This is a genomic window from Micromonospora nigra (genome assembly GCF_900091585.1).
Lineage (GTDB): Bacteria > Actinomycetota > Actinomycetes > Mycobacteriales > Micromonosporaceae > Micromonospora > Micromonospora nigra.
The window spans coordinates 2,945,858-3,060,358 of sequence record NZ_FMHT01000003.1; the positions used below are offsets into that span (position 1 = coordinate 2,945,858).

A 114,501-nucleotide genomic window follows, 5' to 3' on the forward strand; every position below is an offset into this window, starting at 1 on the left:
GCGGGCGCGCCCGCCTCACCGTCGCAGGAACCAGCCGGTACGCCGCCGGGCACCCCTGGCGGCGGCCAGCGGATCGCGGTGGGTGACTGTGTGGTCAACGACGGCACCGACACCGACGCCGAACTGCGCGAAGTGGCCTGTGGGAGCCCGGGCAGCTACCGAGTGCTGCTGCGCATCTCCGGCACCACCGACGGCGACCGGTGCCGGACGCGGATGCCGGAGGCGACCGCGAACTACGTGCAGGACAACCCGATCGACGCCCTGGACTACGTGCTCTGCCTGCGGGAGAGCGACTGATCGGAGAAACTAGGGCTGTCTAGTGGAGACGCTAGACAGCCCTAGTTTCAGGTCGACAGGTGCCGGGGCGACACGCCGGTACCCGCCTCTACGCATGTCTAGCCTCGCAGCTAGACGGGCCGATACTGTGCGATTCGTGGATCCGGTCCGCAACCCGTACGCGCCGGGCGCCGGCCAGCGTCCGCCCGAACTCGCCGGGCGGGGGCGGGAACTCGACGTCTTCGACATCGTGCTGGAACGCATCGCCCGGGGCCGCCCCGAGCGCAGCCTGATGCTCACCGGCCTGCGTGGCGTCGGCAAGACGGTGCTGCTCAACACCCTCCGTTCCCAGGCGATCAACCGACTCTGGGGCAGCGGCAAGATCGAGGCCCGGCCCGACCAGTCGCTGCGTCGCCCGATCGCCGCCGCCCTGCACATGGCGGTGCGGGAACTCGCCCCCCGGCACCGGGCACCCGATCGCATCGACGCCTTCCTCGGCGTGCTCCGGGCGTTCGCCCAACGTTCCGCGCCCACCGGCCGTGGGGGCTCCGGGCCGAAGCTGCGCGACCGCTGGCAACCCGGTATCGACGTGCCGGCCGCCAGCGGGCGGGCCGACTCCGGGGACATCGAGATCGACCTGGTGGAACTGCTCACCGACGCCGCCGCGGTGGCCAGCGACGTGGGCACCGGGATCGCGGTCTTCATCGACGAGATGCAGGACCTCGGCCCGGAGGACGTCTCCGCGCTCTGCGCCGCCTGTCACGAACTCTCCCAGCTGGGGGCGCCGCTGATCGTGGTGGGTGCCGGGCTGCCACACCTGCCCGCCGTGCTCAGCGCCGCGAAGTCGTACTCCGAGCGGCTGTTCCGCTACCAGCGGATCGACCGGCTCGACCGGATCGCCGCCGACCGGGCACTCTGCGCCCCGGCCGAGCGGGAGGAGGTCGAGTACGAGCCGAAGGCCCTCGACCTGCTCTACGACAAGTCGGGCGGCTACCCCTACTTCGTGCAGGCGTACGGCAAGGCGACCTGGGACCACGCCCCACGCTCGCCGATCACCGCCGCTGACGTCCGGGTGGCCGCCCCCGAGGCCGAGGCCGAACTGGCCGTGGGCTTCTTCGGCTCCCGCTTCGAGCGGGCCACCCCGGCCGAGCGGGAGTACATGCGGGCGATGGCGACGTTGTCCCTGGTGACGGACGCGCCCTACGGCGGCGGCCGGGACGACATGGACGCGGCCGTACCGACGGCCGAGATCGCCCGCGCGCTGGGCCGCAAGCCGGCCAGCCTGTCCCCGGCCCGCGACGCCCTCATCAAGAAGGGCCTGATCTACTCCGGCGAACGCGGCACGGTCGCCTTCACCGTCCCGCACTTCGGCCGTTACCTGCGCACCCAACCCGCCTGAGGTCTTACCAGCCACCTCCATCCGGGGTGGCGCGTGCGGCGGTACGGGCGCGTCAGACCTTCGACCACGGCGGCGGAAACAGCACGTCACCCTGGGGCGGAGGGGTCCCGCCGCTGGTGGCCGGTGGCAGGAGCAGCGCCTGCCACGGCTCGCCGAGGCCGGACCACGGGCTGGTCAGTCCCATCCGGTCGGCACGGGTGAACCCGAACCGGCGGTAGTAGGCAGGGTCGCCCAGCACCACCACCAGGCGTTCACCCAGTTCGGTGGCCGCGTCGAGGGCGGCCTGCACCACCGCCGCCCCCAGACCGATCCGCTGCCGGTGCGGGGCCACCGCGACCGGTCCCAGCGCCAGCGCCGGCGCCGCACCCCGCTCGGTGGTCACCCGCACCCTGGTGAGCAACGCGTAACCGACGATCTCGCCGCCGTACTCGGCCACCATCGCCAGTTCCGGGATCCAGGCGTCGTCGTCACGCAGCTCGTCGACCAGGCCCACCTCGGGCGGCGTGGCCACGTCGGGCCGGGCGAAGGCGGCGGCGAGCACCCGACGGATCGCACCGGTGTCGGCCGGTTGCTCGGGGCGTAACCGCAGCGTAGTCACGCCGGGGACGTTACCCGTCGTAGCCCGTCCATCCGCGACGGTCGCTCGAATCGGCGTGGCGTGACGTGGGCGTGCGCGTCAGCGTGGCCTGCGCGTCGGCGTGGCGTGGCGGGCGTGTCGGGCGGGGCCGGATCGGCCGTTGCCGGGATATCGGGCACACCGACGGGGTAAGACTGGTCTATGACACCCGTACGCTCCCTCGCCCGCGCCATGTTGAGCGGCATCTTCGTGGTCAGCGGAGCCCGCACCCTTGCCGACCCCGATCAGCTCGTCGCCGTCGCGAAGCCGGTCACGGACCGGGTGACCCCCCTACTGGAGAAGACCGCCCCCCGCATCCCCACCGACACCCGGACGCTGATCCGGGCCAACGCCGCCGTGCAGTTCGGCGCCGGCCTGATGCTGGCCACGGGGCGGTTCAGCCGCCCGGCCGCGCTGCTCCTCGCCGGCACGCTGGTGCCGGTCACCCTCGCCGGGCATCCCTTCTGGAGCCAGGACGACCCCGACTCGCGACGTGGTGACCAGGTTCACTTCCTCAAGAATCTGGGCCTCTTCGGGGGGTTGTTGCTCGCTGCGGCGGACACGGAGGGTAAACCCGGGCTACGCTGGCGAGCCGGGCACCGCATCGGCCACTCACGACGGTCGGTCCGCCGTGCCGTCCGCACCGCCCGCCGCGAGGCCCGCCTGGCCGTGCTGTCGGCTTCCACCGCCCGTCGGTTCCCGGGCTGAGCTGCGACGACTCGGCCCTGACCCCCGCCAAGGCCGCGAATCACCTGAACCGCACGGTAGGCGTTAACGTGGTGGAAATGTCAAGAAGCTGTGTGGGATCGGACACGGTCGCATAACGCGGGAGGCAGTGACGTGAGGCGCCGTTCTAGGCTCCGTACCGGACCTGGACGGATAGGACGAAGCTGGTACGGGGGTGGCCACACCATGCCGACGATCGTCGGTGGACGGGTGGACCGCCTCGCTCCGGTCCGCCGCGTGACGCGTGGAATCGATCGCAGGACAGTCGTACGGACCGGCATCGTGGCCGCCGTCGCCTTCGCCGCATGGCTCGCCATCGGCGCATTCGGGCGGCCGTACAACTTCTTCGACATGAAGATCTACCACGGCGCGGTGGTGTGGTGGGCGAGCGGTCACGAGTTGTACGAGTTCGTCGCGCCCGGCACCACCCTGGGCTTCACCTACCCGCCGTTCGCCGGGCTGGCCATGCTGCCCATGGCACACCTGCCGGTCGCCGGTGCCGGAATGGTCAACGCGCTGGCCAGCATCGCCGCTCTGGCCGTGGTGCTGGCCGGCCTGTTGCGCCCCGTCGTCGACCGGCTGGGCTGGCCGCTGTGGTTCACGACGGCGATCGCGACGCCACTCGCCGTCGCCATCGAGCCGAGCCGCGAGACCCTCGGGTTCGGCCAGGTCAACCTGCTGCTGTTCGCCCTGATCATCGCCGACCTGATCGGCCTGCGCTGGCGGTCCCGGCGCGGCACCCACCACGCCGACGGGGACGGACCGCTGCTGCGCTTCGTCTACGGCGGCGGCTGGGCGGGCGCGGGCATCGGCCTGGCCACCGCCGTGAAGCTGACCCCGGCCCTGTTCATCCTCTACCTGCTGGTCACCCGGCAGTGGCGGGCGGCCGGCGTCGCCGTCGGCACCACCATCGGCGTGACCCTCGGCAGCTTCGCCGTGGTGGGCGCCGAGTCCCGCGCGTACTTCGGTGGGGTGCTCTGGCAGACCGAGCGCGTCGGCGCGGCCGACATGACCCCCAACCAGTCGCTGGCCGGCCTGCTGGCCCGGCTCTACGACTCCATCGAGACGCCCGGACTGCTCTGGCTCGCCTTCTCGGTGCTCATTCTGGCCCTGGGCCTGTCCCGGGCCGCCAACTCCCACGCCGACGGCGACGAGCTGACCGCGTTCACGCTGGTCGGGCTCACCGCCAACGTCATCAGCCCGATCTCCTGGACGCACCACCTGGTCTGGGTGATCCCGGCGATCATCGTGCTCGCCGATGCCGCGGTGCGCCGCCGCGAGGCGAGCCGGGGCCTGGTTCTGCGCTCCGGCCAGGGCGGGTACGGGGGGCCGCCGGGCGTGGCCGGGCTACGCCCGCCGATCTGGTACCCGACGCTGACCGGGGCGCGGCACGGCCTCGCCGCCCTCGGTCTCTACCTGCTGTTCCTGATCTCGCCGATCTGGCCGTACGAGCACCAGCTCCCCGAGGTCTCCCACTACCAGGACGGCCTGTTCGGCGCGCTGATGGAGAACTCCCTGGCGCTGGCCCTGATCGTGCTGGTCGCCGCGCTGCCGTGGCGGCCGGGTGCCGAGCCGGCCTTCTACTCCGACCGGACGACCCGTATCGCCCTCCACCACCGCCGCTGACAGCGAAACGGGGTCAGGGGCAGTTGACCCACTCCTCGGTGCCGTCGGCGAACACCTGACGCTTCCAGATCGGCAGCCGCGCCTTCACCTCGTCGACCAGCCGGGCGCAGGCCGCGAACGCGGCGGCCCGGTGCGCCGTGCTGACCGCCGCCACCAGGGCCACGTCACCGATGGCCAGCGGGCCGACCCGGTGTGACACCGCGACCGCGTACACGTCGGGATCGGCGGCGATCTCAGCCGCCACCTCGTGCAGGATGCGCTCCGCGGTCGGGTGCCCCTCGTACTCCAGGCTGGTCACCGGGCGTCCGTGGTCGTGGTCGCGGACCACGCCCTGGAAGGACACCACCGCCCCGGCCCGCCGGTCGGCGACGGCCGCCTCGTGCGCCGCCAGGTCGAGCGGCGCGTCGGTGACCCGGCCGTACGTCGCGGCAGGTGCGGTCACCAGGCACGCTCCCCGGTCAGCAGCGGCAGGGGCACCACCGGCACCCGGTCGCCGGTTGCGCCGGACGTGCCCGGACGGATCACCGCGAAGCCGTCCGCGCCGGCCAGGCCGCGCAGCATCGCCGAGCCGACGTGCCGCACCCGGTGGGCGGTGCCGGCGACCCGGTCGAGGCGCACCAGGGCCAGGTGGGTGTGGTCGCCCCGCCCCGGCACCGGCTCGGCGAGGGTGGCGTGGGGAAGGACCGGCATCGTGCGCCCCGCCAGGCCGGCCAGCAGCGGGGCGACCAGCGAGACCAGGGCGACGACCGCGGACTGCGGGTTGCCGGGCAGCCCGGCCACGAACCGCACCCGGCCGTCCGCCCCGACCAGCCGGGCCAGCAGCATGGGGAATCCGGGACGCACGGCCACCGTGTTGACCACGTAGTCCGCCCCCAGCGCCTCCAGGGCGGGGTGCAGGTGGTCGACCGGGCCGTGCATCGTGCCGCCGGTGGTGCAGACCAGATCGGCGCCGGCCAGGGCGGTGCGCAGGGCCGCCACGTGGGCCGGGAGCGTGTCCGCCACCGGACCCACCACGTCGCCGGGGCGTACCTGGCAGCCGTAACGGCGCAGCCAGGCCGGAACCGACGGCCCGAGCGCGTCGCGCACCCGCCCCGCGCCGGGCGGGCCGGCGGTCAGCAGTTCGTCGCCGAAGACCAGCAGCGCCGCGCGGGGCGGGCGGCGCACCCGCAGGGTGTCGTGGCCGCAGGAGGCGGCCAGGCCGACCAGCGCCGGGTCGACGGGCGTGCCGGCGGGCAGCAGTTCCTCACCCGCGACCGCCTCCTCACCCGGTTCGCGCCACTCCGGCGCCGGGCGGGGCACGCCGTCGACCAGACCCTCCGGCGTACGCCGGGACTCCTCCACCCGCAGCACGGCGCTCGCGCCGGCCGGCACCATCGCGCCGGTGGCGATCTCGACGGTCGTGCCGTCCTCGGCGAGCGGGGCGGGGGTGGTGCCCGCGAGGACCCGACCCACGACCCGCCAGGGGCCGGCGCCCCGGACCGCCCAGCCGTCGACGCTGGACGTCGGGAAGGCCGGCAGGTCGGTGCGGGTGGTCAACGGCTCGGCGAGGGTGTGACCGTCGATCTCGGCCAGCGGCCGGGCGACGGCGGGAAGCGCGGCGGCCAGGCCGACCGCGTACACCCGGGACCGGGCCTCTTCCCAGCCGGCCGGAGGTGGCGCGGCGACCCGGCCGGCGGAGGCGGTTTCCGTGCTCACCAGACGAGCCTATCGGTGCGCGCGTCGGCCAGGCTCAGTGGTCGCCGCCGCGCAACTGGTCGACGGTGTGGGCGAGGATCGGACCCAGCACGGCGAGCCCGTCGCGGGCACCCCCGGACGAGCCGGGCAGGTTGACCACCAGGGTACGGCCGGCCACGCCGCTCAGCCCTCGGGACAGCACGGCGGTCGGCACCCGGTCACGGCTGTGCGCGCGCACCGCCTCGGCGATGCCGGGAATCTCGTAGTCCAGCACCGCGCGGGTGACGTCGGGGGTGCGGTCGGTGGGGGTCACGCCCGTGCCGCCGCTGGTGAGCACCACGTCGACTCCGTCGGCGACGGCGGCCCGCAGTGCCTGGCCGACCGGCTCGCCGTCGGGCACCACCACCGGGTCGTCGACCGTGCAGCCCAGCTCGCGCAACCCGGCGACAAGGAGCGGACCGCTGGTGTCGGCGTACACGCCGGCGGCGGCCCGGTTGGACGCCACCACCACCCGGGCCCGGATCACGGCCGGTCCTCCGGACGCTCCCACAGGCCGGTCCTGCCACCTTCCTTGCGCAGCACCCGGACGGCGTCGACGCTGGCGGCCGGGTCGACCGCCTTGACCATGTCGACCAGGGCCAGACCGGCGACCGCCACCGCGGTCAGCGCCTCCATCTCGACGCCCGTCCGGTCGGCGGTGCGGGCGGTGGCCGTGATCTCGACCGTGTCGGCGGTCAGGGTCAGGTCGACCGTGACGCCGTGCAGGGCGATCGGGTGGCAGAGCGGGATCAGGTCGGGGGTGCGCTTCGCGCCCATGATGCCGGCGAGCCGCCCGACGGCCAGCGCGTCGCCCTTCGGCAACCCGTCGCGGCGCAGCAGTTCGACCACCTCGACGGTGGTGCGCAGGCGACCCGCCGCCACCGCCGACCTGCCGGTCACCTGCTTCGCGGAGACATCGACCATGCGGGCCGCGCCCGCCGCGTCGACGTGGGTGAGCTGCCCGGATTCGGTCACGGGGGCGAGCCTACCGCCCGGGTCGGCGGGCGGCCGGCCCCGTCCGAGGAGTCGACCGGACCGGATCGGCACTCTCGATCGACGATGGGCCACCCATTCCGCCACGTGCACGAATACCGCGACGCGGCGATCTCGCGGATCGGTCTGTCGCCCCGCCGACTCCGCCCCGTACCTTGCGGTGGAAATTGTCGGCCGCACATCGCTCATCCGATCCGGCACGCGCATCCGCCGATCAATGGATGAACAATGCCTGGCCGAGCGGCAGACTGAGGGCCCGGAACTGCATGTGGCGCACGGCAGGAAGCAACATGCAGCGACCCGCGTACGCAACGACAGATTCCCAGAGCGCTCCGCACAGCCACGGGAGCGGAAAGTCATGAATAGCCGCCAAATTGGCTAATGTTGAATAATGTCACATTTATCCGTGCTTATTCCGTCTTCTCCAACTTAACCTGCATTCGCCACTGAAACAGCGTACGACCGGTGGCGAGGATGGCGCTCAGGTTGAGGGAGGCATGTCATGCGCGGCAACGACTGGAACTGACTGCACCCTGGGACGACAGACCTCCCAGCCGGTAGGCTTCGTACACTGCGCGGCCGGCACCGGGAGCGGTATGACACTTTCCCAGCGACGAGACAATGGGACCGATCGGCGGCTCAGGCTGCTAGTCGGTCTCGTCGTCGTTGCGGCTGCCGTCGTGGTCGTCGTTGCGGCCCACGCGGCCCTCACCTCTCCCCTCCCCACGCGGCTCACCGGGCCCACGGCGATGATCATGCTCACCTTCATGATCGCTGTCGGCACTCTCGTCAAGGCCCGCGTCCGGATCAGGTCGACGACCCACTCGATCAGCTGGAACGAGACGGCACTGGTCATCGCCCTGATACTGGCACCGACGCCGTGGGTCGTGCTGTGCACCGCGGTGGGGGTGGCGCTGGCGTCGCTTCAACTCCCGTTCATCAAGCTCGTCTTCGGGGTGGGGAAGAACGTCCTGATGGCCGCAGGTGCCGGGGCGACCCTCGCGGCGATCAGCGGGGACGGACCGGCCGGAGGCCCGTGGGACCTCGTCCCGCCGCTCGCGGTCATCTACCTGGTCGCCGTTCTCCTGGACGAGGCACTCGGCATCCCCGTCATCGCCCTTGCCTCGGGCACCCGGGTCTCCCAACAGTTCCGCAGCAACCTCGACCTGAGGCTGGCCGGCTACGCCGTGCGATTCGTCGTCGCGACCGGCACGCTGCTGATCCTGGAGGCCGATTCCCGGCTGCTGCTCGCCATTCCGCCACTCATGCTCAGCCTGCACCTGGCGTACACCGCCCGGATCAGGCAGCGCACCGAACAGCAGGCGTGGCAGCGACTCGCGCAGACCACGGACGCGCTCAACGTGGTCGAACTGGACGACGTCCTGACCACCGCCGTCACCCAGGCCGCCGAGCTGTTCTCCGCCGACGAGGTCGAGATCGAACTCCGCGACGGCGGTCGCACCGTCCGGGGTGGGGCCGGCGGCGTCATCGCGTACGACGGGCCTGCCGGCCCGCCGACGACAGTCTCCGGCGCCGTCGTCCCCGCCCGCCTCGAGGGGCACGACGAGTCCGTCGACGTGGGGGTGCTGCGGCTACGGTTCCACGGGCCGGTGCAGCTCTCCGAGCGGGAGCGGTACACCCTGCACACCTTCGCCTCCGCGCTGTGCACGGCGGTGCGCAACGCGCAGGCGTACGCGGAGCTGGCCCGGGTCGCCGAAGCCCACGCGTACGCCGCCGCCCACGACGCGCTGACCGGCCTGGCCAACCGGCGCCGGCTGCTCGACGAGGGCAACGAACAGCTCAGCAACCGGCACGCCGACGGGGTCACCGCCCTGGTGTTGATCGACCTCAATCACTTCAAGGAGGTCAACGACACGCTCGGGCACGCCGCGGGCGACCAGGTTCTGATCCAGGTCGCCGACCGGTTGCGCGACACCGCCCGCAACGGCGACCTGGTGGCCCGACTCGGTGGCGACGAGTTCGCCGTACTCCTGCGAGGTCTGCCGGCCCCGGCGGTCGCCGCGCCGCGCGCGGAGGCCCTGTTGACGGCCCTGCACGAACCGTTCGACATCGACGGCATGCGGATCAGCGTGGAGGCCAGCGGCGGCATCGCCACCGCACCGACCACCGGCGGCATGGCCGAACTGCTCCGCCGCGCGGACGTCGCCATGTACCAGGCCAAGCGCGCCGGGCAACGGATCTCGACGTACGCGTCGGCCCGCGACACCGCCGACCTGGGCCGGCTCACCCTCTGCGGCGACCTGCCCCGCGCCGTGGCCGACCACGAGTTCACCGTCAACTTCCAACCGATCGTGGACCTCGGCACCGGCGAGGTCACCGCCGCCGAGGCACTCGCCCGCTGGCACCACCCGCAACACGGCAGGATCGACCCGCTGCGTTTCCTGGAGGCCGTGGAGCGTTCCGGCCTGCTGCCCGCCTTCGCCGAGGCCATCCTCGACCAGGCCCTCGTCGCCGCCGGAAGCTGGCGCGACGCCGGCTTCGACGTGCCGGTGGCGGTCAACGTCTCCCCCCGCAGCCTGCTCGACGCCCGGTTCCCCGGCGCGGTGCTGGCCCGGCTGCGCGCCCACGACCTGCCCCCGGACCGCCTCGTGCTGGAGCTGACCGAGACCCTGACGCTCAGCCAACTCGACGTGGTGGACCAGGTGCTCAGCCAACTGCGTGACGCGGGCGTCCGGCTCGCCCTGGACGACTTCGGCACCGGATACTCCTCGCTCTCGCTGCTGTCCCGCATCCCCGTCCACGAGCTGAAGATCGACCGCAGCTTCGTGACAGCCATGGAGTCGTCCGCGGAGGCCGCCGCCGTCATCCGCTCCACCCTGGACCTCGGCCGCAGCCTCGGCCTCACCGTCGTCGCCGAGGGAGTGGAGCGGGAGGCCCAGCGCCGGGCCCTGTGGGAGTTGGGCTGCACCTCCGGCCAGGGTCACCTCTTCGCCCGCCCGGTGCCCGCCGGCACCCTGCTCGCCACCCTGCGCCGGGGCACCGGCGGCCGGCCGGGCACCCTCGCCGCCCCGCTGCACGACGCGGGCGCGGTCGTCCGGCTCACCCAGGGACGCCGTCAGGGTGGTCGCGCCGACCGCCACCTCCCCGCCTGACGGTCGACGACCGCCCAGCCCGCCCACGCCCCGACGGTGCGGTGGGCGAAGCCGGTGCCGCGTCTCCTCCCGTGAGGCAGGTCGGGCCAGGCCGGGCCGCCACCCGGGCACCCGTCAGGCCGGGCCCCGCCACCCGGGAACCGGCCGGCCGCACCAGCCACGGCGCGGGCGTCAGCCGCCCCCGACGTCGCCGTCTGCGACACTTGCGCCCGTGACCGCCCCCGCCACCCTCCGCCGCCCACGGTGGCGGCGCGTCGACACCGCTGCCGGCGGTCTCGCCCTCGACCTGGGCCTCTACGCGGTCTCGGCCGCCTTCGCGGCGGTCACCGCCGCCACCTCCACCCTGACGCCACACCGCGCCTGGGGCGCGATCGCCGCCGGTGGCTACCTCCTCGTCGCCCTGCTGGCCGCCGCTCAACTCCTCGCCCGACGGCGCGACCCCACCTCCGCGGTGGCCGGGCTGCGAGCCCGATGGACGGTCACGGCACTCGCCTGGACCGGCACCGCCCTGCTGCCACTGGTCGTGCAGAGCGTCCAGCGGGCCGCCGGTCGTACCGACCGGGCGCAGGAGGAGGTCCAGGTCGTCGAGGAGTCCGGCCGCCGCCTGGTGGAGACGGGCACCCCCTACCTGGGTCCGGACGCGATCGCCGCGCTGCCGCCCGGCGAGCAGCTGCTCGGATACACCCCGTACCAACCGGGGATGGCCCTGTTCGGCGTGCCCCGCGCGGTCGCCGACGGCTGGTGGACCGACTCCCGGGTGTGGTTCGCGCTCGGCACCGCGCTGGCGCTGGCCGTCGCGGTGCGTACCCTGCGCGACCGCCGCACCGCACCACCCGGAACGACCACGCCACCCGGAACGACCGCGCCGGGCGAGCACGCCGCGCCGCCCGAGGCCGCCGAGCGGCGCGACGCGGCGCTGCTGCGTGGCGTACAGGCCGCCACCGTGCTGCCGGTCTGTGCTCTCACCCTCGCCACCGGCGGCGACGACCTGCCCGTCCTCGCGCTCTGTCTGCTGGCCCTGGCCTTCGCCGCCGCCGGTCGACCCGGCCGATCCGGGATCGCCGTCGGCCTGGCCGGCGCGCTGAAGCTGTTCGCCTGGCCGGTCGCCCTCGTTTTGATCGGGTGGGGCCTGACCCGCCGGGCCGGCCTGCGGGTCGCCGCCGGTGCGCTCGGCATCCCCGTCGCCGTGCTCCTGCCCGTCCTGCTCGTCGACGGGGCAGCCCTCGTCGAGAACGTGCTGCGCTTCCCCCTCGGCCTCGGCCTGGTGGGCAGCCCCGCGCAGTCCCCCTTCCCCGGTCACCTGATCGCCACGGCGCTGCCCGCCGGTCGGGCCGTCGCCGCCGCGCTCCTCGTCGCGGCGGGGCTGGCCATCACCGTCCAGCTCGTCCGCCGTCCACCCCGCACCGCCGTCGCCGCCGCGCTGTTCTGCGGGTACGGGCTGCTCGCCGCGATCCTGCTGATGCCGTCGACCCGGTTCGGCTACCTGCTCTACCCGGTCGCGCTGCTGGTCTGGGCACCCGCACTCCGAGCCGCCGGTTCGGCGAACCGGCGGACGGAGGTCCCCGGCAGGGCGTACACCTGAGACATGACCTCCTACCGCGACCGCGCCGAGGCGGGGCAGGTCCTCGCCGACCGGCTGACCGCCCTGATCGGGCAGACGGACGTCGTCGTCCTGGGGCTGGTACGCGGCGGCGTGCCCGTCGCCCGCGTCGTCGCCGAGCGGCTCGACGTGCCGCTGGACGTGCTGGTCGTCCGCAAGCTCGGGATGCCCTCGGCCCCCGAGGTCGCGTTCGGGGCGCTGGGCCCGGACGGGGTGCGCGTGCTCAACGACATGGTGGCGAGCCAGCTCTCCCCCTCCGACATCGCCGACGTCCAGCGGCGGGAACAGGCCGAACTGGAACGGCGGGAGAAGCGCTACCGGGCCGGCCGTGCACCGCTCGACCTGTCCGGCCGTACGGCAGTGATCGTCGACGACGGGCTGGCCACGGGGGCCACCGCTCGCGCCGCCGTCCAGGTGGCCCGCCACCTCGGGGCCCGCCGGGTGGTGGTGGCCGTACCGGTGGGCGCCCAGCAGGCGTACGAGATGCTGGTCGCGGAGGCCGACCAGGTGGTCTGTGCGCAACGGCCGCCGGACTTCGGTGCCGTCGGGGCGTACTACGACGACTTCCACGAGGTTTCCGACGACGAGGTGACCGAGGCGCTGACCGCTACCGCGTGAGTGGACCGGGTACCGTCGGGTGATGAGCCTGACCTGTCCCAAGTGTCACGGAGAAATGCGCCAGTACGAACGCAGTGGCGTCGTCATCGACCAGTGCGGCGAGTGCCGCGGGATCTTCCTGGACCGGGGCGAGCTGGAGAAGCTGTTCGAGGCCGAGGCCAACTGGAACCGGCAGCACACCCCGGCTCCGGCCCCCGCCGGCCCGCCCGGCCAGCAGGGTGGCTACCCGCCGCCGCCTCCGCCACCGGCCCCGCACCAGCCGGGCTACGGCACGGTCCCCCCGCCCCCGCCGCCCGCGCACGGCTACCCGCCGGCCCCGGCGCCGGCCTACGGCGGCCACGGACAGCAGCACCACGGCTACCACGGGCACTACCGGCGCAAGAAGAAGCACAAGGGTTTCCTCGACGAGATGTTCGGCTGAGCCGCTCGGCCGGCGACCGGGGCCGCGACGACCGGCCCGGTCGCCGGCCGCGCTGCTACCGCGGCCACCTGGCGTAGCCGGCGCCGATGAACAACCTCGTCAGCAGGTGCGGCATTCCTGGCAGGTCAGACGATGGCCATGTCCACGAAGCGCGACAGGTGCAACTGGGCGGCGACCGTCACCGTGTCTGTCGGGCCGTTCCGGTGCTTGGCGACGATGAAGTCCGCCTCCCCGGCCCGGGGTGACTCCTTGTCGTAGTAGTCGTCGCGGTGCAGCAGGATGACAACGTCGGCATCCTGCTCGATCGAGTTGTGTGCGGCTATGCCGTTGGCGACGAAGTTGTGCTTGCCGAGGACCGTGGCATCGAAGACGTCCCGCTCGCCGATCGACTCGATGGAGACGATCTCGTCCCAGAAGATGTCGTTCGTAGCGTGCAGGTCCAGGTCGGCGGAGTCGAGGATCCGAGCGACACTCGCCAGCCGGGAGCGGCTGGGTGCATGTTTCCGGAGCGTGCTCCCGCAGAGCTGGATGCCGACTGCCTCGGCGGACTCGCGATGACTCATCCCTCTGTCGACGAGTACCTCGCGAACCCGGTCCCAGACTCCGCGCGGGACGGTGTCGACGTTCGTGGTGCTGCTCGTCAGCTCCAGAGCGGCGAGCAGCCGGTGACAGTTGGCCGATCGCTGGCCGTGCACGCCGATCTCACGCAGGAACCGCAGTTGGTCGTCCCGGCCGGAGACATCGAGCGTGTACTGCGGACGGTTCCTGGCCACCGGCACCGTCTTCAGGCGCGCGGTGATGCCGTACCTGAGCAGAAGGCGTGTGAGGTCCTCCAGCAGGCGGCGACTCGTGGAGGAGTAGTGGATTCGTCCGCCGCGCCCGGTCTTGTTGACGTGGACACACCCGGCTGTCGCCCACAGATGCCGGAGGAAGAGTGTGAGCTGCTTCTTGGGCAGGCCGAACACTGGCTGTGGCACGAACTTCTCATGCGACCTGAGGCCGAACAGGCCGAACCCGTCGAGCCACTTCGCGATCGGGTTCCGTCGACCCCGGGCGAGCCGCTGGGGAGCGGGAAGCCTGAGGGTCGTCACCCGGGCGGTGGCGTGGTCGTCCGGGCGGCGTGGTCGTCCCGGGCGGCGTGGTCGTCCCGGGCGGCGTGGTCGTCCCGGGCGGCGTGGTCGTCCCGGGCGGCGTGGTCGTCCCGGGCGGCGGTGATGCCGAAATGCTCGGCAGCCTCGGCCACCGCCTGCAGGTTCGCCTCGTCGACGCTGGCGTAGCGAACGGGCTGCCGACGGACGAACGATCCGGCACCCAGCAGATGTGCCAGGAGCACCACTTCAGCCTCGGCCATGGGTCTGACGGCCAATGGCGACGGCAGGTGCCGAGGCGCCGCGAGACGAGTGCCGGGGGTCAACTCTCCGAGCGGCAGCCAGCCCGCGAAGGTGAGGAAGGGATGGTTCGTCGTCGCCTCGATCTGCTTACCCGAGGCCAGAGTCATGCGGAACACCTCCCGGTGGCCGCTCGGGAAGACGTGCGTCAGTGTTCTGGGGACGTAGCGCAGGCTCTCGTCCAGGGCCCACACAGGTACGTCTCTCGCACCTTCGGCCAGGAGTTGGCCGAGGGTCACCTCGGAGTTGTCGTCAGCCCGAACGAGCCTTGTCCCCGCCACCAGGCACCCTGATTCCCGCAGATCGGACAACTGGGGTCGCTTGTCGGTGCGTTGCTCCGGGCCACGGTTCAGCTGACTGACCGCGATGACCGGGCACTCGACCTCCTTGGCGAGCAGCTTCAGGCCCCGGGACAGGTCCGCGACCTCCTGCTGGCGGCTCTCGGTGCGCTTGGGCGAGGTCATCAGCTGGAGGTAGTCGACGACGATCAGCTTGAGGTCGTGCCGCTGCTTGAGCCGGCGGGCCTTCGCCCGGATCTCCATCAGGTTCATGCTCGGTGTGTCGTCCACGAACAGTGGAGCCTCGCTGATCTCGCCCATGCAGCGGGCGAGCTTCGTCCAGTCGTCGTCGGAGAGCTGCCCGCTGCGCAGCACGTGCAGGGGCACGCGGGCCTCGGCGGAGAGCAACCGCATGACGATCTCCACCTTGCTCATTTCGAGGGAGAAGATCGCTGCCGCCTGGTTCGCCCGGATCGCGGCGTTTCTGGCGAAGTCCATGCTCGCCGTCGACTTACCGAGACCCGGGCGGCCCGCCACGATGATGAGCTGCCCGGCGTGCAGGCCGTTGAGCAACCGGTCGAGGTCGGTGAAGCCGGTCGGCACGCCGGTCATCATGCCGCCCTGGGCACCGACGGCCTCGATCTCGTCCAGCGTGGGTTGCAGCATGTCGGCGAGGACGGCGAAGTCCTCGCTGACCCGGCGTTCGGTGACGTCGTACACGGCCTGCTGGGCGAGGTCGACGACGTCGTCGACGTCCCGGGGGCCGCCGCCCGAGGTGCCGTAGCCGAGCTGCACGATCCGGGTGCCCGCCTCCACGAGGCGGCGCAGCACGGCCCGCTCGCTGACGATCCGCGCATAGTAGGCGGCGTTGGCGGCGGTGGGCACGCTGGCGATCAGGGTGTGCAGGTAGGGCGCCCCGCCGATCCGGGCCAGGTCACCGCTGTCGGTCAGGGCCGCGGCGACGGTGATCGGGTCGGCGGGCTCGCCTCGGCCGTAGATGTCCAGGATCGTGTCGAAGACAGTGGCGTGCACCGGCCGGTAGAAGTCGTTGGTCTTGAGGATCTCGACGACGTCGGCGATCGCGTCCTTCGACAGCAGCATGCCGCCCAGGACGCACTGCTCGGCGGCGACGTCCTGCGGCGGGGTCTTGTCGAACTGACCGTCGCGGGGGGTGGGCGGCTGTCCACCGCCGGCCCGCGAGTCAGCCCGCATGTCATCGGTGACCGACACCGGGCCCCCCTCCACTGCGTCGGATCGGTCCGGGCACACCGCCCGGGTGGGACAACTCCGTCCGGCCGTCGCGCGGTCGGGGGTCACCACCCGGTAGGCCGAGGGGTAACCATACGGAACCCGAGGTCAGGGCTTCAACAAGGACGGTGGACAAGCCTCGGGACAACCTGTGGACGACTGTGCACAGGCATGTGCGCAGCCTGTGCACAGGCTGTGGAAAACCGCTGGGGAATTCGAGCGATCAAGCCGCTGAGCTGCGGGGATGTACCCCACACGCTGTGGACGGATATTCGTCGGGGCCGACCGGCCCGGTTTTCCCGTACTATCTACCGCAAACGGCTACACCTGGACAGCGGATTGCACTTTCGGTTGAGAAGGGTCACGCTCCGGCCGTGAGTTACCGGGACTGGGGGCGCGGAGAGGACGGTCCGCGCCCGCGACGGTCGACCGCCCCCTGGGAGGATCCCGATCCGTCCCCGGTCGACGACGAGCCCGCCGAACGCTTTCGCACTCCCAGCCGCCGGCGGGCGATCGAGCGTGGCCAGGATGAGCCGGTCGACGAGTACCTGCCGCGCTGGGCCCTGGAGTCGGGCGTCCGGAGCGCCGACGGCGGCGGTCGGCACGCCGCGCCGGACGATGACGATGACGACCTCCGCGGCCGACCCCGCTACGGCGGGCGAGGTGCCGTCGAGGCGGCGAATGGGCTGCGACGGGTTGGCGAGACGAGGTGGCGGGAACTGCCCGCGATCGGCGCGGCCCCCGAATCCGACCACACCCGCGAGTGGACTCTCGACCGTCCCCAGGAGCAGGGCTACGTGGGTAGCCGCCGGGCGGACGACGACGATCCCGTCTCCGGGGTGGCCCCGCGCAGTCGGCCGCGCCGTCAGGCGTCCCGTCGTCCCCAGGTGACCTGGTCGGGCCTGGACGACGGCGCGGCTGCCGCGGATCGACGGACGCCGGAGGTGGAGCGGCCCACCCGCCGCAGCCGTCGGGCGGGTGCCGAGGAGGAGTCGCAGGCCGCGCCGGCCGACTCGTGGGCACGGGCGCTCCCGGCCGAGTCGGAGGCGGACCTGTGGCGGCGGACCGGGGAGCCCCGCCCGGTATCGCCCGAACCGGAAGCGGACCCCTGGGCTGCGGGGGGAGCCCGGGCCCTTTCGTCGCGCCCGGAGGCCGAACCGTGGCGGCCCGCCCGGAAACCCTGGGCCGTCGCGCCGGAAACGGCCTTCGGGGAGGACCGGGCGGCGGAACCCGAGCCCCGGTACCGCCCTGCCGTGGATCCCTGGGAGCGGTCGGCCGAACCGAGGGCGATCTCGTCGCGGCCCGAGGTCGACCCGTGGGACGCCTCCGGGGTGCACACCTGGCAGTCGGCCGACGGGGCGGACCGGTGGGACCGCTCGACGGCGGCCGACCGGTGGGACCAGCCCGACAGCACGGGGCAGTGGGACCGGCCCGACAGCACCGACCGGTGGGACCGGCCCGACAGCACGGGGCAGTGGGACCAGCCCGGCAGCACCGGGCGGTGGGACCAGCCCGACAGCGCCGGGCGGTGGCACCGGTACAGCGACGGCGGTGTCGGGGGCGGCAGGTGGGAGGGGTCGGAGCCGCCGCGTTCGGGCGGCGGGTCGGGCACCGGCGACTGGTCGTGGTCGGGTCGGGACGAATCCGACGGGGAGTTCTGGTCCGGGACCCGCCTCGCGGGCGACGATCCACGCTGGGTCGACGCGCCGTCGAGCGCGCCGCGTTCACCTGCGGTGTCGTACTCGGCACCCCGGCCGCATCCGGCGCCACGCCGCTCTGCCGCACCGGTTCCGGCCGCACGGGATGCCAGCATGGCGGCGGTACGGCGACGGCTCGACGCCGCGGGGGCGGGTGGATGGAACCGTCGTCTCGAGGACGACCTGCTCGACCCGGATGAGGGCGGTCCGTGGCGACCGCTGCTGTACACCGCGGCGTGCTACGTGCTGCCCGCGATGGTGGTCTTCGTCTGGCTGCTCACCCTCGACGGGCAGGCACCTGCGGGCTGTGTGACCGACATCAGCGGCGGCGGTTGCGAGTCGCCACGGACGCGGGCGTTCGGATCGATGCTGGCGGGGCTGCCCCGATTCGGGCTGGCGATGGCGAGCAGCCTGGTGGTGGCGGTGTTGCTGCGCCGGGTGGGGACGGCTTGGCGGTCGACCACGGTGGCGCTCGCGGCGGCGGTGGTCGGTGGGGGAATGTCCACAGTGATGATCAGTGCCGTCACGGGCCAACCGATCGGCTGACATCCGGCAGGCGGACCCTCATCGCCCGCTTGGATGCCCGGCCTCGCCGGCCGGGTCCGTCTGATCGGCTTGCAGATGACGAATGCGACAGGGCCCGCACCGGTGATTCGGTGCGGGCCCTGTCGTGGTGTTTGCTGGCGGTGTCAGCCCTGAACGACGTGAAGGTCGAACTTGGCGGTCACCTCGGGGTGCAGCTTGATCCGCACCGGGTAGGAGCCGATCGACTTGATGTGACCGGGCACCTCCAGCCGACGGCGGTCGAGGGTCGGGCCGCCGGCGGCCTTGACGGCGTCGACGATCTCGGCCGGGGTGACCGAGCCGAAGAGCCGACCACCGTCGCCGGCGCGGGCCTTCAGGTTGACCTTGAGACCTTCGAGCTGGTCCTTGACCTCGGTGGCGTGGCCCAGGTCGCGGATCTCGCGGGCCGAGCGGGCCCGCTTGATGACCGTGACCTGCTTTTCCGCGCCCTTGGTCCAGGCGATCGCGAAGCCCTGCGGCAGCAGGTAGTTACGGCCGAAGCCGTCCTTCACCTCGACGATGTCGCCGGGGGCACCGAGACCGGAAACTTCCTGGGTCAGGATGATCTTCATGTCGGTGCCTCCTCTCAGCGGGCCGTCGCCGTGTACGGCAGGAGCGCCATCTCACGGGCGTTCTTGACCGCACGGGCGATCTGCCGCTGCTGCTGCGAGGTCACGCCGGTCACCCGGCGAGCGCGGATCTTGCCGCGGTCGGAGATGAACTTGCGCAGCAGCGCGGTGTCCTTGTAGTCGATGTAGGTGATCCCGTCCTTGTCGAGCGGGTTCACCTTCTTCTTCGGCTTGCGAAGTGCCGCAGCCTTGGCCATTGCTCGTGCTCCTGGTTTGCGATCGCGGGCGCTCGGCGCCATTAGAACGGAGGCTCCTCATCAAAGTTTCCGCCACCCGAACGGGAGGGGGCCGGGGCCGCAGAGGCCCAGGGGTCGTCGAAGTTGCCTCCGCCGCCGCCCTGGCCACCACCGCCACCACCACCGAAGCCGCCGCCACCGCCACCGGAGCGGGACATCTTCTGCACCTTCGCCGTGGCGTAGCGCAGCGACGGGCCGATCTCGTCGACCTCAAGCTCGATGACGGTGCGCTTCTCGCCCTCGCGGGTCTCGTAGGACCGCTGCTTGAGCCGGCCCGACACGATCACCCGGGCGCCACGCTGCAGCGACTCGGCGACGTGTTCGGCGGCCTGCCGCCAGACGGTGCACGAGAGGAACAACGGCTCGCCGTCCTTCCACTCGCCGGACGCCTTGTCCATGAACCGGGGCGTCGAAGCGACCCGGAACTTGGCGACCGCAGCCCCGGAGGGGGTGAACCGCAACTCGGGGTCATCGGTCAGGTTGCCGATGACCGTGATGGTGGTGTCTCCTGCCATGACCAACTCCTCGCGCGCTCATCAGTTCTGCCGTACAGGTTCTCAGAACCCTCCGACAGCCCAGACGAGGCTGATCCGGGTGGAACCGGGGGTGGGAATGCTCAGCGCATCTCCGGCCGAAGGACCTTGGTGCGCAGCACCGACTCGTTGAGTCGCAGCTGACGGTCCAGCTCGGCCACCGCAGCAGGCGTCGCCTGCAGGTCGATGACGGCGTAGATGCCCTCAGCCTTCTTGTTGATCTCGTACGCGAGGCGCCGGCGGCCCCACACGTCGGTCTTCTCCACCGAGCCACCCGCGGTCCGGATCACGTTCAGGTACGTGTCGAGCGACGGGGCGACGGTGCGCTCCTCGAGGCTGGGGTCGAGGATCACCATGATCTCGTAATGACGCAAGACGTGCTCACCTCCTGTGGGCTAAGCGGCCACGGTCCTTCCGTGGCAGGAGGTCGTGCGTCGTGGCCCGTCCCGCACCGGGGGAACCCGGCCGGGTGCGGACAACCGGACCAGGATACCCGGTCCGGACGATCATCTCCGGGCAGGTCGTGCCCACCGGGCCGGCGGAAGGACAAGAGCCCGGCGCGAACGAGGGCCCGGCGCGGACAAGAACCCGGCGCGAACGAGAGCCCGGCGCGAACGAGGGCCCGGCCGACGTCGCTGTCGGCGCGGGCCCTCGTCACGAGGCCGCGGGGCGTCCCGTCCGCATTCCTTGGGTGGGACCTGGGGAGGAACGACCACACCGATGAGGTTGGACCGGAGACGCCCCGCGGAGCTTTATGGTGTTGTTACCCGACGTTACATCGGAACTTGGTGCTTCAGTGAGTAAAGCAGAGAATTTCCGACAAATTTCTCGTTCCCCAGGTGCCGGGCGGACCGGAGCGCCGGCTCGTCCGAAACGCCGACCGTCGATCCCACCCGGTACAACGAAGCCCCGCCCACCGGGTGACGCCGACGCTCCGACGCGGGCGGTGGGGGCACCCCGGCTGTCGGGCCGGCGACGTAGGCTCGCCTGCATGCGTATCGGAGCCCACGTCGATCCGACCGACCCGTTGACGGAGGCGACCGCCCGAGCGGCCGACGCCGTCCAGTTCTTCCTCTCCGACCCGCAGGGGTGGAAGGCGCCCGCCCCGCGCGAGGACGCCGCCCGGCTGCGGGCCGCCGAGGTCGAGCTGTACGTGCATGCTCCGTACGTCATCAACGTCGCCACCACGAACAACCGGATCCGGATCCCGAGCCGCAAGCTGCTCCTCGGCCATGCCAGGGCGGCGGCCGAGATCGGTGCCCGCGGCCTGATCGTCCACGGCGGCCACGTGAACGCCGGGGACGACCCGGCGGTGGGCTTCGACAACTGGCGTAAGACCTTCGCGTACGCGGCGGACTCGGGCGGTTTCGGGGTTCCGGTCCTGATCGAGAACACCGCTGGTGGGGACAATGCCTGCGCCCGGCGGCTCGACTCCCTCGCCCGACTGTGGGACGCCGTCGGCGAGTACGAGGTCGGCTTCTGTCTGGACACCTGCCACGCCCACGCCGGCGGGGAGGAGCTGCTCGGCCTGGTGGACCGCGTGAAGGCGATCACCGGCCGGGTCGACCTGGTGCACGCCAACAACTCGAAGGACGCCTTCAACTCGGGTCGGGACCGCCACGACAACCTCGGCGGCGGCACCATCGACCCGGAGCTGCTGGTGGCGGTCGTCCGGGCCGCCGACGCCCCCGTGATCGTCGAGACGCCGGGTGGCGTCGACGGGCAGGGGGTCGACATCGCCTTCCTCCGCTCCCAGCTCGGTGAGGAGCACACGCCGCTCGGTGAGGAGCACACGCCGGCATGACGACCGACCAGTCCGCCACCGGCGGTCCGCACCCGTCCCGTCCCGAGCCGACGACCGGACAGCGGCCGACCGGCCCGTCCGGAACCGGGGCCACCGGCGACGCCGGCTCCGCGGCGACCGGCGGTGCGACCCGCGACGCCGGCTCCGCGGCGACCGGCGGTGCGACCCGCGACGCCGGCTCCGCGGCGACCGGCGGTGCGAGTACCGACACGGCCGGGACAGCCGAGGCCACCGTCACCGGCACCACGACCGGTGGCGGCAGGACCGACGTGCAGGATGCCGGTAGCGCGACGGCCGACGCCCCGAAGACCGGTGCGGCCGGGCCGAACACGGTCGACCCCACCGGCCCGAAGACCGGTGGCGGGGACACCGACAGCGGGGGCACCGACAGCGGGGGCACCGGCGCGAAGCCCGGCGAGACCACGGAGCGTGCGAAGGCCGACGCTTCGAAGTCCGACGGCGGTAGGGCGGAGGGCGGTGACGCCGCGGCGAAGGGCGACACCGGGGGCGGCGGTGGCCCCGCCGGGCAGGGCGCGGGCGGCACCACGGCCGACCCGTGGGCCGCCTTCGCGCCCGTCCCCGACACTGCCCCGACGCGCCTCGGCCGAGTGGTCCGCCGGGTCGGCCGGGTCGTCGGTCACGAGTGGACCCTCGCCGCCCTGGCCTCGCTGGCCCTCGCCGTCCTGCTGACCTGGCCCACGCTGCGCTATCCGCAGTACACGCTGCCGCAGGACTACTGGGACCCGAGCCTCCAGGCCTGGCAGATGGCCTGGTCGGGGCACATCCTGCTGACCAACCCGGCCCAGTTGTGGCACGCCAACACGTTCTATCCCGAGCAGTGGAGCTTCGCCTTCTCCGACACCCTGCTCGGGTACGCCCCGGCGGGCATGATCGGCACCGGCCCCGAGGCCGCGATCCTCCGTTACAACATCATGTTCGTGCTGGCCCACGCGTTGGCGACGTTCGGGGCGTACGCGCTGGCCCGGCAACTCGGCGCGGGCCGGATCGGCGCGGCGGTGGCCGGGGTCAGCTTCACGTACGCGCCCTGGATGCTGGCGCAGGCGGGCCACCTGCACGTGGTGTCCAACGGCGGCATCCCCCTCGCGTTGGCGATGCTGGCACGCGGTCACGGGTGGTCGTTGCGGCACGGCTACCGCCCGGAACGCCGCCGGGTCGGCTGGGTCTACGCGGGTTGGTTGACGGCGGCGTGGCAGCTCAGTCTCGGCTTCGGCATCGGGCTGCCGTTCGCGTACGTGCTCGCCGGCACGGTCCTCGTCGCGGCCGTCACCTGGTACGCCAAGCGGATCCGGGGCCCCCGTCGGCCCTTCGGACGGCCCCTGTTCGTGGCCGACCTGATCGGCGGGCTGGTCTTCGCCGGGGTCGGCGCGCTCATGGCGATCCCGTACTTCAAGGTCGCGGAACTGCATCCGCACGCCGAGCGGAGCATCGGCGACATCTCGATCTTCTCGCCGCCGGCAGGCGGGTTCTTCACCGCGCCCGCCGAGTCCCGGGTGTGGGGCAGCCTCCACGAGGGGGCCCGGGCGGTGCTGCCCTGGCATCCGGAGATGACGCTCCTGCCGGGCTTCGTGCTCTACGCCCTCGCCGCGGGCGGGCTGTTCTTCTCCGTGTGGCGGGTCCGCCACCGGCTGGTGCTGCTCGCCGGGGTGCTGGTGGCGATGATCCTGGCGATGGGCACCCAGTTCTTCGACGGCACCTTCACCTACGTGCCGTTGTTCGAGCACCTGCCCGGTTGGAACGGCATCCGCACCCCGGGCCGGCTGATGCTGTGGGCGACCCTGCTACTGGGGGTGCTGGCCGCAGGCGCCGTCAGCGCTTTCGCCGCCCGGGTGCGGGAGATCTCGGCCGAGCGGATCCCCTCCTGGCCGAGCCCGTGGCTGCGGCTGGCCACCCTGCTCCCGCTGCTGCTGGTGGTGGTGGAGGGCTTGAACACCACGCCGCACCCGGTGGTGCCGCCGCAGCCCGCCGTGATGCGGACCCTGGAGGGGCCGCTGCTGGTGCTGCCGACCAGCCAGAACCACGACCAGCCGGCGATGCTCTGGTCGACGAGCCGGTTCCAGGACATGGTGAACGGCGGCAGCGGGTTCACGCCGCTGCTGCTGGAGGACGTCCGCCGGGTGACGATCGCCTTCCCCGACCGCACCTCCGTCGAGTACCTGCGCACGCTGGGCGTGCGGACCGTGGTGATGATGCGCGACCAGGTCGCGGGCACCCCGTGGGAGGTCGGCATCCACGCGCCGGTGAACGGCCTGGACATCACCCGCGAGGAGTACGGCCGGGCGGTGATCTTCCACCTCTGAGGGGGAAGGGGCTCGGCTTCCCCCCGGAACCGAGCCCCAGCGTCAGGCGGGGGCGGGCTCCACGGTGGAGGCGGTGTCGGGTGCCGGACGGCTACGCCAGCGGTCCACCCACGGGGCGTCGGGGGTGCCGTCGAGGACGCCGCCGTCCGGGTCGTCGGGGTAGTTGCGCCGCACGGCGTCCTGCTCCGGGTGCAGGATCTCGCGGATCACCAGCCAGCACAGCACGACCACGGTGGCCAGGCGCAGCGTCGCGGCGAGCACGAACACGCCCTCGGGGAAGACCGGCCGCCCGGTCGCAGCCCCGAGCAGTTGCCCGTAGAAGGCGGCGAAGTAGCAGACCTCCGCGACCTGCCAGGCCAGGAACGCCCCCCACTTGGGGCGGGCGAGCACGACCAGCGGCAACAGCCAGAGCACGAACTGCTGGGACCACACCTTGCTGAAGATCAGGAAAGCGGCGACCACCAGAAAGGCGAGCTGGGCGAGCCGGGGCCGACGCGGGGCCCGCAGCGCCAGCACGGCCACGCCGAGGCAGGCCAGCCCGAAGAGGGCGTACGACAGGTTGTTGAGCGTGGGGATGTTGCCGTCGAGCCATTGGAAGGGCCCCTGGTCGCCGGGGTCGCCGACTCTGCCGTCGAGGTAGCGCCCGATGTACCAGAGCGTCCCCCAGTCGATGGGCCGTTCCGTGTTCAGTTCGAAGAACCGGTCCCAGTTCTCCCGGTAGGGGATGGCCGCCGGCAGGTTGACCGCCACCAGCGTGACCGCCGCGGTGCCGATGGCGGCCAGCGCGGCCCGCAGCCGCCCGGCCCGGAGCGCCAGGACGAGTATCGGGCCGAGGATGAACAGGGGGAACATCTTCGCCGCTCCGGCGAGGCCGATCAGGACGCCGGCCAGCACCGGCCGGCGTCGGGCCCAGGCCAGCAGACCGAGCGCGGCCAGACCGATGGCGAGGAAGTCCCAGTTGACGGTGGCGGTCAGGAACAGCGCCGGGGCGAGCGCGAAGAGGGCGGCGTCCCACGGCCGGCGGCGGCGCAGGGCGAGCAGGCAGGCCACGGTGACCACCGCCAGCGCGCCGAGCACCACGGCGTTCAGGTTGTAGAACCACTGGCCCTGGTTGATCCCCGGGTCACCCGCGCCGACAGCGTGCACCGGCAGGCCGAGCGCACCCATGAAGTACCCGGTCAGCACCGGGTACTCGACGGGGTGGTCCGCGTAGGGGACGGCCCCCTCGTGGAGGCGTTCGGCGTAGTAGAGCGCGAGCACGTCGGTGTAACAGAACCTGGTGTACTGCTCGTTGTCCTGCCACGCGCCGTCCTGACAGGGTGACTTCTGCACCCAGTGCAGGGCCAGGGTCAGGCAGGTCAGGGCCAGGACGATCCGTACCGCCGTCCAGAACCGCCGCTCCGAGCCGGCGGGCCGGTCGAGGGCGGTCGCGTGGTCGCCGAGAGGGCCGCCGATGAGGCCGGAGACCCCTCGGACGAAGCCGTCGGAGCGGGACGGGTGGTCGGGGGCACCGGGTTCGTCGATGCCTGGCGTCGACTGCGTGCTCATGAACGAGCATCCTGCCGTACATCGACCGTCCGCGTCCCGTGCCGCGACGTGTCCGTGCCGAAAACGCCGCCGGCGGCCGGACGGTGGTCCGGCCGCCGGCGGCGGTGGGGTCAGTTCCTCGATCTGGATGGCGGTGGCGGCAGGATCCCGCCACCGTCCCCGCCGGGCCGTGGGTCCGGTAGCTCGATCGGGTCGGTGGGGCGGTCGTTGCCCCCGCCGTTGTTGCCGCCCCCGTTGTTCCCGCCGTTGTTGCCCCCGCCGTTGTTGCCGCCGGTGAGCTGGCAGAGCAGGTCCTGCGGCGCGCACCCGTTCTGCGGCGGCTCCGGCGCCGGCTCCTCGCCGTTGCCCGCGTCCTGGTCGCCGATGCCGGTGACGTCGGGCAGGTTGTGGGCGTCCTTGCCCTTCAGCGCGTCGTCCATGTAGCGCTTCCACAGCCGGGCCGGGTAGTTGCCACCGCCGATGTCGTTGCCGTTCTTGTCGACGATGGTCGGCTTCTTCGGGTCGCGGCTGCCAACCCACACGGCGGTGGCCACGTTGGGGTCGTAGCCGACCATCCAGGCGTGCGCGTTGCGCGGGGTGCCGTTGTATTCCCAGGTGCCCGTCTTGCCGGCCGCCTGCCGACCGTCGAGGTTGGCGCCGTTGGCACCGGGGATCTCCTTGAGCACGGCGGTCACCTCCTTGGCGACCTCCGGCCGGATGACCTGGGCGGGGCGGAGCTTCTCACCGGTGTTGGGGACCTTGTCCCACTTGCCGGTCGCCTTGTTCTGCTTCTCGACCGTCAGCACGAAGTGGGCCTTGTTGTAGCGGCCGTCGTTGGCGAGGGTGGCCAGGCCGTTGGCGTGGTCGAGCACGGTGATCGGGTACTGGCCGTAGCCGACCACCCGGTCGAAGTACTTCGGCGCCAGCTTGTCCGGCTTCTCCTCGGTCAGGTCGTACGGCTTGGGCGGGTCGACCGTCCACATGGTGCTGACGCCGGCCCGGCGGGCCATGTCGATCACCTTGTCGGGGCCGATCTGCTCGGTCAGGTGGAAGAACGGCACGTTGTACGACTTGACCGTCGACTCCTGGAGCGTGCACCACTTGGCGCAGGCGGCGTTACGCCCCGCGTTCTGCACCTTGTCCTTGAAGCCTTCCGGCTTGAAGGGGGTGGAGTCCCAGTGCGACTTGACCGAGATGTTCGCGTTGATGGCCGCGGCGAGGGTGTAGACCTTGAACGACGAGCCCGGCGGATGGCCGCCGACGATGTCGCCGTTGGCGTTGGTGTTCTTGCCGGCGTAGTCGAAGTCGGCGCCGCTGTCACCGCCGTAGTAGGCGAGCACCCGGCCGGTCTTCGGCTCGACCGACACCGCGGCGGCCATCAGGTTCTTCGGCTGCCCGTGGAGCACGGAGCCCTTGCGGCCGGGCTGGGCCGACTCGATCAGGGCCCTCTGCATCTTCGGGTCGATGGTGGTCTTGATCCGGTAGCCGCCCTCGCGCAGCTCGTCGACGCAGGTCGGCTTGTCGGCAGCGCCGGAGTCGGAGCAGATGCCCCACTGCTCCATCTCCTGACGGACGTAGTTGACCACGTTGCCCGACGGCGACTTCACGCCGAAGCCGTTGCCGTCCTTCTTGACCGGCTCCACCTTCGGATACTCGGTCGGCCGTTCGGCGGCGCTGAGCCACCCCTCCGCGACCATGCCGTCGAGCACGTAGTTCCACCGGCCCTGGGCGTCGGCGAGGTTGACCGCCGGGTCGTAACCCTTGTGGGTGTTGCTGGCCACCGGCTGCTTGATCACGGCGGCGAGCACCGCCCCCTGGGCCGGGTTCAGCTTGCTGGCGCTGCGCTTGAAGTAGGTCTGCGCCGCCGCCTCGATGCCGTACGCCCCCCGGCCGAAGTAGATGACGTTGAGGTAGTTCTCCATGATCTGGTCTTTGGTGAACTGGTCGTTCAGCTTGGAGGCGAGGATGGCCTCCTTGACCTTCCGGGCGTAGCTGTCGTCCTTCAGGTTCTCGTAGGCGTTGCGGGCGTACTGCTGGGTGATCGTCGAGGCGCCCTGCTTGTCGCCGCCGGAGAGGTTGTTCCACGCGGCCCGGGCGATGCCCTTGTAGTCGACGCCGGAGTGCCGGTAGAAGTTGCGGTCCTCGGCTGCGGCCACCGCGTGGCGCACGTGCTCCGGGATGTCGTTGATGGTGACGAAGGTGCGGTTCTCGTTGCCGAGCCTGGCCACCGGGGTCTTGCCGTCCTTCATGTAGACGGTGGTGGACAGCGGCAGCGGGATCTCCTTGGGCAACACCACGTTGGTGGAGTAGTAGGTGAACCCGACCACGCCGATGCCGGCCAGCATGATGAACACCGCGAACGAGGCGATCAGCAGGTTCATCCGCTTGCGCTTCTTCGCCCGCGCCGTCGCGCCGGGGTCGCCCGCCCCCCGGCCCGCGCGGCCGGGACCGGTCGGGCCGCCCGGCCCGCCGGGGCCGCCCGCAGCCGGGGAGACACTGGCCCGGCCGCCGACGGCGGCGCGCCCGCCCCCGGCGGCCCGGCCGCCGACCGGGGCGGCGCCGACGCTGGCCCGCCCGGCGCTGACCGACGCGGAGCCGACCGAGGCGGCACCGACGACGGCCCGCCCGGCGGGCGCGGGGCTGACCGGCACGGAGGCGCGACCCGGTGCGGGGGAGACGGGGACGGAGGCCCGGCCGCCGGGAGCCGGGGACACCGGCACGGAGGCGCGGCCCGCGCCGGCCCGGCCGACCGGGGCGGAGCCGGCGGCGGCCGAGCCGCCACGCGGGGGTACGGCGGCTCCCTGCGGGGGTACGGCCGCCGAGCCACCGACCGACGCCCGCCCGCCGGCAGCGCGGGGCGTCACCTGGGCACGCCCCGGGGTCGCTCCCTCGGGTGTCGCTGACCAGGTGCTCCCCCGCGCGTCACCACCCTGCCGGTGGTACGCGTCGCCGCCCTGGCCCGGGTCGCCGTTCTGGCCCGGGATCTGGGCCCGCCCGTGTGGGGAGCTGGGATCGCCGTACGAGTTCATTCCTCACACCCTGCCGTCGCGGTGGTACGCGGTCGCGTCGCCACCGGTTTGCCGTGAGTTGGGACACCAGTCGAGCCGGGCACGCGGGTGCCCGGCGCCAGATGCCAGATCGCAATCAGTCGGACTAATCCGACTTGAGAGCCCTCGGTCGCCCCGGCCGTGCACATTCCGGCCGGGGCCGGCCGATCGAGCTGGGATCACCGTTGCGCCTCTCGCCTCCGCCGGTCGACCGGGGCAGCGGCCATGGCGGTCGCACCCACCGCGCCCTGCTCCGATTCGTTCTCCCCGGTCAACCCGTCCCGCCCGAGCAGGTACTGCTCCACGAGATGGTTCCAGTCACAGCCGGGACACACCTCCACCACGAAGACCTGGAACTCACGCAGCGTCATCGCCAGCTCGGGCAACTCGGCGAGGGTCCGCGCCTGGCCGGCGGACTGCCTGAGTTCGTCCCCGTAAATGTAGTGGACGCGGGTCAGGTTCTCGCTCCGGCAGATCGGGCACCGGTCCTCGGTCGGTTCCCCGTGGAACCGCGCCGCGTTCTTCAGGTAGGGCGACGCGTCGCACACGTCGTACGTGCCGATCCGGCCGGCGAGGAGCTCACGCAGCACCGCTCGCTTCTGAAGCGAGTAGTCGACGACCTGGCGCTGCGTACGCATGCGGCAAAGGGTACGCGGTCTCGTCTGACGAGGCGACCACCGTCACCATCCGTGACAGCGGAACCTCGGAGCGGGGGTTTGCCCTGATCACGATGAGCCGCTACGGTGCGATGTATCGGTCCGATACATCGCCGCGGTTAGCGCTCCGCGCACAGGGTAAAGGAAGGATGGCCGTGCTGGAACTCGCCATCCTCGGCCTGTTGCAGGAAGCCCCGATGCACGGCTACGAGCTCCGCAAGGAGCTGACCGCCAAGCTCGGGGCGATCAGGGCAGCCATCAGCTACGGCTCGCTCTACCCGACCCTGCGCCGACTCCAGGCGGCGGGGTGGATCGCCGAGGCCGCCGAGACACCCGCCACCGCCGAGGAGGTTCCCGCGCTGACCAGCCGACGAGGTCGGGTGGTCTACAAGATCACCGCGGAGGGCAAGGAACGCTTCGCCCAGCTCATCGCGCAGGCCGGCCCCGAGACGTACGGCGACACGGGTTTCGGCGTGCACTTCGCGTTCTTCGCACGGACCGACCAGGCGACCCGACTGCGCATCCTGGAGGGTCGCCGCCGCACGATCGAGGAACGTCGCGAAGGGCTTCGCGACATGCTGGGCCGGGCGGCCGAGCGCCTCGACGCGTACACCCTGGAACTGCAACGCCACGGCCTGGACGCCTGTGAGCGTGAGGTCCGCTGGCTGGAGGAGCTCATCGCCAACGAGCGCTCCGGCCGAGCCCCGACGGTCCCGGACACCGGGACGGCCGGCGGCCGACGAGAAGACAACAGCCCGCCTCCGCCTGGAGAGTCCAGGAAAGAGCGGCCGTGACAGAGAAGAAGGAGGCAAACGCGATGGGCTCCGTCCGCGTCGCCATCGTCGGTGTGGGGAACTGCGCCTCGTCCCTGGTACAGGGCGTCGAGTACTACCGGAACGCCGACCCGAACGACCGCGTCCCGGGTCTCATGCACGTCACCTTCGGCGACTACCACGTCTCCGACGTGCAGTTCGTCGCGGCGTTCGATGTCGACGCCAAGAAGGTGGGCATGGACCTCGCGGAGGCGATCGTCGCCAGCGAGAACAACACCATCAAGCTCTGCGACGTGCCGCCGACCGGCGTCAGCGTGCAGCGCGGCCCGACCTTCGACGGTCTGGGACAGTACTACCGCGAGATCGTCGAGGAGTCCGACGCCACGCCGGTCGACGTGGCGCAGGCGCTGCGCGACGCGCAGGTCGACGTCGTCGTCTCCTACCTGCCGGTCGGCTCCGAGCAGGCCGACAAGTTCTACGCCCAGGCCGCGATCGACGCCGGCTGCGCGTTCGTCAACGCCCTGCCGGTCTTCATCGCCTCCGACCCCGAGTGGGCGCAGAAGTTCACCGACGCGGGCCTGCCCATCGTCGGCGACGACATCAAGAGCCAGGTCGGTGCCACCATCGTGCACCGCGCCCTGGCGAAGCTGTTCGAGGACCGGGGCGTGGAGCTGCTGCGCACGTACCAGCTCAACTTCGGCGGCAACATGGACTTCATGAACATGCTGGAGCGCAACCGCCTGGTCTCGAAGAAGATCTCGAAGACCCAGTCGGTGACGTCCCAGGTGCCGCACGAGATGGCCAAGAGCGACGTGCACATCGGCCCGTCGGACCACGTGCCGTGGCTCGACGACCGCAAGTGGGCCTACATCCGCCTGGAGGGCCGCTCCTTCGGCGACACCCCGCTCAACGCCGAGCTCAAGCTCGAGGTGTGGGACTCGCCGAACTCGGCCGGTGTCATCATCGACGCCGTCCGGGCTGCGAAGATCGCCCTGGACCGGAAGATCGGCGGCCCGATCCTGTCGGCCTCGTCGTACTTCATGAAGTCCCCGCCCGTGCAGTACGCCGACCACGACGCGCACGCCGCCGTGGAGGCGTTCATCGCCGGCGAGGTCGAGCGCTGACGCGCCACCCCCGCAGCATCGGCGAGGGCCGGGTCCGACCGTGGATCCGGCCCTCGCCGTCGGCAGCTCAGCCCGACGGTGACCAGGCGTGTCGCAGGGCGACTCCCGCCTCCAACTCCAGCAGCTTCACCTTGCGGTCCAACCCGCCGCCGAAGCCGACCAGCTTCCCGCCCGCGCCGACGATCCGGTGGCAGGGCACGACCACCGGCACCGGATTGCGGTTGCAAGCCACCCCGACCGCCCGCGCCGCCGAGGCGTCACCGAGCCGCCGCGCCACGTCGCCGTAGGTGAGCGTCTCCCCGTACGGGATGGTGGTCATCTCCCGCCACACCGCCCGCTCGAACTCCGAGCCGCGCGGCACCGACACCGGCACGGTGAAGGCGGTCAGGTCACCTGCGAAGTACGCCCGCAACTCCTCGATTACCTGTGCCGCGAGGTCGTCGGCCGGCTCGTCGACGGCGTCGGCGACCCTCGTGAAGTGCGTCCCGCAGATGGCCCTCCCGTCGGTGGCCACGGAGAACTCGCCGATCGGCGAGTCGAGCACGGTCCAACGCACCCGACCATCCTCCCCCACCGACTCAGCTGACGATGCCCTCGGCGCGGGCCCAGCGCAGCAGCTCGGCCTCGGCCTCGTCGCGGTCGAGCGGGCCGCGCTCCAGACGCAGCTCCTTGAGGTGCTTCCAGGCCCGTCCGACGACCGGCCCCGGCGGTACCCCGAGCAGCTCCATGATCGCGTTACCGTCCAGGTCGGGGCGTACCCGGGCCAGGTCCTCCTCGGCGGCGATCCGGGCGATCCGCTCCTCCAGCGCGTCGTAGTCGGCGGCGAGCTGCGCCGCCTTGCGCCGGTTGCGGGTGGTGCAGTCCGACCGGGTGAGCTTGTGCAGCCGGGGCAGCAGGTCGTCGGCGTCGGTGACGTAGCGGCGCACGGCCGAGTCGGTCCACTCACCCCGGCCGTACCCGTAGAAGCGCAGGTGCAGGCCGACCAGCCGGGTCACCTGCGAGGTGACGTCCTTGGGGTAACGCATGGCCTTCATCCGGGCCTTGGTGAGCCGGGCACCGACCACCTCGTGGTGGTGGAAGCTGACCCGGCCGTCCGACCCCACGGCCTTCGTCGCCGGCTTGCCGACGTCGTGCATCAGCGCCGCCATCCGCAGGACGAAGTCCGGCCCGTCGGTCTCGTACCCCATCGCGTTGCGCACCACGGTCAGGGTGTGCTCGTAGACGTCCTTGTGCTGGGCGTGCTCGTCGATCTCCAGCTTGAGCCCGGTCAGCTCGGGCAGGAACCGTTCGGCCAGGCCGGTGTCGACCAGCAGCCGCACTCCGGTGACCGGGTCCGCACCGCAGAGCAGCTTGGTGAACTCGTCGCGGATCCGCTCGGCGGTGATGCGGTCCAGGTCGGCGGCCATCCGGGTCATCGCGGCCCGCACGTCGGGGTGGACGTCGAAGCGCAGCTGGGCGGCGAACCGGGCGGCCCGCAGCATCCGCAGCGGATCGTCGCCGAACGACTCCCGGGGCGTGCCCGGGGTGCGGATGACCGTGGCCGCGAGGTCGGCGAGTCCGCCGTGCGGGTCGGTGAAGACGTGGTCGGGCAGGCTGACCGCCATCGCGTTGATCGTGAAGTCCCGCCGTCGCAGATCCTCGGCCAGGTCGGTGCCGTACTCGACGATCGGGTTGCGGCTCACCTGGTCGTACGCCTCGGCCCGGAAGGTGGTGATCTCCAGCCGGAGGCCGTCGCGCTGCACGCCGATGGTGCCGAACTCGCGGCCGGTCTCCCAGATCGACTCGGCCCAGCCGCGCACGATCCGCAGCGTCTGGTCGGGGTGGGCGTCGGTGCAGAAGTCGAGGTCGTCGCCGAGGCGCCCGAGCAGGGCGTCGCGCACCGAACCGCCCACCAGGTGCAGCTCGTGGCCGGCCCGCGCGAACCGGCGGCCCAACTCGTCGGCGACCGGGGAGACGCGGAGCAGTTCGGCGACGGCGTTGCGCTGCGCGGCGGTCAGGTCACGCCGGTCGGCGGCGTCGAGATCGCGGCGGTCGACGGTGGGATCGCGGCGGTCGGCGGTGGGGGATGCGGCGGCTTCGGACATGGGATCGCCAGCCTATCGGTCCAGTTCGGCATCTCCTCCGCCGGGCGCGGGTAACACCGGCCCGTTGACTAAGGTCTGTGGCGTGCGGGCCGGGTGTCCGCTCCGGCGTACCCCATGGAGGCACAGATGAGCGGCGGTCTCTACCGCAGCGCGAACGCCGCGCAGGGCGGCGGGCCGCCTGACGGGTACCGGCCGGACGACGGCGCGACCTTCATCTCCGCCGAGCCGCTGAACCAGCCCGCGGTGGAGGCCGCCCTGCCGCCGCAGGAGCAGGTCGCGGAGGGCAGCGCCGCCGCCAACAGCGCGGTCATGGCGCTCGGCAGCCTGGTCAGCCGGGGTACGGGTTTCCTCCGCGTGCTGGCGATCACCGCGGCGCTCGGCTCGGCGGTCGGTGACGCCTACACGACCGCGCAGATCCTGCCGCAGATGGTCTACGAGTTCCTGCTCGGCGGCATCCTCACCAGCGTGCTGATCCCGGTGCTGGTGCGCCGGCGCAAGTTCGACGCGGACGGTGGTCAGGCGTACACCCAGCGGCTGCTCACCCTGGCCGTGCTCGCCCTCGGCGCGGCGGCGGTGCTCGCGGTCGCCATGGCGCCGGTGCTCACCTGGCTGTACGCCAGCGACCAGTCCAGCGACAACTACCAGAGTCTCGTCACCAGCCTCGCCCGGCTGATGCTGCCGACGATCTTCTTCGCCGGCCTGAGCGCGCTGATCAGCGCGGTGCTCAACACCCGGGGCCACTTCGCCGCCCCCATGTGGGCGCCGATCCTGAACAACATCGTGGTGATCGCCACCGCGGGTCTCTTCATCGCGATCTTCGGGGCGGACCTCCTCGAACCCGGCGAGATGACCACGGGCCAGATCCTGCTGATCGGTGGCGGCACCCTGCTCGGCGTGGCGGTGCAGGCCGTCGGCCTGCTGCCGGCGCTGCGCAAGGTGGGCTTCCGGTGGCGGTTCCGGTTCGACTTCCGCTCCCTCGGGCTCGGCGAGCTGGGCCGGCTCGGCGCGTGGATGTTCTGCTACGTGGCGGTCAGCCAGATCGGCCTGATCGTGGTCTTCAACCTGCTCAGCCGCACCAGCGGGCAGGGCGCCGGCGCGTTGATCTACAACAACGTCTTCCTGTTGCTGATGATGGCCCACGGCATCATCGCGGTGTCGATCATCACGGCCCTGATGCCGCGGATGAGCGCCGCCGCCGCCGACGGCCGGTACGCCGACCTCGCCGCCGACCTGTCCCGGGGCACCCGCACCGTGTCGGCGGTGCTGGCCCCCATCGCGGTCTGCTACGCCGTGCTGGCCACCCCGATCGCCTTCACCCTCTTCCGATGGGGGGCGTTCACCGCCGAGGACGCCCGGGCCACCGCACCGGTGCTGTTCTTCGCCGCCCTCGCCCTGGTGCCGTTCGCGGTGAGCCAGCTTTTCACCTTCGCCTTCTACGCCCTGCCGGACACCCGCACGCCCGCGCTGGTGAACATCCCGGTGGTGGCGCTGCGGGCGCTGGTCCAGATCGCGCTGTTCGCGGTGTTCGCGACGAGTTTCGTCGCGGCCGGGATGATGATCGGCAACGCGGTGTCGTACCTGGCCGCCGCGATCGCCTCGGCCTGGCTGCTGCGGCCCCGGGTGGGCCGGATCGGGCTGGGCGCGATCCTGCGTACGGTCGGCCGGGTCGCGGTGGCGGCCCTCGGCGCCGCCCTGGCCGGCCTGCTGGTGGTGACCCTGCTGCCGGGCGACGACACGCCCACCAGGCTCCAGGCGATCGTGCAGCTGGTCGTGGGCGGCGGGGTGATCGGCGGGGTGTACCTCGGCCTGGCGACCGTGCTGCGGATCAGCGAGATCACCGAGGTGGTCGGCATGGTGCGTCGCCGGCTCGGTCGCTGAGCGCGGTCGACGGCTGCCCGTACGCACCGTGACCGCCGATCACCAGGCTGGGGATGAGCCTGTGGATAACTCCGCGATTCACCGCTCAGCCACCGGTTCGGCCTGTGGACAACCAACCGGACGGCTGAGTATGGGGGGCCGATCGTCGGGAACCCGGACGACGTCGGCGCGGTCGCCACACCAGGCCCGGCCCCTCCGACCACTCCATCCGGTCAACCTCTAGATTGGCTGGTACATCTGCCGGCAACGCGGCCGACATAGGCCGTAACCGGTCAAGCCGGACCACATCCTGTCGCTGCGCCGCGCACGGCGGGAAGATGACATGTCGGGGACATGGTCGACACGGGTAAGGTCGCACTCGACGGGTACGGCAGGTTCGACGCTTCCGCGTCGGCGCCGGTCGGCCGGTTCCATCGACGGCGGAGCGGGAAGTCACATGCCCAGCAGCGCGGGTCCATCGATCGACACGATCACCGAGGGAGGACGGGTGACCCAGGTCGGCGAGGGTCAGGACGCGGACGAGACCACTCCGCCGCTCATGACCTTCGGTGCTCCCACGGCCGGTGAGGTCCTCGCCGAGCGGTACGAGCTGGTCGAGCACATCAACAACGACAGCGCGGGGCGGCTCGTCTGGCGCGGGGTCGACGTCGTGCTGCGCCGTCCCGTCGCGGTCGTGCTGCGCTACCCCGGGGGCGACTCCGCCACCGAGATGCTCCAGGCCGCCGTCGCGGCGAGCCGGGTCATCCATCCCAACCTGGTCGGCGTCTACGACGCCATCGACGAGGCCGATCGCGCCTACGTGGTGCGCGAGTGGGTGGACGGCCAGTCCCTGCGCGAGCTGGTCTCCGACGGTCCACTGGACGCGGCCCGCGCGACCGCGGTCGGCAACGCCGTCGCCAGCGCCCTGGCCGCCGTGCACGCCACCGGCATGGTGCACGGCAACGTCCACCCCGGCACCGTCATGATCAGTGACGACGGGCGGGTCGTGCTCGCCGACGCGCGCACCGACGGCGCGGACAGCCAGGACAGCGACGTCCGGGCGGTCGGCGGCATCCTCTACTTCGGGATGACCGGCTACTGGCCGCACGCCGAGGTGCCGCTGCGCGGTGCCCAGGCGGGGCACGGCCGCGCTGCCATCCCCGACGCCGTCCGCGACGCCGACGGTGGGCTCGCGGCACCCCGGCAGGTCCGGGCGGGCGTGCCGGCGTACCTCGACGACCTGACCATGGATCTGGTCGACGCGACCATCGCGCCGCCGCCGTCCGACGTGCTGGCGGCGGAGCTGGCCCGCCTCGACGTGCCGGCGGAAGACGAGTACCTCGACAGCAGCGGCCCGCTGCGGTTCGCCGCCGAGACCGGCGAGGAACCGTCCCCGCTGGCCGCGGCCGGCGGCCGGAAGGTGGCCCTGGGCGTCGCCGGCCTGCTGGCGGTCGCCCTGGTCGGCCTGCTGGTCGGCATCACCACGCTGGGCGGCGACGATCCGGGCCCGCAGGCCAACCCCGTGGCCGCGCCCAGTTCGGCAGCCCCGGGCGGGGAGGACACTCCGGCCGCCCCCGTCGTGCGCAACCTGAAGATCGCCGACGCCCGGATCATCGATCCGGACAGCCGCGACCGCGCGGAGGTACGGGACGCCGACAAGGTGCACGACGGCGACCAGGACGAGGGCTGGTCGACGCAGACCTACCGGGGGGCCGGCAACTTCGGCAACTACAAGCGGGGCATGGGCGTCTGGATCGACCTGGGCGCCGAGCACACCGTCAAGTCGGTGCAGGTGAACCTGACCGATCGGGGTGCCTCCGCCGAGCTGTTGCACGGCACGATCGACGCTCCCTCCAGCAACGCCGGCGACGACCAGATCCTGACGGCCTATCAGAAGAGCCGGATCGGGCAGCCTTTCGAGGACCACGACGGCACCACGATGACCTTCAACGGTTTCGACGCCGACAAGAAGTACCGCTACCTCCTGTTCTGGCTCACCGAGCTGCCGCCGACCGACGGCGGCTTCAAGATCGGCGTGCAGGAGATCACGGTCCAGGGATCGTGACCGCAGTGACGCACCTCCTCCGCCGGACGCGCTGATGGGCGTACGCGACGAGCAGGCGACCGGTGGGCCGGAGACGGACCGGCCACCGGTCGCGTCGTCCGCGTCCCCGGCAGCCGAGTCGAGCGATCTTGACCTGCTGCACGCCCACGCCACCGGTGACCCCGACGCCTTCGCCGAACTGTTCCGCCGGCACCGGGACCGGCTCTGGGCGGTGGCCCTGCGCACGCTGAGCGACCGCGAGGAGGCCGCCGACGCGTTGCAGGACGCGCTGCTGTCGGCGCACCGGGCGGCGGGCCGCTTCCGCGGTGACTCGGCCGTCACCACCTGGCTGCACCGGATCGTGGTGAACGCCTGCCTGGACCGGATCCGTCGCCGGCAGGCCCGGCCCGAGGTGCCGCTGCCGGACGGGACCCGCGGCCCGGAGGGCGGCCCGGCCACCGGCGGGGTGGAGCCGGCCGCTCCCGTGCAGGACCACGACACCGCGCTGGTGGTCCGGCAGGCCCTCGCCACGCTGCCCACCGAACAGCGGGCCGCGCTGGTGCTGGTGGACGTTCAGGGCTACCCGGTGGCAGAGGTGGCCCGGATCCTGGGGGTCGCCGAGGGCACGGTGAAGAGCCGGTGCGCCCGAGGCCGGGCCAGGCTGGCCGTCCTGCTGGGCCACCTGCGGACCGGCTCCGTGGAGCCGGTGACCACCGAACCGGACGTGCCGAGGGTCACCCGGGGGAACCCACGGCCCACCCAGGGCGTCGGATCCGTGTCGGGGCGGTCCCGGCGCGATGCCCACCAGGAGGACGCGTGAGCGCCAGGAAGGTCGACCACGACCTGCTCGCCGACTACCTCGGCGGCGCGTTGGACGGCACGCCGCAGGAGGCGGTCGTGGCAGAGCTGGTGATCCGCGAACCGGCCTGGGCCGAGGCGTACGCGCTGCTGGCCCCCGCCGTCGCGGGAGTCCGCGCCGACCTTGCCGCCTGGGGCGACGCGGCACCGCAGATGCCCACGGACGTCACGGACCGGATCCTGGCCGCCCTCGCGGATGCGCCCGCCCTCTCCGCCGACGAGCTGTCGCCGGCCGCCGGGCCGGCCGCCACCGAAACCGCGTCGCCGGCCGACGACAGCGCCTCGCCCACCCCCGTCGTCCCCACGCAGCCACTCGGCGGTTCCCGGCGACCCGGCGCGGCGCGGCCGGACACCGAGCGCCACGCCAGCACCGGCCCGGACCGGGGCACCCGACCGGGGCGGGGCCTGCGGCGACGTCGGTGGGCCCGCCTCGCCGGTCCGGTCGCCCTCGGCACCGCCGCCCTGGTCGGATGGGGTGCCTTCCAGCTCGGCGGCGACCGCCATCAGGACGGCGGTGGCGCGACCGACACGGCCGCGAGCAACCCGTCCGCCGGGGCGGTCGAACCGTTCACCTCGCCGGGAACGAACGCCCCGAAATCCCAACCGGATGGCGGCGGGCCGAGGATCGCCGCCGCGCTGCCCTGGCAACTGCTGACCGCACCGCGCAGCAGCGGGGCGGAGTACACCCCGGAGTCGCTCGCGCGCGAAGGGTCGGCAGCGCAGCAGTTCGGCGCTTCGCGGGCACCGCTCCCGACCGCCGACGAGGAACGGCTGGCCCAGTCGGGCGGGCTGGAGCGGCTCGCCGACCAACCCGCGCTGGGGTCCTGCCTGGACGCGATCGCCGCCGAGCACGGCAGCCCGCCGCTAGCGGTCGAGGTCGTCGACTACGCCCGCTTCCAGGGCCGGCCTGCGCTGGTCGTCCGCTTCACCGACGGCACGGGTGCCCGCTGGGCGTGGGTCAACGGGCCCGAGTGCGGCGTCCCCGGGTCCGGCTCCGACCCCCGCTACCGTGCGCGGGTAGGGTGAATTCGCGGTCACCGGCCGTTTGGGCGTCCACGTGACGTCACCCACCGGATGCCCGGCTCGGGAATCTCCGCTCCGTACGATGACGTTCTGCAGGACAGCCGCCGACACGACGGCACTCGGATCGCCACCGGTGAGCGCGCCGACGGCGACACTCAACACGATTGGGAGACGGCAGTGGACGAGGTCCGCAACCTGATCATCATCGGCTCCGGGCCGGCCGGCTACACGGCGGCGGTCTACGCCGCACGCGCCAACCTGAAGCCGCTGGTGATCGAGGGTGTGCAGTCCGGCGGCGCGCTGATGACCACCACCGAGGTGGAGAACTTCCCCGGCTTCGCCGACGGCATCCTCGGCCCCGAGCTGATGGACAACATGCGCAAGCAGGCCGAGCGGTTCGGCGCCGAGTTCCTCACCGACGACGTCACCCGGGTCGAGCTGGTCGACACCGGCGTCCCCGGCACCGCGAGCACGGTGTGGGTGGGGCAGTCGGCCTACCGGGCGAGGGCCGTCATCCTCGCCACCGGCTCCGCGTGGCGCCCACTGGGCGTGCCGGGCGAACAGGAGTACCTGGGGCACGGCGTCTCGTCCTGCGCCACCTGTGACGGCTTCTTCTTCCGTAACCAGCACATCGTGGTGGTCGGTGGCGGCGACTCGGCGATGGAGGAGGCCAGCTTCCTCACCCGGTTCGCCGAGTCGGTGACCATCATCCACCGTCGGGACTCGTTCCGGGCCAGCAAGATCATGGCCGATCGGGCGCTGAACAACGAGAAGATCAAGGTCGAGTGGAACACCGTGGTCGAGGAGATCCTCGGCGACGACGGCAAGGTCACCGGTGTCCGGGTCCGCAACGTGCACACCGGCGAGAGCAAGGTTCTCGACGTCACCGGCGTCTTCGTGGCCATCGGCCACGACCCGCGCAGTGAACTGTTCCAGGGCCAGGTGGAGCTCGACGACGAAGGCTACGTGAAGGTCGACGCACCCAGCACCCGCACCACCATCCCGGGCGTCTTCGCCGCCGGTGACGTGGTCGACCACACCTACCGGCAGGCCATCACCGCCGCGGGTACGGGATGCGCGGCGGCCCTGGACGCCGAGCGCTTCATCGCCACGGTCGAAGGCTGAACAACCAGTGACAGCAGCATCCCGAAGGAGGAGTCAATAGTGGGAGCAACCAAGGCGGTCACCGACGCGAGCTTCACCGCCGACGTCCTGAAGTCCGACAAGCCGGTCCTGGTCGATTTCTGGGCCGAGTGGTGCGGGCCGTGCCGTAAGGTCTCGCCACTGCTGGAGGAGATCGCCGGCGAGATGGGCGACCAGGTCACCATCGTCAAGCTCAACATCGACGAGAACCCGGAGACCGCCCGCGCCTACCGGGTGATGTCCGTGCCGACCCTCACCATCTTCAAGGGCGGCGAGCCGGTCCAGTCGATCGCCGGCGCCAAGCCCAAGGGTGAGTTGGTCAAGCTCATCGAATCGGCCCTCTGACCTGCACCGACGCTTCCGTCGACCCCGTCCCGATCTGCCGGGCACGGGGTCGACGGCTTTTTCCCGGGTGTCGCCCCGGCGCGTCCCGCAACGCATAACCTCGACCTGGGGCCACCTGGTCCCGTCCGGGTCCCGCCGCGCCAACGGCCGGCCACCGACCGTGCAGAGGGAGCGTGCGTGCGTCCGATCCGACCCGGTGACCGGGGACCCGCGGTGAAGGAGATCCGCACGGTGCTCACCGGCCTCGACCTGCTCTCCGTGGCCACCGGCCCGTACGGCGACGAGTTCGACGCGGTGACGGAACGGGCCGTCCGGGCCTTCCAGCAGTCCCGGGGGCTCAGCGTGGACGGCCGGGTGGGCGCGGAGACCTGGCGGGCCCTGGACGCCGCCCGCTGGCGGCTCGGGGCCCGCACCCTCTACCACGCGGTGCCCGAGCCGCTGACCGGCGAGGACGTCCGGTCGTTGCAGGAGCGCCTGCTGGAGATGGGGTACGACGTGGGGCACGCGGACGCGATCTACGGCTCCCGCACCGCCCGTGCCGTGGCCCAGTTCCAGCGGGAGGTGGGGCTCGTTCCCGACGGCTCCTGCGGGCCGCACACCATGGGCGCGCTGCGTCGGCTCGGCCGCAAGGTCGTCGGCGGGCGGCCCCAGTGGCTGCGCGAGTCCGACGCGATCCGGCAGTCCGGTCCGACGCTGGTGGGGCGGACCGTGGTGGTCGACCCGGGGCACGGCGGCACCGACCCGGGGGTGGTCGTCCCCGACGGGCCGCTGCGCTGGATTGAGGCGGACCTCGTCCACGACCTGGCCAACCGGCTGGAGGGCAGGCTCGCCGCCGCCGGGGTCCGGGTGCAGCTCACCCGGGGGTCCGCCCCGGAGACGTGCCTGCCCGACATCGACCGGGCTCAGCTCGCCAACTCGCTCGGCGCCGACGTGTTCATCTCGCTGCACCTCGACGGGCACGCCAACCCGGCGGCCGAGGGCGTGGCGACCTACCACTACGGCACCGACAACGGCGTGACCTCGACCACCGGCGAACGGCTCGCCGGGCTGGTGCAGCGGGAGATCGTGGCCCGCACCGGCCTGCGCGACTGCCGTACCCACGCCAAGGCGTGGGATCTGCTCCGGCTCACCCGGATGCCCGCGGTACGGGTCGAGGTGGGATACCTGACCTCGGCTGCCGACCGGGGCCGGCTGGTGGACCCGCGGTTCCGGGACCGGGTGGTGGACGCGATCGTGGCCGCCGTGCAGCGGATGTACCTGCCCGTCGAGCGGGACGTGCCGACCGGCTCGATCGACGTCAGCGAACTGCGTGCGGCGGTGGCCGCCGGCACCGTGGTCGACTGAGCGGAGCCGTCAGTCGTCAGCCGCCGGTGGAGCGGGTGGCAGGGGCCGGGCGTACCGGCCGCAGCAGCGTCTCCGGGCTCATCGAGCCGAGCAGTTTCTCCAGCGCGTACTCGACGTCGGACTTCCAGCTCAGCGCCGTCCTGAGCTCGAGGCGCAGGCGGGGGTAGCGCGGGTGCGGCCGGACGGTCTTGAAGCCGACGGAGAGGAAGAAGTCGGCGGGGGCGACGCAGGCCCCGGCCGGGTCGGCGGCGTCGTCGAACGTGGCGTCCCCGAACGCCTCGATCGCCTTGATGCCACGCTTGGTGAGGTCCCGGGCCACCCCCTGGACCAGCATCCGGCCCAGCCCGCCCCCGGCGAACGCGGGCACCACGCTGGCGGTCATCAGCAGCGCCGCGTCGGCGGAGACCGGAGACGTGGGGAAGGCCATGGACCGGGGCACGTAGGCCGGCGGGGCGTACAGGACGAAGCCGGCCGGCATCCCGTCGACGTAGACGAGCTTGCCGCACGACCCCCACTCCAGCAGGGTCTGCGAGACCCACGCCTCCTTCTCCAGCCCGGGATCGCCGGCGGCGCAGGCCCGGTCGGCGGAAACCGGATCAAGCTCCCAGTAGACGCACTGCCGGCACGGACGGGGCAGATCCTCAAGGGTGTCCAGGGTCAGGCTGACCAGGCGTCGCGACATTGGCGCATCCCCCACGTAGGCTCGGGGTGGGATCCGGCACGGCCGGTCCGGGCGGCGTGCTCGCCGCCTTCCTGCCCCCGACGAGCGATCGTACGCCGCCGGCCGCCGGTACGGGAGAGGACGCGCGAATGCCCACCTCAGGTGCCCTGTCCGAGGGTCCGCGATGTGGACAGCACCGCTTCGCGCGCGACACGCCCGGGTTTCGGCGACTACCATCGACACCCGGCGCGCCGTGCCGCCATGGTCGCCGGTGTCCCGGGTATCCCGGGGCGGGAGCCGCCCGCGCAGCCATCGAGGTGATGTCATGACCGGCACGACGCTCGACGACTACACCGACCGCTACGCCCGTCGGGTCCGGGGCATGACCGCCTCGGAGATCCGCGCGCTGTTCGCGGTGGCCAGCCGTCCCGAGGTGGTCTCCCTCGCCGGCGGTGCTCCCTACATCGCGGCGCTGCCCCTGGACGCGGTCGGCGAGATGCTCGGTCGGCTGGGCGCCGAACACGGCACCACCTCCCTCCAGTACGGCATCGGCCAGGGCACCCTCGAGCTGCGCGAACGGATCTGCGAGGTGATGTCGCTCTCCGGCATCGACGCGGCCTGCGGAGCCTCACCGGAGGACGTGGTGGTCACCGTCGGGGGTCAGCAGGCCCTCGACCTGGTGGCCCGCCTGTTCCTCGACCCGGGGGACGTGGTGCTCGCCGAGGGGCCGACCTACGTCGGCGCGCTCGGGGTCTTCCAGGCCGCCCAGGCGCAGGTCGTGCATGTGCCGATGGACGACGACGGGCTGGTTCCGGAGGCGCTGGAGGCAGCCATCGCCGAGCAGGCACGGGCCGGTCGACGGGTCAAGTTCCTCTACACCATCCCCACCTACCAGAACCCGACCGGCGTGACGCTGACCGAGCAGCGGCGGGAACGGGTGCTCGACATCTGCGAGCGCGCCGGTCTGCTCGTGGTCGAGGACGACCCGTACGGCCAGCTCGGTTTCGAGGCGGAGGCGCCGGCACCGTTGCGGGCCCGCCGCCGTGACGGGGTGTTCTACCTGAGCACCTTCTCCAAGACCTTCGCCCCCGGGCTGCGGGTCGGTTGGATCCTCGCCCCGCACGCCGTCCGCGACAAACTGGTGATCGCCAGCGAGGCGCAGATCCTCTGCCCCAGCGCGTACGCGCAGGCCGCCGTCGCCACCTACCTGAGCACCATGCCGTGGCGCGAGCAGCTGAAGGTCTACCGGGAGGTCTACCGGGAGCGACGCGACGCGATGCTCTCCTCGCTGACGGACCTGATGCCGGCCGGCACCAGCTGGACCACCCCGGGTGGCGGACTCTTCGTCTGGGCGACCCTGCCCGACGGGCTGGACTCGAAGGCGATGATGCCGCGCGCCATCGCCGCGCGGGTCGCCTACGTGCCGGGAACCGGCTTCTACGCCGACGGCACCGGCACCGGCAACATGCGCCTGAACTTCTCCTTCCCGTCGCCGGAGCGCATCCGTGAGGGCGTGCGCCGGCTCGCTGGCGTCATGGAACAGGACATCGCGATGCGGCGGGTGTTCGGTGCGGTGAGCCGGACGGGAGGCCGGCGGGGGCAGGCCGGTTCGGACGCCCCGGGTCCCGACTTGGCATGATTCCGGCATGGGTGCCACCTCTGCCGAGAACTCCGTCGTGACCGCAACCACCTCCGACCTGCATGTGCTGGTGCTGGCCGGCGGGCTCTCCTACGAACGGGACGTCTCCCTGCGGTCCGGTCGCCGGGTGCTCGACGCGCTGCGCGCCGTGGGGGTGGAGGCCGAACTGCGGGACGCCGACGTCGCCCTGCTGCCCGCTCTGACCGCCGATCCGCCGGACGCGGTGGTGATCGCCCTGCACGGGGCCACCGGCGAGGACGGTTCGCTGCGTGGCGTCCTCGACCTGTGCGGCGTGCCGTACGTGGGCTGCGACGCCCGCGCCTCCCGCCTGGCCTGGGACAAGCCCTCGGCCAAGGCGGTGCTCCGGGAGGCCGGCATTCCCACCCCCGACTGGGTGGCCCTGCCGCACGACCGGTTCAGCGAACTGGGGGCGGTCGCCGTGCTGGACCGTATCGCCGACCGGCTTGGCCTGCCGCTGATGGTGAAGCCCGCCCAGGGCGGTTCGGGGCTGGGCGCCGCAGTGGTACGGGACGCGGCGTCCCTGCCCGCCGCGATGGTCGGCTGCTTCGCGTACGACCCGACGGCGCTGGTGGAACGGTACGTCCCGGGGATGGACGTGGCCGTATCCGTGATCGACCTCGGTGACGGGCCGCAGGCGCTGCCGCCCGTGGAGATCGTGCCCCGCAACGGCGTGTACGACTACGCGGCCCGCTACACCGCCGGCCGCACCACCTGGCACACCCCCGCCCGGCTGGACGCCAGGGCGACCGAGTCGGTGGCGGAGGTGGCTCTGGCCGCGCACAACGCTCTGGGGCTGCGCGACCTCAGCCGCGTCGACCTGATCGTCGACGCGGCCGGGCAGCCGCACGTGCTGGAGGTCAACGTCTCGCCCGGCATGACCGAGACCTCACTGCTCCCGCTGGCGGTCCAGGCGGCTGGGCTGGACTTCGGCGAGGTGCTCGGCACCCTGGTCGCCCGCGCCGCGACCCGCTGATCCGGCACCCGCGGGCAGGGGAACGGGTCGGGCAACCGGCAGCGGGAAAGGTAGTGGCCGGACTTGTTCAGCCGACTACCGGCCCGGTCTACCGGCCCCGGCAGCCGAGGCCGATGAATCGTCCGTGGCACCCGCAGCCGGGGCCGACGTCCCGGTGGTCGACGTCGTTCCCGTTCCTGCCGGCTCACCGGCCGGGGACCGCGTCTCTCGGGGCTGCCCGGCCGTTGTACTGGCGGGAGAAGGGGCGGCCACTTCTTCGTTCCCGTTGACGCCTGCGACATCGTCAGGTTCATCCGCCGACGCGCCCACGTCCGCCGGTTCCACCCTCTCCGCCGTCGTCGGGTCCGTCATCGGCACCGACCCGACGTGCCCGTTCGGGTCGGTGTCGTGCGACTGGTCGCCCTCCCGCGTCAGATCGGCGGCGTTCCGCGGGTCGGCCAGGTCGTCGCCGCCCACCACGTCGGCGGGACCCGACCGTTGTCGCGGTACGACGACGGCACCGACTTCCATCGCCTCCTGTTCGCCCGAAGCCGACTGGGCCGAGAGACTGGAGGGTGCCTGCCAGCGGATGCGGGGTGGCTCGGCGAGCGGACGCCCGCCGAACTCCGCCAGCCAGGCGGCCACCATGGCAAGGTTCTCCCGCCACTGGTCCTCGGAGATGGGCGGAAGGATCGAGTCCCACAGGGACAGGAAGGTTCCGCGGAGCTGAAGGCGCCCGTACGGCCTGGCCAGGAACCACAGGTGCAGGTGGGCGGAGCCGTCACCCCAACGATTCACGTGGACGCGAGCGACGCCGTCGAGCGACCGGATGGCCCGTTCCAGCCGGACTGTCATCACACCCAGTTCGGCGGCGAGCAGGTTGGGCAGGTCACCGAGGTCGAGGTGCGACCGGGATTCCAGGATGAGCACCATCGGCAACCCGGTGGGGCGGTCCATGGCGCGCACCCGCCAGCGTTCGCCCACCCAGATGTACGCGTCGTCGGGGGCGTTGCAGGCGGTGCACTCCCGGTTGCCCTCGCCCTTACGAGGAGGTTCGACCGGGACCGGATCGTCGAGCTGCTTGACACGGAGGTCGCCCTCGAAGGGAAAGGAGGGCCACTGGGTGAAGTACGGAACTGAGGGAGGGGTGTCCTGCACGACGCTGACCCTAACCCGAGTTCACCACCGCTGTCCCTACCCGATTCAGCGACGATCGAGCGCCGGACCTCGGGGTCACCGGGTTCTTCCCCAGGGATATCCACAGGCCGCTGAAACTCCGACCACACGCCGTCATCCGCTGCTCAGTAAGGGATTCCGGCGCTGGTTTCACGTGAAACACCGAGAGCCTGTGGATAACCCCTGTGGATAACTTTTGCCGGTCGTTGAACTGTCGCAGACTCTTGCCGACAGCGTTCATGACGGCTGCGCCGAGCCCCCGCAGACGCGTCGACGCGTACGGCTGTTTCACGTGAAACGTGACGACGAGGTGCTCCGGCCGAGCCCTCGGCCATCGCCGCCAGCCGGGTTCGTGACGCGACCTGTCCCGTGGAACACCTCGCGCGGCCTCTTCCGTGGTGCGCGTCCGAGCAGGACGCGGCCGGCTGAGCGGTGCCGCCGGTAGAGGTGGTGCCAGCGAAGACCTGCTGTTGGCGGTCGAGCGGTTCTCGCCCGTCAAAGAGCCCAGTCCGGGGACGGTTTCCTTACCAAGGAGAACGAGAACAGATCGGCGTGCGGACAGCGAACGCGGAGGCGGGGCACGCGGAGGCAGGGCACGCGGAGGCGCTGGGATGGCGCTCGGCAAGTCAGAGTGTGCGATCGGACGCAGGTGGTCCGGATGCGCGTAGCCGGCCGACCTGATCCTTTGCCCACGCTCACCAACGCCGGCTAGCCGGATCGGCCGTGTTCGCCGGGGAACGACACGGTGTCATGGTGGCACCGCCGTCGGCCGCCGACCCTGCTGGCCGCCCGGACCCCGGGGAGGCGAACGGGACAGTTGTCCGCCGCGGTCGACCTGCCGGCCAAGGGGCATGGACCCCGGAGCTTCCGTGCGGGCGGATCCACCGTCGTCTTGTCTGGTTCCATCGGCACCCGGTGACGACTGAGGGGTTGACCAGGTGCCGCCAGGGAGTCGGGATGAGCGCCCTCGTCACCGACGGTTTCACGTGAAACGGCGCTCAAGCCGACTCAGCTGGCAACTCCCCACCAGGGCCTCCGGCGGCCTCACGGCCTGCTGGGGCCATCGTGACGACGCCACGGGAGACTCTGCCGGGCAGCGCGGTCAGCGCGGATCAGCGGGGCGCGTGCTGCGAACTGTGCGAGGGCACCGGTGCGCAGACTGCACTGCGTCATAGCGCTGAATCCGTGACCGGGGTGCCGCGCCAGGAGTGGTCTCAACTTCCAGAGGAGTCCGCACCAACCGTCTCCGCGCACCCGCCACGAATCCCGACCCCACAAACCCCGACCCCACAAACCCCGACCCCACGAATCCCGACGCCGCGGGCACACGCGTCGTACAGCCGCCGGCACCACAGTCGACGAGCCGCCACCGCTGCGTCTCCCGGCCCAGCATCCCCCAACAGCGACGACGGCCGCGTCCCCGGCAGGGGGCGCGGCCGTCGGACGGCGAAGCGTTGTCGGCTCAGGCCTCGGGTTCCTCTTCCTGCCCGACACCGATGATGCCGACGATTCGCTCCAGGTCGTCAACGGTGGCGAACTCGATCGTGATCTTGCCCTTGCTGCGACCGATGTCGACTTTCACTCTGGTGTCGAAGCGATCGGAAAGACGGTCCGCCAGATCGGTCAGTGCGGGGGCGTGAGGCTTCGGACGGCGGCGGGCCGCCTCCTTCTTCGAGGTGCCGTCGCTCAACGACAGCGCCACGATCTCCTCCGTTGCCCGGACCGACAGTCCCTCGGCCACGATGCGGAGCGCGAGCTGATCCTGGGCCGCAGGCTCGTCGAGACTCAACAGTGCCCTGGCGTGGCCGGCCGAGAGGACGCCGGCTGCGACCCTCCGCTGCACCTGCGGTGGCAGGTTGAGCAGCCGGATCGTGTTCGAGATCTGCGGGCGGCTGCGTCCGATCCGGCGGGCCAGTTCCTCGTGGGTGGCACCGAACTCGTCGAGGAGCTGTTGGTAGGCGGCGGCTTCTTCCAGCGGATTGAGGTTCGCCCGGTGGATGTTCTCCAGCAGGGCATCCCGCAGCATGGCGTCGTCACGGGTGTCGCGGACGATCGCGGGAATGCTGTCCCGTCCGACCGCCTGGGCGGCCCGCCACCGCCGCTCGCCCATGACGAGTTCGAACTTCTCCTCGTCGAGTTGACGGACGACGATCGGCTGGAGGAAGCCGACCTCCTGAATGGAGGTCTTCAGCTCCTCCAACGCCTCCTCGTCGAAGACCTGCCGGGGCTGCTTCGGGTTCGGCACGATCGAGTCCACCGGGATCTCGGCGAACCGGGCACCCGGCACGGGGCTCAGCGACGGCTCCGGCGGGGCAGGGGCGGCGGACACCACCTCCGCAGGTGACTCATCCCGGTCGGCTACGCCGTCGACCGCCGACCCCGCCACGATTGCCGGTGGGGGCGTGCCAGTGTCAGGTGCCGGCCCGGTCGGGATGAGTGCCCCCAGGCCCCTACCCAGACCGCCCCGAGGACGGTTCTTCATGCCACGCCTCCCAGCGCCTCGTCAGCACTACGCATTCCGGCTCACCGGCTCCTTGACACCGCGCTCGGCGATCTCCTGGGCAGCCTCGAAGTAGCTTGTCGCTCCCCGCGACCCGGGATCGTAGGTCATCACCGACTGGCCGTAACTCGGTGCCTCGGAGACCCGGACGTTGCGGGGAATGACCGCTTGGAGAACCTTGTCGCCGAAGTGATTGCGCACGTCCTGCTCGACGGCGTCGGCGAGCCGGGTACGCCGGTCGTACATGGTGAGCAGGATGGTGGACACCTCGAGCTTCGGGTTCAGGTGCTGACGAACCAGATTGATGTTGTTGATCAACTGGTTGAGGCCCTCCAGGGCGTAGTACTCGCACTGGATCGGGATCAGCACCTCCTGCGCGGCGACCAACGCGTTGACCGTCAACAGGCCGAGGGAGGGCGGGCAGTCGATGAAGACGTAGTCGAAGTGCCCCGGGTATGCGGCGATCGCGCGAGCCAGCCGGGACTCCCGGGCCACCACCGACACCAGCTCGATCTCCGCGCCGGCGAGGTCGATGGTCGCGGGTACGCACCAGAGGTTCGGGATGCCCTCCACGCCCTGGGCCACCTCCTCCAGGGGCACGCTGTTGATCAGGCAGTCGTACACGTCGGGCACCCCCGTGTGGTGGGGGACGTTCAGCCCGGTCGACGCGTTTCCCTGGGGGTCGAGGTCGACCACGAGCACCCGGTTCCCGTGCAGGGCCAACGCCACCGCCAGGTTCACGGTCGTCGTGGTCTTGCCCACGCCGCCCTTCTGATTAGCGACGCCCATGACCCGCGTCCGGTCCGGGCGAGGCATCGTCACCTCGCCACTGGGATTCAGGATCTGCACGGCGCGCATCGCCTCCATAGCCAACGGTGGGTCATCCTCTTCGCGCGTCGGGGTTTCACGTGAAACGTACGCGGACTCGGTTCCGGGGGGAGTAACCGATGTTCCTGGCGTGTCGTCCGCGGTTACCGGCGGGGTCGCCTCCAGCGCCGTGTCGGGGGTCGGCTGCTGTGGTACTCCCGCTTCGAACCGTACCGCCGGAGAGGGGCTGCGACGCAGCGGGATCACCTGTCCCCCGGCATCGTCGGGACCGACCGCAGGCTCCCTCGACGGCGGCCAGGCAGCACCGGTGGTCGCCCCCTCCTGCCGGGCGGGCGGCGCAGATCCGGCCGGACGGGAGGTCCGCTCCGAGGACCAGTTCGGGCGGTCGGTTTCACGTGAAACAGGGTCGCCCGTCGGCCCGCTCATGGGTGGATCGTCGTACCTGCCGTCGTCATGCACCTGTCATCCCTGCCCGCTTCGGATGGTCGGTCCGCACCCGTCAACCTGGGCCGCCACGCACTTACGAAGACGCGACCGCGGCCTGGCGGGAACGGTCCCGGTGGACGCCGTCGCCGCCCGCTCCACACTATCGACGCGCGGCCAGCCTACGGCTCCCGGCCGCGACCGGTCCACGTCGGGTTGGTAACCGTCTTCCGTTGCTCGTCTGGATGACCGACGCCTGCACGGTCCAACGACGAAGGCCGCCGGTGGGAGCGCCGCCGCTCCCGACCTCCGGTGGTGCGCGTCGACCACGGTCGCCGGCGCCGGTGCCGTCGTCGCCGATGCCGCGTGGAACCAAGGCCGGCGTTGACAGCGAAGCCCCAGCCGGCGGTGCCGCGTGGAACCAAGGCCGGCGTTGACAGCGAAATCTCAGCCGGCGTTGACAGTCGTCGCGCACCCGCGACTCGTCCTAGTTGGTCGCCGGCACCGGGATCAGCCCCGGCGGGACCGCCCGCCCCTGGACTTCTTCTTCGCCGCGGACCGGGGGCGGACGACCCGTTCGCGCACGATCTCCACCACGGTGGTCGGCGGATCGATGAGGCCCGAGCCGCAGAGATGCAGGGTCGGCACGCCGCCGCCGAGCCGATCGACAGCGGCGGCGTGCTCCGTGATCTCATCGACGGCCGAGGCACCCTTGAGCGCCACGAGGCGTCCCCCCGGCACGACCAACGGCAGGCACCAGCCCGCGAGCCGGTCGAGCGGGGCCACGGCCCGGGCGGTCACCACGTCACCGCTGAGCGGACCGGCCCCGGCTGATCCGGTCGCCGCCTCCTCGGCCCGACCACGGAACACCCGGACGGACCTCGTGAGCCCGAGCTGCTGCACCACCTCGATCAGGAACGAGGTGCGTCGGGCAAGTGGCTCGACGAGGGTGACCGCGAGGTCGGGCCGGGCGATCGCCAGTACCAGCCCCGGCAGACCCGCGCCGGAGCCGACGTCGAGCACGGTCGCTTCGGTGGGGAGCCGGTCGGCGACGGCGGCGCAGTTCAGCAGGTGGCGATCCCAGATCCGGGGAGCCTCCCGCGGCCCGATCAGCCCGCGCACCACGCCGTCGGTGGCGAGCAGTTCGGCGTACGCGGCGGCCAGTTCCAGCCGATCGCCGAACAGGGTCCGGGCCGCTTCAGCCAGGTGGGGCGGCAGCACCGCGTCGGTGGGCGAGGGCCGCACAGGCGACGGCCCGGGCGGTGTGCCGCCCGGGCCGGCCACGGCAGCGGCCGTGGTGTCGTCGTGGGTCACCCGGTCAGTCCGCCGGCCGCACGACGATGCGTCGGTTGGGCTCCACGCCCTCCGACTCGCTCTCCACACCGCTCATCGCGTTGACCACGTCGTGGACGCACTTGCGCTCGAACGCCGACATCGGCTCCAGGCGCACCGGCTCCCCGTGCTCCTTCACCTTCTCGACGGCGTTGCGGGCGACGGCGCCGAGTTCCTTGCGCCGGTTGGCGCGGTAGCCGCCCACGTCGAGCAGCAGCCGGCTCGGGGTGCCGGTCTGCCTGAACACGGCCAGTCGGGCCAACTCCTGGAGGGCCTCCAGGGTGGCACCCCGCTGGCCGACCAGGTTCTGCAGACGCCCGCCGACGACCTCGACCACCGGGCGACCGCCGGAGACCAGTTCGTCGATGTCGCCGTCGTAGTCGAGGATGTCGAGCAGCCCCTCGACGTAGTCGGCGGCGATCTCGCTCTGCCGGAACAGGTCGCTCTCGGCCGGGGCCTTCTTCTCCCGCGTGCCCGCCTCGGCGGTTGTCTCGCCGTCCTCGTCGCCCGTAGCGGCGGGAGTGGTCTCCTCGTCGTCCAGAGACTGGTCGGCGCGGGGGATGCTGGTGTCGGTCACGGTGTCATCTCCGTACTCGCTCGGCCGGACCGTCGGGTCCGCTGGTTCCCCGGGGCCGGCGGGACGTCGCCGGTGCCCACGGGCACGTCTGTCGGGCAGTGTCGCCCAGGGGCCGCGTCGCGCGCGGCGCTTTGCGCTCCGGCGCCGGCCTCACGGCGGCGGCACGGTGCGGAACGGGCCGCCGCCGGTCACCCGGCGACGGCCCGGACGATTCAGCCCTGCCGCTTGGCGGGGCGTCCCTTCTTCGGGTTGGCCGGCTTGGCACCCGGCTTCGGCCCGGCGACCTTGGGCGCTGCCGGCTTGGCGGCCGGGGCCGGGGTGGCGGCCTTGCCTCGGCCGAACAGCCCACCGGCTCGGGCCGGTTGCGCCGGGGTGCCCGGCTTGCTGGTGGCCGTCACCGGGGGCGGGAACTTGCGCAGGACCCACTGCTGCTGGCCGAGGGTGAAGAGGTTGTTGGTGACCCAGTAGATGATCACACCGATGGGGAAGATGGCACCGGAGATCAACAGCGACAGCGGGATGCCGTAGAGCATCAGGCGCTGGATCATCCGTTGCTGCGGGTCCTCCGCCCAGCCGGTCTTGAGGATCATCTGACGGCTGGTCAGGTAGGTGGTGCCCATCATGACCAGGACCAGGATGCCGGCCATGATCTTCACGGTGGTGCTGTTGGCACCGAGCTGGGCGAGTTCCTCGGCGGTGGAACCGAACTTGCTGGCGATGGGCGCGGTGAACAGCGTGGCCTCGGACGCGCTGTTGAACTGGTCGACCGTCCAGCCGTACAGATCCTTGTTGTTCTTCTCCGGATCCGGGTTGAGCCGGCGGAGCACGTGGAACAGGCCGAGGAAGACCGGGATCTGGAGGAACATCGGAAGGCAGCCCATGAGCGGGTTGGCCTTTTCCTTCCGATAGAGCTCCATCATCTCCTTCTGGAGCGTCTCCCGGTCACCCTTGTGCTTCTCCTGTAGCGCCTTGACCTGCGGCTGGAGCGCCTGCATCGCCCGCTGCGACTTGATCTGCTTCACGAAGACGGGGAACAGGATCACCCGGACGGTGACCACCAGGAAGATGATGGCCAGGATCCAGGACCAGTTGGTGCCGAGGACCTCACCGACCGGAACTCCGACGGCGTCCCAGGCCGAATGCCAGGCCAGCAGGATCCACGAAATCGCGTAGTAGATCCAGTCGAGACTCAATTCTCAGGCTCCAGTCACATCGGCACGGCGGCGGCCGCCCGGCTCCGGCACCGGGTCGTATCCACCTGGGTGGAAGGGGTGGCAGCGCAACAACCGCCGGACCGTCAGGCCGGCTCCCCGGAACGCGCCGTGTCGCGCCACCGCCTCCAGGGCGTACGCGCTGCACGACGGGTAGAACCGACAGCGGGCCGGCAGGGCCGGACTTATCCACCGACGGTACGCGATGATGGGGCCGCTCAGCACCCGGGCACCGGGAGTCGTCGGCGGGGGAATGCCCGGTCCACCTGTCACCGCGACCGCCGCCCCCGGGGTGTCCGCGCGGCGGCCAGCGCCGCGTCGAGGTCGGCGGCGAGGCGCGGGTACGCGGCCTCGGCTGCGGCCGGCAGGGCGCGTACCACCAGGGTGCTCCCGGTCGGCAGCCCGGCGAGCCGTTCCCGGACCAGATGCCGCAACCGGCGACGGACCTTGTTGCGGACCACCGCCGGCCCGACGGCCTTGGACACGACGAAGCCGGCGCGGGTGGGCGCGGAAGGGTTCTCCGCACCGCTGCGCGCCGGCTCCGTCGGCAGGTCTGCCGTGAGGTCGGGCGTTCCGGGGAGGGTCAGGTGGACGACGACTGCGCCGCGGCCGGCGCGTCGGCCACCCCGGACCGCTGCGGCGAAGTCTGTGCTACGCCGCAGTCGCTGTGCGGCGGCCAACACGACTGCCCACGCCCCCGGACCGGACCGGTCGGCCTCAGGCCGCCAGGCGGGTGCGGCCCTTGGCGCGACGGGTCGAGAGGATGGCGCGGCCGGCACGGGTGCGCATGCGCAGCCGGAAGCCGTGGGTCTTCGCGCGCCGGCGGTTGTTCGGCTGGTAGGTGCGCTTGCTCACGTCAGGCTCTCCGTTTTCCGTACGCCCCGGGCGAGGGGCCCGTCGGGTCGTGTGGTGGTCCGGGCCACCTTCACGGTGGCCCCGTTCGGCGCTGCCCGGTGGAGCGGGACCTCGGTGGTGCGGGGTCACGACCGCGGGCAGCAAGCATCCATCACCCTAGCAGAGGGCGAGAGAGCAGCCGCTCCAGCCTACGTAGGGGCGCAATCACCGTCAAACCCTCCCAGCAGGGCGGACACCCGGGAAGCCGGAAGGGTGCCCGGCGGTTTCGCCGCCGCCACGGAGGCGTCGCCGCGCGTGACGGTTGATGGCGCGGCGACATCGCTGTTACCGTGCCCGATTGCGGTCAGCGTCGAAAGGTCCGGTCGCCGCCCGGTGAGGCAAGACCGGACACGGTGGTGAATCGTTCGGCACGGTGAACCCGCTTCAGCGCCCGTCCCTGCAGGGGCAGGTCGGACCCGCGTCCGGCGGACGGCCACAATCGGTCGGTACACAGGCTGTGGATAACTTGTGGAGGACGACCGGTGGGCCGTCCGGGCAGGATGCGCGGACACCCGCCCGAACGGGTCGGTCCCCGGGATGGATCGGCCGGGGACGGTGTCCGGGAGCAGAGGCGAGGGGGTGGCACGACGGTGACCGGTACGACCGACCTTGCCGCGGTGTGGACGGCTACGACCGACGAGCTCGCCGACGAGATCATCTCCGCCCAGCAGCGCGCCTATCTGCGGCTGACCCGGTTGCGAGCCATCGTCGAGGACACCGTCCTGCTCTCCGTGCCCGACGCCTTCACCCGTGACGTGATCGAGTCCCGGCTGCGCCCGGCCATCACCGAGGCGCTGAGCCGCCGGCTGGGCCGGTCCATCCAGGTGGCGGTGACCGTCCGGGTTCCCGAGGACGGCTCCGGCCGGCCGGCCGGCACGGTCTACCGGAGCGCCCCCGAGCAGTCCGCCGGCCCGGCGGGCTTCGGCGACGAGCCCGGCGGCTTCGACGGCCGCCCGCCCCACCCGGGTCGGCAGCTGCCGCTCATCCCGGGGCAGGCACAGCCCGAACGCGCCGAACCGCCCACCGACCGCGTCGTGGTCGACGGCGACCACGGCTCCGGCCCCGCCGGCCAGGAGGCACTGTTCAGCACCGCCTTCGCCGAACCGCCGCACCCCGACCGGCCGCCGCACCCCGAGCGGCGCGGCTTCGACGAGCGGGCCGCCCGCCTCGACCCGCTGCCCGCCGAGCCCCGGTCGTTCGACGGCCACTACCGCGAGGACGCGGGCATCTCGCCACGCGACCAGCACGTGATCCGGCCGATGCCGCGCGACGGCGACACCGACAGCGGGCCGGGCCGGGGCGGCAGGGACCACCGCTCGGGGTTACGCGACGACCGGCGGCTGCCGACGGGTGCGGACGCCGGCGGCAACCGGCTCAACCCGAAGTACATGTTCGAGACGTTCGTCATCGGTTCGTCCAACCGGTTCGCCCACGCGGCGAGCGTGGCGGTGGCCGAGTCGCCGGCGAAGGCGTACAACCCGCTGTTCATCTACGGCAGCTCGGGGCTGGGCAAGACGCACCTGCTGCACGCCATCGGGCACTATGCGACGACGCTCGGCAACGCCCGCTCGGTCCGGTACGTCTCGACCGAGGAGTTCACCAACGACTTCATCAACTCGCTGCGGGACGACAAGACCAGCGCGTTCCAGCGCCGTTACCGCGACGTCGACATCCTCCTGATCGACGACATCCAGTTCCTGGAGAACCGCGAGCGGACCCAGGAGGAGTTCTTCCACACCTTCAACACGCTGCACAACGCGAACAAGCAGATCGTGATCACCTCCGACCGGTCGCCGAAGCAGCTCGCGACACTGGAGGACCGGCTGCGGACCCGGTTCGAGTGGGGCCTGCTCGCCGACATCCAACCGCCGGATCTGGAGACCCGGATCGCGATCCTGCAGAAGAAGGCCGCCCAGGAGCGCCTGTACGCCCCGCCGGACGTGCTGGAGTTCATCGCCTCGCGGGTGTCGAACTCGATCCGGGAGTTGGAGGGGGCCCTGATCCGGGTCACCGCGTTCGCCAGCCTGACCCGCTCGACCGTGGAGCTGTCGCTGGCCGAGGAGGTGCTGCGGGACTTCATTCCCGACGGTGCCGGCCCGGAGATCACCGCCGACCAGATCATGGTGTCGACCGCCGACTACTTCGGGGTGAGCCTGGAGGACCTGCGCGGCCACTCGCGGTCGCGGGTGCTCGTCAACGCCCGCCAGGTGGCCATGTACCTGTGCCGCGAGCTGACCGACCTGTCGCTGCCCCGGATCGGGCAGGCGTTCGGCGGCCGGGACCACACCACCGTCATGCACGCCGACCGGAAGATCCGCCAGCAGATGGCCGAGCGGCGGTCGCTCTACAACCAGATCGCCGAGCTGACCAACCGGATCAAGCAGACCACCTGAGGCGTACGCCGGCCGGGCAGGGAACACCCGTCCGGCGGCCACCCTGTCAGCGACGGACCCGGCCGGAGGGCCGGGCTTTTTCGTGCCCACCGCTGGACCCTCGACGAGGTGAAGGCCACAGGATCATGCCCGTGACCGTCCACCGCCTCGATCGTTGTCCACAGCTCTTCGTCCACAGGCTTGTGGATAACCACCCTGCGTTCCCGACCAGTTACCCACAGGCTGTGGAGAAACCCTGGGGACAACCTTGTGGACGCCTGTGGACACCTGTGGACATCGGCGCCCGTTGTCCACCGCGGACGGTCGGCCTGTGGGGAACCTGTTGAAGGTTCTGGGGATAACGGCTCCGTCGGCCGTCCCGACAATCCACAGCCCTGGGGAGAAACCCGGTGGATAACCGGTGGACAACGTGTGGACAACGGTGGAAAACCCGTGGACGTGAGCCGCCTGTGGATGGCCGCTCGGGTTTTGCCCAAGGTTCTCCACAGCTAAACCACCGGTGGATAACGTGCCTGAGCTGCACGAACGTCAGTTATCCCCAGTTTGCACAGGTGCGACGAAGACGATGAGTTATCTCTTCTAAGAGAACAAAAACCAATCATCACCGTTGGACTTCCTGTGGATCGGGTCGCGGACCGCCGTCGGCGGTCACCCCGGCACCTGGATCCACGGGGTCGGGCGCACAGCCGATGCCCGCGCGCCCTAAGGTGCGATGGGTACCCGCACGGTCAGGCGGGACGGTGGGCAGCGGTCGGCATGAGAGAGTTGTCGCTGACGTCGACGCGGAGGCATTGATGAAGTTCCGAGTGGAGCGCGACGCGCTCGCCGAGGCCGTGGCCTGGACCGCGAAGAGCCTGCCCAGCCGGCCGTCCGTGCCGGTGCTGGCCGGTGTGATGCTCCGTGTCACCGACGGCAACCTGCAGGTCTCCGGGTTCGACTACGAGGTCTCCAGCCAGGTGACCGTCGAGGTCCAGGGCGACGCCGACGGCGCCGCGCTCGTCTCCGGCCGGTTGCTCGCCGAGATCACCAAGGCCCTGCCCGCCAAGCCGGTGGACATCGCCGCCGTCGGGGCGCACCTGGAGCTGGTCTGCGGTAGTGCCCGGTTCACCCTGCCCACCATGCCGGTGGAGGACTACCCCACCCTGCCCGAGATGCCGGCCAGCGCCGGCACCATCGACGCGGCGGCCTTCGCCGCCGCCGTCGCCCAGGTCGCCGTGGCCGCCGGCCGGGACGAGACGCTGCCGATGATGACGGGCGTACGCCTCGAACTGTCCGGCGGAACCCTCGCCATGCTCGCCACCGACCGTTACCGGCTGGCGCTGCGCGAGATGGAGTGGAACCCGGACGACCCGGAAACCAGCATCAACGCGCTGGTGCCCGCCCGCACCCTGCACGACACCGCCAAGGCCCTGGGCCCGCTCGGCGGCCAGGTCATCATGTCGCTGTCCCAGGGCGCGGCCGGCGAGGGCATGATCGGCTTCTCCGGCGGCACCCGCCGAACCACCAGCCGGCTGCTCGACGGTGCCAACTACCCGCCGGTGCGCTCGCTCTTCCCGGCCAGCCACAACGCGGAGGCGCGGCTGGCCGTCGCCACCCTCATCGAGGTGGTCAAGCGCGTCGCCCTGGTGGCCGAACGCACCACCCCCGTGCTGCTCAGCTTCAGCGTCGACGGGCTGGTCGTCGAGGCCGGCGGCACCGAGGAGGCGCGGGCCAGCGAGGCCATGGAGGCCACCTTCACCGGCGACCCGCTCACCATCGGCTTCAACCCGCAGTACCTGATCGACGGCCTCACCAACCTCGGGGCCCAGTTCGCCGTGCTCTCGTTCGTCGACGCCTTCAAACCCGCCGTGATTTCACCTGCCGGCGAGGATGGCGAGGTCATCCCTGGGTACCGGTACCTCATCATGCCGATCCGCGTATCCCGCTGATCGCGCAGAGACATCCGCACCCACGGAGGTAGAAACGACATGCAGCTCGGCCTGGTAGGACTCGGCCGGATGGGCGGCAACATGCGGGAGCGGTTGCGTGCCGCCGGCCACGACGTGGTCGGATACGACCGCGACGCGGAGCTGAGCGACGTCGCGAGCCTGGCGGAACTGGCCGAGAAGCTGGACGCCCCCCGGGCCGTCTGGGTGATGGTCCCCGTCGCCTTCACCGACGCCGCCATCGACGACCTGGCCGACGTGCTCGGCGAGGGCGACATCGTCATCGACGGCGGCAACTCGCGGTTCAGCGACGACGCCCCCCGCGCCGAGCGCCTCCACGAGCGTGGCATCGGCTACGTCGACGTGGGGGTCTCCGGGGGTGTCTGGGGCCGGCAGAACGGCTACGGCCTGATGGTCGGCGGAGCCAGGGAGCACGTCGACCGGCTGATGCCGGTCTTCGACGCGCTCAAGCCCGAGGGCGACTTCGGCTTCGTGCACGCCGGCCCCGTCGGTGCCGGCCACTACGCCAAGATGGTGCACAACGGCATCGAGTACGGCCTGATGCACGCCTACGCCGAGGGCTTCGAGCTGCTCACCGCCTCCGAGCTGGTCACCAACGTGCCCGGCGTGTTCAAGTCCTGGCGGGACGGCACCGTGGTCCGCTCCTGGCTGCTCGACCTGCTGGACCGGGCCCTCGACGAGGATCCGGAGCTGGCCGAGCTCAGCGGCTACACGGAGGACACCGGCGAGGGCCGTTGGACGGTCGACGAGGCCGTCCGTCTCGCCGTGCCGCTCAACGTCATCACCGCCTCGCTGTTCGCCCGCTTCCAGTCCCGCCAGGACGACTCACCCGCGATGAAGGCCGTGTCCGCCCTGCGCCAGCAGTTCGGCGGCCACGCCGTCCGCAAGCCCTGACCGGCATTCGCAGCCTGTGTACGTCCGCCGGCTCGAACTGGTCGACTTCCGCTCGTACGAGCGGATCGGCGTCGACCTGGAACCGGGGGCGAACGTCCTCGTCGGCGCCAACGGCGTCGGCAAGACGAACCTCGTCGAGGCCATCGGCTACGTGGCGACCCTGGACTCCCACCGGGTCGCCACGGACGCCCCCCTCGTCCGGATGGGTGCCACCTCCGCCGTGATCCGTTGCGCGGTCGTGCACGAGGGCCGGGAACTGCTCGTCGAGCTGGAGATCGTGCCGGGCCGGGCCAACCGGGCCCGGCTCGGTCGCTCACCCGCCCGCCGGGCCCGCGACGTGCTCGGAGCGCTGCGGTTGGTGCTGTTCGCTCCGGAGGACCTGGAACTCGTCCGGGGCGACCCGGCCGAGCGCCGTCGCTACCTCGACGACCTGCTGGTGCTGCGCCAGCCCCGCTACGCGGGCGTCCGAGCCGACTACGACCGGGTGGTCAAGCAGCGCAACGCCCTGCTGCGCACCGCGTACCTGGCCCGCAAGACGGGCGGCACGCGCGGCGGGGACCTGACCACCCTGGCCGTGTGGGACACCCACCTGGCCCGGCACGGTGCCGAACTGCTGGCCGGCCGGCTGGAGCTGGTCGCCGCGCTGACCCCGCACGTGGCCAAGGCGTACGACGCGGTCGCCGCCGGTCGGGGCGCGGCCGGGATCGCCTACCGGCCGTCGGTGGACCTGACCGAACCCACCACCGACCGGGAGTCCCTGGCCGCCGCGCTGACGGCCGCGCTGGCCGATGCCCGGTCCGCCGAGATCGAGCGGGGAACCACCCTGGTCGGCCCGCACCGCGACGAACTCACCCTCACGCTCGGTCCGCTGCCCGCCAAGGGGTACGCCAGCCACGGCGAGTCCTGGTCCTTCGCGCTGGCGCTGCGGCTGGCCGGGTACGACCTGCTGCGCGCCGACGGCATCGAGCCGGTGCTGGTGCTCGACGACGTCTTCGCCGAGTTGGACACCGGTCGCCGGGAACGGCTGGCCGAACTGGTCGGCGGGGCCGCTCAGCTGCTGGTGACCTGCGCGGTCGACGACGACGTCCCGGTCGCGCTGCGCGGTACCCGGTACGTCGTCACGGAAGGAACGGTGCACCGTGTCGACTGACCCCGGATCTCCGCCCCGCCGACGTCCGCCCGAACCGGGCCGCACCGCACCGGCCGGGGCGGACAGTGCGCGTACCGCCTCGGGCGGCGAGTCGGGGACGGACCGGGCGGCGGCACGGACCGCGCCCGGCGCGGACGCCGGCCCGGTCGCAGACGGTGCGCCCGGCGCGTCGGGGCCCGAGCTGGCCCGGGCGGTGCTGGACGCGGCGAAGGCCCGCCGAGGTGCGGCGGCGCGGACCCGGCGCACGGGCGGGGCCGGCGGCACCGGCGGCGAGCGGCGGCTGCGGGGGTACTCCGGGCCGGGGCCCGATCCCCGTGATCCGCAGCCGCTCGGGGCGGTGCTCGACCGGCTGGTGAAGGCCCGAGGCTGGCAGCAGCCCGCGGCCGAGGCGACCGTGTTCGGCGCGTGGGAGCGGGTGGTCGGTCCCGACGTCGCCCAACACAGCCGGCCCGTCAAGCTGGAGGACGGCGAGCTGACGGTCGAGGCCCGGTCGACGGCCTGGGCCACCCAGCTGCGGCTGCTGGCCGCCTCGCTGCTCAGGCAGATCGCCAGCGAGGTGGGTCACAACGTGGTTCGCAAGCTGCACATTCACGGCCCGGCCGCACCCTCCTGGTCGCGCGGTCCGCGTCGGGTGCGGGGCCGGGGCCCGCGCGACACCTACGGCTGACCCCGGACCGTCGGCCCCGAGGCCGACTGCCGCGGCCCGGCCCGGCCCGGCCCGGTGCGGTGCGGTGCGGGCGGGATGGTACGGCCCGGCTCAGTGCGGAGCGGCTCAGTGCGAGCGGCTCAGTGCGGCCCGGCGCGGTCAGGCGTCGGCGTAGACGGCGAACCCACGGTCGGCGCAGCGCCGGTAGAACGCGGCCAGCACGCTCAGTTCGGCGCAGGTGAAGTTCCACTGGGGCGGTGCGCCGCTGTCGTCGCGCAGCCCGTCGAGCCGGCTCTCCAGCCAGCGCAACTGCTGCTCGGCGAGCCGACCGTCGGCGAGCAGCGACCGCAGCACCTCGCCGACGGACTCGAATGTGACCGCCTCGCCGTGCGGGCGGTGGGCCGCCACGAACCGTTCGATGCCGCCCGCGACCCAGGAGCAGCCGTCCGGGTCGATGACCGGGTCCTCGTCCTCCGCGGCGGCGTCGGTGGCGTAGAGCACCCCCTCCAGGCCGAGCAGCAGGTCCACCACCTCGGTGTACGCGGTCGCCCGGACGGTGCCCGTCTTGGCGATCAGCTCGGCCAGCGCGGCCGTGGGCGCGGAGATCCGCGGCATGTCGGCGATCTCGCCGAAGTCGACGAACTCGGCCGGCGCGACCGGGTCGTAGAAGCGGCCGGTCCGCGGCCAGTGCACCGCGACGTTGTCCAGCCCCATCTGGCGTCACCTCTCAGCACGAGTCGGGTCGATCTGGTCGATCGTCCGGTTCCGGCCGCCAAAGATCAAGGCCGCCGCCGCCAACCTACGGCACGACCGCTTGCAGCCCGATCCTGACAGGCGGTCGTCGGCCGGTCGCACCCCCCGGTGGGGGCCTGGCGTGTAGGGGGAGTTGCGGGCAGCGGGGTTCGGCCGGCTACGAACGTCTCAGACGCCACGAAGGGGGTGCCGAGTGGTGGTTCTGTCGCCCGCTCACAGTAAGATTGGCGTGAGACGAAGACCCGGTGCGAGCGACGAGACACGGGGCCCGGTCCGGGCCCTTGATCATCGTCCGACTCGGGTCGAGCCGATCGCGATCCGCGGGCAACCGCGGCGACCGGCGCGTTCGACCCGTACCCCGGAACTGCCCGGTACCGGTCCACGCGCCGACGTCGCGTCCTGTCCGCCGAACCCGCGCCCGACCGCGCCACCAGGTGCACACGGCGCGAGAAAGTGGCCGAGGGTGGCAGCGCAGGACAATCAGGAGTACGGCGCCGAGTCGATCACCGTCCTCGAGGGTCTGGAGGCGGTCCGCAAGCGGCCCGGGATGTACATCGGATCGACCGGCGAGCGCGGTCTGCACCACCTCGTGTGGGAGGTCGTCGACAACGCGGTCGACGAGGCGATGGCAGGGCACTGCGACACCATCGACGTGGTGCTGCTCGCCGACGGCGGCGTCCGGGTCACCGACAACGGCCGTGGCTTCCCGGTCGACCTGCACCCCAAGCTCAAGAAGCCGGGTGTCGAGGTCGCGCTCACCGTGCTGCACGCGGGCGGCAAGTTCGACGGCAAGGCGTACGCGGTCTCCGGAGGTCTGCACGGCGTTGGTGTCTCGGTGGTGAACGCCCTCTCCACCAGGATGGCCGTGGAGATCCACAAGTCCGGCTCCGTCTGGCGGCAGCAGTACCACCAGTCCAAGCCGACCCCGCTGGAGAAGGGCGAGGCGACCGACCGGACGGGCTCGGCGGTCTCCTTCTGGCCGGACCCGGACGTGTTCGAGACGGTCGACTTCGACTTCCAGACCATCTACCGGCGACTCCAGGAGATGGCCTTCCTGACCCGTGGCCTCACCATCCACCTGCTCGACGAGCGGGTGCCGGAGGGTGAGGAGGGCAAGCTCCGCGAGGTGACCTTCCACTACGAGGGCGGCATCGCCGACTTCGTCCGGCACCTCAACGCCTCGAAGACCCCGATGCACAAGACGGTGGTCGAGTTCGGGGCCGAGGAGGAGGGCATGTCGCTCGAGATCGCCATGCAGTGGAACGAGTCGTACGGCGAGTCGGTCTACACCTTCGCCAACAACATCAACACGCACGAGGGTGGCACCCACGAGGAGGGCTTCCGGGCCGCGCTGACCAGCGTGGTCAACCGCTACGGCGCGGAGAAGAAGCTGCTCAAGGGCGACGAGAAGCTCTCCGGCGAAGACATCCGTGAGGGCTTGGCCGCGATCATCTCGGTCAAGCTGACCAACCCGCAGTTCGAGGGCCAGACCAAGACCAAGCTGGGCAACACCCCGGTCAAGAGCTTCGTGCAGCGGGTCTGCAACGACCGGCTGGTCGACTGGCTGGACCGCAACCCGGCCGAGGCGAAGATCATTATCAGCAAGGCGTCCCAGGCCGCCCGCGCCCGGATCGCCGCCCAGCAGGCACGCAAGCTGGCCCGGCGCAAGTCGCTGCTGGAGTCCGGCTCGATGCCGGGCAAGCTGGCCGACTGCCAGTCCACCGACCCGCGCGAGTCCGAGGTCTTCATCGTCGAGGGCGACTCGGCCGGCGGCTCGGCCAAGCAGGGGCGTGACCCGCGTACCCAGGCGATCCTGCCCATCCGCGGCAAGATCCTCAACGTGGAGAAGGCCCGGATCGACCGGGTGCTGAAGAACAACGAGGTCCAGGCGCTGATCACCGCGCTGGGCACCGGCATCCACGACGACTTCGACATCGAGAAGCTGCGCTACCACAAGATCGTGCTGATGGCCGACGCCGACGTCGACGGTCAACACATCCAGACGCTGCTGCTCACCCTGCTGTTCCGCTTCATGCGGCCGCTGGTCGAACTGGGGCACGTCTACCTGGCCGCCCCGCCCCTCTACAAGATCAAGTGGAACCGGAAGGGCGACGACGCCCAGTACGCGTACTCCGACCGGGAGCGCGACGGACTCATCGCGCTGCGTCAGCAGAAGAAGCCCAACGCCAAGCCGGACGACATCCAGCGGTTCAAGGGTCTCGGCGAGATGAACTACCCCGAGTTGTGGGAGACCACGATGAATCCGGCCACCCGGACGCTGCGCCAGGTCACCCTCGACGACGCCGCCACCGCCGACGAGCTGTTCAGCGTACTCATGGGTGAGGACGTCGAGGCGCGTCGCTCGTTCATCCAGCGCAACGCCAAGGACGTCCGCTTCCTGGACATCTGACCCCGGGCCCGGTCGGCCTCCACCGGCCGGGCCAACGGGTCCACAGGGTTATCCACAGCTTGGCCGGTTTCCACAGCCGTTATCCACAAGCACAAAAGCGACTCTGAGTCTGATAAGGGTTAACAGTGACCGATATCCCCGAGTCCACACCCAACGAGCCCGAGGCCCCCGAGGTCGTCGGTGCGGTCGTCGCGCACGACCGCATCGAGCCGGTCGGGCTCGAGGTGGAGATGCAGCGCTCCTACCTCGACTACGCGATGAGCGTCATCGTGGGACGGGCACTGCCGGACGTCCGGGACGGGCTCAAGCCGGTCCACCGCAAGATCCTCTACGCCATGTTCGACTCGGGGTACCGGCCCGACCGCGGCTACGTGAAGTGCTCCCGCGTCGTCGGCGACGTGATGGGCCAGTTCCACCCGCACGGCGACTCGGCCATCTACGACGCCCTGGTCCGGATGGCGCAGCCCTGGTCGCTGCGCTACCCGCTCGTCGACGGCAACGGCAACTTCGGCTCGCCCGGCAATGATCCTGCCGCCGCCATGCGCTACACCGAGTGCAAGCTCGACCCGCTGGCGATGGAGATGCTGCGAGACATCGACGAGGACACCGTCGACCTGCAGGACAACTACGACGGCCGGGCCAAGGAGCCCACCATCCTGCCGTCGCGGATCCCCAACCTGCTGATCAACGGCTCGGAGGGCATCGCGGTCGGCATGGCCACCAAGATCCCTCCGCACAACCTGCGCGAGATCGGCGCGGCGGTGCAGTGGTGCCTGGAGCACCCGGAGGCCGACGAGGCCACCACCCTCGAAGCGCTGCTGGAGATCGTCAAGGGCCCGGACTTCCCGACGCACGGCCTGATCGTCGGGCAGCAGGCCATCCAGGACGCGTACCGCACCGGGCGGGGCTCGATCCGGATGCGTGCCGTGGTGGAGGTCGAGGAGGACAAGCGGGGCCGGCCGGCGCTGGTGGTCAGCGAGCTGCCCTACCAGGTCAACCCGGACAACCTGGCCGAACGCATCGCCGAGCTGATCAAGGAGGGCAAGCTCGCCGGGATCGCCGACATCCGCGACGAGTCCTCCGGGCGTACCGGCATGCGGATCGTGCTCGTGCTCAAGCGCGACGCGGTGGCCAAGGTCGTGCTGAACAACCTCTACAAGCACACCCAGCTCCAGGAGACGTTCGGCGCCAACATGCTGGCGCTGGTCGACGGGGTGCCGCGCACGCTGAACCTGGCGCAGTTCATCCGCTACTACGTCGAGCACCAGATCGAGGTGATCCGCCGGCGGACGGCGTTCCGGCTGCGCAAGGCGGAGGAGCGCGCGCACATCCTGCGTGGCCTGGCCAAGGCGCTGGACGCCCTCGACGAGGTGATCGCCCTCATCCGGCGTTCGCCGACGGTGGACGACGCCCGGCAGGGGCTGATCCGGCTGCTGGAGATCGACGAGATCCAGGCGACCGCGATCCTGGACATGCAGCTGCGTCGTCTCGCCGCGTTGGAGCGGCAGCGGATCCTCGACGACCTGGCGAAGCTGGAGGTGGAGATCGCCGACCTGAAGGACATCCTGGCCAAGCCGGAGCGGCAGCGGCAGATCGTCTCGGAGGAACTCGGTGAGATCGTCGCGAAGTGGGGCGACGACCGGCGCACCAAGATCATCCCGTTCGACGGTGAGGTCTCGATGGAGGACCTCATCGCCCGCGAGGACGTGGTGGTGACGATCACACGCACCGGGTACGCGAAGCGGACGAAGGTGGACCAATATCGTTCGCAGCGCCGAGGCGGCAAGGGTGTCAGCGGTGCCACCCTGCGACAGGACGACATCGTCAGCCACTTCTTCGTCTGCTCGACCCATGACTGGATGCTGTTCTTCACCAACAAGGGGCGGGTGTACCGGGCCAAGGCGTACGAGCTGCCGGAGGCCAGTAGGGTGGCCAAGGGGCAGCACGTCGCGAACCTGCTGGCCTTCCAACCCGACGAACAGATCGCCCAGATCATTGAGATCCCCCACTACCAGGTGGCGCCCTACCTGGTGCTTGCCACGAAGAACGGTCTGGTGAAGAAGACGCGACTCGAGGAGTTCGACTCCAACCGTTCCGGCGGCATCATCGCGATCAACCTGCGCGATGAGGACGAGCTGGTCGGTGCTGCCCTGGTCGCGCCGGAGAACGACCTGCTGCTGGTCTCCAAGAACGCGCAGGCGATCCGGTTCAACGCCAGCGACGAGGCGCTGCGGCCGATGGGACGGGCGACGTCGGGCGTGATCGGGATGCGGTTCAGCGAGGAAGACGTGCTGTTGGCGATGGAGGTGGTCCGGGAGGGGCTGGACGTCCTGGTGGCCACCAACGGCGGATACGCAAAACGTACCCCGATCGAGGAATACCCGGTGCAGGGCCGGGGAGGGAAGGGTGTGCTGACTGCGAAGATCACCGAGCGGCGCGGTGGTCTGGTCGGTGCCGTGGTGATCGACCCGGACGACGAGCTGTTCGCGATCACCAGCAACGGTGGTGTCATCCGGACTCCGGTGAAGCCTGTACGCCGCACGCGTGACCGGAACACAATGGGAGTCAAGCTGATGGACCTCCCGGACGGCGTGACTATCGTGGCGATTGCTCGCAATGCCGACGAGCCTGACGAACAGGACTAGTTGAATGACGGAGACACAGGCGAAGTCGGGGAACACGGGGACCTCGGCCAACCCGGTCGACGAGGAGGCCGCGAAGAGCGGCCAGCCAGCGACCGGCCGCGCGGCCGTGGGCCGGGCGACGGTCCCCGCCGACGCGCCTGCCCCGAAATTCACCCGGGCTCCCGGGATGGCACCGCCGCCGGAGAAGCCCGACGACGCCGAGCCGGAGAGCACGCCGGAGAAGACCGGGAAGGACACCCCCGCCGTCGGTGCCACCGGCGGTGGGACGGCGAGCGGCGCCGCGTCGACATCGACCCAGCCGATCACCACCCGGCCCGGTCAGTCGTCCGCCGCGGCGGGCAGTCGGCCGAGCGTCGGTGCCACCGGCACCCAGTCGCGGTTGGGTGCCACCGGCACCCAACCGAAGGTCACCGGCGGCAAGCAGCAACCCGAGGGCACCCGGGTGGCCGGCACCGCCCGACCCGTCAACGGAGGTGGACTGCCGCCGGGCATCGGCGGCGCGGCCGCCGTCGGGGCCGCTCGGGTGGGCGAGGCGGTACGCGCCGCGCGTACCTCGGTCAGCTCCGCCGCGTCGCGCGGGCCGCGCCGGGCCCGGCTGAACCTCAAGCGGATCGACCCCTGGTCGGTGATGAAGTTCGCCTTCGCCGTGTCGGTGGTGCTGTTCATCGTCGTGGTGGTCGCCACCTCGGTGCTCTACCTGGCGCTCGACGCGATGGGCGTGTTCACCAGCGTGAACGACAGCCTCACCGACCTGGTGAACGCGGGTGGCGGGCAGGGGGCGAGCGGCTTCCGGATCACCGCCAAGGGCGTGATCCTCAGTTCGGCGCTGATCGGCCTGGTGAACGTCGTGCTGTTCACGGCGCTCGCCACGCTGGGGGCGTTCGTGTACAACGTCTGCGCCGACCTGGTCGGCGGGATCGAGCTGACCCTCGCCGAGCGCGACTGACGTCCCGTACGCCGGGGCACCCGCTGACGCGGTGGCCCCGGCGTCCGCGTCTCCGGCGCACGATGGCCTCCGGCACCGCGAGTTGCGGCATGTCGGGGTGTTGTGTGGGCCCGATGCCGCGAGTTGCGGCATCCCGGGCGGGCCTCCGGCGGGGTGCCGGGCGAGCGCGCGGCGGCGCGACCCTGGGTCGGGTAGGTTCAGGACGGACGGAACGCTGCGGGCCTGACCCCGATTTGGGGCGTCGTGGCGGGATGGGTTAACCTTGCTCGTCGCAACGCGGGGCTATAGCTCAGTCGGTTAGAGCGCAGAGCTGATAACTCTGAGGTCGCTGGTTCGATTCCAGCTAGCCCCACCGCACTTCGTCCGACGACACAGTCGAGCGTGAGGGGTCGCCCCAATGTTCAAGAAGCTGCTGATTCTGGTCGGCGTCGTCGGTGTGGCCGCTGTGGTGGCGAAGAAGATCAAGGAAAGCAACGATGAGCGCGCCCTGTGGCACGAGGCGACCACCGCCCCCGACCTGCGCTGACATCGTTCCTGTCCGGTCGGTTCCCGTGCGGAGCCGGCCAGTCGCGGGGCCCTAGCTCAACTGGCAGAGCACTGCCTTTGCAAGGCAGGGGTTAGGGGTTCGAGTCCCCTGGGCTCCACTTGGCTCCCGTGCAGGTCACGGGGCCACTTCTTCCTCTCCGTCGTCTCCATTTGATCGACCACCCTCGTTGGCAGTCAGCAAGTCGTCAGCAGGGGCCGCGAAAACCCCTCGGACAAGCCGATGAAAGTCGGCCGGCGTGTGCGTGTAGCGGTTGAGCGTGGTCGACGCCTGTTCGTGCCCCATGACCGCCTGGACGACGTTGACCGGTACTCCGCTGGAGATGAGCCAGGTGGCGTACCCGTGCCGCAGGTCGTGAAACCGCAGCCCGCCGGCCGCCTTGACCGCGACGTGCGCCACCGCGTCCTGGTGCGTGGTGAACTCCGCCGACCACTCCGCGCGTTCGCTGTCGTGCCAGGTCGCCCGGAATCGGTGCGGTCCGGCCTCCGTGACGCTGCCGAGCAACCCGGCGCGCACAAGCGAGGGTCGCCACACCTGGCGCCGGAAGTTGCTCCGTAGCATCGGATCTCCTGCCTGATTGGTAAAGACCCGATCGGCAACGTCGGGGTTCGTCTGGGCATGGTGGCGACCCAGCTCGGCGCGCAGGAACGGCGGTACGGGAACGGTGCGCCGGCTCTGCGCCGTCTTCGGGTACGGCTTGTCGGCCGGGTGCCCGTTGACCTCGATCACCACTCGCCGCACGGTGAGCGTGGCGTCCTGGTCGTCATCGTCCGGCAAGTCGATGTCGGTCCACCGCAGCCCGAGGCACTCGCCCCACCGCAGCCCCGCCCCGGCCGCCGCCGCGACGACGGGACGATGCCACGCCGGGACACTCGGTAGGAGTAGCTCCGTCACCTGGTCGAGCGTCAGCATGAGTTGCCCACCCGCCCGCTTGCGTTGTGCCGGCAGGCGCACACCCTCGCACGGGTTGAACGCAATCAGCCGGCTACGCACCGCCGACGCGAGGATGGACGACAGAAGTGAGTGACACGAGGCGACGGTAGCCGGCGACAACTCTCGGCCGAGACGGGTCACCCACTCCTGTACGGCCAGATGGTCAATGCGGGCAACCGGCCAGGTACCCCACTGCGGCAGCAACCGCGCGCGTAGGCGCGACGTCCAGCCGGCCAGCGTGGTTGCCTCCACCGACCGCGAGGAAAGCCAGCGCTCGGCGTACATGCCGAACCGGGTCTTGCCGGCGGCGGGGTCGACGTAGGTTCCCTGGCTCACGGTCGTTTCCGTGGCTGCTAGGTACGCGGCGGCTTCCTTGCGGGTGCGGAAGGTCTTCGCTTTCTGGCGGCCGGACGGATCGCGCCAGTTGGCGCGGTAGGTGCCGGCGGGGGTCTTGATGATGTGTCCCATGGGACGGCTTCCCCTTGATCATTGTTGCGGACAGTGATTGCGGGCAGGGTTGATCGACCGGCTAGCTAGCAGGGCACTCGGGGGTGCGGAAGCGGCTCACGGCAGAATCGCGGGGTGTTTGCCCTGATGGCCGCTAGAAGCTAGCTCCCTAGTGGGGTGGCGGTTGGGGCGCTAGCGGCGTCGCTAGGTCTAGCAAGGTGGGCCGCTAGACATCGCAGCGAAGGCGCGGGGTTTCCGAACACCAACAACCGTTACTCTGCGTAAACGCGCGTGGGGGGTGCTACCCCAGCGCCCACGGGCCGGCCGGGGGCCGGTAGTGCGGTGGTCGTAATGGCGAGAATGGCCAAAATCCTTGGCCGGGCGGGATTCTGGCCATTCTCGCCATTTAGGCCACGGGTGCGCCGTCGTCAGGCGTCGCGCTGGTGGCGGTGCCGACGACGCCCGCCGGCCGTGTCGTCGGCGAGGGTGTCGGGTAGGTCGTCAAGCCACTGGTGAAGTCGGCGCTTGGGGATGAGCCACCGCCCGCCAAGCTTCATGGCCGGGATCTCGCCGGAGCGCACGAGGGCGTAGGTGGAGCCAAGAGACAGGGAAAGGATTTCGGCTGTCTCAGCGACGGTGTAGACGGCGCGGACGACTGGTGCGGTCCGGCCGGTGCAGGTGCCGTCATCGCCGGTCTGGGTGGTGTCGGCGGGGCGTTGGGGGAACGGGATGACCGTACTCACGGGTGCTTCCTCCTGGGGTGGCGGCTTGTCGAGGGTCGGTAAAGGGGGCCGACCTGGGCAGGGGTTCAGACCCGGTCAGCGGTGAACCGGTCGACCCGCTTCGTGATGTTGGAACCCGGGCTTCCGTACACCGCCAGCAGCGCGAACCCTCACCGCCGCTGTCCCGACTGAACTCACCAGGGATCGGTCGCGGACACCCGGGCCTGCCCGGCGGGTCCACCCGTGGCCAGGTGACCCGCCAGGCGGACCGGTCAGACCGCCGCCGCGATGCCGGCCCGGCGGTCCGCGAGCGCGTGCCACAACCGGCCGGCCATGCTGTGCGACCGGTCGAACCGGCGAGCGTCACCCCACAACCGGTTGTGCTCGACCGCAGCGGTCCGCTTCGCCGGGCGGTCCGGACCGAAGTGCTTCCGGTTCACCAGCGCCTGCGACTGCTCTTCCAACCGCCGGATTGCCACGACGCCCATCCGGGCCAGGCCATCGATCGCGTACGCCAGGGGGTCTTCCTTCACGCCCTGCGGCCGGTCGGTCGGCATCTCCGAGCAACGGACCGCCAACGCCAGCTCGCCGTACGACAACGCCGCAACCTCGTCCACACTCGGCGACGTGAACGCCAACGGCCAACCAGCGTTGTCAGCAGCCGACGCAGCGGCGGTAGTCTTGACCTGCATCTTCGTGTCCTCTCCACAGGGAACGGGTTGATGCACTGGCCTCGGCGGGGTGGCACCCCCGCCGGGGCCGCTTGCATAGGTCATACGGTAGCCGGCTACCCGCTAGCTGTCTAGCCGTGTCGCCGGTAGCCGTCTAGCCGCTATGCTGTCCGGCATGACGGCTCTTGAGGATCTCCAGAAGCTCGCTGAACGGGTTCGTGAAGCCAGCCAGGCGCTCGAAACCCTGCGGCAGCAGCGTGACGCGCTGATCCGCGACGTGCGCCGCTCGACCGATCACACCGTGCCCGAGATTGCCGAGGCGGCCGGCGTGTCGCAGGCGACGGTGAAGACGGTCGTCCGTGGTGTTCGTTGATCTCGTTGGCATGTAACGAGGAAAGCCGATATCGGCAGTGGTCAGCACCATGTGACGACCCATGTGAAGTTCGGCAACCCATGCGGGCGTATCCCGCCGTGCCACCTCACCGGTACCGTCCCAGGTAGGTGCCCTGGGGAGGGACAGACAGTTGAGCGAACCGAATGACGCTCTGGCAGCACTCGTACACCGGGCGGGGTTCTCGTGGGCCGGGCTGGCGAGGCGCATCAACGACCTTGGTGCCAGCGAAGGGCTTGCCCTCCGGTACGACTACACGGCCGTCAACCGCTGGGTAAAGCGCGGCGAGACACCGCGATCACCGGTTCCGACGCTGCTTGCGCGGGCACTATCCGAACGGGTAGGTCGACGGGTGAGCCCGTCCGACTTCGGCATGATCGAGGAAGAAACCCTTGCCGCGCGAGGGTTGAAGTACGGAGACGATCCGCACGCAACCGTCGATACGATCATCGATCTCGGGAGAGCTGACGTGAAGCGCCGCGAAATCGTGAAAGCGCCGTTCGTGCTGGCCGCACTCGGTGCGCCTAGCCGAGACTGGCTCCTAGCCACGCTTGACGAGACGACGACCGAGCGCGGGCCGCGCCAGGTGGGCATGCGCCAGGTGGCAGGCATCAGGGAGATGTTCGCGCTTTTTCAGGACATGGACGTGATGCGCGGTGGTGGGCACGCGCGGACCGCGCTGGTCGAGTACATGCAGAGCTACGTTCTGCCCTTGCTCAAGCGAGAGCACGAACCGGCCGTTCGGCGCGCGCTCTACGAAGCCGCAGCGGAGCAGTCGTATCTGGTGGGCTGGATGGCGTACGACGATGGCGAGCACGGGTTAGCGCAGCGGTACCTGATCCAGGCGCTGCGCTTGGCGCAAGCGGCCGGTAGCGCAGCTCTTGGAGCGCACGTACTTGCCGGCATGTCCGATCAGGCGAACCTACTCGGCCATCCGCGTGAGGCGCTCATGCTGGCACGCGCTGGCCGCCACGGTCTGACCGAAGGTGACTCACCCGCCTGCCTCGCTGATCTTCACATTCTTGAGGGGCGTGCACTCGCGGCTCTCGGAGAGGCTTCGGCCGCGGCCGCGTCGGTCGTCAGGGCCGAGCAGGTGTTTGGGCGGGTGGTTCACGACGACGAACCGGCCTGGGCGAAGTTCATCGACGCGCCGTACATCTTTGGCGAGGCCGCACACTGCTTCCGTGACCTTGGCCGGCCCTCGGAGCTTGAGCGCTTCGCCAGTGAGTCCGCTGCCGGTGCTCGGCGGCAGGGCCGAGCCCGGCGCGGGGCGCTCAGCGAGGCCGCGCTCTCAATTGCTGACCTTGACCGCGCCAACGTCGAAGCCGCTGCGTCGCGTGCGGCGCACGTCGTGGACCTGGCCGCGTCGGTCAACTCATCGCGGGCTATCGAAACGGTGCGCGACCTGCAACGGCGGATGAAGCCTTTCGGCAACCTGCACGAAGTCCAGCGGTTCAACGCACGGGCCGGAGCGCTACTCGGCTTAGCTGCGTAGCGGCAGGGCCGGGGGCAGTCTGGAACGGCTGATCTGCCCCCGGCCGAGGTGCTACTAGTCGATGAACAACGCCGCGAAGGTGGCCGCAGCGGCAACTAGCGTCGCCACCGCCGTGACCAGGGCCGTTACGGCAGCAAGGTAGCTGATCCGATGTGCTTGTTGGTCATCGCTTCGCTTGGTCTGTTCACGCCGGGTTGCTAGCCTGGGCACTCGTTCTCCTTCGCTGGTTCGTTGGCTGCGGATCAACACGGAGTTCACTGCGGCACCCGTTCCTTAGGCGGGTGCCGCTCCGTGTCTCTAGAGGTTCTACACGACTAACGGTCACACCTTGGTGACCAACCTGTGGATGCTTACAGCCGTGTAAGTCCTCCTGTCGAAGATCGAAGCACTCGACCGGCGCGTCGTCCAACAGGGTCGGTGGACGAGCCTGTGGACACTGGGTGGACAAACATGTGTGCAACGTGTGGACAGCCTGTGGGCGGGCGGTGGATGTCGCCCTTCGGAAGCACGCTGACCAGCAAGGATGTAATCCCCACCCTGTGTACAAAAAGTTCCTGCGGTCTCGGGAAAAAAACTCGTGCGGTGGCGTCGGCAATCACTAAACCCGCCGGTAACTTGTGCCGCGAGCGGGAATGTGTACCTAGTCGGAGTCAGCAAATCGTCAGCAAGAGCGCCGACAGTCCTTGTGGCTAAACACCAAAAGACGACAGGCGCTGGGCGATCAGCGACAGGAGACATCGCCTGTCAACATCGCCCAACGCCTGTGAGCCGCCTTTGCAAGGCAGGGGTTAGGGGTTCGAGTCCCCTGGGCTCCACCAGCACGAACACTGGTTGATCTCGGTTCCGAGTACAGCCATCCGTACAGCCAAGCGACTCCCGCGAAGAGACCAGCTGCTTGGGGGTCGATCAACGTCCCCGGCGGCGGAGCGGGCCGAACCGGGTGATCTGACAGCCAGTCCGACCAGGCCCGGTTGCCGCCCGCCGCTCGGCGAGTCAGTTGAGGCTCACCAGGTCGTCAAGAGCGCCGGCCCAGACCCGCTCGGCGGTCATCTCGGGTGCCACGACGATCCATCGCTCCTCGAAGACCAGGGTTCCGCAGACGAGGCAGTCGCAGGGCTGCTGGTGGAGCACCGCGTCGCACACAAGGCACGTACGGTCTGGAGCTCAGGCCCCCGTCTAAGGCCACGTCAACCGCATCAAGACAATCAAGCGGCATATGTACGGCCGCGCGAACCTCGGCCTCCTCCGCAAACGCGTCCTGGCCACCCCATGAACCGTCGTCGCGAAGATCAATCACAGAATGTGTGCCAGACAGTTCTCAGGCGGAACAGACACCGTTCCTGATCGGGAGTCGGTGTACGGGGTCAACGGGCACTCCTCATGCCAGCAGGGACTGTCGCCGGACGCGGTCACTGGAGCTCTGGCGCGACGGCTGGTCGCCGACCTGATCAGGCGGCGACCCTCTCGACCCTCGATGCAGTCACCGCTTGCCGCAACGCCGGCGTGAGAACGAGCGTCACCAGCAGCGACGCGATCGCCATGACACTCATCGCCGCACCTATCGGCATGAACTGTGCAACAAGACCAGCGATCGTTGCACCTACCGCCTGCATGGTGAGCAAACCGGACGTGTGCAACCCGAGCGCCTGGCCCCGCATGTCGTCCGGGATGAGCGCGATGAGGAGGTCCTGCAACAGCAACCCCGCGCTGAACCCCGCGGCGGCAACCGCCAGGAGGAGCGCCGCGACTGGCACCGGCAGAGGAAGCACGAAGAGGAGAATCGGAGCCGCCAGGAGCAGGCGCAGCGGGGTGACCAGACGTGACCGTAGCCGTCTGGGCACGAAGCGGCCCACGATGGTGTCGCCGGCCAGCATCCCCAGCGCCGTGGCCATGAACAGCACACCGGCAGACGCCGGTGCGTACGGCACATAGAGTGCCTGGCACCCCACGATCAGCCCGTTCGGGACCCAGAGCGCGAGGTAGATGTGGCGACGGGCGGGCAAGGACCACAGTTGGCGGTTGACCCGCCAGGTTTCGCGAACTGACGGTCGTCCGGTGGCACGCGGTGCGCGGGCGGTCAGACCGAACCGCACGATAGCCGCTCCGACGAGGTAGAGACCGGCGCTCACCAGCAACGCCTGCCGGGGCGACAGGACAGCGATCAGGGCGCCGCCGAGGGCGTACCCGATGATCTGCATAACCCCGACCAGCATGTTGAAGACGGAGCGGGCGAGGATGTAGGCATCGTCCGGCACGATCTCCCCCAGCAGGCCCCAGCGCACCCCGCCGGTTACCGAGTTGACCAGGCCGAGACTGAAGATGATCAGGAACATCGCCAGGAGCGGCATTCGTGGTGCGGCCAAGCTGAGCGTGCCCACCGCGAACAGAAGCGCAACCGCGACCAGCGCGGTCCGTGGCGGTAGTCGGTCTGCTGCGGAGAGCAAGGTGGTGGCGCCTACCACCTGGGCGAAGGAGGAGCCGAACAGAGCCAGAGCGGCCAGCAATGGCGAGCCAGTCGCCGCATAGACCAGCGTGCTGAGCGCTAGTCCGCTGGCCATCGTCGCAGCGATCTGCACGGCGCTGGCCGCGAGGAGCGACCGGAAATCCGGGATCCGGAACAACTCACCATACGTACGCATGACCGGCAGTCTCGATCTCTCGGAAGAGGGAAGCTAGAGTTTCGCAAGGAGGCGAAAAATGGGTGTGTGGCAGATCGGTACGGACACCCTGGCGCAGAGCCGGTTCACCGTGTCCGCCCTCGCCGAGACCATCGCGAACCTCCATATCCTGGACGGGCGGGCGGCGGCCCCCGGACGACGGGCTCACTCCCGTGCCCAGATCGCCGCCTACCGAGAACGGCTCGCCGCTGATCCGGTGGTCGCCCTGTTTGTTCGGAACGTAGTCAAGGCGAACTGGATGCCTGACTTCATGAGCCCGCCGCCGAGCCCGGAGGATCGGACCTTCCACGACGAGCTCCGATCGGTTCGCCAGACGCCCGCCGTGGTCGCCCTCGCCGAAGTGGCTACTGCGTTGGGCGGCTCGGTCCCTCCGGCGCTGGCCGTACCGGACCTGCCGGACCGGGTCGCCGACCTGACCCAGTGGGTGTGGAGCCACACCGTCCGGCCATACTGGCCGAGCCGACGGCGGATCTTCGAGGCCGACATCGTGTCCCGAACCCAACAGATCAGCGTTGGAGGTTGGGCCACCGCCCTGAGCGGCATGCGGCAGGGAATGCGCTGGCTGGGCGACGGACGACTACAGATCAACACGTACGAGCACCCGCCACGCGACCTCGCCGACGCGCAGCTGCTGTTCATACCGACCACGGCACAGCGCGGCTGGGTGGCTTGGGACCAGCCGCACCGGTACGCGGTGGTGTACCCCTGCGCCGGTCTGTTCGCCGAAGCCGGACAGACCATGGCGCCCCGCGCACTCGGTGCGCTCCTCGGCCCGGTCCGGGCCGGTCTGCTCAACCAGTTGGACACACCGAAGAGCACCACCCAGCTCGTCGCCCTGAGCGGCTATGGACTGGGTACGGTGGGCCGCCACCTCAAGATCCTGCTCGACGCGCGGCTGGTCCACCGTCGCCGCTCCGGGCGGTCCGTCCTCTACTACCGGACCTCCACCGGCGACCAGCTCGTCCGTGTCCAGACGGAAACGGACCCGTCCTCGGGCAGACGTTCCGACCACTGACCGGCGGCCCTCACTGGACGCGGCCGACGGCGCGCGCTACGAGCCGCCCCGGCCGAAGACGGCCAGCGCCTGCCGTACCGCGTGCGCGAACATGTCCGGGTCGCCGTGGAAGATCCCGGACCGGCGGGGATGATTGACCACGACTTCAGTGAAACCCAGTTCATGGCAGCGACCTACCACGTCGACGAAACGCTCGACCGACCCGTACGGATCCGGCACCGCCCTGCTCACGTTGACAAGTCTGCCGATCCGCTTCGGATCGCGCCCGGCCTGCTCACACGCGGCGGTCAGCTGCCCGACCTGACGCCGGAGCATCTCCCACCCGTCCGCCTCGGACCGCTCACCCGGTCGACCAGTGTCCCCGATCGTCACCCAGGTCTCGGCGAACCTGGCGGCCAGGCGGAAGCCCCGCGGTCCACTGGCCGCGAGCGCGAACGGGACCCGCGGACGTTGCACGCAACCCGGCACCATGTCCGCCTCCACCGCCTGGTAGTAGGCCCCGTGGAAGGTGGTGCGCGATTGACGCAGCAGCGAGTCGGTGAGCGTCACGAACTCCTCGAACCGGTCGCCGCGGCGTACGCCGTCGGCCACGCCCATCACCCGCGTGTCCGCACCGTCCGCCGCTCCGGCCCCGATGCCCAGGACGAGCCGTCCACCGGAGATCTCGTCCAGGGTCATCACCTGCTTGGCCATGAGCACCGGGTGACGGATGTTCGGCGACGCGACGAGCGTGCCGAACCTGATCCGCTTCGTTACGGCCGCGACCGCGGTCAGCGTGGTCAGGGAGTCGTACCATGGCTCTCCCCGTAGAGACCGCCGACTCAGAGCGCGGATGGGGGAGGATCCGCGGCCGGACTTCACACACAGTGGTGGGTTCGTGGATCAGTTCCGGCCGGAGCTTGCTACGGGTGGTCCTGCTTGCCTGGCGCTTCTGAGCAGCCGCCGGTCGCGGGTGACGAAGACGGGGACTGCCGTGCCGGACTCGTTGGTCAGCACTCGGGCGGTGGCCAGGTGGATGGCGTCGACGCTGCGAACGGGTCCGCCGTCACGCGCCGGCGGATGGCTGGTCTGCCCTGTCCCAGACCTGACGCAGCAGGGCGAGCAGCCCGTGACCGTCCTCGACCCGGGCGTCCGGAGTCAGGTCGGGGTGCGGTGGTTCCCGGTCGGTGCGGGGTGAACGCATCAGGATCGCCGCTTGTGCGCCAGCCCGCCGGGCGCAGGCGATGTCGCGGTGCACGGTGTCGCCGATGAACCAGCACTCCGCGATGGGGGTTCCGACGGCGTCGGCGGCCAGGAGCGCGAGCTGGGGGTTCGGTTTGCGAGGACCGGCTTCGTCGCTGTAGAGGTCGGCCGCGAACAGGTCGGCCAGGCCGACGCCGGTGAGGAAGTCGCGGTGCGCGGCGCCGCAGAGGGTGTTGCTGACGACGGCCAGGGGCAGACCGGCGGCGGTCGCGGCGCGTAACGCATCGGGGATGCCGGGGCGTAGCTCCCACTCGGCCCGCCACGTCCAGGCGTACGCCAGCGAAGTGGCCTCCCGCTCGACGGCGTCCCGGGCATCCTGCGGCCACGTACGCGTCACGAAGTCGGACCACACCCGGGCATGGGGCAGCTCGACCGGTTCGGCGGACCTGCCGACGTCGTCACGCCACAGCGCGTACGCACGGGAGCCTGCGCCGAGATCCGTCGCGATCTGCTCGTCAGACACCGCTCCGGTGACGAGTCGGGCGAGGCGGTGAACGAGTTCGGGTGGGGCCGGGGGCTGCGGCGGGGCGTCGACCAGGACGCCACCGAAGTCCAGCAGAAGTGCACGCGGCGGACGAAGCATGACCACATCCTCCACTGACGGATCGAGGTGGGTGAGCGGATGACTGTACTCCGGCTCGATGCCGGCCGACGGGTCGTCGCCGACCTCGCTGACACCCGGCGGCGCAGACGGGGCCGGCAGCAGGCTAGCGTCGGGGAGTGAACTCCGGAGGTCCCCGCGTCCTGACTGCCGGCAGCGGCATCGCCGAAGCCGCCCGCGTCCTGCGTACCGGCGGATTGGTGGCCTTTCCCACCGAGACCGTCTACGGCCTGGGTGCCAACGCTTTGGATGCGCACGCCGCGGCGCGGATCTTCGAGGCGAAGGCACGGCCGAGCTTCGATCCGCTGATCACCCACCTGGCGGACGCGGCCGACCTGGAACCGCTGGTCGGCGCGGTGCCGCCGGCGGTGGCGGCGTTGGCTGCCCGGTTCTGGCCGGGGCCGTTGACCCTGATCGTGGACCGGCCGGCGGTGGTTCCGCCGATCGTCACCTCCGGGCTGGACACGATGGCGGTCCGGGTGCCCGACCACGCCGACGCGCGGGCGTTGATCGCGGCGGCGGGCGTGCCGGTGGCCGCGCCGAGCGCCAACCGGTTCGGGCAGCTCAGCCCGACGCGGGCCGAACACGTGGTGCGCGGGCTGGGTGCGGCCGTCGACGTGGTGCTCGACGGCGGGCCGACACGGTGCGGCATCGAGTCGACGATCGTGGACGCGCGGGGGGACCGCGCGGTGGTGCTGCGCCTCGGCGCGCTGGCCGTCGAAAACGTGGAGGCCGTCGCCGGGCCGGTGACCGTGCGGCTTGGCAGTTCGGGTCAGCCGGTGGCACCGGGCACCCTCGCCGCGCACTACGCCCCGCGTACGCCGCTGCGGTTGGCGGCCGTGACCGGCGGGGAACCGGCAGCCGACGTGGGCCAGGGAGCCGACGTGGGCCAGGGAGCCGAGGTGGGCCGGGGAGCCGAGGTGGGCCAGGGAGCCGACACGGGACCGGCGACCGGCGACGGGGTCCGGCGGGGTTACCTGGCGTTCCAGGATCGCCCGGCGGGCGGCTGGACGGCGGTGGAGGTGCTGTCACCGGCCGGTGACCTGACCGAGGCGGCGGCGCGGCTGTTCGAGGCGCTGCACCGCCTCGACGCGACCGGCGTCGAGGAGATCGTCGCCGAGGCGGTGCCGGAGGTGGGGATCGGGCGGGCGGTCAACGACCGGTTGCGCCGTGCCGCCGCCACCTGGCAGCCGCAACGTTGATCCGGCCCGTCCATCAGCCGGTCCGTCCATGATCCAGCCGGTGCGTGGTCCAGCCGGTGCGTGGTTCGGCGGGGTGCATGGTCCGGGCCGGCCGGGGTAGGAAGATCCGCGACGGCAGAATCCCCCTGAAATGAGGTGTGACGACCATGCCGAACGCACGCGACATCATGACCGACGACGTGACCTGCGTCCGCGAGCGGGACGACCTCAGGACAGCCGCCCGGCGGATGGCTGAGCTGGGGGTCGGCTCGCTGCCGATCTGCGGCGAGGACAACCGGCTGAAGGGCATGCTCACCGACCGCGACATCGTGGTGAAGGTGCTGGGCCAGGACCGCGATCCGGGTTCGGTGACCGCGGGTGAGCTGGCCCAGGGCGAGGCGGTGACCATCGGTGCGGACGACGACGCGACGGAGATCCTGCGCACGATGGGCAAGCACCAGGTGCGTCGGCTGCCGGTGATCGACGGGCACGAACTCGTCGGGATCGTGGCCGTCGCCGACGTGGCGCGCGCCCTGCCGGACCGCCCGGTCGGCGACCTCGTCGAGGCCATCTCGGAGCACGCCTGAGCGTGCCGGACCGGTCGCCGTCCACCCGTGCGGTGGACGGCGACCGTCGGTTCAGGGCCGCATCTCGTACGCGCCGGACAGCGCCTCGACCTGCGCCCACACCCGGGCGGTGCGGGCCGGGTCGGTGACCGGGCGGCGGACGTGCGCCAGCGCCCAGGCGGCCTGCCCGTCGGTGGTGGCGGCCTTGCCGTGCAACTCGGTGGCGTAGCTGGAGAAGTCTCGGACCGCCACGTCGAAGATCTCGTCGAGCAGGCCCCGGTCGAGGCCGGTCAGCCCGGCCTGCTCCAGGATCAGGTGACCGTAGACCACGAGCGCGAAGAGTTGGCCGAGGGCGAGCAGGAAGTCGAGGTCCTGCTGCTGGGCCTCGTCGGGAGCGTGCGTGGCGAGCAGCGAACACAGGCCCTCGGCCTGCTCGCGGAACCGGGCGACGTTGGGCACGTCGGCGTGGGCGTCGTAGGCGGCGCGCCAGTCGTGGAAGCGGACCGCGCCGAGCCCTCGGGCCGGGCCCTGCCGGAACAGGAACTCGTCGTCGGCCGGGTCGTGGCGGGTCGGCACGGGCGGGAACTCGGCCGGATCGAACAGGTAGTTGGCCATGAACTTGAGGATCAGGGCCAGGTTGACGTGCACGGTGCCTTCGAGCTTGGGCAGGCCCCGGATGTCGCGGGCGGCCTTGTCGAAGTAGGTGTCGGCCTCGAAGCCCTTCGCGGCGATGACGTCCCACAGCAGGTCGACGACCTTCTCGCCCTCGGTGGTGACCTTCATCTTCGTCATCGGGTTGAACAGCAGATAACGGCGGTCGTCGGGGCCGGCGCAGCGGAAGTAGTCGACCGCCCGGTCGCTGAACAGCTTCATGGCGACCAGCCGGGCGTACGCGTCGGTCAGCTCCCGCCGCACGTGGGGGAAGTCAGTGACCCGCCGGCCGTACAGGATCCGGTGGTGGGCGTGGGTGACCGCCTCGAACATGGCGTGCTCGCAGATGCCGATGGACGCGGTGCACAGGTTGAACTTGCCGACGTTGACGGTGTTCAGGGCGGCGTCGAAGGCGGCTCGGCCGGTGTGCAGCACGTCCTCGGCGCGCACCGGATAGTCCGTCAACCGGAACTCGCTGACGAACATCTGCGCGTTCACCACGTTCTTGACCAGGTGGTACGCGGGGTGGCGGCTGTCGACGGCGAAGAAGACGTACCCGTCAGGGCCGTCGATGTCGGCGCGGCGGCCGAAGACGGAGACGAGGCCGGCGACGTTGCCGTTGCCGATGTAGTACTTGCTGCCGTTGGCCCGGAAGCCGCCGTCGGCGGCGGGGGTGAGCAGCAGGTCGGTGGAGTAGATGTCGGCGCCGTGGCTGCGCTCGGACAGCCCGAACGCCATGACGTGGCCGTCGTCGAGCAGTTGGGCGGCGCGAGCCCGGGCGGCCGGGTTGACGGACTGCCAGACGGGGCCGAGGCCGAGGACGGTGACCTGCCAGGTGTACCAGTAGCCGAGGCCGTAGAAGCCGAGAATCTCACTGAGCGCGGCGTTGCGGGCCGTGTCCCAGCGTTTCGCCGGGTCGCCGTGGCCGTCGGCGGACGGGGTGCAGAACGCCGCGAACAGGCCCTCCCTGGCGGCGAAGTCGAGGAAGTCGGCGTACCACTCGTGGGTGTTGTAGCTGTCGGTGAGCGCCTTCTTGCCCCGGTTCTCGAACCAGTCGACGGTGACGCGCAGCAGCCGGCGGCTGGGCTCGTCGAGGTGGGTGGGGTCGTAGGTGCGCGGGTTGAGCAGCATGGCGGGGCGGTTCCCTTCCGGGGCGGGGCGGGGCGGGGTCAGCGGTCGAGGGTGCGCAGGGTGTCGAGGACGTCGTCGAGCCAGGCGAGGACCATCCGCTCGTACGCGATGCCGCCGCGCAGGACGACGTGCTGGAGGGATCGCTGCGCGTCCAGGGTCGACGGGGCGGGGAAGTCGCGCTTCTCCCCGGCGAGGTAGCGGTCGAGGGTGGCCCGGTGGGTGTCGCGGTACCTTTCGACCTCGGCGACGAGCGCCGCGCGGCCGGCCGGGTCGTCGAACGCGGCACCCCTGATCTTGACGGCCAGTTCGTGCCGGACGGCCTCGGGTTGGACGGGGGCGCGTAGCCATTCCACGAGGGCGGCCCGACCCTGCGGGGTGGTCGAGTAGGACCGCTTGTCGGGTCGGCCGTCCTGGTCGACCTCCTCGGCGGTCACCCAGCCGTCGGACTCCATCCGTCGCAGCACCCGGTAGATCTGCTGGTGGGTGGCCGTCCAGAAGCGGCCGATGGAGCGGTCGAAGCGGCGGGCCAGCTCGTAGCCGGAGCCGGGCTGTTCCAGCAGGGAGACGAGGATCGCGTGTTCCAGAGCCACGCGAGCATCGTGCTATGCAACGAGTTGCATAGCAAGGGCGTGACTCACTCGGGCGCCTCGTCAGCCCCGTCAGCCCCGTCAGCCCTGTCAGCCTCGGTGGCTCCACCAGCCTCGGTGGCCCTGGCCGCGGGTAGCCGCCCCACGACCCGGCTCAGCGCGCCGTTGGCGAAGGTCGCCCCGAGCGCGGAACCCGCCGCGATGCTCCAGCCCACCGGGCCCAGCGGGGTGCAGCCGAAGAAGTGGCTCACCCCCGGCGTCTGCACCACCGCCACCAGCGCCCCGACCGACACAGCCGTCGACACGAGCACGGTGGGGCTGGTGCCGCCGGCCAGGACGGTCTGCCCGAGCTGCGTACCCACCAGGGAGACCAGGGCGACGGTCCCCGCGCGCCGTCGGGTGCCGGTGTAGCGGGCCAGCGTCCAGCCCGCGGTCGCGCCCAGCGTGGTGGCGGCGGCACGCAATCCGATCTCCCGGGTCATCGTTCCGCCGAGCGAGGAGTCCGGTCCCTCGCGCAGCAGGCCGTCGGCGTGGTCGCCGGACGGCGGACGGACCGCGATGGCCAGCGCCGGCGCCAGGTCGGTGAGCAGGTTGACCAGCAGCAACTGCCGGCCGTTGAGCGCGGAACGCCCGGTGGCGGCGGCGGTCAGCACACTGAACGCGATCTCCCCCAGGTTGCCGCCGACCAGGATGCTCAACGCGTGGCGTACCGACGACCACATCGCCCGCCCCTCCACCAGGGTGGCGATGATGGTCTCCAGCCGATCGTCGGTGACCACCAGGTCGGCCGCGGCCCGGGCCGCCGGGGTGCCCCGCTGGCCGAGGGCGATGCCCACGTCGGCCAGCCGGATGGCGGGCGCGTCGTTCGAGCCGTCCCCGGTCATCGCTACCGTACGACCGCACTTCTGCAACGCCTGGATGATGCGTACCTTGTGCGCGGGTGTGCAGCGGGCCACCACGTCGGTGAGGGCGAGCCGGGCCGCCAGCGCGTCGTCGTCGAGCTGGTCGAGTTCCGTCGCGGTCACCACCCGCTGCTCGTCGGTGTCGGCGATGCTGGCGGCGATCGCCTCGGCGGTGGCCGGATGATCGCCGGTGATCATGATGGTGTGCACGCCGGCCGCCCGGATCCGGCGCACGGCCGGGGCGGCGCTGGCGCGGACCCCGTCGGAGAGGGCCAGGAACCCCACGAACACCAGGCCGCGCACGTCGTCGTCGGTCACGTCGGGGTCGGTCACGTCGCACTCGGCCACCGCGAGGATCCGGTTGCCCGCCCCGGCCTGCTCGGCGAGCAGGCGCTGCAACGCGTCCCGGCCCGCGCCGTCCAGCGGCCGGTTGCCGCCGCCGGTGCGGCTGGCCGTGCACCGCGGCAGCACCGTCTCCGGGGCACCCTTCACGCTGAGCAGTACCCGGTCGCCGGTCTCTCCGATCGTCGCGTGGTAGCCGCGGGACGGTTCGAACGGCAACCCGCCCTCGGCCCGCCAGCCCTCCGCGCCGGTCTGCTCGGTCACACCGGCGGCGGTGGCCCCCCGACGCACGGCCCGGTCGGTCTGCATGGCCAGGTCGTTCGGGTCGTCGGCGGCCGGGGTGGCCCGCAGCGCGGTGGCGAGGGTGCGCCGAAGCCGCTCGTCGAGACGGTCCGCCGGCTCGAACCCGTCGGCGTCGCCCACCCCGGCCAGCAGCAGGTGTCCCTCGGTCAGCGTGCCGGTCTTGTCGAAGCAGAGCACGTCCACCCGGCCCAGCGCCTCGATGCTGCGCGGGTTGCGCACCAGCGCACCACGTTCGGCCAGCCGCCGGGCGGCGGCCAGTTGGGCGGCACTGACCAGGAACGGCAACCCCTCCGGCACCGACGCGACCGCCAGGTTCGCGGCGGTCGCCGCCGACTCCGCCAGGGGTACGCCGTGCAGCAGGCCCGCGCCGGCGACCGCAACGGCCGAAGCGGCGGCCACCGGGACCGCGCCGCTGGTGAGCCGGCCGAGCCGGGCCTCCACCCCGCCGGTCGGCGGAGCCTGCCGGGCCAGGGCGACGCTGCGCCCGGCCTCGGTGTCCGGGCCGGTGGCCACCACCACCGCCACGCCGTGCCCGGCGGCGACGGTCGTGCCCTCGTACAGCATGGAGTGGCGGTCGGCGACAGTGGCGGCGACGATCGGTTCATCGGTTTTCGTCACCGGCAGCGACTCCCCGGTCAGCGAGGACTCGTCGGTCTCCAGCCCGACCGATTCCAGCACCCGGCAGTCGGCCGGCACCGCGTCGCCGGAATCCAGCAGCACCACGTCCCCGGCCACCAGGTCCTCCGCCGGCACCACCCGTTCCAGACCGTCGCGACGGACCCGGGCGGTGACCGCCGAATGGGACAGCAGCTCGGCCAGTGACCGCTCGGTGTGGCGCTGGTGCAGGGCACCGACCAGCGCCGAGCCGCCCACCACCCCGCCGACCAGGGCGGCGTCGACCAACGAGCCGAAGGTCGCCGACAGCACCGCACCGGCCGCCAGCACGGGGGTGAGCGGATTGGCCAACTCGTCGACGAACGCGTGCAGCAGCCCCGTCGGGCCGACCGACTCGGAGCCGGAGCCGGTGCGGTGGCGTCGCCGTGCCTCGGTGTCGCTGAGCCCCTCCGGTCCGCTGCCGAGCTGGCCGAGGACGGTGTCGACCGGCATGAGATGCCAGGCGGTGATCGTGGGCGTGGGTGTGCCGGTGCGGTCGGCCAGTCGGCCGGCACGCCACACACCGTTGGCGAAGGCCAGCGCTGCCGCGCCGTTGACCGCCGACAACGCCCGGGCGGGCAGGTGCGCCGGGTCGGCGGTGAGGGCGCCCAGCGCGCCCAGCCCGGTGCCGGCCAGGCCGACGCGCAGGTTCTGCGCGGTCGTCCGGCGGGCCACCCCGGCAGCCTCCACGATCAGCGCGACGACCCGCAGGTCGGTGCCGACCAGCAGGTGCGCTCCCCAGGGCGGCGGGGCGTCGGCGCTGGACAGGCCTAGGCCGCAGTCGGACGCAGCGAGCGCCGCCCGGTCGGCCGAGACGAGCATCACCATCGCCCCGTCGCGTTGCAGGGCGCGCACCGAATCGACCAGGCGGTCCCCGCCGGGCGGGAGCGCGTCGGCGAAGTCGTGCCGCCGCTGGTCGCCGCCGGCCACGACCAGCCGCAACCCGGCCTGACGGGCGGCGGCCGGAAGAAGGTCGACGCCGGGTGCCGGCTCGGGTTCGACCCGCAGCAGCGCGGCGAGGCGGTCGCCGTCCGCCAGCCCGAGCACGTCGCCACCGCCGCCGCGCAGCCGGTGCAGTTCCGGGGTGTCCTCGGGGGTGCCGACACCGAGCCGGTCCAGCGGGCCCAGCCGCCAGCCGTCGGCCTGCCGCAGACCGTCGGGCGCGTCCGGGTCGAACAGTGCGAACGCCCGCGCCGCCACCTGGGAGGTGTCCGCATCGGGCAGCGGGGCCAGGTCGGCCAGCACGCCCCGGCCGGAGCCGAGCACCGCGGAATCCAGCACGAGAGTGTCGATCCGGTCGAGTTCCCGCAGCACGTTGCGGTCCATGGCGATGACGCCGCGCCGGGCGAGGATCCGGCCGAGTTGTGCGGCGTACCCCTCGCGTCCGCTGCCCGGGGCCTTGGGGAGCGTGGACAGGCCCAGCGCGGCGGCCCGCTTGGGACCGACCACCGGCAGGGCCGCCGCGGCGGTGGCCGTCCCGGCGGCAAGCATCCGGGTGACGTACTTCTCGGCCGGTCCGTCCGGTTTCTGCTGGGGCCGGCCATACATGGGCGACCGGGCGACGGCCCGCTCGGGGCTGCCGGTCAGGTCCGGCTCGGCCCGCTCCCAGGCGTGTAGCTGGGCCCGGGCCTCACCCCACTGCACGACCCGCTGCACCCCGTCGAGCACGATGCCGGTCCAACCTCCCGTGAGGCCCTGCACCACGGCTTCGGCGAGCGGGAACAGCAGGTCGGCGCGGGGGTCGGCACGCAGCCCCCGGTTGGCGAGGGCGTGCAGCCTGGGATGCAGGTCCACGGCGGCGAGCAGACCGGACACCTCGCCCGGCACAGGGGTGAACGGCAGGATCCGGGTGGCGGCGGAGATGGTCAGGCCGAGCGCGTCGGAGGCCAGCGCGCCGAGGGTACGCGGGGTGCGGGGACCCTCCTCGGGCGGATGCGGCGGCGGGATGTCCGGGTCCGGCTCGTGCGGGCAGGCCCGCTCGACGCGAGCGATGGCGGTGATGAGGTCGCCCAGCCTCGGTTCCGGGGTGCCGTAGGCGACCACCACCCGACCGGACGGGGCGTTGACCCGGGCCCAGAGCACGCCGGGCATCCGTTCCAGCCTGGCCTCGACCTGGCGGGCGAGAACGTCCCCACCGTCCTGGCAGACGCCGTGCACCTCGATGTGGTGCCGGCCGGGGCGGGACCAGACCCGGCGGCTGGCCAGCCCGGTTGTCCGGGCCAGGCGGGTGGCGGCGGCCCCGACGGTGCGGGTGGCGTCGCCGACGAGCCGTGGTACGGCGATCGGCGGCAGGAGGCGGCCGACGATGCCGTACGCCATCTGCGCCTCCCACCGCTCGTGCCCGGCGGCCTGGCTTCCCGGCGGAGCGGTCGTTATGCCCAGCGGCCGGGAGGAAAGTTCCGGCCGGCCGAGGGCATGGACGGTCACGACGGTGGAATCCGGGTGGGCGTCACCATCACCGTCACCGGGGAGGCCGGAATGAGCACACTGACGCGTCAGCTCAGCGGGGCGCACGAGACCGTGCAAGCCTTCACCCGCCACGTGGACGTGCCGTTGCTGGGCGAGGTCGCCGTGCCGCCGCCGGACAAGCTCGCCTACTACGCGGGCATCGGGGTCCTCGCCGCGCTTCAGGTGATCGAGTGGCCGTTGGCGTTGGTCATCACCGCCGGGCACGTGCTGGCCGACCAGCATCTGTCGGGGCTGGCGAAGGGCCTGGGCGAGGCGCTGGAGACCGCCTGACAACGGCCCGTCCACCGACGGTCCAGCTCCGGACGGGTAGTCGTCGCGTCGACGGGCGGCACCCGCCGGGTGGTGCGAGGATCACTCCCGTGATGGGGACGTTGAAGACCGAACCTGCCCTTACCCGCACCGACCTGCTCGCGCCGCCGGTCGCCGCCGCGCTGGCCCAGTGGCCCGCCGACGCGCCGGTGGACGTCGACCGGGTGCTGGTGGCGCCGATCGACGCCGAGTTGGCGGACACGGCGGCGTTCTGCGCCGCGTACGAGGTGGGGCTGGACGAGTCGGCGAACTGTGTGGTGATCGCCGGCAGGCGGGAGGGCGTCGTCCGGTACGCCGCCTGCGTGGTGCTCGCCACCACCCGCGCCGACGTCAACGGGGTGGTCCGCCGCACCATGGAGGTGCGCAAGGCCAGCTTCGCGCCGATGGCCGACGCCGTGGAGTTGACCGACATGGAGTACGGGGGGATCACCCCGATCGGGCTACCGGCGTCCTGGCCGATCCTGGTCGACCCTCGGGTGATCGCCACCCCGCACGTGATCGTCGGGTCCGGCGTGCGGCAGAGCAAGATCGTCATGCCCGGCCCCGCGCTGGGCGCGCTGCCCGGTGCCCGGGTGGTGGAGGAGCTGGCGAGACCGGCCTGACCGTCGCGTTGGTTGCTGCCGGGCTGCGGTCCCCGCCGCCGCCCGGGACAGGGGTGCCCGACGGGTCCTCACGAACTGCACCGTGTGCTGTCACAGGCGAACCGTCGGTCACGGGACGCCAGCTGTCAGCCGACGGCGGATTCGCGGCGGTCCACCTCGGACAGGGCGGCCAGCAGGGTCTCCGACTCCTGGGCGCCGGTGACGGCGTACTTCCCGGCGAGCACGAAGGTGGGGACGCTGGTAATCCCGACCTTCCGTGCCTCGACCAGTTCGCCCCGCAGCTCGGCCACGTCCGCGTCCGAGTCGAGGTGGCGGCGGGCCTGCGTACTGTCGAGGCCGACGCCGGCGGCCACGGCGGCGAGCGCCTCCCGGGAGCCGACGTCCACGCCCTCGGCGAAGTACGCCCGGTACAGGGCGTCGACCGTCTCGGTGGCCCGGCCACGTCCGGTGGCCCAGCGGATCAGCCGGTGGGCGTCGAAGGTGTTCGCGGCCACCGCCCGGTCGAAGTCCAGCGTCAGCCCGACCTCCGCCCCGACCTCGGCGACCCGGGCGAACATCTGCCTCGCCCGGTCCCGCCCGCCGAACCTGTCGGCCATCGCGTCGAGCAGCGGACGCGACTGGGGCACCGGCGACGGGTCGAGCTGGAACGGGCGGTGCCGGACGCTCACCGTGCCGTCGTACGAGGCGAGGGCGGTCTCCAGCCTCCGACGGCCGATCCAGCACCAGGGGCAGACCACGTCGGCGTAGATGTCGATCTCCATGACGAGGGACAACTCCCAGGTCAGGTCAGTTGTTCCCGGACCTGCCGCTTGAGCCGGGCCAGGACGGCGGTGCCACCGCGTACGCGCAACGGGCTGATCGCCTGCGCCAGGCCCATCCGCTGGTAGAGGTCGTCGGGCACGGCGAGCACCTGCTCGGGGCTGGCCCCGGCCAGCCCTTCGGCGAGGATCCCGGCGAAAGCGCGGGTGGTGGGGGCCTCCGGCGGGCAGTCGAACAGGGTCCGCACCCTGCCCTGCGGGGTCACCTCCGCGCGCAGGAAGAACGGCGTCTGACACTCGACGACCTGTTCCATGCCCTCCCGGCCGGGCTGGTCGGCCGGGAGCGGCGGGACGGCGTCGGAGTATTCCAGCAGCATCTCCAGTACGACGTCGCGCGGAGCGGAGGCGAACTCGTCGACGATCTCGGCCAACTTGCTCGGCATCTCGGGCATACGTCAGGTTACCGCCGCCGGAGAACGCGCCCCGAGCGGTGGTGACCGGCTCAGGTGATCGGTGCCTGCCCACTGACCTCGCTGAACACCGAGGTCGGATCCAGTTGCACGGCGAGGTCGCTGAGCGACACGATGCCGACGAGCTTGCGTTCGCTGTCGCAGACCAGCACGCGACGGATGCCCCGCTCCCGCATCAGCGCCGTAGCCTCACCCGTCGTGCAGAACTGCTCGATCATGACCACTTCGCGGGTGATGATCGAACCGATCGTGGTGGTGGTGGGGTCGGCGTTCTCGGCGACCGCCCGCACGACGATGTCCCGGTCCGTCAGCATGCCGGCGAGGCTCGCACCGTCGGTGACGACCACGTCGCCGATGCCGGCCTCCTTCATCACCCGGGCCGCCTCGTCGACGGTGGTCTCGCTGGGCAGGTAGACCACCTGCCTGGTCATGACGTCCGCCACCCGTACTCCACCCATGAAAGCCCTCCCGAGATCATTCAGCCGATCGTGGTGCATTACCCAGCCGGCACCAGCTACACCCTCGTATCACGTACCCCGTCGGGAAGGCGTTCGAGCAGATCTCCCACGGGCGTCTCGACGCGTTCGTCGGTGGCCCGGTCGCGAAGCTCGACGTACCCGTCGGCGAGGCGGCGGCCCACCACGACGGTGCGTGGAACGCCGACAAGCTCGGCATCGGTGAACTTCACGCCGGCCGACACGTGGGTGCGGTCGTCGACGAGCACCCGAAGGCCCGCCTCGGACAGCCGCCCGCCCAGCTCCAGCGCCGCGTCGAGCTGCGGCCCCTTCCCGGCGGCGACCAGGTGTACAGCATTGCCGCAGCGTAGGGCTACGGAGTCCGGATCCGCCGCCCCATTACGCCGGCCTGCGGCATTCTGTGTGGAACGGCAGGTGACTCGGCGCGGGCCTCGGCTCAGGTGCCGGACGCAAGGAGAGATCGTGCCCGCCGCACCATTTCCGCCTCGACCGTGAGCCGGTCTTCGGCGTCGGCGTACCACCTGTCGACGAGGTCGGCGAAGATCCTGACAGCGTCGCCAGGTGCGTAGCCTGCCCAGAGGCCGTACCAGGCCAGTGCCTTGCTGCCCACCACGGGATGGACGGCTCGGTCGGCGATGCGTCGCAGCAGCAGCAGGCAGACCATGGCGCAGGCCCCAGCCGGCGTGTCCGGATGACCCTGAGCCGCGACGAACTCCCGCACCAGACGACGGAAGCCGGGATCGCTGTCGTCGAGGAGACCCTCGTGCGCCGGCTCGTAGTCGGCGATCGCGGAACGCAACGGGTCCGCGCTGTGACCGGCGACGGCTGTCGCGGCCGCAGCGCGGACCTCGTCGGGTGTGCACTCACCGAGGATCAGGTCCGCCGCCGCCACCACGAGCGGGTCCACCGGGTGGCCGCCGTCCGTCCATCGCAGCTCGATCCGCTCGTCGGAAAGCGAACGGACGATGCCCTGCTCCAAGGGAAGTAGCATCAGTTAATCATAGGTCGGCGCAGTTGCCCCAGTTGTTCCCGCTGCCACCGTTGGTGAAGGCGGTGTAGATGTAGCCGGTGTACTGGTCGACGATGGCGTCAGCGTAGAACTGCGATCCCGGAATTACCGGGTGGGTCCACACGTAGCGGAACTTGTACGTGTCCGGGATGTTGCCCCCGCCGGCCAGGAATCCATCGCTGAAGATCTTGCTCATGCAGGTCATGAAATCGTCGCCGCCGCTACCGTAGAGGGAACCGTGGCCCTCGTGGATGTGCTTGGCGCCCTTGGTCGAATCGCCACAGTACAATTTCGCCGTGCCGTAGTGGGTGGTGCCCCAGCCAGCGATGTTGAACCCAGCTGCCAACGAGCCGTTCAGACACTGGTCGAGCTGGTAGAACAACAGCTCAGGGGATGCCTCGGAGCTCGTGGTGGCGGTGGTCGCCGACCTGTCGTGGGTACTGGCGGCGGCCGCGGGGGCCGCGGACAGGAGCAGCCCGATCATTGCGGCAGCGGTGACGACCAGTCGCGCGGTGCGCCTGTTCGCCCTTCTGGGCATGCCGAGTACTCTGTTTCTCGTCCTCATGTGACTCCCTGGGTCGCGAACGGTGAGGACACCCGGCGGTCGTAGCGTGCCAGCGCTGCGGCCGCCATCCTCGCTATGACGCCAAGCTATATCGCGATCACCCTCAGAGACAAGGTCCAGTGGGGTGACGGTCTTGTTCAGAACGGACAGCTGGCAGCGGTCCCTAACCATTGACGACGAGCGCTTAGCTGGTAATACGCCTCTGCCGGCGAGCAGCCGAAAGCATGCCGGAATCGGGCAGAAAATTGTCGTCTCGGGTACCTCGCAGCGCCGGATGACGTCCACCACGTCCGGCGCGGGTCCGCATCGGGGAACCCGGCTGCGGTGACACACTGTCGGACGCACGGTACGTCGCTCGTCGAGGAGTCATCAGTGCGCTGGCGCAGTTACGTCGCTGTCGGGGACAGCTTCACCGAGGGCATGGACGACCCGTACCCGGACGGCACCTACCGGGGTTGGGCCGACCTGGTCGCCACCCGGCTCGCCGCCGAGGCCGGGCCCGACTTCCGGTACGCGAACCTCGCCATCCGGGGCCGCCTGTTTCCCGGCGTGGTGGCCGAGCAGGTGCCGTCCGCTCTGGCCATGAAGCCCGACCTGATCAGCTTCGCCGCCGGTGGCAACGACGTGCTGCGTCGCACCTTCGACCCGGACACCCTGGTCAGCCGCTTCGACGACGTGGTCAGGCGACTGCGTTCCGGCGGTGCCGACGTGGTGCTGTTCCGGTTCGCCGACGTGATGGCCCGGCTGCCCGGCCAGCGCCTCGTCGCCCCCCGGATCGCCCTGCTCAACGAGGCGGTCGGTGAGACCGCCCGGCGGCACGGCGCGATCCTGGTCGACCTGTTCGCCGACGACACGTTCCTCAACCCGATGCTGTGGAGCACCGACCGGCTGCACCTGTCCCCGGCAGGGCACCGGCGGGTCGCCGGGCAGGTGCTCACCGCGCTGGGCGTCGGCTGCGAGGAGGAGTGGCTGCTGGTGCCGCCGCATCCCGAGCCCACGCCGTGGCTGTCCGCCCGCGCGGCCGACGTGCGCTGGGTCGGCCAGCACCTCGCCCCCTGGCTCAGGCGCCGGCTGACCGGCCGCTCCTCCGGCGACACGGTGACCGCGAAGCGCCCCCTCCTCGGCCCGTTCGCCGAGTGAGCCGTGCGCACCCTGCACACCGCGCCGATGCTGCGCCGAACCCGCACTCACCACGACCCGACCGGGCCGTCCCCGGCCGTGCCTGACCGGGCCGTGCCGGCTGCGTCTGACCGGGCCGTGCCGGCTGCGTCTGACCGGGCCGTGCCGGCCGCACCTGACCGGGTGGCGGTGTCGGCGGGGGCCGCTGTGGCCGACCCGGTGCCCGACGGGGCGGTGCTGGTCGACGGGGACCGGATCGTGGCGGTCGGGCCGCTCGCCGACCTGCTCTCCGCGTACCCGCGGGCGCGGGTTCGGCGCTGGCCGGGCGTGCTCGGGCCGGCGCTGGTGCACGACGGCCCGCTCCCGCCGGCCCCCACCCCGCGCGAGCGGGTGCACGCCCTGTTCCGGCGCGGCGTGGCGGCGGTGCCCGCCGCGCACCTCGCCGACCCGGAACTGCGCGCGGCGGCGGCCCGCAACCACGTCGCGGTGACTGCGGACCCGCCCGAGCTGGTCGTCGGTGGTCGTGCCGACCTGGCGGTGTTCACCGCCGACGGCACCTGCGTGGCCACCGTCGTCGCCGGTCGCCTGCTGCACCGCCGCACCTGACGGGAGTTGCCGGCTGAGGCACCGGCGGACCCGGCACCGGTGGCGGAAGCCCGGCCGGCCCGGGTCCCCCGTGTGACCCGGGCCGGCCGGCTTCCGATCAGGACAGGCGGGTCCAGGCGCGGGTTCCAAGGGAGCCGACGACCCAACTGCGGCCCTGCCTGAACACGACGGTGCCGTCGCGGGCCACCTCGACCGTCGCCGACCCGCTGGAGTCGTCCACCGGTAACACGTCCCGCAGCTCGGGCAGGTTTTCGTAGCGGCCGTCGTGCCACACGCCCGCGCCGCCGTAGGCGCCGGTCACCACGAGCCGCCCGCCGCCCGCCGCCGCCACGTCGGACGCTGCGTCGGGCAGCCCGCCCTGCCGCTGCCACCGGCCGTCGACGAGCCGCCAGACCGGCTTGCCGGCCGCCTCGCCGACCAGCCAGACGTCCTCGCCCGTCGGGGAGACCAGCAGGCGCTGGGCCCCTCGCACCGGCGGCAGAAGCTGCCAGGACGCCGCCTGGTCACTGCTGACGGCGACGGTGGCCTGTTCGTCGTCGATGACGGCCGTCCAGAGCCGTCCGTCACCGCCCTCGACCAGGTGGACCGCGTTTGCCGCGTCAAGTGTCAGGGGAGGCTGTTCGACCTTGCCCGAGCCGGCCTGTCCCGGGTCGCCCCGGCCCACGTCGATCCGGACGAGTCGGAACTCGTCGCAGGTTCCGCCCGGCGAGGGACAGCCCAGTCGGAAGCCGCTCGCCGTCGCCCCCGCCCGTCGCGCCGCCGCAGACGGGTCCTGGAACGTGCTGGTGGCGAAGGTCTCGCCCCCGTCCTCGGTGGTGACGTAGTCCTGGTTCGACACGACGGTGAGGATCCGTTCGTCCGTCGGGAGCAGGTTGCTTCGGCCGTTGACCGTGGGCAGCTCGTGGCCCTGCCAGGTGACACCCCCGTCGGTGGTGCGCGCCAGGGTCCGCCGGCATCCGTCGGTGACCTGGTCGGTCCCGTCGCAGGTGTCGAACAGTGCCCACGCGTGCCGGGCGTCCACGAACCGCAGCTCGCTGGGCCCGCCGACCGTCCCCGGCACCACGACCTTCCGGTCGGACACGGACGGGCCCGGTGCCGCCGTCGGCGGTGGCGGCTCGGGGGGCGTCCCGTCGTCGCGACCGGCCACGGCGAGCGCGCCCACCGGCCCGGCGACCACCAGGGCGGTGATCCCCGCGAGCAGACCCCGGCGGCGCAACCTGCGTTGGCGTACCCGATGTTGGGTAGCCGCCACACCCGGCGGGCGCAGCGCCGCCACCGCGGACGCCTCGAACTCGGCGAACATTCCGTCGAGGTCGGTCTCACGCATCGCGAGCCTCCTGCGGTTCGGTGAAGTAGCCGACCAGCGCCGCGCGGCCCCGCGACAGCCAGGACCGGACGGTGCCCTCCGGTGCGCCGACCTGCGCGGCGATCTCGGCGACGCTGAGGTGCGCCAGGTGGTGCAGCACCACGGCCCGGCGCTGGCTGGCGGGCAGGGTGGCCAGGGCGCGGGTCAACGCCACCCGGTCCGGCTCCGGTCCCGGCACGTGCTCCTCGCGCTGCCGGGCCAGGTGACGGGCGGCGGTACGTACCCGGCGCAGCCGGCTCGTCGCCAGGTTCCAGGCGACCCGGCGGACCCAGGCGGACGGGTCGTCGTAGCCGCCGATCCGGTTCCAGCGTTCCAGCGTGCGGCAGAACGCCTCCTGGGTGACGTCCTGCGCCTCGGCGTGATCCCCCAGGTAGGCGTAGAGCTGCACCGCCAGGCGGTGGAAGTGCGCCTGGTAGAAGTCGGTGAAGTCCACGGGTGGTGGGGGAGCGGCGCGTGTCGGGCGGTTCCGGTGCCCTACGGTCATGGTCGTCCTCGGTGGCTCGGCGACTGCACACCACTGTCACGTCCGGGCGGATCGTTGCGCTGCACCGGGATCCGCCGGTCGACACCCCCTGGTCCGGCGTACCTTGGGGATCATGTCTGTGCCGACCGATCCTGCTTCCCAGTTCCAGTCGTACGCCGACCCGGGCCGCCTGGTCACCACGCAGTGGCTGGCCGAGCACCTGGGCGACGAGGGTCTCGTCGTCGTCGAGTCCGACGAGGACGTGCTGCTCTACGACACCGGCCACATTCCCGGAGCCGTGAAGATCGACTGGCACCTGGAGTTGAACGACCAGGTCACCCGCGACTATCTCAGCGCCGAGGCTTTCGCCGAGCTGTGCGCCGCCAAGGGCATCGGCCGGGGCGACACGGTCGTCTTCTACGGCGACAACTTCAACTGGTGGGCCGCGTACGCCCTCTGGGTCTTCTCCCTGTTCGGCCACGCCGACGTGCGGCTGCTCGACGGCGGCCGGCAGAAGTGGATCGCCGAGGGGCGGGAACTGACCCGCGAGAAGGTGACCCGGCCCCGCGCCGACTATCCGGTGCCGCAGCGCGACGACACCCCGATCCGGGCCTACCGTGAGCAGGTCATGGGGCACGTCGCCGCCGGCCGTCCGCTGGTGGACGTGCGGTCGCCGGGCGAGTACACGGGTGAGATGCTGCACATGCCGGACTATCCGCAGGAGGGTGCGCTGCGCGGGGGGCACATCCCGGGCGCGGTGAACAAGCCGTGGAAGTCGGCGGCCAATGCCGACGGCACCTTCAAGCCGGCCGACGAGCTGCGGGCGATCTACGCCGACCAGCTCGGGCTGAGCCCGGACGACGACGTCATCGCGTACTGCCGGATCGGCGAGCGGTCCAGCCACACCTGGTTCGTGCTGCGGCACCTGCTGGGCTACCCGCAGGTGCGCAACTACGACGGCTCGTGGACCGAGTGGGGCAACCTGGTCCGCGCCCCTGTCGTGAAGGGCGACCAGCCCGGCGGCCTGACGAACTGAGGCGGCGCCGCCCGAGCGCGGGAGCTTCATCACCCGGCGGCGAGTGAGACCTCGCCGTACACGCCGCGGACGACGCCGGTGACCTCGCCGGTCTCCGGCCGCCAGCGGATCAGCCCGCCCGGGTCGTGCCGGACCAGTACCGTGCCGTCGGACTTCCAGCCCAGCACCTCGCAGCAGCCCTTCCAGCGGTCCCGGCCCAGGTCGAGCAGGCGGGTCACCAAACCGGTCCCGGCGTTCAGCAGCGCGACCCCCTCCAGCCCGCCCGCGCTGCCGGTGGTGATCCAGCCGGCCCGGGCCACCTTGTCGCCGCGCTGCCAGCCGCGCCCGTAGAACTCGTCGACCTGGTTGCCGCGCGGCAGTGCGCGGACGTCGACCGGCTGGGTGCCCAGCTCGGAGACGCCGTTGCGCTGCGTCCACCGGGTCAGGGTCAGCCTCCCCGAGGTGCCGCCCACCGCCAGCAGGGCGTCGGCCCGGGCGTCCGGTTCGAGCGTCACCAGGTCCCACGGCGACAGCGGAACCGTCCGCGCGGTGCCGGTCGTCCGGTCCAACTCGTACGTGGTGTCGTCGTCGCCGACGAAGAGCCGGTCGCCGATCCAGAGAGCGTGCTCGAGATATCCCCTGAGCGGATGGCGGCGGACCTGCGCGGTGGTCAGGTCGACCACGATCACCTCGTCGGTCTGCGCGAAGGCGGCCTGCCGCCCGTCCGGGGACAGGCTGCCGGTCTTCAGCGGGACCGCCTCGTTGCCCGCAGCGTCCCTGGTCCGGGCCGGCGTCACCACGTCGAGGTCGCGGACGAGCCCGTCGTCGCCGAGCACCCGGATCCGGCCCTCGACACCGGTGTTCGGGTCGACCGGCTGGTAGAGCGCCAGCGCCTGACGTACCGGCCGGTCGGAGAGCTTCGCGGCCACCGGGTCGCCGAGGCGGCCGAGCGGGTCACCCGGGTAGGTCAGCTCGGCCGGCGGGCGCTGCACGGGCGGTGCGCTGGGCACGACGGGGCCGGCGGTCGCCGGGGCGGCCGGCACGGGTGGATCAGCCGGACGCAGGGCGAGCGCCGTACCGCCGACGAGCAGGACGACCGCCAGCGCGGTGGCAGCGGCGGCGCGGCGGTTGCGGCGGACGCGCCGGGCCCGGTTCCAGGCCGCTATCGCCGGGTGCGATGGCCGGACGTCCTCGGCGGCCATGGTCAGCAGCTTGTTCAGTTCGTCGTTGCTCACGGGGTCACCTCCGTCTCGCTCGCGCGGTCGCCGTCGAGCCCGGCCCGGCCCAGGTCGGGCGCCACCTCCCGGAGCCGGCGCAGGGCCGCGTGACTCTGGCTCTTCACGGTGCCGACGGTGACCCCCAGGGCTTCGGCGGTGGACGCCTCGGTCATGTCCTCGAAGTAGCGCAGCACCAGCACGGCCCGTTGGCGCGGTGGCAGTTGGCCCAGCGCGCGGCGCAGAACCAGGCGCAGGTCGCCATCGCCGTCGCGGGTCACCTGTTCCGGCGGGTACGCGCTCAGCCACTCCCGGCGGCGTCTCCGCCACCAGGACACCGCGTCCCGGTAGAGGATGGTCCGTACGTACGCGGCCGGGTCGCCGTCGCGCACGCTGGACCAGCGCAGCGCCAGCTTGAGCAGGGCGTCCTGGAGCAGGTCCTCGGCCTGGTGGCGGTTGCCGCAGACCAGGTACGCCGCACGCAGCAGCCGGTGCTGGTGGCTCTCGACGAATGCCACGTACCCGTCGCGTCCTTCGTCCGCCGTGCGCACCGGTGCCATCGACCATCTCCCTCGATCCCCGTCCCCACCCAAACGCACGACAACGCCCCAATGGTTGGCCCCACCCACTTTCGGTCGTTGATCATGAAGTTATCCCCCGACATTTCGGTCATCGCCGCGTCATAACTTCATGATCAACGCAGTCAGTGCCGAGGCGCAGCGTCCGGCGGGAACCCACGGGTAACCACGGCCTCCCCAGGGTCCCGACCGAGGTCTACGCTTGCCCCGTGACGGTGGAGCAGCAGGCGCGGGGCACGACGAACAGCACGGGTTCGGGTCGGCGCCGGTCCCGCAAGGACGAGATCCTGGAGATCGCGGTCGGGCTCTTCGCGGCGAAGGGCTACCACGGCGTCTCCATGGACGACATCGGCGCCGCCGCCGGGGTCACCGGTCCGGCGCTCTACCACCACTTCGCCGGCAAGGAGGCGATGCTGGTCGCCGCGCTGGTGCCGGTCAGCGAGGGGCTGCTCGCGGGCGGGCAGGAGCGGGCCGCCGGCCGCCCGGGCGACCCGCGCGGCGCACTCGAGTCGCTGATCGACTTCCATGTCGAGTTCGCCCTGGCCAATCCTGCCGTCATCGCCCTGCACCTGCACGAACTGGACCGCCTTCCCGAGGAGCCCCGTCGGCGGATCCGCCGGCTCCAGCGGCTCTACGTCGAGGAGTGGGTGACCGTACTGACCGCGCTGCACGCCGGGCTGCCCGACGGGGAGGCACGCGTGCTGGCGCACGCGGCGTTCGGCCTGATGAACTCGACGCCTTTCCTCGGCGGGGAGGTCGACCGCCATCGTCGGGCCGAGCTGCTGCGCTCCGCGACCCTGGCCGCCCTCCTGGCGCCGACCACCCCGGCCTGACCCCGCCACGCGGGAGGACCGGCAGTGGGTCGGCAACCTGGGGCCCCGCTGCGGGAGGGCCGACGAATCGGCAACCTGTGACTCGTCAGCGGGTCGGCAGTCCTGTTACTCGTGAGTAAGGGGAGGCGCGTGGTTACCTGGCAGCCGTCCCCACCCCTAGGACGCTGGGAGGAAACATGATCGAGTCGCTGCTGGTCGCCAACCGGGGCGAGATCGCCCGTCGGATCATCCGCACCGCGAGGCGGCTCGGCGTGCGCGCGATCGCGGTGCACTCGGAGGCGGACGCCGACCTGCCGTTCGTGGCCGAGGCGGACGAGGCGGTCTGCGTGGGCCCGGCGAACCCGGCACAGAGCTACCGCAACGTGGAGGGGATCCTCGCCGCCGCGAAGTCGACCGGCGCCCAGGCCATCCACCCCGGCTACGGCTTCCTGTCGGAGAACGCGGACTTCGCCCGTACCGTCGAGTCGAGCGGCCTGGTGTGGGTCGGACCCGGCGCGGACGCGATCACCGCGATGGGCGACAAGATCAACGCACGGAACCTGATGGCGGCGGCCGGGGTGCCGGTCGCGCCGGGCACCACCGAGCCGGCGGCCGACCTCGCCGCGGCGGTCGCCGCCGCCGCCGAGATCGGCTACCCGGTGATGGTGAAGGCCGCCGCGGGCGGTGGCGGCATGGGCATGGGCGTGGCCACCGACGAGGCCGCGCTGACCACCGAGTACGAGAAGGTGCGCACCTTCGCGGAGCGGATGTTCGGCGACGGCTCGGTGCTGATCGAGCGGTACTTTCCCCGGGTACGCCACGTCGAGGTGCAGATCCTCGGCCTGGCCGACGGCCGGGTGGTGGCCCTCGGCGAGCGCGAGTGCTCGGTGCAGCGGCGCAACCAGAAGCTGGTGGAGGAGTCCCCGTCCCCGGCGGTGTCGCCGGAGCTGCGGGAGCGGTTCCTGGCCGCGGCGGTGCGGGCGGGCGAGGCGGTGGGCTACCGCAACGCGGGCACGGTCGAGTGCCTGCTCGACCCCGCCACGGGCGAGTTCTTCTTCCTGGAGATGAACACCCGGCTCCAGGTGGAGCACCCGGTGACCGAGCTGGTGTACGGGGTCGACCTGGTCGAGGAGCAGTTGCGGGTGGCGGCCGGCCTCGCGCCGACCTTCGACCCGGACGCGCTCGCCCCGCGTGGGCACGCCATCGAGCTGCGGGTCAACGCCGAGGACCCGAAGCGGTTCCTGCCCGGCCCCGGCGTGATCAGGACCTGGGTGGAGCCGGCGGGCGAAGGGGTGCGGGTCGACTCGGGGTACGCGGCGGACAACACGGTGACCCCGTTCTACGACAGCCTGATGGCGAAACTGATCGTCAGTGGTGCGACCCGCGCGGAGGCGATCGAGCAGGCGAGGGCTGCGGTGGCGGGCTTCGAGATCGCCGGCCCGAAGAACAATCTGCCGTTCTTCGCCGAGCTGCTGGAGAACGCGGAGTTCCTCTCCGGCGACTACGACACGGGGATCGTCTCCCGGATGCGCTGACCGCGTCGTACGCACGGCCGACCGTCCGGTCGCGGCCCGTCGGTGGTCGCGGCGGCCGGTCGGCCTGCGGTGGCGTGATGGCCGGCGTGCCGGCGGTGCCTGCGGTGGCGTGGTGCCCACGGGGCCGTGGTGGCGGCGACTCGTGGCGCCTGCCGGGCGTGGTGGCATGCTGGGGACACATCACGCGCCATGCCGTCACAGTGAGGTGATCCCTTATGGCGGAACTGCCGGAATTCGTGTCGATCCGTGAGGTCGGGCCCCGCGACGGGCTCCAGAACGAGGAGCCCATCCCGACCGATGCGAAGGTGCGGCTGCTCGATGCCCTCTCCCGCACCGGGGTGCGGCGGATCGAGGCCGTGTCGTTCGTGCACCCGAAGGCGATCCCGCAGATGGCCGACGCCGACGAGGTGTGGCGGCGGGCCGCGAGGGTCGACGGGGTGCGCTACTCGGCGCTGGTGCCGAACACCCGGGGCGCGCAGCGGGCCCTCGCCGCCGGTTTCACCGAGATCGAGGTCGTCGTCTCGGCCAGCGACACCCACAACCGGCGCAACGTCAACCGCTCCACCGACGAGTCGCTCGACGACATCGCCGAGCTGATCGAGCTGCTGCACGGTGCCGGCGCGCGGGCCGAGGTGATCGTGGCGACGAGCTTCGGCTGCCCCTACGAGGGGGACACCGAGCCCGCGCGGGTCGCGGCCATCGTCGACCGGGTGGTCCGGGACGGCGCGGACCGTGTCGCCTTCGGCGACACCACCGGCATGGGTACGCCCCGGCGGGTCCGCGACCTGCTCACCGCCGTCCGTGACCGCAACGCCCAGGTGCCGGTGCTGATGCACTTCCACAACACCCGGGGCACCGCCCTGGCGAACATGCTGACCGCTCTGGAACTGGGCGTCACCGAGTTCGACGCCAGCGTCGGCGGCCTGGGCGGGTGCCCGTACGCGCCGGGGGCCAGCGGCAACCTGGCCACCGAGGAGGCGGTGCACATGCTGCACGACATGGGCATCGACACCGGCATCGACCTGGACGCCCTGATCGAGGTCGCGGAGCTGGCCGAGGAACTGACCGGCCGTCGCCTTCCCTCGGGGGTGCTGCGGGCCGGCCCGCGCAGCCGCCTCACCCCGCTCCCGGTCTGACCATCCGTGGCCGGTCTCCCGGTCGGGCCGGCCCTACGCCCGCCAACCTTGATCAGGCGCGACATGCGGCATGTCGCGGTATCCGCGCCGCCTGATGGCGCGACATGCCGCATGTCACGCCCCGCGCCCGCGCCCGCGCCCGGGCCCGCGCCCGCCTCGGCCCGCGCCCGGGCCCGCGCCCGCCTCGGCCCGCGCCCGGGCCCGCGCCCGCCTCGGCCCGCGCCCGGGCCCGCGCCCGCCTCGGCCCGCGCCCGGGCCCGGGCCCGGGCCCGGGCGCGCCCCGGCCCGCGGCCCATCCTTCGGGGCCAGTGGTCGGGTCGCCGGCAGGCGAGTTCGTGGGGTAGCCTAACGATCGTTCAGGTCAGGCGGCGCGCTCACGAGGCGGGTCGGCGCAGGGGCGAGGGAGTCGGCGTGACGCTCGACGGTGAGGCACTGGAGCAGCTGCGTAAGCGCGCCCGGGCCGGCGGTGCGGACAAGTACCACGCGGCGAACGCCGCCAAGGGCAAGCTGTTCGCCCGCGAGCGGGTCGCGCTGCTGGTCGACGAGGGCTCCTTCGTCGAGGACGGTCTCTACGCCAACGCGACGGCCGAGGGTCTGCCCGCCGACGGTGTGGTCACCGGCACCGCCACCATCGACGGCCGGCAGGTCTGCCTGATGGCCAACGACTCCACGGTCAAGGCCGGCAGTTGGGGCGCGCGAACCGTCGAGAAGATCATCCGGATCATCGAGCGGGCGTACGCGACCGGCGTGCCGATGGTCTACCTCGTCGACTCGGCCGGCGCCCGGATCACCGACCAGGTCGACCTCTTCCCGGGCCGGCGTGGTGCCGGAAAGATCTTCTGGAACCAGGTCCGCGCCTCCGGCTCGATCCCGCAGGTGTGCGCCCTGTTCGGGCCGAGCGCAGCCGGTGGGGCGTACATCCCGGCGTTCTGCGACGTGGTGGCCATGGTGGACGGCAACGCCAGCATGTATCTCGGCTCCGACCGGATGGTCGAGATGGTCACCGGCGAGAAGACCACGCTGGAGGCGATGGGCGGGGCGAAGGTGCACTGCGCCGAGTCCGGCGTCGGGCACTTCCTCTGCAAGACCGAGGCCGACGCGCTCGACGTGGTCAGGCGCTACCTGTCCTACCTGCCGGCGAACTGGACCCAGGCCCCGCCGGCCGCGCCGGCCGTCGAGGCGTCCGCGAAGGTCGACCTGGCAGCGCTGGTTCCGGCCAGTGAGCGGCAGGCGTTCGACATGCGCCGGTACGTCAAAGGTCTGCTCGACGACGGCAGCTTCTTCGAGATCCAGGCGCTGTGGGCCAAGGAGTTGACCATCGGCTTCGGCCGGTTGAACGGCGAGGTCGTCGGCGTGGTCGGCAACAACTCGATGTTCAAGGGCGGGGTGCTCTTCGTCGACTCGGCCGACAAGGCGACCCGGTTCGTGCAGCTCTGCGACGCGTTCAACGTGCCGCTGCTGTTCCTGTCCGACGTGCCCGGGTTCATGGTCGGCAGTGCGGTGGAGAAGCAGGGCATCATCCGGCACGGCGCCAAGATGATCACTGCGATCTCCGAGGCGACCGTACCGAAGATCTGTGTGGTGGTGCGCAAGGCGTACGGTGCGGGCCTCTACGCGATGGCCGGCCCCGGCTTCGAGCCGGACGCGACGATCGCCCTGCCGACCGCGAAGATCGCGGTGATGGGTGCGGAGGCCGCGGTCAACGCCGTCTACGCCAACAAGATCGCGGCCATCACCGACGAGGCCGAGCGGGCGGCGTTCGTCGCCGCCAAGCGCGAGGAGTACGAGCGCGACATCGACGTCGTCCGGCTGGCCAGCGAGCTGGTCGTCGACGCGATCGTGGAGCCGCACGAGCTGCGCGCCGAACTGGTCCGCCGCTTCGCCGCCGCCCGCACCAGGGACCGTCACTTCTCCCGACGCCGGCACGGCGTCACCCCGGTCTGACCCGACCGGGCGGACCGAGCCGGGCGGCCGGCACCACCCTCCGCACCGCAGGCAGCGGGACCCATCGCACATTTCGCTCCACCGGATCACCACCGAGGATCCGGCCCCGTGACAAGACCCAGACCGGCCGGCGTCACGAGCGACCGGCGGAGCCGTCGTAACAGGAGGAACCTGATGGACTTCCGGCTCACCGAGGAGCAAGAGGCGCTGCGCTCCAGCGTGCGGGACTTCGCGCGCGAGGTGGTCGCGCCGGTCATCGCCGAGCACTACGAGAAGCACACCTTCCCGTACGAGGTGATCCGGCAGATGGGCAAGATGGGCCTGTTCGGGCTCCCCTTCCCCGAGGAGCACGGCGGCATGGGCGGGGACTACTTCGCGTTGTGCCTGGCCCTGGAGGAACTGGCCCGGGTCGACTCGTCCGTGGCGATCACCCTGGAGGCGGCGGTCTCGCTCGGGGCGATGCCGATCTTCCGCTTCGGCACGGCCGAGCAGAAGGCGCAGTGGCTGCCCAGGCTGCTCAGCGGCGAGGCCCTGGCGGGCTTCGGGCTGACCGAACCGGGCACCGGGTCGGACGCCGGTGGCACGCAGACGAGGGCGGTGCTCGACGGCGACGAGTGGGTGATCAACGGCTCGAAGGCGTTCATCACCAACTCCGGCACCGACATCACGGCGTTGGTCACCGTCACCGCCGTCACCGGCACCCGGCCCGACGGGTCGAAGGAGCTGTCGACGATCATCGTGCCGAGCGGGACGCCCGGCTTCACGGTCGCCCCCGGCTACTCGAAGGTCGGCTGGACGGCCTCGGACACCCACGAGCTGACGTTCGACGACTGCCGGGTGCCGGCGGCGAACCTGCTCGGTGAGCGGGGCCGGGGTTTCGCCCAGTTCCTGCGGATTCTCGACGAGGGGCGGATCGCCATCGCCGCCCTGGCGGTCGGCCTCGCCCAGGGTTGCGTCGACGAGTCGGTGAAGTACGCGCGGGAGCGCGAGGCCTTCGGTCAGCCGATCGGCAACTACCAGGCCATCCAGTTCAAGATCGCGGACATGGAGATGAAGGCGCACACCGCCCGCCTGGCGTACTACGACGCCGCCGCCCGGATGCTGGCCGGCGAGCCGTTCAAGCGGCAGGCCGCCATCGCCAAGCTGCACGCCAGCACGATCGCCGTCGACAACGCCCGCGAGGCCACCCAGATCCACGGCGGGTACGGCTTCATGAACGAATACCCGGTGGCCCGGTTCTGGCGGGACTCGAAGATCCTGGAGATCGGCGAGGGCACCTCCGAGGTGCAGCGCATGATCATCGCCCGCGACCTGGGGATGTGACGACGGGCCGGGGCTGTCGGGTATCCGCAGGCCGGCGTCGGTAGCCCGACGCTGCGCTGAGAGGGGTCACACCTCGACCGTACGCTTCGTCCCCATGACGCCGGGCCATCATCGTCCGCAGGGTGCGCGTACTCCGTTGCCGGACCTGCTGCGCCAGCACCGACTCGCCGCCGGTCTCACCCAGGCCGAGCTGGCGGCGCAGGCGGGGGTGGGGGTCCGGACGCTCCGTGACCTGGAGCGCGGCCGGTCCGCTCGCCCGCAACGCACCACCGTGGAGCTGCTGGCCGGGGCGCTCGGCCTGGCCGGCACGGCCCGGTCGGCGTTTCTCGCCGCCGCCCGCGGGGTCGTCCCCGACACCGTCGAGCCGGCCCGGCCCACCGCGGTCGCACTGCCCGCGCCGCCGAAGCTGTTCGGCCGGGAACAGGATGTCGTCGAGCTGGTCGAGCTGCTCACCGGCGGCCCGGGTCCCCGGCTGGTCAGCCTGGTGGGACTGGCCGGGGTGGGCAAGACCGCCCTGGCCCTGTCGGTGGCCCGCGTGGTCGCCGCCCACTATCCGGGAGGTGTCGCGGGGGTGCTGGTCGGGCCCGGCTCGGACGCCACCGACGTGCTGGCCACCGCCCTGACCGTGTACGACGTGCCGAGCCTGGCCGACCTGGCCGCCCGGATCGCCGACCGGCCGGCGCTGCTGCTGGTGGACGCGGCTGAACGGGCGCCCGATCCGGTTGCCGGGGTGGTGCACCGGCTGACCGCCGTGGCACCGTCGCTGCGGGTGCTGGCCGCCGGACGTCACCCCGTCGGGCTGCCCGGCGAGCGGGTGTGGCCGGTGAGCCCGCTGGAGGTGCCGCCGCCCGACGCGCCCGTCGAGGCGCTCGCCCACTATCCGGCCATGGCGTTGTTCACCGCCCGGTTGGCCCAGGCCCGCGGCGAGCCGCCGACCGCGGCCGAGCTGCCGGCGGGGGCCGCGCTCGTCCGCCGGCTGGGCGGCCTGCCGCTGGCCATCGAGCTGATGGCGGCCCGGGGCCGTCTGCTGGATCCCACCGAACTGCTGGACCGGTACGGCGATCGCGTCCTCGACCTGACCACCGACCTGTCCGACGGTGCGGACTGGCGCGGGGACAACCGGTCGGGCACGGGCTCCGGGTGGGGCGACGACAGCAAGGCAGCGGTGGCGGGGACCCTGCGGGACGCCGTCGCGACGAGCTACCACCTGCTCACCCCGACGGAGCGGGCGGCGTTGTGCCGGTTGGCCGCTTTCGGCAACCGCTGGTCGGTGGAGTTGGCGGAGGAGATGCTCGGCGACGGCGTCGACGCGGTTCCGCTGCTGGACCGCTTCCTCGAACTGGGTCTGCTCAGCGTCCGGGGCGCGGGTCCGTTCCGGTTCCGTCTGCTCGACGCCGTGCGGGACTTCGCCATCGAACGGGCCACCGGCGAGGGTGAGCTGGCGGGGATCCGACGCCGGCACGCCCGCGTACTGGCCCGACTGGTCGCCCGGGCCCTGCCGGAACTGGCCGGGGTGGAACCGGCGGCTGCCGTGCGCCGGCTCGACGAGGTGGGTGGGGACATCAGTGCCGCCCTGGCGTACGCGGCGGCCGACGATCCGGTGACGGCGCTGCGACTGGCGTCGGGGCTGCCCCGCTGGTGGCGGCTTCGCGGGCGGGACGTGGCCGGCCGGCAGTGGCTGCTGCGGCTGCTCGCCGACCCGCGTACGGCCGACGCCGATCCGGCGGTACGGGCCTGGGCCCTGCTCGGCGTGGCCCGGCTCGCCGCCGAGCACGGTGCGGCGGCCGAGGAACTGCCGGCGGCCCGGGCGGCCGTGGTGGCCTTCGGGCAGCTCGGCGACCGCAGCGGGGAGTTGGCGGCGCGAACGACCCTCTGCGACCTGCTGGCCGCGACGGGTGCCGCCGACGCGGCGCTGGTGGAGGCCGAGGGGGTGTTGGCGCTGGCCGACCGCAATGGCCTGATCCGGGAGGGTGCGCTCGCCCGGATGCGCCTGACCTGGCACGACGTCCGGGTCGGTGACCTGCTGGCAGCCCGACGTCGGCTGGCCACGGTCGACCGGCTGGCCGCCCAGTGCGGTGACCGCCGGCTGCGGCTGCTGGCCCGGGCCGGCGTGGCGGAGGTGTTCCGCCTGGAGGGCCGGTACGCCGATGCGGTGGACGAGGGACGGCGCGTGTTGGCGGGCCTGAACTCGTTGGGTGAGCAGGGGCACCGGGTGCGGGGCACCGTGGGTCTGGCGTTGGCCCAGGACGGGCGGGCCGCCGAGGCCGCCGAGGTGCTGGCCGAGTTGCCCCGGCAGGACGCAGCCGTGGCGCTGATCGAGGGGACGTTGGCGCTGCACCGGGGGGACCGGGAGCAGGCGGCGGAGTGGTTCGCCGCCGCCGCCGACGCGGGCGCGACGGTCCGGGACCGCCGCGACGCGGTGGAGGCGTTGGTGGGACTGGCGGCCAGCACGGCCGATCCGGCGGTGCTGGATCGCCTCGACCTGGTGTGTCAGCGCGACGGCGTCCGGCTGCTGTCGCACGAGGAAGGTCTGTTGTATGCCCTGGCCGCAGCGCGCAGGGGCACCGCAGGGTTCGCGGGAGGAGGGCAGCGGGGAGGCGCGGACGATCGAGCCCCCTGGTCAACCCCTCGCTCATCGCCCGCGCCAGCACCCCCCCCGAGTGCGTACCCCGCTGCACGGAGACTAGCCAGGAACGGCCTCGTTGCCGGTCCGTTTTAATCGACTATCTCCCTTGGCTGACGGAGTTCTGCCGGTCTTTCTGCCGGTTCCGCCACCGGCCCTGTTCTGCTCGGCGGGCAGGGAGCTCAGTGGTCCGTCGGGGCGGGTCCGGTCGGTGCCGCATGGCAGGTGCTGCCGGCGGTGGCCCCGGGATGGACGGCGTCGCGGATCCGCCGCAGGCCGTCGAGCAGGGCGCGTAGCGCCGCCGGATCGAGCTGGCCGGTGAACCACTGCTCGATGAGCTCCAGGTGCCCGGGGAGGGTCTGGTCGAGCCGGTGCAGTCCGGCCTTGGTCACCACCGCGTACGAGCTGCGCCGGTCGGCGGGGCAGGCCCGGCGGGTGAGGAGCCCGTCGCGTTCCATCCGGTCGACCACCCGGGTGACCCCGCTGGTGGACAGGGAGGTCTGGGCCGCCAGATCGGTCATCCTCAGCTGGTTGCCCGGGGAGCGGGCCAGGCGGGTCAGCACCTCGAACTCGACCGTCGACAGGCCGTGCTCCTCGAGTTGGGTGGCCATCCGAGCCGACAGGCCGGCGTGCACCTCGAAGAAGAGGCCGGCGGCGGTGATCCGGGGGTCGTCGAACACGGTCTGATCCACCCGTCCATCCTAGCAGTACTTGACAGGAGGAATATTGCCGACGCTATAGTTGCTCAGTCAGTCGTTGGGTTATTAAACAACATTCCGGAGGCAGCACCATGACCAGCAACACCGAGTCGGTTACCCGCGACTGGGACGGCCTCACCATTCCCGCCGCCGGCACCTACCTGCTGGACGTCGCGCACAAGCGGGTCGGCTTCCTGGCCCGGCACATGATGGTGAGCAAGGTTCGCGGCGAGTTCGCCGACGCGACCGCGACGATCACCGTCGCCGAGGACCCGATGCAGTCGGCGGTCAGCGCCACCATCCAGGCCGCCAGCATCACCACCGCCCAGGCCGACCGCGACGCCCACCTGCGCAGCCCCGAGTTCCTGGACGTGGCGGCCTTTCCGACCCTGGAGTTCCGCAGCACCGGCGTGAAGTCCCGCGACGGCAACGAGTTCGTGCTCACGGGTGAGCTGACCATCAAGGGCGTCAGCCGTACCGTCGACCTGGAGGTCGAGTTCGAGGGCGTCGGCCGCAGCCCGTTCGGCCAGGACATCTTCGGCTTCTCCGCGAGCACCGAGATCGACCGCGAGGACTTCGGCCTCACCTGGAACGTCGCCCTGGAGACCGGCGGCGTCCTGGTCGGCAAGAAGGTGAAGATCGAGATCGAGGGTGAGGCCGTCCGTCAGGTCTGACCGCCTGCTCCCTCCCGACGGGTCCGCGCCGCACCGGCACGGGCCCGTTCCCGTCCCGGTGACCGGTCCGGCTGGCCCGGTTCCCGCACCGAGTTCCACGTCAGCGAGGCGGTCGACAAGAACCAGGCGGTGTCGACGCGTGCGAATTGTCACGACTTGTTCGTCGGCACGAGTGGTGGCGGCGGGGCCCGGCTGGGTAGGGATGCAGGTGGAGCGTCCGGTGGGCGGTCGTCGACCGGACGGTCGTCGTTCCGGTCGCTGGATCGCCGACCGGACGGTCGTCGTTCCGGTCGCTGGATCGCCGGCCGGGCCTCTGGCCCTGTCGGCTCGGCGCTCCTACCGTGGATGGTTCACAATGCGCTGCGGAACGGCACCGTTCCGTTGCGCCGCGCGCCGGGAGGACACATGGGCAGGGACGTCGAGCGGGGCGCCTTCTCCCGGGAGGACCGGGTCCGATACCGGCAGAAGGTACGGCGGTGCCTCGACGTCTTCGCGTTGATGCTCGACGACTTCGGGTTCGACGCCGACCGCCCGATGACCGGGCTGGAGATCGAGCTGAACCTGATGGACGCGGCAGCGGAGCCGGCCATGCGCAACGAGGAGATCCTCGCCGCGATCGCAGACCCGCTGTTCCAGACGGAACTGGGCCGGTTCAACCTGGAGCTGAACGCCCAACCCCGGCTGATCGAGGGCAACGGCTTCGGCGACTACGAGGGTGACCTGCGCAGCAGCCTCGCCCGTGCCGACGAGCGGGCGGCCCGGTCGGACGCCCGGATCGTGCTGGTGGGCATCCTGCCCACCCTCACCGAACGCCACCTGGTCGCCGACAACCTCTCCACCAACGAGCGGTACCGGGTGCTCAACGACCAGATCGTCGGCGCCCGCGGCGAGGACATCGAACTCGACATCCGCGGCGTCGAGCGGCTGCGGACCCACACCGACTCGATCGCGCCCGAGGCCGCCTGCACGAGCGTCCAGTTCCACCTCCAGGTCGCGCCCGACAGCTTCGCCGACTACTGGAACGCCTCGCAGGCCATCGCCGGGGTGCAGGTGGCGGTGGGCGCGAACTCGCCCTACCTCTACGGCCGCCAGCTCTGGGCGGAGACCCGGATAGCGCTGTTCGAGCAGGCCACCGACACCCGGCCGGACGAGCTGAAGGCCCAGGGCGTACGCCCCCGGGTCTGGTTCGGTGAGCGATGGATCACCTCGATCTTCGACCTGTTCGAGGAGAACGTCCGTTACTTTCCGCCGCTGCTGCCGATCTGCGAGGAGGAGGATCCGGTCGAGATCCTGCACGCCGGCGGGGTGCCCGAACTGAGCGAGCTGCGCCTGCACAACGGCACGGTCTACCGCTGGAACCGCCCGGTGTACGACATCATGAACGGCCGCCCGCACCTGCGGGTCGAGAACCGGGTGCTGCCGGCCGGGCCCACCGTGGTCGACATGCTGGCCAACGCGGCCTTCTACTTCGGCCTCGCCCGTGGCCTGGCGGAGTCCGACCGGCCCATCTGGAGCCAGCTCACCTTCAGCTCCGCCGAGGAGAACTTCCACGCGGCGGCCCGACGCGGCATGGACGCCGTGCTGCACTGGCCCCGGCTCGGCGAGGTGCCGGTCACCAAACTCGTCCTCGACGTGCTGCTGCCCACGGCGGCGGCCGGTCTCGACGGCTTCGGCGTGGCCCCGGCCGAACGTGACCGGCTGCTCGGGATCATCGAACAGCGTTGCCGGACCGGCCGCAACGGCGCGGTGTGGCAGACCGAGACGGTGTGGGCGGCCGAGCGGCACCGTGGCATGCACCGCGACGCCGCGCTGCACCACATGGTGCAGCGGTACGCCGAACACCAGCGCGGCAACGAGCCGGTGCACACCTGGCCGGTGGACTGACCCCGCCGTACGCCCCCGTCAGCGGGGCCGGCGGGACGGCCGGCCCCGGCGCGGGGCCGGGTCCGCGGTCGCGTCGTCCGGCTCCGTCGACGGCTGCCCGGCCGCCGCCGCAGGTGGCTTCCCGGCCGCCGATTCCGCGGGTGGCCTCCCGGCGTGCGGCTCCGGGTCGGCGCCGGGATCGGCGACGGCGGCGAAGGTCGAGGTGGTGATCGGCGTGTCGTCCCGCGCCGGATCCGGCGCGGGGGCCCGCTTCGCCGCACGGGTGCCGGTGGTCGGGCGGGGGGAGGTCGCGGTCGCCCGGGCCGGATGGGCGGACGGCTCCCCGGTGCGCTGACGCGGCACCGTCACCGCCCGGCCCGCGCGATCGCGCCGCTCGCCCGCCGCGCCGGTGTCGTCGGCCAGCGCCGTGCCGGCCGGGGCCGTGTTCACGTCGTCGGCCAGCGCCGAGCCGGTGTCGTCGCCCGGATCCGGCGCCCGTCGCTGCGCCCGCCGCCGGTCGGCCCGCTGCGCCAGCGCCGCGACCAGCGTGGAACCGCCGACGCCCACGATCACCGCATACGGGGCGATCAGGTGGGCCGACACCTGTTCCGGGCTGATCTCCGTCAACCTCGGCACCGCCAGGAAGTACGCGGTCGCCACGAGCAGCGGACCGGCCGCGCCGGAGGCGGTCGTGCCGACCCGCCCGGCCGGCAGCCGCGCGGCCCGGCGCGCGGCGAACACGCCGATCACCAGCGCGGACCCCAGCGAGAGGACCGCCCCGGGCCAGTAGAAGTAGTCCCGGAGCCAGAACTGCCCGCTGTCGGAACTGAACTGCCAGATCCCGAGCTGTGCGGTGGTGAGACCCCGGCCGGCCAGCACCGAGTCGGCCACGGCGACCACGGCGAGCAGCCACAGCCAGGCGGCGGTGGCCGTCACGTTGCCGGCGACGGCCCGTGAGTGCAGGGCCCAGGCGGCCACCAGCACCCCGACGAGGACGCCGACGGCCGCGTACCCGGCTGCCACGGCGCGGGGTGAGGAGGCGTCCGGCACCTGCGCCATCCGCGCCGGTACGGCGACCAGCAGCACCGTTATGAGGGCGCCGAACCCGGCGGCGACCGCCAGGCAGAGCCGGCGCAGGGTGCCGCCGGGCCGTGCCGGTGCGGGTGGGGTCGCGGTCGACGCGGCCGTCGCGTCGACGGTCATCCCCTCCGCCGCCGGCCCCGACGCCGCGACCTCGGGCGACCGACGTTCGTGCAGCCGCTGTGCGCTGACGGCGCCGAGGACGGTGGAGGTGGCCCCGATCCAGGTGGCCCACACCAGGCTGGCCACCCAGGCGGCCGTGCCGGCGTCGGCCACGGCCGGCGTCCAGTTGATGATGCCCAGCCCGTAGCCGAAGCCCAGTTGCGCCGCGCCGGCGCCGGCAGCCACCCCGGTGGCGGTGGCGATCGATCCTCCCCAGCCCTGTCTGGCCATGCCGGGCAGCGTAGCGTCCGGCGGCCGGGGCGGCGAGTCGTGCGCGACGGTACCGGTGCAGGTCGACGCAGCGTGGTCGGCCGGGGCGGGTGCGGTCGGCGGTCGGTGCGGCACGTCCGCTGGTGCCGCCGAGCCGACAGCGGGCGGGTCGACACGCGGATGGCGGGCCGGCCGCTCCTACGCTTGACTCGACGGTGCGGGCCGACGGCGGTCCGGTGCGGAGAGGACGTGCCATGAGCGACGACCGCCAGCAACCCCCGGCCGGGGGCGACGACCGGACGCAGCGGATCCCGGATCCGGCCGACCGGACGCAGCGGATCCCGGATCCCGCCGACCGGGCGGCCGGGGACGGGCCGGCACCGGACCGGACGGGCCCGGACGCCACCGCGCCGCTGCACCGGGACGGGCCGGACCGCACCGCGCCGATGGACCGGGTTGGTCCCGATCGGACTGCGCCGATGGACCGGGTTGGTCCCGACGAGACCGCCGCGCTGCCGCCGGAGCGGTCCGGGCCGGCGTGGTCGGGGCGTGCGGAGGTGCCGCAGTCCCGGCCGGTCGACGAGGCCCCCGACTGGTACCCGGAGGATCAGTCCGGCCGGCGGTGGTGGGCGCCCATCCTGTGGGGGGTTCTGGTGCTGCTGCTGCTCGGCCTGTTGGGCGTCGGGCTGTGGTTCGCCCTGCGGTCGGCCGACGACCCGGCTCCCGCGCCGTCACCGACCGGCGCGCCGACGGCACCCCCCACCTCGGCGGCGCCGACCACCCGCGCGCCGACCACTGCGCCGGCCAGCACCGCTCCGGCCCAGGTGCCGATGCCGCCGCTGGAGGGCCTTTCGGTGGACGCCGCCCGCGTGATCCTGGACGGGCTCGACCTCGACTACCGGATCGAGTACCGCCCGTCCGACGCGCCGGAGGGCACCGTGCTCGCCACCGATCCGGAGGCCGGTGCGGAAGTGGACGCCGACGGGGAGGTGACGTTGATCGTGGCCGAGGCCGCGCCGTCGCCGTCGGTGACCTCGGCGAAGCCGACCGGCGAGGTCACGGCGTCGCCCACGCCGACTCCCTGAGCCGAAGGCGGCCGGCGCTCACCACATCCGGCGTCGCGTCCCGACCAGGCCCAGGCCGGCGAGGGAGATGGCCAGACCGAAGACCCCGGTCCAGAACAGCGACCGACTGATCTCCGCCGCCGAGTGGTCGCGGTGGGTCGGCGGCCCGGCCTGTGCGTACGGGTCAGCGCCCGCCGAGTCGTCGGGTGCCGTCCCTGCCGGGTCGGGCGCACCGAACAGGTACGGCTCGTCGGGATCGGGCCCGTCGTCCGGGTACGCGTCCTCCGGTTCGTAGCCGGATGTCCCGGACGGGTCCTCGCCGACCACGGTGATCGCCGGTGCGGGCACCGGTGCGGTCAGCCGGGTCGAGGACAGGGCGGGATCCCGGACCACGACCGTGAGGACGGTGGCGGCGCCGAGAAGCGCCAGGATTCCGAATGCGTAGGCGATACGGGAGCGGTGGTGCCGCCGCGCGGCGGACTGTTCGACCATGGCCATCCCAGGTTCGGGGTCCTGGACGCGCGCGGTGGAGACCTGCCGGGGTGGGCGTACCAATTCTATGGCGTGGTACGCCCTCCGGGCAGCCGAACGTCAGGCTCAGCCCACCCGGACCGGGGTCCGGGTGACGGGCCGGCGCTGGGTGCGCACGGTGTGCGGCCGGGGCTCGGGAGCGGCCTTGATCCGCACCAGACCCTCTCGTTGGACGAAGATCGACCGTCGGTTGACCGCGTCCCCCGCCGCGTTCAACTCGTAGCCTTCGAGCCACAGCCAACCGTCGTAGGTGGGCTGGTCGAGCACCCGGATCACCCGGAACATGATGGGCCTGAGGAACTGGACACTCGCCGCGCGTGTCACGTGCAGAACGTCACCGGAGCGGGGAAGCACATGGGCTCCTGGAGGATCGGCCGGCGGAGAAGGCCGGCAGGGGTTGTCAGGGGGATGTGGTGATGCCCGGTGCCGGGGTCGTGCCTCGGGACCGGATCACGCAGGTGGTGGTCGGGCCGTACCCGCTGTGGCGCGCCGCCACCCGACCATCACCCGGGTGCTCCCGGGTACCGCTCCCGCCGCCGCAGCCGTCGGGCTTGCAGCGGCGGGGTCATCACCCCGGGGCGGGTCTGACTGTCGTCGGCCGGATCAGCCCACCCACCCGGCTCCCACGAAGATCACGCCGTGAGAGCGCGAGGAAACAGTGAGTGACCCGAGCCATAGGGACAGAGTGCATCAGGGACGTGCGTCATGCAAGTTGCATGTCGACTTTTGCCGATACGCGAGCGCCGTGCACGAGTGGGCGCTTGAAGGGGCTGGCGTCCGGACGGCACACTGAGGACCGGTTTCGCCCGTCGCGGCCGGTCGACGACCGGTACCACCCCCCGCCGCGAACGCACGCCCGCCCCGACGGTGGCGCCCCTGGCGGGTGGCGACAGCGGTGCGCCGAGCGGAGGTGTCCCGGTGAGGGTCAGCAGCCAACGGGGGCCGCGTGACTGAGCGGCGCAGCCCCACCATCCGCCGCCGGCGGCTGGGCGCGGAACTGCGCCGGCAGCGCGAGGCGGCGGGGATCACCATCGAGGTCGTCGCCGAGCACCTCGAGTGCTCGGCGTCGAAGATCTCCCGGATCGAGACCGGCCACACCACGGCCACCCCCCGCGACGTGCGGGACATGCTCCGCATCTACGGCGTGGTCGGC

General features: G+C 71.8%; 99 protein-coding genes, 2 tRNA genes and 3 pseudogenes (2 of these 104 only partly in view). 53 read left to right on the top strand and 51 right to left on the bottom strand.

The genetic code is table 11. From position 1 onward, the window contains the following. Together GA0070616_RS29315 and GA0070616_RS12455 are read left to right on the top strand one after the other, a co-directional pair. Positions 1 to 297, top strand: the 3' portion of a protein-coding gene (locus GA0070616_RS29315; RefSeq protein WP_091090603.1) for an LppU/SCO3897 family protein. 108 nt of this gene lie to the left of the window's left edge; the window shows 297 of its 405 coding nt (coding positions 109–405); the start codon falls outside the window, past its left edge; the stop codon is at positions 295 to 297. Positions 298 to 433: 136 nt separating this feature from the next. Continuing rightward, positions 434 to 1,675: an ATP-binding protein gene (locus GA0070616_RS12455; protein WP_091081240.1), complete on the top strand. Its 1,242-nt coding sequence runs from the start codon at positions 434 to 436 to the stop codon at positions 1,673 to 1,675. Between the two features lie 52 nt (positions 1,676 to 1,727). On the opposite strand, the gene GA0070616_RS12460 is transcribed toward GA0070616_RS12455, so the two are convergent. Continuing rightward, complete coding sequence (locus GA0070616_RS12460) at positions 1,728 to 2,273, bottom strand: GNAT family N-acetyltransferase (RefSeq protein ID WP_091081243.1); 546 nt, start codon at positions 2,271 to 2,273, stop codon at positions 1,728 to 1,730. A gap of 180 nt (positions 2,274 to 2,453) precedes the next feature. On the opposite strand from GA0070616_RS12460, the gene GA0070616_RS12465 reads away from it, so the two are divergent. After that, positions 2,454 to 2,999 carry a DoxX family protein gene (locus GA0070616_RS12465; RefSeq protein WP_091081246.1) on the top strand — a complete coding sequence of 182 codons (546 nt, stop codon included), beginning with the start codon at positions 2,454 to 2,456 and terminating at the stop codon, positions 2,997 to 2,999. Positions 3,000 to 3,203: 204 nt separating this feature from the next. Then, positions 3,204 to 4,643: a glycosyltransferase 87 family protein gene (locus GA0070616_RS12470; protein WP_091081248.1), complete on the top strand. Its 1,440-nt coding sequence runs from the start codon at positions 3,204 to 3,206 to the stop codon at positions 4,641 to 4,643. Between the two features lie 13 nt (positions 4,644 to 4,656). Here GA0070616_RS12470 and GA0070616_RS12475 read toward each other — a convergent pair whose 3' ends face one another. From GA0070616_RS12475 to moaC, 4 genes are read right to left on the bottom strand one after another with little or no spacing between them, the layout of a single operon-like run. Beyond that, entirely contained in the window at positions 4,657 to 5,085 is a 429-nt protein-coding gene (locus GA0070616_RS12475) for a molybdenum cofactor biosynthesis protein MoaE (protein ID WP_091081251.1), read from the bottom strand. Beyond that, positions 5,082 to 6,338 (bottom strand): molybdopterin molybdotransferase MoeA, encoded by a 1,257-nt coding sequence (locus tag GA0070616_RS12480; RefSeq protein WP_091081254.1) that lies wholly within the window; start codon positions 6,336 to 6,338, stop codon positions 5,082 to 5,084. The genes GA0070616_RS12475 and GA0070616_RS12480 overlap by 4 nt, the downstream gene beginning before the upstream one ends. Before the next feature lie 34 nt (positions 6,339 to 6,372). Then, positions 6,373 to 6,843 carry a MogA/MoaB family molybdenum cofactor biosynthesis protein gene (locus GA0070616_RS12485; RefSeq protein ID WP_091081256.1) on the bottom strand — a complete coding sequence of 157 codons (471 nt, stop codon included), beginning with the start codon at positions 6,841 to 6,843 and terminating at the stop codon, positions 6,373 to 6,375. Next, positions 6,840 to 7,331 carry a cyclic pyranopterin monophosphate synthase MoaC gene (gene moaC, locus GA0070616_RS12490; protein WP_091090607.1) on the bottom strand — a complete coding sequence of 164 codons (492 nt, stop codon included), beginning with the start codon at positions 7,329 to 7,331 and terminating at the stop codon, positions 6,840 to 6,842. Before moaC ends, GA0070616_RS12485 begins: the two co-directional genes overlap by 4 nt. Before the next feature lie 614 nt (positions 7,332 to 7,945). On the opposite strand from moaC, the gene GA0070616_RS12495 reads away from it, so the two are divergent. From GA0070616_RS12495 to GA0070616_RS12510, 4 genes are all read left to right on the top strand, one after another. Beyond that, entirely contained in the window at positions 7,946 to 10,462 is a 2,517-nt protein-coding gene (locus tag GA0070616_RS12495) for a putative bifunctional diguanylate cyclase/phosphodiesterase (protein WP_091081258.1), read from the top strand. 211 nt (positions 10,463 to 10,673) lie between these two features. Continuing rightward, complete coding sequence (locus GA0070616_RS12500; protein ID WP_091081260.1) at positions 10,674 to 12,044, top strand: glycosyltransferase 87 family protein; 1,371 nt, start codon at positions 10,674 to 10,676, stop codon at positions 12,042 to 12,044. Positions 12,045 to 12,047: 3 nt separating this feature from the next. Next, on the top strand, positions 12,048 to 12,680 hold the full coding sequence (locus GA0070616_RS12505; protein WP_091081263.1) for a phosphoribosyltransferase: 633 nt from the start codon (positions 12,048 to 12,050) through the stop codon (positions 12,678 to 12,680). Between the two features lie 19 nt (positions 12,681 to 12,699). Continuing rightward, complete coding sequence (locus GA0070616_RS12510; protein WP_091081266.1) at positions 12,700 to 13,101, top strand: TFIIB-type zinc ribbon-containing protein; 402 nt, start codon at positions 12,700 to 12,702, stop codon at positions 13,099 to 13,101. A 125-nt stretch (positions 13,102 to 13,226) separates the two neighbouring features. On the opposite strand, the pseudogene GA0070616_RS28765 reads toward GA0070616_RS12510, so the two are convergent. Both GA0070616_RS28765 and GA0070616_RS12515 read right to left on the bottom strand, forming a co-directional pair. After that, positions 13,227 to 14,111: pseudogene (locus GA0070616_RS28765) on the bottom strand (LAGLIDADG family homing endonuclease); the annotation flags it as partial. Positions 14,112 to 14,188: 77 nt separating this feature from the next. Beyond that, entirely contained in the window at positions 14,189 to 15,979 is a 1,791-nt protein-coding gene (locus GA0070616_RS12515; RefSeq protein ID WP_425412994.1) for a replicative DNA helicase, read from the bottom strand. A 410-nt stretch (positions 15,980 to 16,389) separates the two neighbouring features. On the opposite strand from GA0070616_RS12515, the gene GA0070616_RS12520 reads away from it, so the two are divergent. After that, positions 16,390 to 18,258, top strand: a complete 1,869-nt coding sequence (locus GA0070616_RS12520; RefSeq protein WP_091081269.1) for a hypothetical protein — start codon at positions 16,390 to 16,392, stop codon at positions 18,256 to 18,258. A 143-nt stretch (positions 18,259 to 18,401) separates the two neighbouring features. Here the strand turns inward: GA0070616_RS12520 and rplI are convergent, their stop codons facing one another. From rplI to rpsF, 4 genes are all read right to left on the bottom strand, one after another. After that, a complete protein-coding gene (gene rplI / locus GA0070616_RS12525; protein ID WP_091081272.1) occupies positions 18,402 to 18,848 on the bottom strand; it encodes a 50S ribosomal protein L9 in 447 nt (148 codons plus the stop codon). A 14-nt stretch (positions 18,849 to 18,862) separates the two neighbouring features. Then, entirely contained in the window at positions 18,863 to 19,102 is a 240-nt protein-coding gene (rpsR, locus tag GA0070616_RS12530) for a 30S ribosomal protein S18 (RefSeq protein ID WP_007073789.1), read from the bottom strand. Positions 19,103 to 19,143: 41 nt separating this feature from the next. Continuing rightward, positions 19,144 to 19,656 (bottom strand): single-stranded DNA-binding protein, encoded by a 513-nt coding sequence (locus tag GA0070616_RS12535; protein WP_091081274.1) that lies wholly within the window; start codon positions 19,654 to 19,656, stop codon positions 19,144 to 19,146. Positions 19,657 to 19,757: 101 nt separating this feature from the next. Further along, complete coding sequence (gene rpsF / locus GA0070616_RS12540) at positions 19,758 to 20,048, bottom strand: 30S ribosomal protein S6 (protein ID WP_091081277.1); 291 nt, start codon at positions 20,046 to 20,048, stop codon at positions 19,758 to 19,760. Between the two features lie 617 nt (positions 20,049 to 20,665). On the opposite strand from rpsF, the gene GA0070616_RS12545 reads away from it, so the two are divergent. Beyond that, a complete protein-coding gene (locus GA0070616_RS12545; protein WP_091081279.1) occupies positions 20,666 to 21,478 on the top strand; it encodes a deoxyribonuclease IV in 813 nt (270 codons plus the stop codon). Beyond that, a complete protein-coding gene (locus GA0070616_RS12550; RefSeq protein WP_091081282.1) occupies positions 21,475 to 23,796 on the top strand; it encodes a hypothetical protein in 2,322 nt (773 codons plus the stop codon). Before GA0070616_RS12545 ends, GA0070616_RS12550 begins: the two co-directional genes overlap by 4 nt. 42 nt (positions 23,797 to 23,838) lie before the next feature. Here the strand turns inward: GA0070616_RS12550 and GA0070616_RS12555 are convergent, their stop codons facing one another. The 3 genes from GA0070616_RS12555 to GA0070616_RS12565 form a co-directional block, all read right to left on the bottom strand. Beyond that, on the bottom strand, positions 23,839 to 25,344 hold the full coding sequence (locus GA0070616_RS12555; RefSeq protein WP_091081284.1) for a glycosyltransferase family 87 protein: 1,506 nt from the start codon (positions 25,342 to 25,344) through the stop codon (positions 23,839 to 23,841). 110 nt (positions 25,345 to 25,454) lie between these two features. Beyond that, the gene (locus tag GA0070616_RS12560) at positions 25,455 to 28,352 is read right to left on the bottom strand and encodes a transglycosylase domain-containing protein (RefSeq protein WP_091081287.1); all 2,898 of its coding nucleotides are present in this window, start codon (positions 28,350 to 28,352) and stop codon (positions 25,455 to 25,457) included. Positions 28,353 to 28,549: 197 nt separating this feature from the next. Beyond that, the gene (locus GA0070616_RS12565; protein WP_091081290.1) at positions 28,550 to 29,008 is read right to left on the bottom strand and encodes a DUF5318 domain-containing protein; all 459 of its coding nucleotides are present in this window, start codon (positions 29,006 to 29,008) and stop codon (positions 28,550 to 28,552) included. A 173-nt stretch (positions 29,009 to 29,181) separates the two neighbouring features. Here GA0070616_RS12565 and GA0070616_RS12570 point away from each other — a divergent pair, with 173 nt between their 5' ends. Both GA0070616_RS12570 and GA0070616_RS12575 read left to right on the top strand, forming a co-directional pair. Beyond that, positions 29,182 to 29,820, top strand: coding sequence for a PadR family transcriptional regulator (locus GA0070616_RS12570; RefSeq protein WP_091090611.1), 639 nt, complete (start codon positions 29,182 to 29,184; stop codon positions 29,818 to 29,820). 23 nt (positions 29,821 to 29,843) lie between these two features. Then, positions 29,844 to 30,923 carry an inositol-3-phosphate synthase gene (locus tag GA0070616_RS12575; RefSeq protein WP_091081292.1) on the top strand — a complete coding sequence of 360 codons (1,080 nt, stop codon included), beginning with the start codon at positions 29,844 to 29,846 and terminating at the stop codon, positions 30,921 to 30,923. Positions 30,924 to 30,990: 67 nt separating this feature from the next. Here GA0070616_RS12575 and GA0070616_RS12580 read toward each other — a convergent pair whose 3' ends face one another. Continuing rightward, positions 30,991 to 31,479: a methylated-DNA--[protein]-cysteine S-methyltransferase gene (locus tag GA0070616_RS12580; protein ID WP_091081295.1), complete on the bottom strand. Its 489-nt coding sequence runs from the start codon at positions 31,477 to 31,479 to the stop codon at positions 30,991 to 30,993. Positions 31,480 to 31,501: 22 nt separating this feature from the next. Beyond that, complete coding sequence (locus tag GA0070616_RS12585) at positions 31,502 to 33,007, bottom strand: CCA tRNA nucleotidyltransferase (protein WP_245712750.1); 1,506 nt, start codon at positions 33,005 to 33,007, stop codon at positions 31,502 to 31,504. A 126-nt stretch (positions 33,008 to 33,133) separates the two neighbouring features. Here GA0070616_RS12585 and murJ point away from each other — a divergent pair, with 126 nt between their 5' ends. The 7 genes from murJ (at position 33,134) to GA0070616_RS12620 (ending at position 41,621) form a co-directional block, all read left to right on the top strand. Beyond that, positions 33,134 to 34,885 carry a murein biosynthesis integral membrane protein MurJ gene (gene murJ / locus GA0070616_RS12590; protein WP_091081298.1) on the top strand — a complete coding sequence of 584 codons (1,752 nt, stop codon included), beginning with the start codon at positions 33,134 to 33,136 and terminating at the stop codon, positions 34,883 to 34,885. A gap of 436 nt (positions 34,886 to 35,321) precedes the next feature. Next, entirely contained in the window at positions 35,322 to 36,929 is a 1,608-nt protein-coding gene (locus tag GA0070616_RS12595; protein ID WP_091081301.1) for a protein kinase family protein, read from the top strand. Between the two features lie 34 nt (positions 36,930 to 36,963). Next, positions 36,964 to 37,728: an RNA polymerase sigma factor SigM gene (gene sigM / locus GA0070616_RS12600; RefSeq protein ID WP_091081303.1), complete on the top strand. Its 765-nt coding sequence runs from the start codon at positions 36,964 to 36,966 to the stop codon at positions 37,726 to 37,728. Then, positions 37,725 to 38,792, top strand: a complete 1,068-nt coding sequence (locus tag GA0070616_RS12605) for a hypothetical protein (RefSeq protein ID WP_091081306.1) — start codon at positions 37,725 to 37,727, stop codon at positions 38,790 to 38,792. Before sigM ends, GA0070616_RS12605 begins: the two co-directional genes overlap by 4 nt. A gap of 174 nt (positions 38,793 to 38,966) precedes the next feature. Beyond that, the gene (gene trxB / locus GA0070616_RS12610; protein WP_091090617.1) at positions 38,967 to 39,914 is read left to right on the top strand and encodes a thioredoxin-disulfide reductase; all 948 of its coding nucleotides are present in this window, start codon (positions 38,967 to 38,969) and stop codon (positions 39,912 to 39,914) included. Between the two features lie 39 nt (positions 39,915 to 39,953). Continuing rightward, positions 39,954 to 40,277: a thioredoxin gene (gene trxA, locus GA0070616_RS12615; protein ID WP_091081309.1), complete on the top strand. Its 324-nt coding sequence runs from the start codon at positions 39,954 to 39,956 to the stop codon at positions 40,275 to 40,277. A gap of 177 nt (positions 40,278 to 40,454) precedes the next feature. Then, on the top strand, positions 40,455 to 41,621 hold the full coding sequence (locus GA0070616_RS12620; protein WP_091081311.1) for an N-acetylmuramoyl-L-alanine amidase: 1,167 nt from the start codon (positions 40,455 to 40,457) through the stop codon (positions 41,619 to 41,621). 16 nt (positions 41,622 to 41,637) lie between these two features. Here the strand turns inward: GA0070616_RS12620 and GA0070616_RS12625 are convergent, their stop codons facing one another. Next, entirely contained in the window at positions 41,638 to 42,303 is a 666-nt protein-coding gene (locus tag GA0070616_RS12625; protein WP_091081313.1) for a GNAT family protein, read from the bottom strand. A 304-nt stretch (positions 42,304 to 42,607) separates the two neighbouring features. On the opposite strand from GA0070616_RS12625, the gene GA0070616_RS12630 reads away from it, so the two are divergent. Then, entirely contained in the window at positions 42,608 to 43,921 is a 1,314-nt protein-coding gene (locus GA0070616_RS12630) for an aminotransferase-like domain-containing protein (RefSeq protein WP_091081316.1), read from the top strand. 7 nt (positions 43,922 to 43,928) lie between these two features. Beyond that, on the top strand, positions 43,929 to 44,915 hold the full coding sequence (locus GA0070616_RS12635; RefSeq protein ID WP_091081319.1) for a D-alanine--D-alanine ligase family protein: 987 nt from the start codon (positions 43,929 to 43,931) through the stop codon (positions 44,913 to 44,915). Positions 44,916 to 44,990: 75 nt separating this feature from the next. On the opposite strand, the gene GA0070616_RS28770 is transcribed toward GA0070616_RS12635, so the two are convergent. From GA0070616_RS28770 to rpmH, 9 genes are all read right to left on the bottom strand, one after another. Beyond that, positions 44,991 to 46,052 carry a RodZ family helix-turn-helix domain-containing protein gene (locus GA0070616_RS28770; RefSeq protein ID WP_245712751.1) on the bottom strand — a complete coding sequence of 354 codons (1,062 nt, stop codon included), beginning with the start codon at positions 46,050 to 46,052 and terminating at the stop codon, positions 44,991 to 44,993. Positions 46,053 to 47,532: 1,480 nt separating this feature from the next. After that, complete coding sequence (locus GA0070616_RS12645; RefSeq protein ID WP_091081322.1) at positions 47,533 to 48,552, bottom strand: ParB/RepB/Spo0J family partition protein; 1,020 nt, start codon at positions 48,550 to 48,552, stop codon at positions 47,533 to 47,535. A 27-nt stretch (positions 48,553 to 48,579) separates the two neighbouring features. After that, positions 48,580 to 49,644 (bottom strand): ParA family protein, encoded by a 1,065-nt coding sequence (locus GA0070616_RS29145; protein ID WP_425412942.1) that lies wholly within the window; start codon positions 49,642 to 49,644, stop codon positions 48,580 to 48,582. A gap of 687 nt (positions 49,645 to 50,331) precedes the next feature. After that, positions 50,332 to 51,105: a 16S rRNA (guanine(527)-N(7))-methyltransferase RsmG gene (gene rsmG / locus GA0070616_RS12655; RefSeq protein WP_425412995.1), complete on the bottom strand. Its 774-nt coding sequence runs from the start codon at positions 51,103 to 51,105 to the stop codon at positions 50,332 to 50,334. 34 nt (positions 51,106 to 51,139) lie between these two features. After that, positions 51,140 to 51,730, bottom strand: coding sequence for a Jag family protein (locus GA0070616_RS12660; RefSeq protein ID WP_091081329.1), 591 nt, complete (start codon positions 51,728 to 51,730; stop codon positions 51,140 to 51,142). 212 nt (positions 51,731 to 51,942) lie between these two features. Further along, a complete protein-coding gene (yidC, locus tag GA0070616_RS12665) occupies positions 51,943 to 52,923 on the bottom strand; it encodes a membrane protein insertase YidC (RefSeq protein WP_091081332.1) in 981 nt (326 codons plus the stop codon). 3 nt (positions 52,924 to 52,926) lie between these two features. Beyond that, positions 52,927 to 53,166: a membrane protein insertion efficiency factor YidD gene (gene yidD, locus GA0070616_RS12670; protein ID WP_217628191.1), complete on the bottom strand. Its 240-nt coding sequence runs from the start codon at positions 53,164 to 53,166 to the stop codon at positions 52,927 to 52,929. Between the two features lie 44 nt (positions 53,167 to 53,210). Then, positions 53,211 to 53,624 carry a ribonuclease P protein component gene (rnpA, locus tag GA0070616_RS12675; RefSeq protein ID WP_091081335.1) on the bottom strand — a complete coding sequence of 138 codons (414 nt, stop codon included), beginning with the start codon at positions 53,622 to 53,624 and terminating at the stop codon, positions 53,211 to 53,213. 34 nt (positions 53,625 to 53,658) lie between these two features. Then, entirely contained in the window at positions 53,659 to 53,796 is a 138-nt protein-coding gene (gene rpmH, locus GA0070616_RS12680) for a 50S ribosomal protein L34 (protein WP_091061882.1), read from the bottom strand. A gap of 629 nt (positions 53,797 to 54,425) precedes the next feature. Between rpmH and dnaA the strand changes: the two genes are divergently transcribed. The 5 genes from dnaA (at position 54,426) to GA0070616_RS12705 (ending at position 60,885) form a co-directional block, all read left to right on the top strand. Further along, the gene (dnaA, locus tag GA0070616_RS12685; RefSeq protein ID WP_091081338.1) at positions 54,426 to 56,228 is read left to right on the top strand and encodes a chromosomal replication initiator protein DnaA; all 1,803 of its coding nucleotides are present in this window, start codon (positions 54,426 to 54,428) and stop codon (positions 56,226 to 56,228) included. A gap of 794 nt (positions 56,229 to 57,022) precedes the next feature. Then, the gene (gene dnaN / locus GA0070616_RS12690) at positions 57,023 to 58,156 is read left to right on the top strand and encodes a DNA polymerase III subunit beta (RefSeq protein ID WP_091081340.1); all 1,134 of its coding nucleotides are present in this window, start codon (positions 57,023 to 57,025) and stop codon (positions 58,154 to 58,156) included. Positions 58,157 to 58,195: 39 nt separating this feature from the next. Next, positions 58,196 to 59,068, top strand: coding sequence for a phosphogluconate dehydrogenase (NAD(+)-dependent, decarboxylating) (gnd, locus tag GA0070616_RS12695; RefSeq protein ID WP_091081342.1), 873 nt, complete (start codon positions 58,196 to 58,198; stop codon positions 59,066 to 59,068). 16 nt (positions 59,069 to 59,084) lie between these two features. Next, a complete protein-coding gene (gene recF, locus GA0070616_RS12700; RefSeq protein WP_091081344.1) occupies positions 59,085 to 60,218 on the top strand; it encodes a DNA replication/repair protein RecF in 1,134 nt (377 codons plus the stop codon). Further along, on the top strand, positions 60,208 to 60,885 hold the full coding sequence (locus tag GA0070616_RS12705; RefSeq protein ID WP_245712752.1) for a DciA family protein: 678 nt from the start codon (positions 60,208 to 60,210) through the stop codon (positions 60,883 to 60,885). The genes recF and GA0070616_RS12705 overlap by 11 nt, the downstream gene beginning before the upstream one ends. Positions 60,886 to 61,023: 138 nt before the next feature. Here GA0070616_RS12705 and GA0070616_RS12710 read toward each other — a convergent pair whose 3' ends face one another. Further along, positions 61,024 to 61,578 (bottom strand): hypothetical protein, encoded by a 555-nt coding sequence (locus tag GA0070616_RS12710; RefSeq protein ID WP_091081347.1) that lies wholly within the window; start codon positions 61,576 to 61,578, stop codon positions 61,024 to 61,026. 502 nt (positions 61,579 to 62,080) lie between these two features. On the opposite strand from GA0070616_RS12710, the gene gyrB reads away from it, so the two are divergent. The 6 genes from gyrB (at position 62,081) to GA0070616_RS12735 (ending at position 68,262) form a co-directional block, all read left to right on the top strand. Next, positions 62,081 to 64,027 (top strand): DNA topoisomerase (ATP-hydrolyzing) subunit B, encoded by a 1,947-nt coding sequence (gene gyrB / locus GA0070616_RS12715; RefSeq protein ID WP_091081350.1) that lies wholly within the window; start codon positions 62,081 to 62,083, stop codon positions 64,025 to 64,027. A gap of 125 nt (positions 64,028 to 64,152) precedes the next feature. After that, positions 64,153 to 66,672 (top strand): DNA gyrase subunit A, encoded by a 2,520-nt coding sequence (gene gyrA, locus GA0070616_RS12720; RefSeq protein WP_091081353.1) that lies wholly within the window; start codon positions 64,153 to 64,155, stop codon positions 66,670 to 66,672. Between the two features lie 4 nt (positions 66,673 to 66,676). Next, positions 66,677 to 67,618, top strand: coding sequence for a DUF3566 domain-containing protein (locus tag GA0070616_RS12725; protein WP_091081356.1), 942 nt, complete (start codon positions 66,677 to 66,679; stop codon positions 67,616 to 67,618). Between the two features lie 278 nt (positions 67,619 to 67,896). After that, a tRNA-Ile gene (locus tag GA0070616_RS12730) sits at positions 67,897 to 67,970 on the top strand. Positions 67,971 to 68,015: 45 nt separating this feature from the next. Next, positions 68,016 to 68,144 (top strand): DLW-39 family protein, encoded by a 129-nt coding sequence (locus tag GA0070616_RS28460; protein ID WP_217628192.1) that lies wholly within the window; start codon positions 68,016 to 68,018, stop codon positions 68,142 to 68,144. A 45-nt stretch (positions 68,145 to 68,189) separates the two neighbouring features. Further along, positions 68,190 to 68,262: transfer RNA gene (locus GA0070616_RS12735), tRNA-Ala, on the top strand. A gap of 17 nt (positions 68,263 to 68,279) precedes the next feature. Here GA0070616_RS12735 and GA0070616_RS12740 read toward each other — a convergent pair. The 3 genes from GA0070616_RS12740 to GA0070616_RS12750 all read right to left on the bottom strand — a co-directional run bounded on the left by GA0070616_RS12740 (position 68,280) and on the right by GA0070616_RS12750 (position 70,956). Continuing rightward, positions 68,280 to 69,563, bottom strand: a complete 1,284-nt coding sequence (locus tag GA0070616_RS12740) for a tyrosine-type recombinase/integrase (RefSeq protein WP_091081359.1) — start codon at positions 69,561 to 69,563, stop codon at positions 68,280 to 68,282. A 407-nt stretch (positions 69,564 to 69,970) separates the two neighbouring features. Next, a complete protein-coding gene (locus tag GA0070616_RS12745; protein WP_091081361.1) occupies positions 69,971 to 70,285 on the bottom strand; it encodes a helix-turn-helix domain-containing protein in 315 nt (104 codons plus the stop codon). 251 nt (positions 70,286 to 70,536) lie between these two features. Further along, the gene (locus tag GA0070616_RS12750; protein WP_139128888.1) at positions 70,537 to 70,956 is read right to left on the bottom strand and encodes a hypothetical protein; all 420 of its coding nucleotides are present in this window, start codon (positions 70,954 to 70,956) and stop codon (positions 70,537 to 70,539) included. A 154-nt stretch (positions 70,957 to 71,110) separates the two neighbouring features. Between GA0070616_RS12750 and GA0070616_RS12755 the strand changes: the two genes are divergently transcribed. After that, positions 71,111 to 71,308, top strand: a complete 198-nt coding sequence (locus tag GA0070616_RS12755; RefSeq protein ID WP_139128889.1) for a hypothetical protein — start codon at positions 71,111 to 71,113, stop codon at positions 71,306 to 71,308. Between the two features lie 151 nt (positions 71,309 to 71,459). Then, positions 71,460 to 72,821, top strand: a complete 1,362-nt coding sequence (locus GA0070616_RS12760; RefSeq protein WP_091081370.1) for an NsdA family TPR-like regulatory protein — start codon at positions 71,460 to 71,462, stop codon at positions 72,819 to 72,821. Positions 72,822 to 73,814: 993 nt separating this feature from the next. On the opposite strand, the gene GA0070616_RS28120 is transcribed toward GA0070616_RS12760, so the two are convergent. Together GA0070616_RS28120 and GA0070616_RS12765 are read right to left on the bottom strand one after the other, a co-directional pair. After that, on the bottom strand, positions 73,815 to 73,952 hold the full coding sequence (locus tag GA0070616_RS28120; protein WP_175440064.1) for a hypothetical protein: 138 nt from the start codon (positions 73,950 to 73,952) through the stop codon (positions 73,815 to 73,817). 317 nt (positions 73,953 to 74,269) lie between these two features. Continuing rightward, a complete protein-coding gene (locus tag GA0070616_RS12765; protein ID WP_091081373.1) occupies positions 74,270 to 75,460 on the bottom strand; it encodes an MFS transporter in 1,191 nt (396 codons plus the stop codon). A 58-nt stretch (positions 75,461 to 75,518) separates the two neighbouring features. On the opposite strand from GA0070616_RS12765, the gene GA0070616_RS12770 reads away from it, so the two are divergent. Continuing rightward, complete coding sequence (locus tag GA0070616_RS12770) at positions 75,519 to 76,514, top strand: ArsR/SmtB family transcription factor (protein ID WP_091081376.1); 996 nt, start codon at positions 75,519 to 75,521, stop codon at positions 76,512 to 76,514. Positions 76,515 to 76,550: 36 nt separating this feature from the next. On the opposite strand, the gene GA0070616_RS12775 is transcribed toward GA0070616_RS12770, so the two are convergent. Next, positions 76,551 to 77,375 carry an LLM class flavin-dependent oxidoreductase gene (locus GA0070616_RS12775; protein ID WP_175440065.1) on the bottom strand — a complete coding sequence of 275 codons (825 nt, stop codon included), beginning with the start codon at positions 77,373 to 77,375 and terminating at the stop codon, positions 76,551 to 76,553. A 184-nt stretch (positions 77,376 to 77,559) separates the two neighbouring features. After that, complete coding sequence (locus tag GA0070616_RS12780; RefSeq protein ID WP_091081380.1) at positions 77,560 to 78,339, bottom strand: HAD family hydrolase; 780 nt, start codon at positions 78,337 to 78,339, stop codon at positions 77,560 to 77,562. Between the two features lie 161 nt (positions 78,340 to 78,500). Between GA0070616_RS12780 and GA0070616_RS12785 the strand changes: the two genes are divergently transcribed. Both GA0070616_RS12785 and GA0070616_RS12790 read left to right on the top strand, forming a co-directional pair. Next, complete coding sequence (locus tag GA0070616_RS12785; protein WP_091090624.1) at positions 78,501 to 79,559, top strand: L-threonylcarbamoyladenylate synthase; 1,059 nt, start codon at positions 78,501 to 78,503, stop codon at positions 79,557 to 79,559. A 146-nt stretch (positions 79,560 to 79,705) separates the two neighbouring features. Further along, positions 79,706 to 80,125, top strand: a complete 420-nt coding sequence (locus GA0070616_RS12790) for a CBS domain-containing protein (RefSeq protein WP_091090627.1) — start codon at positions 79,706 to 79,708, stop codon at positions 80,123 to 80,125. Positions 80,126 to 80,176: 51 nt separating this feature from the next. On the opposite strand, the gene GA0070616_RS12795 is transcribed toward GA0070616_RS12790, so the two are convergent. Genes GA0070616_RS12795 through GA0070616_RS12805 form a run of 3 tightly spaced genes read right to left on the bottom strand, consistent with a single transcriptional unit; the run spans position 80,177 to position 86,993 of the window. Then, positions 80,177 to 81,886 carry an acyl-CoA dehydrogenase family protein gene (locus GA0070616_RS12795; RefSeq protein ID WP_091081382.1) on the bottom strand — a complete coding sequence of 570 codons (1,710 nt, stop codon included), beginning with the start codon at positions 81,884 to 81,886 and terminating at the stop codon, positions 80,177 to 80,179. Positions 81,887 to 81,924: 38 nt separating this feature from the next. Next, positions 81,925 to 82,476 (bottom strand): PadR family transcriptional regulator, encoded by a 552-nt coding sequence (locus tag GA0070616_RS12800; protein ID WP_091081384.1) that lies wholly within the window; start codon positions 82,474 to 82,476, stop codon positions 81,925 to 81,927. A gap of 44 nt (positions 82,477 to 82,520) precedes the next feature. Then, positions 82,521 to 86,993, bottom strand: coding sequence for an HAD-IC family P-type ATPase (locus tag GA0070616_RS12805; RefSeq protein ID WP_091081387.1), 4,473 nt, complete (start codon positions 86,991 to 86,993; stop codon positions 82,521 to 82,523). 159 nt (positions 86,994 to 87,152) lie between these two features. Between GA0070616_RS12805 and GA0070616_RS12810 the strand changes: the two genes are divergently transcribed. Continuing rightward, positions 87,153 to 87,413: a hypothetical protein gene (locus GA0070616_RS12810; RefSeq protein WP_091090630.1), complete on the top strand. Its 261-nt coding sequence runs from the start codon at positions 87,153 to 87,155 to the stop codon at positions 87,411 to 87,413. A gap of 92 nt (positions 87,414 to 87,505) precedes the next feature. After that, positions 87,506 to 88,054, top strand: a complete 549-nt coding sequence (locus GA0070616_RS12815) for a YbaK/EbsC family protein (protein ID WP_091081389.1) — start codon at positions 87,506 to 87,508, stop codon at positions 88,052 to 88,054. A 125-nt stretch (positions 88,055 to 88,179) separates the two neighbouring features. Here the strand turns inward: GA0070616_RS12815 and GA0070616_RS12820 are convergent, their stop codons facing one another. From GA0070616_RS12820 to GA0070616_RS12845, 6 genes and pseudogenes are all read right to left on the bottom strand, one after another. Further along, positions 88,180 to 88,815, bottom strand: a complete 636-nt coding sequence (locus GA0070616_RS12820) for a DsbA family oxidoreductase (protein ID WP_091081392.1) — start codon at positions 88,813 to 88,815, stop codon at positions 88,180 to 88,182. A gap of 20 nt (positions 88,816 to 88,835) precedes the next feature. Beyond that, the gene (locus GA0070616_RS12825) at positions 88,836 to 89,264 is read right to left on the bottom strand and encodes a SufE family protein (RefSeq protein ID WP_091081395.1); all 429 of its coding nucleotides are present in this window, start codon (positions 89,262 to 89,264) and stop codon (positions 88,836 to 88,838) included. 50 nt (positions 89,265 to 89,314) lie between these two features. Further along, positions 89,315 to 89,740: a CBS domain-containing protein gene (locus GA0070616_RS12830; RefSeq protein ID WP_091081399.1), complete on the bottom strand. Its 426-nt coding sequence runs from the start codon at positions 89,738 to 89,740 to the stop codon at positions 89,315 to 89,317. 56 nt (positions 89,741 to 89,796) lie between these two features. Continuing rightward, a pseudogene (locus GA0070616_RS12835) lies at positions 89,797 to 90,090 on the bottom strand (His/Gly/Thr/Pro-type tRNA ligase C-terminal domain-containing protein); the annotation flags it as partial. Positions 90,091 to 90,194: 104 nt separating this feature from the next. Continuing rightward, on the bottom strand, positions 90,195 to 90,749 hold the full coding sequence (locus GA0070616_RS12840; protein WP_139128890.1) for a hypothetical protein: 555 nt from the start codon (positions 90,747 to 90,749) through the stop codon (positions 90,195 to 90,197). 7 nt (positions 90,750 to 90,756) lie between these two features. Continuing rightward, entirely contained in the window at positions 90,757 to 91,305 is a 549-nt protein-coding gene (locus GA0070616_RS12845; protein ID WP_139128891.1) for a hypothetical protein, read from the bottom strand. A gap of 399 nt (positions 91,306 to 91,704) precedes the next feature. Between GA0070616_RS12845 and GA0070616_RS12850 the strand changes: the two genes are divergently transcribed. Together GA0070616_RS12850 and GA0070616_RS12855 are read left to right on the top strand one after the other, a co-directional pair. Beyond that, the gene (locus GA0070616_RS12850; protein WP_091081406.1) at positions 91,705 to 92,472 is read left to right on the top strand and encodes an SGNH/GDSL hydrolase family protein; all 768 of its coding nucleotides are present in this window, start codon (positions 91,705 to 91,707) and stop codon (positions 92,470 to 92,472) included. A 141-nt stretch (positions 92,473 to 92,613) separates the two neighbouring features. Then, on the top strand, positions 92,614 to 93,057 hold the full coding sequence (locus GA0070616_RS12855) for an imidazolonepropionase-like domain-containing protein (RefSeq protein ID WP_245712753.1): 444 nt from the start codon (positions 92,614 to 92,616) through the stop codon (positions 93,055 to 93,057). A gap of 97 nt (positions 93,058 to 93,154) precedes the next feature. Here GA0070616_RS12855 and GA0070616_RS12860 read toward each other — a convergent pair whose 3' ends face one another. Both GA0070616_RS12860 and GA0070616_RS12865 read right to left on the bottom strand, forming a co-directional pair. Further along, positions 93,155 to 94,384, bottom strand: a complete 1,230-nt coding sequence (locus GA0070616_RS12860) for a hypothetical protein (protein ID WP_091081408.1) — start codon at positions 94,382 to 94,384, stop codon at positions 93,155 to 93,157. Then, positions 94,377 to 94,907: a SigE family RNA polymerase sigma factor gene (locus GA0070616_RS12865; RefSeq protein WP_091081410.1), complete on the bottom strand. Its 531-nt coding sequence runs from the start codon at positions 94,905 to 94,907 to the stop codon at positions 94,377 to 94,379. The genes GA0070616_RS12860 and GA0070616_RS12865 overlap by 8 nt, the downstream gene beginning before the upstream one ends. A 112-nt stretch (positions 94,908 to 95,019) precedes the next feature. Between GA0070616_RS12865 and GA0070616_RS12870 the strand changes: the two genes are divergently transcribed. Continuing rightward, positions 95,020 to 95,922, top strand: coding sequence for a sulfurtransferase (locus GA0070616_RS12870; RefSeq protein ID WP_091081413.1), 903 nt, complete (start codon positions 95,020 to 95,022; stop codon positions 95,920 to 95,922). A gap of 29 nt (positions 95,923 to 95,951) precedes the next feature. Here the strand turns inward: GA0070616_RS12870 and GA0070616_RS12875 are convergent, their stop codons facing one another. Next, complete coding sequence (locus GA0070616_RS12875; RefSeq protein WP_091081415.1) at positions 95,952 to 97,136, bottom strand: hypothetical protein; 1,185 nt, start codon at positions 97,134 to 97,136, stop codon at positions 95,952 to 95,954. Next, positions 97,133 to 97,675 carry a SigE family RNA polymerase sigma factor gene (locus tag GA0070616_RS12880; RefSeq protein WP_091081418.1) on the bottom strand — a complete coding sequence of 181 codons (543 nt, stop codon included), beginning with the start codon at positions 97,673 to 97,675 and terminating at the stop codon, positions 97,133 to 97,135. Before GA0070616_RS12880 ends, GA0070616_RS12875 begins: the two co-directional genes overlap by 4 nt. 227 nt (positions 97,676 to 97,902) lie before the next feature. On the opposite strand from GA0070616_RS12880, the gene GA0070616_RS12885 reads away from it, so the two are divergent. The 6 genes and pseudogenes from GA0070616_RS12885 to GA0070616_RS12910 all read left to right on the top strand — a co-directional run. After that, positions 97,903 to 98,526 (top strand): TetR/AcrR family transcriptional regulator, encoded by a 624-nt coding sequence (locus GA0070616_RS12885; RefSeq protein ID WP_091081421.1) that lies wholly within the window; start codon positions 97,903 to 97,905, stop codon positions 98,524 to 98,526. 176 nt (positions 98,527 to 98,702) lie between these two features. Beyond that, complete coding sequence (locus tag GA0070616_RS12890; protein WP_091081423.1) at positions 98,703 to 100,040, top strand: acetyl-CoA carboxylase biotin carboxylase subunit; 1,338 nt, start codon at positions 98,703 to 98,705, stop codon at positions 100,038 to 100,040. Positions 100,041 to 100,255: 215 nt separating this feature from the next. Further along, positions 100,256 to 101,176 carry a hydroxymethylglutaryl-CoA lyase gene (locus GA0070616_RS12895; RefSeq protein ID WP_091081426.1) on the top strand — a complete coding sequence of 307 codons (921 nt, stop codon included), beginning with the start codon at positions 100,256 to 100,258 and terminating at the stop codon, positions 101,174 to 101,176. A gap of 411 nt (positions 101,177 to 101,587) precedes the next feature. Next, a complete protein-coding gene (locus GA0070616_RS12900; protein WP_091081428.1) occupies positions 101,588 to 103,120 on the top strand; it encodes an acyl-CoA carboxylase subunit beta in 1,533 nt (510 codons plus the stop codon). Positions 103,121 to 103,294: 174 nt separating this feature from the next. Next, the gene (locus GA0070616_RS12905; protein WP_091081430.1) at positions 103,295 to 104,443 is read left to right on the top strand and encodes an acyl-CoA dehydrogenase family protein; all 1,149 of its coding nucleotides are present in this window, start codon (positions 103,295 to 103,297) and stop codon (positions 104,441 to 104,443) included. 94 nt (positions 104,444 to 104,537) lie between these two features. Beyond that, positions 104,538 to 106,988: pseudogene (locus GA0070616_RS12910) on the top strand (ATP-binding protein); the annotation flags it as partial. Positions 106,989 to 107,248: 260 nt separating this feature from the next. On the opposite strand, the gene GA0070616_RS12915 reads toward GA0070616_RS12910, so the two are convergent. Further along, positions 107,249 to 107,758 (bottom strand): MarR family winged helix-turn-helix transcriptional regulator, encoded by a 510-nt coding sequence (locus GA0070616_RS12915; protein ID WP_091081435.1) that lies wholly within the window; start codon positions 107,756 to 107,758, stop codon positions 107,249 to 107,251. Between the two features lie 98 nt (positions 107,759 to 107,856). Between GA0070616_RS12915 and GA0070616_RS12920 the strand changes: the two genes are divergently transcribed. Together GA0070616_RS12920 and GA0070616_RS12925 are read left to right on the top strand one after the other, a co-directional pair. Further along, a complete protein-coding gene (locus tag GA0070616_RS12920; RefSeq protein ID WP_091081437.1) occupies positions 107,857 to 108,438 on the top strand; it encodes a YceI family protein in 582 nt (193 codons plus the stop codon). A gap of 405 nt (positions 108,439 to 108,843) precedes the next feature. Beyond that, entirely contained in the window at positions 108,844 to 110,322 is a 1,479-nt protein-coding gene (locus GA0070616_RS12925; protein WP_091081439.1) for a glutamate-cysteine ligase family protein, read from the top strand. An 18-nt stretch (positions 110,323 to 110,340) separates the two neighbouring features. Here GA0070616_RS12925 and GA0070616_RS12930 read toward each other — a convergent pair whose 3' ends face one another. Beyond that, positions 110,341 to 111,774, bottom strand: a complete 1,434-nt coding sequence (locus GA0070616_RS12930) for a hypothetical protein (protein WP_245712754.1) — start codon at positions 111,772 to 111,774, stop codon at positions 110,341 to 110,343. 233 nt (positions 111,775 to 112,007) lie between these two features. On the opposite strand from GA0070616_RS12930, the gene GA0070616_RS12935 reads away from it, so the two are divergent. Further along, positions 112,008 to 112,838, top strand: coding sequence for a PASTA domain-containing protein (locus GA0070616_RS12935; protein ID WP_091081442.1), 831 nt, complete (start codon positions 112,008 to 112,010; stop codon positions 112,836 to 112,838). Positions 112,839 to 112,856: 18 nt separating this feature from the next. Here the strand turns inward: GA0070616_RS12935 and GA0070616_RS12940 are convergent, their stop codons facing one another. Together GA0070616_RS12940 and GA0070616_RS12945 are read right to left on the bottom strand one after the other, a co-directional pair. Further along, the gene (locus GA0070616_RS12940) at positions 112,857 to 113,315 is read right to left on the bottom strand and encodes a hypothetical protein (protein WP_175440066.1); all 459 of its coding nucleotides are present in this window, start codon (positions 113,313 to 113,315) and stop codon (positions 112,857 to 112,859) included. Between the two features lie 99 nt (positions 113,316 to 113,414). Beyond that, positions 113,415 to 113,702 (bottom strand): hypothetical protein, encoded by a 288-nt coding sequence (locus GA0070616_RS12945; protein WP_091081445.1) that lies wholly within the window; start codon positions 113,700 to 113,702, stop codon positions 113,415 to 113,417. A gap of 592 nt (positions 113,703 to 114,294) precedes the next feature. Here GA0070616_RS12945 and GA0070616_RS12950 point away from each other — a divergent pair. Further along, positions 114,295 to 114,501: the start of a helix-turn-helix domain-containing protein gene (locus GA0070616_RS12950; protein WP_091081447.1), read on the top strand. It continues 675 nt past the right edge of the window; 207 of the gene's 882 nt are visible here — the first part of the coding sequence; it begins with the start codon at positions 114,295 to 114,297; its stop codon lies beyond the right edge, outside the window.

What these genes read in the sequence shown, in the direction of transcription:
- GA0070616_RS12845 (WP_139128891.1), bottom strand. Translation starts at nt 91,305, where the DNA reads ATGCCCAGAAGGGCGAACAGGCGCACCGCGCGACTGGTCGTCACCGCT.
- GA0070616_RS12560 (WP_091081287.1), bottom strand. Translation starts at nt 28,352, where the DNA reads ATGAACTCGTACGGCGATCCCAGCTCCCCACACGGGCGGGCCCAGATC.
- GA0070616_RS12940 (WP_175440066.1), bottom strand. Translation starts at nt 113,315, where the DNA reads ATGGCCATGGTCGAACAGTCCGCCGCGCGGCGGCACCACCGCTCCCGT.
- GA0070616_RS12810 (WP_091090630.1), top strand. Translation starts at nt 87,153, where the DNA reads ATGAGCACACTGACGCGTCAGCTCAGCGGGGCGCACGAGACCGTGCAA.
- GA0070616_RS12595 (WP_091081301.1), top strand. Translation starts at nt 35,322, where the DNA reads ATGCCCAGCAGCGCGGGTCCATCGATCGACACGATCACCGAGGGAGGA.
- GA0070616_RS12515 (WP_425412994.1), bottom strand. Translation starts at nt 15,979, where the DNA reads ATGCGGGCTGACTCGCGGGCCGGCGGTGGACAGCCGCCCACCCCCCGC.
- rpsR (WP_007073789.1), bottom strand. Translation starts at nt 19,102, where the DNA reads ATGGCCAAGGCTGCGGCACTTCGCAAGCCGAAGAAGAAGGTGAACCCG.
- GA0070616_RS12750 (WP_139128888.1), bottom strand. Translation starts at nt 70,956, where the DNA reads ATGCAGGTCAAGACTACCGCCGCTGCGTCGGCTGCTGACAACGCTGGT.
- GA0070616_RS12925 (WP_091081439.1), top strand. Translation starts at nt 108,844, where the DNA reads ATGGGCAGGGACGTCGAGCGGGGCGCCTTCTCCCGGGAGGACCGGGTC.
- GA0070616_RS12635 (WP_091081319.1), top strand. Translation starts at nt 43,929, where the DNA reads ATGGGTGCCACCTCTGCCGAGAACTCCGTCGTGACCGCAACCACCTCC.
- GA0070616_RS12725 (WP_091081356.1), top strand. Translation starts at nt 66,677, where the DNA reads ATGACGGAGACACAGGCGAAGTCGGGGAACACGGGGACCTCGGCCAAC.
- GA0070616_RS12920 (WP_091081437.1), top strand. Translation starts at nt 107,857, where the DNA reads ATGACCAGCAACACCGAGTCGGTTACCCGCGACTGGGACGGCCTCACC.
- GA0070616_RS12815 (WP_091081389.1), top strand. Translation starts at nt 87,506, where the DNA reads ATGGGGACGTTGAAGACCGAACCTGCCCTTACCCGCACCGACCTGCTC.
- GA0070616_RS12790 (WP_091090627.1), top strand. Translation starts at nt 79,706, where the DNA reads ATGCCGAACGCACGCGACATCATGACCGACGACGTGACCTGCGTCCGC.
- GA0070616_RS12805 (WP_091081387.1), bottom strand. Translation starts at nt 86,993, where the DNA reads ATGGCGTACGGCATCGTCGGCCGCCTCCTGCCGCCGATCGCCGTACCA.
- GA0070616_RS12825 (WP_091081395.1), bottom strand. Translation starts at nt 89,264, where the DNA reads ATGCCCGAGATGCCGAGCAAGTTGGCCGAGATCGTCGACGAGTTCGCC.
- GA0070616_RS12930 (WP_245712754.1), bottom strand. Translation starts at nt 111,774, where the DNA reads ATGGCCAGACAGGGCTGGGGAGGATCGATCGCCACCGCCACCGGGGTG.
- GA0070616_RS12495 (WP_091081258.1), top strand. Translation starts at nt 7,946, where the DNA reads ATGACACTTTCCCAGCGACGAGACAATGGGACCGATCGGCGGCTCAGG.
- murJ (WP_091081298.1), top strand. Translation starts at nt 33,134, where the DNA reads ATGAGCGGCGGTCTCTACCGCAGCGCGAACGCCGCGCAGGGCGGCGGG.
- sigM (WP_091081303.1), top strand. Translation starts at nt 36,964, where the DNA reads ATGGGCGTACGCGACGAGCAGGCGACCGGTGGGCCGGAGACGGACCGG.
- GA0070616_RS12625 (WP_091081313.1), bottom strand. Translation starts at nt 42,303, where the DNA reads ATGTCGCGACGCCTGGTCAGCCTGACCCTGGACACCCTTGAGGATCTG.
- GA0070616_RS12865 (WP_091081410.1), bottom strand. Translation starts at nt 94,907, where the DNA reads ATGACCGTAGGGCACCGGAACCGCCCGACACGCGCCGCTCCCCCACCA.
- GA0070616_RS12535 (WP_091081274.1), bottom strand. Translation starts at nt 19,656, where the DNA reads ATGGCAGGAGACACCACCATCACGGTCATCGGCAACCTGACCGATGAC.
- GA0070616_RS28460 (WP_217628192.1), top strand. Translation starts at nt 68,016, where the DNA reads ATGTTCAAGAAGCTGCTGATTCTGGTCGGCGTCGTCGGTGTGGCCGCT.
- GA0070616_RS12555 (WP_091081284.1), bottom strand. Translation starts at nt 25,344, where the DNA reads ATGAGCACGCAGTCGACGCCAGGCATCGACGAACCCGGTGCCCCCGAC.
- GA0070616_RS12630 (WP_091081316.1), top strand. Translation starts at nt 42,608, where the DNA reads ATGACCGGCACGACGCTCGACGACTACACCGACCGCTACGCCCGTCGG.
- GA0070616_RS12890 (WP_091081423.1), top strand. Translation starts at nt 98,703, where the DNA reads ATGATCGAGTCGCTGCTGGTCGCCAACCGGGGCGAGATCGCCCGTCGG.
- GA0070616_RS12755 (WP_139128889.1), top strand. Translation starts at nt 71,111, where the DNA reads ATGACGGCTCTTGAGGATCTCCAGAAGCTCGCTGAACGGGTTCGTGAA.
- GA0070616_RS12780 (WP_091081380.1), bottom strand. Translation starts at nt 78,339, where the DNA reads ATGCTTCGTCCGCCGCGTGCACTTCTGCTGGACTTCGGTGGCGTCCTG.
- dnaN (WP_091081340.1), top strand. Translation starts at nt 57,023, where the DNA reads ATGAAGTTCCGAGTGGAGCGCGACGCGCTCGCCGAGGCCGTGGCCTGG.
- GA0070616_RS12465 (WP_091081246.1), top strand. Translation starts at nt 2,454, where the DNA reads ATGACACCCGTACGCTCCCTCGCCCGCGCCATGTTGAGCGGCATCTTC.
- GA0070616_RS12765 (WP_091081373.1), bottom strand. Translation starts at nt 75,460, where the DNA reads ATGCGTACGTATGGTGAGTTGTTCCGGATCCCGGATTTCCGGTCGCTC.
- GA0070616_RS12645 (WP_091081322.1), bottom strand. Translation starts at nt 48,552, where the DNA reads ATGAAGAACCGTCCTCGGGGCGGTCTGGGTAGGGGCCTGGGGGCACTC.
- GA0070616_RS12740 (WP_091081359.1), bottom strand. Translation starts at nt 69,563, where the DNA reads ATGGGACACATCATCAAGACCCCCGCCGGCACCTACCGCGCCAACTGG.
- GA0070616_RS12880 (WP_091081418.1), bottom strand. Translation starts at nt 97,675, where the DNA reads ATGGCACCGGTGCGCACGGCGGACGAAGGACGCGACGGGTACGTGGCA.
- GA0070616_RS12585 (WP_245712750.1), bottom strand. Translation starts at nt 33,007, where the DNA reads ATGTCCGAAGCCGCCGCATCCCCCACCGCCGACCGCCGCGATCCCACC.
- GA0070616_RS12545 (WP_091081279.1), top strand. Translation starts at nt 20,666, where the DNA reads ATGCGTATCGGAGCCCACGTCGATCCGACCGACCCGTTGACGGAGGCG.
- GA0070616_RS12470 (WP_091081248.1), top strand. Translation starts at nt 3,204, where the DNA reads ATGCCGACGATCGTCGGTGGACGGGTGGACCGCCTCGCTCCGGTCCGC.
- GA0070616_RS12840 (WP_139128890.1), bottom strand. Translation starts at nt 90,749, where the DNA reads ATGCTACTTCCCTTGGAGCAGGGCATCGTCCGTTCGCTTTCCGACGAG.
- GA0070616_RS12820 (WP_091081392.1), bottom strand. Translation starts at nt 88,815, where the DNA reads ATGGAGATCGACATCTACGCCGACGTGGTCTGCCCCTGGTGCTGGATC.
- GA0070616_RS12710 (WP_091081347.1), bottom strand. Translation starts at nt 61,578, where the DNA reads ATGGGGCTGGACAACGTCGCGGTGCACTGGCCGCGGACCGGCCGCTTC.
- rplI (WP_091081272.1), bottom strand. Translation starts at nt 18,848, where the DNA reads ATGAAGATCATCCTGACCCAGGAAGTTTCCGGTCTCGGTGCCCCCGGC.
- GA0070616_RS12905 (WP_091081430.1), top strand. Translation starts at nt 103,295, where the DNA reads ATGGACTTCCGGCTCACCGAGGAGCAAGAGGCGCTGCGCTCCAGCGTG.
- GA0070616_RS12505 (WP_091081263.1), top strand. Translation starts at nt 12,048, where the DNA reads ATGACCTCCTACCGCGACCGCGCCGAGGCGGGGCAGGTCCTCGCCGAC.
- GA0070616_RS12830 (WP_091081399.1), bottom strand. Translation starts at nt 89,740, where the DNA reads ATGGGTGGAGTACGGGTGGCGGACGTCATGACCAGGCAGGTGGTCTAC.
- GA0070616_RS12770 (WP_091081376.1), top strand. Translation starts at nt 75,519, where the DNA reads ATGGGTGTGTGGCAGATCGGTACGGACACCCTGGCGCAGAGCCGGTTC.
- GA0070616_RS12935 (WP_091081442.1), top strand. Translation starts at nt 112,008, where the DNA reads ATGAGCGACGACCGCCAGCAACCCCCGGCCGGGGGCGACGACCGGACG.
- gnd (WP_091081342.1), top strand. Translation starts at nt 58,196, where the DNA reads ATGCAGCTCGGCCTGGTAGGACTCGGCCGGATGGGCGGCAACATGCGG.
- GA0070616_RS12860 (WP_091081408.1), bottom strand. Translation starts at nt 94,384, where the DNA reads ATGCGTGAGACCGACCTCGACGGAATGTTCGCCGAGTTCGAGGCGTCC.
- GA0070616_RS12795 (WP_091081382.1), bottom strand. Translation starts at nt 81,886, where the DNA reads ATGCTGCTCAACCCGCGCACCTACGACCCCACCCACCTCGACGAGCCC.
- GA0070616_RS12870 (WP_091081413.1), top strand. Translation starts at nt 95,020, where the DNA reads ATGTCTGTGCCGACCGATCCTGCTTCCCAGTTCCAGTCGTACGCCGAC.
- GA0070616_RS12575 (WP_091081292.1), top strand. Translation starts at nt 29,844, where the DNA reads ATGGGCTCCGTCCGCGTCGCCATCGTCGGTGTGGGGAACTGCGCCTCG.
- GA0070616_RS12550 (WP_091081282.1), top strand. Translation starts at nt 21,475, where the DNA reads ATGACGACCGACCAGTCCGCCACCGGCGGTCCGCACCCGTCCCGTCCC.
- GA0070616_RS12565 (WP_091081290.1), bottom strand. Translation starts at nt 29,008, where the DNA reads ATGCGTACGCAGCGCCAGGTCGTCGACTACTCGCTTCAGAAGCGAGCG.
- GA0070616_RS12895 (WP_091081426.1), top strand. Translation starts at nt 100,256, where the DNA reads ATGGCGGAACTGCCGGAATTCGTGTCGATCCGTGAGGTCGGGCCCCGC.